At 71.8% G+C, this 111484-nt stretch carries 106 protein-coding genes, 4 tRNA genes, 1 pseudogene and 1 riboswitch (2 of these 112 only partly in view); of the genes and pseudogenes, 56 read left to right on the plus strand and 55 right to left on the minus strand.

What is annotated here, in order from left to right; all coding sequences use genetic code 11:
- Together IF655_RS09130 and IF655_RS09135 are read right to left on the minus strand one after the other, a co-directional pair.
- Positions 1–237, minus strand: the 5' end (the start) of a protein-coding gene (locus IF655_RS09130) for a class I SAM-dependent methyltransferase (RefSeq protein ID WP_161179124.1). Its footprint begins 504 nt before the window's first position; only the first 237 of its 741 coding nucleotides appear in the window; its start codon is at positions 235–237; its stop codon lies off the left edge, out of view.
- Positions 231–1667, minus strand: coding sequence for a glycosyltransferase family 4 protein (locus IF655_RS09135; protein ID WP_199583602.1), 1437 nt, complete (start codon positions 1665–1667; stop codon positions 231–233). The genes IF655_RS09130 and IF655_RS09135 overlap by 7 nt, the downstream gene beginning before the upstream one ends.
- Before the next feature lie 300 nt (positions 1668–1967).
- A riboswitch (cobalamin riboswitch) is annotated at positions 1968–2041 on the plus strand.
- A gap of 133 nt (positions 2042–2174) precedes the next feature.
- Here IF655_RS09135 and IF655_RS09140 point away from each other — a divergent pair.
- The 7 genes from IF655_RS09140 to IF655_RS09170 all read left to right on the plus strand — a co-directional run bounded on the left by IF655_RS09140 (position 2175) and on the right by IF655_RS09170 (position 9394).
- On the plus strand, positions 2175–3389 hold the full coding sequence (locus IF655_RS09140; RefSeq protein WP_199583603.1) for a prenyltransferase/squalene oxidase repeat-containing protein: 1215 nt from the start codon (positions 2175–2177) through the stop codon (positions 3387–3389).
- Complete coding sequence (locus tag IF655_RS09145) at positions 3386–4033, plus strand: SCO2322 family protein (RefSeq protein WP_199583604.1); 648 nt, start codon at positions 3386–3388, stop codon at positions 4031–4033. Before IF655_RS09140 ends, IF655_RS09145 begins: the two co-directional genes overlap by 4 nt.
- Positions 4026–5105, plus strand: coding sequence for an energy-coupling factor transporter transmembrane component T (locus tag IF655_RS09150; protein WP_199583605.1), 1080 nt, complete (start codon positions 4026–4028; stop codon positions 5103–5105). The genes IF655_RS09145 and IF655_RS09150 overlap by 8 nt, the downstream gene beginning before the upstream one ends.
- On the plus strand, positions 5102–6784 hold the full coding sequence (locus IF655_RS09155; RefSeq protein WP_199583606.1) for an ABC transporter ATP-binding protein: 1683 nt from the start codon (positions 5102–5104) through the stop codon (positions 6782–6784). The genes IF655_RS09150 and IF655_RS09155 overlap by 4 nt, the downstream gene beginning before the upstream one ends.
- Positions 6781–7656, plus strand: coding sequence for an ECF transporter S component (locus IF655_RS09160; RefSeq protein WP_199583607.1), 876 nt, complete (start codon positions 6781–6783; stop codon positions 7654–7656). Before IF655_RS09155 ends, IF655_RS09160 begins: the two co-directional genes overlap by 4 nt.
- A gap of 364 nt (positions 7657–8020) precedes the next feature.
- On the plus strand, positions 8021–8434 hold the full coding sequence (locus IF655_RS09165; RefSeq protein ID WP_199583608.1) for a transglycosylase SLT domain-containing protein: 414 nt from the start codon (positions 8021–8023) through the stop codon (positions 8432–8434).
- A gap of 264 nt (positions 8435–8698) precedes the next feature.
- Positions 8699–9394 (plus strand): YoaK family protein, encoded by a 696-nt coding sequence (locus tag IF655_RS09170; RefSeq protein ID WP_199583609.1) that lies wholly within the window; start codon positions 8699–8701, stop codon positions 9392–9394.
- Positions 9395–9479: 85 nt separating this feature from the next.
- Here IF655_RS09170 and IF655_RS09175 read toward each other — a convergent pair whose 3' ends face one another.
- Entirely contained in the window at positions 9480–11543 is a 2064-nt protein-coding gene (locus IF655_RS09175; RefSeq protein WP_199583610.1) for a bifunctional glycosyltransferase 87/phosphatase PAP2 family protein, read from the minus strand.
- A gap of 393 nt (positions 11544–11936) precedes the next feature.
- Here IF655_RS09175 and proP point away from each other — a divergent pair, with 393 nt between their 5' ends.
- The 3 genes from proP to IF655_RS09190 all read left to right on the plus strand — a co-directional run bounded on the left by proP (position 11937) and on the right by IF655_RS09190 (position 14790).
- Positions 11937–13310, plus strand: coding sequence for a glycine betaine/L-proline transporter ProP (gene proP / locus IF655_RS09180; protein WP_199583611.1), 1374 nt, complete (start codon positions 11937–11939; stop codon positions 13308–13310).
- Between the two features lie 211 nt (positions 13311–13521).
- Positions 13522–14193: an O-methyltransferase gene (locus IF655_RS09185; RefSeq protein WP_199583612.1), complete on the plus strand. Its 672-nt coding sequence runs from the start codon at positions 13522–13524 to the stop codon at positions 14191–14193.
- 189 nt (positions 14194–14382) lie between these two features.
- The gene (locus tag IF655_RS09190) at positions 14383–14790 is read left to right on the plus strand and encodes a hypothetical protein (RefSeq protein WP_199583613.1); all 408 of its coding nucleotides are present in this window, start codon (positions 14383–14385) and stop codon (positions 14788–14790) included.
- A gap of 97 nt (positions 14791–14887) precedes the next feature.
- Here the strand turns inward: IF655_RS09190 and IF655_RS09195 are convergent, their stop codons facing one another.
- Positions 14888–15277, minus strand: a complete 390-nt coding sequence (locus tag IF655_RS09195; RefSeq protein ID WP_199583614.1) for a hypothetical protein — start codon at positions 15275–15277, stop codon at positions 14888–14890.
- A gap of 97 nt (positions 15278–15374) precedes the next feature.
- On the opposite strand from IF655_RS09195, the gene IF655_RS09200 reads away from it, so the two are divergent.
- Complete coding sequence (locus IF655_RS09200; protein WP_199583615.1) at positions 15375–15782, plus strand: DUF1992 domain-containing protein; 408 nt, start codon at positions 15375–15377, stop codon at positions 15780–15782.
- Between the two features lie 41 nt (positions 15783–15823).
- Complete coding sequence (locus IF655_RS09205) at positions 15824–16345, plus strand: GNAT family N-acetyltransferase (protein ID WP_199583616.1); 522 nt, start codon at positions 15824–15826, stop codon at positions 16343–16345.
- Here the strand turns inward: IF655_RS09205 and IF655_RS09210 are convergent.
- On the minus strand, positions 16329–18368 hold the full coding sequence (locus IF655_RS09210; protein ID WP_199583617.1) for an MDR family MFS transporter: 2040 nt from the start codon (positions 18366–18368) through the stop codon (positions 16329–16331). The genes IF655_RS09205 and IF655_RS09210 overlap by 17 nt on opposite strands.
- Before the next feature lie 159 nt (positions 18369–18527).
- Between IF655_RS09210 and IF655_RS09215 the strand changes: the two genes are divergently transcribed.
- Complete coding sequence (locus tag IF655_RS09215; protein ID WP_199583618.1) at positions 18528–18977, plus strand: helix-turn-helix domain-containing protein; 450 nt, start codon at positions 18528–18530, stop codon at positions 18975–18977.
- A gap of 39 nt (positions 18978–19016) precedes the next feature.
- Positions 19017–19589, plus strand: coding sequence for a PIN domain-containing protein (locus IF655_RS09220; RefSeq protein ID WP_199583619.1), 573 nt, complete (start codon positions 19017–19019; stop codon positions 19587–19589).
- Positions 19590–19803: 214 nt separating this feature from the next.
- Here IF655_RS09220 and IF655_RS09225 read toward each other — a convergent pair whose 3' ends face one another.
- Together IF655_RS09225 and IF655_RS09230 are read right to left on the minus strand one after the other, a co-directional pair.
- Positions 19804–20472 (minus strand): HAD-IA family hydrolase, encoded by a 669-nt coding sequence (locus IF655_RS09225; protein ID WP_199583620.1) that lies wholly within the window; start codon positions 20470–20472, stop codon positions 19804–19806.
- 256 nt (positions 20473–20728) lie between these two features.
- A complete protein-coding gene (locus IF655_RS09230) occupies positions 20729–21310 on the minus strand; it encodes a TMEM165/GDT1 family protein (protein WP_199583621.1) in 582 nt (193 codons plus the stop codon).
- A gap of 520 nt (positions 21311–21830) precedes the next feature.
- On the opposite strand from IF655_RS09230, the gene IF655_RS09235 reads away from it, so the two are divergent.
- Both IF655_RS09235 and IF655_RS09240 read left to right on the plus strand, forming a co-directional pair.
- Entirely contained in the window at positions 21831–22475 is a 645-nt protein-coding gene (locus IF655_RS09235) for an HNH endonuclease family protein (protein ID WP_199583793.1), read from the plus strand.
- Positions 22476–22812: 337 nt separating this feature from the next.
- A complete protein-coding gene (locus IF655_RS09240; RefSeq protein WP_199583622.1) occupies positions 22813–23277 on the plus strand; it encodes a DoxX family protein in 465 nt (154 codons plus the stop codon).
- A gap of 104 nt (positions 23278–23381) precedes the next feature.
- Here IF655_RS09240 and IF655_RS09245 read toward each other — a convergent pair whose 3' ends face one another.
- On the minus strand, positions 23382–23918 hold the full coding sequence (locus IF655_RS09245) for a superoxide dismutase family protein (protein ID WP_206775608.1): 537 nt from the start codon (positions 23916–23918) through the stop codon (positions 23382–23384).
- A 185-nt stretch (positions 23919–24103) separates the two neighbouring features.
- Between IF655_RS09245 and IF655_RS31075 the strand changes: the two are divergent.
- Both IF655_RS31075 and IF655_RS09255 read left to right on the plus strand, forming a co-directional pair.
- Positions 24104–24325 (plus strand): annotated as a pseudogene (locus IF655_RS31075) (YrhB domain-containing protein); the annotation flags it as partial.
- Positions 24326–24781: 456 nt separating this feature from the next.
- Complete coding sequence (locus IF655_RS09255) at positions 24782–25408, plus strand: DedA family protein (RefSeq protein WP_199583623.1); 627 nt, start codon at positions 24782–24784, stop codon at positions 25406–25408.
- Positions 25409–25444: 36 nt separating this feature from the next.
- Here the strand turns inward: IF655_RS09255 and IF655_RS09260 are convergent, their stop codons facing one another.
- Positions 25445–25678: a DUF2277 domain-containing protein gene (locus IF655_RS09260; protein ID WP_199583624.1), complete on the minus strand. Its 234-nt coding sequence runs from the start codon at positions 25676–25678 to the stop codon at positions 25445–25447.
- 130 nt (positions 25679–25808) lie between these two features.
- Between IF655_RS09260 and IF655_RS09265 the strand changes: the two genes are divergently transcribed.
- The 3 genes from IF655_RS09265 (at position 25809) to IF655_RS09275 (ending at position 27956) form a co-directional block, all read left to right on the plus strand.
- Positions 25809–26714: a ketopantoate reductase family protein gene (locus tag IF655_RS09265; protein WP_199583625.1), complete on the plus strand. Its 906-nt coding sequence runs from the start codon at positions 25809–25811 to the stop codon at positions 26712–26714.
- Positions 26715–26834: 120 nt separating this feature from the next.
- Complete coding sequence (locus IF655_RS09270) at positions 26835–27170, plus strand: hypothetical protein (protein ID WP_199583626.1); 336 nt, start codon at positions 26835–26837, stop codon at positions 27168–27170.
- 114 nt (positions 27171–27284) lie between these two features.
- Positions 27285–27956, plus strand: a complete 672-nt coding sequence (locus tag IF655_RS09275; protein WP_199583627.1) for an HAD family hydrolase — start codon at positions 27285–27287, stop codon at positions 27954–27956.
- Here the strand turns inward: IF655_RS09275 and IF655_RS09280 are convergent.
- A complete protein-coding gene (locus tag IF655_RS09280; protein WP_199583628.1) occupies positions 27928–29145 on the minus strand; it encodes a helix-turn-helix transcriptional regulator in 1218 nt (405 codons plus the stop codon). The two genes, IF655_RS09275 and IF655_RS09280, sit on opposite strands and share 29 nt — an antisense overlap.
- Before the next feature lie 370 nt (positions 29146–29515).
- On the opposite strand from IF655_RS09280, the gene IF655_RS31080 reads away from it, so the two are divergent.
- From IF655_RS31080 to IF655_RS09300, 4 genes are read left to right on the plus strand one after another with little or no spacing between them, the layout of a single operon-like run.
- Positions 29516–29734 (plus strand): hypothetical protein, encoded by a 219-nt coding sequence (locus IF655_RS31080; RefSeq protein WP_242488630.1) that lies wholly within the window; start codon positions 29516–29518, stop codon positions 29732–29734.
- The gene (locus tag IF655_RS09290) at positions 29731–30219 is read left to right on the plus strand and encodes a hypothetical protein (RefSeq protein WP_242488631.1); all 489 of its coding nucleotides are present in this window, start codon (positions 29731–29733) and stop codon (positions 30217–30219) included. Before IF655_RS31080 ends, IF655_RS09290 begins: the two co-directional genes overlap by 4 nt.
- Positions 30216–30530, plus strand: a complete 315-nt coding sequence (locus tag IF655_RS09295; RefSeq protein WP_199583630.1) for a hypothetical protein — start codon at positions 30216–30218, stop codon at positions 30528–30530. Before IF655_RS09290 ends, IF655_RS09295 begins: the two co-directional genes overlap by 4 nt.
- On the plus strand, positions 30527–31291 hold the full coding sequence (locus IF655_RS09300) for a hypothetical protein (protein WP_199583631.1): 765 nt from the start codon (positions 30527–30529) through the stop codon (positions 31289–31291). Before IF655_RS09295 ends, IF655_RS09300 begins: the two co-directional genes overlap by 4 nt.
- A 603-nt stretch (positions 31292–31894) precedes the next feature.
- Here IF655_RS09300 and IF655_RS09305 read toward each other — a convergent pair.
- Positions 31895–31966: transfer RNA gene (locus IF655_RS09305), tRNA-Val, on the minus strand.
- Between the two features lie 180 nt (positions 31967–32146).
- Between IF655_RS09305 and IF655_RS09310 the strand changes: the two genes are divergently transcribed.
- The 3 genes from IF655_RS09310 to IF655_RS09320 all read left to right on the plus strand — a co-directional run bounded on the left by IF655_RS09310 (position 32147) and on the right by IF655_RS09320 (position 34593).
- Positions 32147–33616 (plus strand): hypothetical protein, encoded by a 1470-nt coding sequence (locus tag IF655_RS09310; protein WP_199583632.1) that lies wholly within the window; start codon positions 32147–32149, stop codon positions 33614–33616.
- A 102-nt stretch (positions 33617–33718) separates the two neighbouring features.
- Complete coding sequence (locus IF655_RS09315) at positions 33719–34339, plus strand: DUF4383 domain-containing protein (protein WP_199583633.1); 621 nt, start codon at positions 33719–33721, stop codon at positions 34337–34339.
- 38 nt (positions 34340–34377) lie between these two features.
- Positions 34378–34593: a zinc ribbon domain-containing protein gene (locus IF655_RS09320; RefSeq protein ID WP_199583634.1), complete on the plus strand. Its 216-nt coding sequence runs from the start codon at positions 34378–34380 to the stop codon at positions 34591–34593.
- A 101-nt stretch (positions 34594–34694) separates the two neighbouring features.
- Here the strand turns inward: IF655_RS09320 and IF655_RS09325 are convergent, their stop codons facing one another.
- Genes IF655_RS09325 through IF655_RS09335 form a run of 3 tightly spaced genes read right to left on the minus strand, consistent with a single transcriptional unit; the run spans position 34695 to position 39333 of the window.
- Positions 34695–35597, minus strand: coding sequence for an HAD family hydrolase (locus tag IF655_RS09325; protein WP_199583635.1), 903 nt, complete (start codon positions 35595–35597; stop codon positions 34695–34697).
- Positions 35597–38113, minus strand: coding sequence for a phosphoribosyltransferase (locus IF655_RS09330; protein WP_199583636.1), 2517 nt, complete (start codon positions 38111–38113; stop codon positions 35597–35599). Before IF655_RS09330 ends, IF655_RS09325 begins: the two co-directional genes overlap by 1 nt.
- A 53-nt stretch (positions 38114–38166) precedes the next feature.
- On the minus strand, positions 38167–39333 hold the full coding sequence (locus tag IF655_RS09335) for an HpcH/HpaI aldolase/citrate lyase family protein (RefSeq protein ID WP_199583637.1): 1167 nt from the start codon (positions 39331–39333) through the stop codon (positions 38167–38169).
- A gap of 176 nt (positions 39334–39509) precedes the next feature.
- Between IF655_RS09335 and IF655_RS09340 the strand changes: the two genes are divergently transcribed.
- Positions 39510–40394, plus strand: a complete 885-nt coding sequence (locus IF655_RS09340) for a TerD family protein (RefSeq protein WP_199583638.1) — start codon at positions 39510–39512, stop codon at positions 40392–40394.
- Between the two features lie 18 nt (positions 40395–40412).
- Here the strand turns inward: IF655_RS09340 and IF655_RS09345 are convergent, their stop codons facing one another.
- The 7 genes from IF655_RS09345 to IF655_RS09370 all read right to left on the minus strand — a co-directional run bounded on the left by IF655_RS09345 (position 40413) and on the right by IF655_RS09370 (position 45433).
- On the minus strand, positions 40413–41150 hold the full coding sequence (locus tag IF655_RS09345) for a Tellurium resistance (protein ID WP_199583639.1): 738 nt from the start codon (positions 41148–41150) through the stop codon (positions 40413–40415).
- A gap of 163 nt (positions 41151–41313) precedes the next feature.
- Entirely contained in the window at positions 41314–42459 is a 1146-nt protein-coding gene (locus tag IF655_RS09350; RefSeq protein ID WP_199583640.1) for a DUF475 domain-containing protein, read from the minus strand.
- 172 nt (positions 42460–42631) lie between these two features.
- Positions 42632–42757, minus strand: coding sequence for a hypothetical protein (locus IF655_RS31455; protein ID WP_277952665.1), 126 nt, complete (start codon positions 42755–42757; stop codon positions 42632–42634).
- A gap of 194 nt (positions 42758–42951) precedes the next feature.
- Positions 42952–43530, minus strand: coding sequence for a TerD family protein (locus tag IF655_RS09355; RefSeq protein WP_199583641.1), 579 nt, complete (start codon positions 43528–43530; stop codon positions 42952–42954).
- 113 nt (positions 43531–43643) lie between these two features.
- Positions 43644–44219, minus strand: a complete 576-nt coding sequence (locus IF655_RS09360) for a TerD family protein (RefSeq protein WP_199583642.1) — start codon at positions 44217–44219, stop codon at positions 43644–43646.
- Positions 44220–44373: 154 nt separating this feature from the next.
- Positions 44374–44832 (minus strand): peroxiredoxin, encoded by a 459-nt coding sequence (locus IF655_RS09365; protein ID WP_199583643.1) that lies wholly within the window; start codon positions 44830–44832, stop codon positions 44374–44376.
- A 160-nt stretch (positions 44833–44992) separates the two neighbouring features.
- On the minus strand, positions 44993–45433 hold the full coding sequence (locus IF655_RS09370) for a DUF3052 domain-containing protein (protein WP_018545328.1): 441 nt from the start codon (positions 45431–45433) through the stop codon (positions 44993–44995).
- A 443-nt stretch (positions 45434–45876) separates the two neighbouring features.
- Here IF655_RS09370 and aceE point away from each other — a divergent pair, with 443 nt between their 5' ends.
- Entirely contained in the window at positions 45877–48624 is a 2748-nt protein-coding gene (aceE, locus tag IF655_RS09375) for a pyruvate dehydrogenase (acetyl-transferring), homodimeric type (RefSeq protein WP_199583644.1), read from the plus strand.
- Between the two features lie 127 nt (positions 48625–48751).
- Here aceE and IF655_RS09380 read toward each other — a convergent pair whose 3' ends face one another.
- Complete coding sequence (locus IF655_RS09380) at positions 48752–50368, minus strand: MFS transporter (RefSeq protein ID WP_199583645.1); 1617 nt, start codon at positions 50366–50368, stop codon at positions 48752–48754.
- Between the two features lie 114 nt (positions 50369–50482).
- Here IF655_RS09380 and IF655_RS09385 point away from each other — a divergent pair, with 114 nt between their 5' ends.
- From IF655_RS09385 to IF655_RS09395, 3 genes are all read left to right on the plus strand, one after another.
- Positions 50483–51109 (plus strand): TetR family transcriptional regulator, encoded by a 627-nt coding sequence (locus IF655_RS09385; RefSeq protein ID WP_199583646.1) that lies wholly within the window; start codon positions 50483–50485, stop codon positions 51107–51109.
- 146 nt (positions 51110–51255) lie between these two features.
- Positions 51256–52476, plus strand: a complete 1221-nt coding sequence (locus IF655_RS09390) for an alpha/beta hydrolase (protein WP_199583647.1) — start codon at positions 51256–51258, stop codon at positions 52474–52476.
- A gap of 66 nt (positions 52477–52542) precedes the next feature.
- The gene (locus IF655_RS09395) at positions 52543–53415 is read left to right on the plus strand and encodes a DUF4429 domain-containing protein (RefSeq protein ID WP_199583648.1); all 873 of its coding nucleotides are present in this window, start codon (positions 52543–52545) and stop codon (positions 53413–53415) included.
- Between the two features lie 29 nt (positions 53416–53444).
- Here the strand turns inward: IF655_RS09395 and IF655_RS09400 are convergent, their stop codons facing one another.
- Both IF655_RS09400 and IF655_RS09405 read right to left on the minus strand, forming a co-directional pair.
- Positions 53445–54461 (minus strand): aldo/keto reductase, encoded by a 1017-nt coding sequence (locus IF655_RS09400; protein ID WP_199583649.1) that lies wholly within the window; start codon positions 54459–54461, stop codon positions 53445–53447.
- Positions 54458–54925, minus strand: a complete 468-nt coding sequence (locus IF655_RS09405) for a MerR family transcriptional regulator (RefSeq protein ID WP_199583650.1) — start codon at positions 54923–54925, stop codon at positions 54458–54460. The genes IF655_RS09400 and IF655_RS09405 overlap by 4 nt, the downstream gene beginning before the upstream one ends.
- Before the next feature lie 96 nt (positions 54926–55021).
- Here IF655_RS09405 and IF655_RS09410 point away from each other — a divergent pair, with 96 nt between their 5' ends.
- Both IF655_RS09410 and IF655_RS09415 read left to right on the plus strand, forming a co-directional pair.
- Positions 55022–55504 carry a GNAT family N-acetyltransferase gene (locus IF655_RS09410; RefSeq protein WP_199583651.1) on the plus strand — a complete coding sequence of 161 codons (483 nt, stop codon included), beginning with the start codon at positions 55022–55024 and terminating at the stop codon, positions 55502–55504.
- A 10-nt stretch (positions 55505–55514) separates the two neighbouring features.
- The gene (locus tag IF655_RS09415; RefSeq protein WP_199583652.1) at positions 55515–56336 is read left to right on the plus strand and encodes a serine hydrolase; all 822 of its coding nucleotides are present in this window, start codon (positions 55515–55517) and stop codon (positions 56334–56336) included.
- A 15-nt stretch (positions 56337–56351) separates the two neighbouring features.
- Here IF655_RS09415 and IF655_RS09420 read toward each other — a convergent pair whose 3' ends face one another.
- Positions 56352–57029, minus strand: a complete 678-nt coding sequence (locus tag IF655_RS09420) for a pirin family protein (RefSeq protein ID WP_199583653.1) — start codon at positions 57027–57029, stop codon at positions 56352–56354.
- A 105-nt stretch (positions 57030–57134) separates the two neighbouring features.
- Here IF655_RS09420 and IF655_RS09425 point away from each other — a divergent pair, with 105 nt between their 5' ends.
- The 5 genes from IF655_RS09425 to fabF all read left to right on the plus strand — a co-directional run bounded on the left by IF655_RS09425 (position 57135) and on the right by fabF (position 62113).
- On the plus strand, positions 57135–58340 hold the full coding sequence (locus IF655_RS09425; protein WP_199583654.1) for a CdaR family transcriptional regulator: 1206 nt from the start codon (positions 57135–57137) through the stop codon (positions 58338–58340).
- A gap of 89 nt (positions 58341–58429) precedes the next feature.
- On the plus strand, positions 58430–59377 hold the full coding sequence (locus IF655_RS09430) for an ACP S-malonyltransferase (protein ID WP_199583655.1): 948 nt from the start codon (positions 58430–58432) through the stop codon (positions 59375–59377).
- Positions 59378–59393: 16 nt separating this feature from the next.
- On the plus strand, positions 59394–60425 hold the full coding sequence (locus IF655_RS09435; RefSeq protein WP_199583656.1) for a ketoacyl-ACP synthase III: 1032 nt from the start codon (positions 59394–59396) through the stop codon (positions 60423–60425).
- 79 nt (positions 60426–60504) lie between these two features.
- Positions 60505–60753, plus strand: a complete 249-nt coding sequence (locus IF655_RS09440; RefSeq protein ID WP_018545314.1) for an acyl carrier protein — start codon at positions 60505–60507, stop codon at positions 60751–60753.
- Positions 60754–60850: 97 nt separating this feature from the next.
- Entirely contained in the window at positions 60851–62113 is a 1263-nt protein-coding gene (fabF, locus tag IF655_RS09445) for a beta-ketoacyl-ACP synthase II (protein ID WP_199583657.1), read from the plus strand.
- Between the two features lie 80 nt (positions 62114–62193).
- On the opposite strand, the gene IF655_RS09450 is transcribed toward fabF, so the two are convergent.
- The 4 genes from IF655_RS09450 to IF655_RS09465 form a co-directional block, all read right to left on the minus strand.
- Positions 62194–62784 (minus strand): hypothetical protein, encoded by a 591-nt coding sequence (locus tag IF655_RS09450; RefSeq protein ID WP_199583658.1) that lies wholly within the window; start codon positions 62782–62784, stop codon positions 62194–62196.
- 4 nt (positions 62785–62788) lie between these two features.
- Positions 62789–64105: a hypothetical protein gene (locus IF655_RS09455; protein WP_199583659.1), complete on the minus strand. Its 1317-nt coding sequence runs from the start codon at positions 64103–64105 to the stop codon at positions 62789–62791.
- Positions 64096–64845 carry an ABC transporter ATP-binding protein gene (locus IF655_RS09460; protein WP_199583660.1) on the minus strand — a complete coding sequence of 250 codons (750 nt, stop codon included), beginning with the start codon at positions 64843–64845 and terminating at the stop codon, positions 64096–64098. The genes IF655_RS09455 and IF655_RS09460 overlap by 10 nt, the downstream gene beginning before the upstream one ends.
- A 203-nt stretch (positions 64846–65048) precedes the next feature.
- Positions 65049–65543 carry a DUF3145 domain-containing protein gene (locus IF655_RS09465; protein WP_199583661.1) on the minus strand — a complete coding sequence of 165 codons (495 nt, stop codon included), beginning with the start codon at positions 65541–65543 and terminating at the stop codon, positions 65049–65051.
- A 268-nt stretch (positions 65544–65811) separates the two neighbouring features.
- On the opposite strand from IF655_RS09465, the gene IF655_RS09470 reads away from it, so the two are divergent.
- From IF655_RS09470 to IF655_RS09480, 3 genes are all read left to right on the plus strand, one after another.
- A complete protein-coding gene (locus tag IF655_RS09470) occupies positions 65812–66693 on the plus strand; it encodes an SGNH/GDSL hydrolase family protein (protein WP_199583662.1) in 882 nt (293 codons plus the stop codon).
- A 15-nt stretch (positions 66694–66708) separates the two neighbouring features.
- The gene (locus IF655_RS09475) at positions 66709–67686 is read left to right on the plus strand and encodes an aldose epimerase family protein (protein ID WP_199583663.1); all 978 of its coding nucleotides are present in this window, start codon (positions 66709–66711) and stop codon (positions 67684–67686) included.
- A gap of 109 nt (positions 67687–67795) precedes the next feature.
- Positions 67796–68230, plus strand: a complete 435-nt coding sequence (locus IF655_RS09480) for a cyclic nucleotide-binding/CBS domain-containing protein (RefSeq protein ID WP_199583664.1) — start codon at positions 67796–67798, stop codon at positions 68228–68230.
- A 210-nt stretch (positions 68231–68440) separates the two neighbouring features.
- On the opposite strand, the gene IF655_RS09485 is transcribed toward IF655_RS09480, so the two are convergent.
- Positions 68441–69244, minus strand: coding sequence for an EI24 domain-containing protein (locus tag IF655_RS09485; protein ID WP_199583665.1), 804 nt, complete (start codon positions 69242–69244; stop codon positions 68441–68443).
- A gap of 43 nt (positions 69245–69287) precedes the next feature.
- Positions 69288–69743 carry a MarR family winged helix-turn-helix transcriptional regulator gene (locus IF655_RS09490; protein ID WP_018545306.1) on the minus strand — a complete coding sequence of 152 codons (456 nt, stop codon included), beginning with the start codon at positions 69741–69743 and terminating at the stop codon, positions 69288–69290.
- 94 nt (positions 69744–69837) lie between these two features.
- Between IF655_RS09490 and IF655_RS09495 the strand changes: the two genes are divergently transcribed.
- Positions 69838–70860 (plus strand): NADP-dependent oxidoreductase, encoded by a 1023-nt coding sequence (locus tag IF655_RS09495; protein ID WP_199583666.1) that lies wholly within the window; start codon positions 69838–69840, stop codon positions 70858–70860.
- 69 nt (positions 70861–70929) lie between these two features.
- Here IF655_RS09495 and IF655_RS09500 read toward each other — a convergent pair whose 3' ends face one another.
- Positions 70930–72087 (minus strand): serine hydrolase domain-containing protein, encoded by a 1158-nt coding sequence (locus IF655_RS09500; RefSeq protein WP_199583667.1) that lies wholly within the window; start codon positions 72085–72087, stop codon positions 70930–70932.
- 329 nt (positions 72088–72416) lie between these two features.
- Here IF655_RS09500 and IF655_RS09505 point away from each other — a divergent pair, with 329 nt between their 5' ends.
- Positions 72417–74066, plus strand: coding sequence for an MFS transporter (locus tag IF655_RS09505; protein WP_199583668.1), 1650 nt, complete (start codon positions 72417–72419; stop codon positions 74064–74066).
- A gap of 166 nt (positions 74067–74232) precedes the next feature.
- Here IF655_RS09505 and IF655_RS09510 read toward each other — a convergent pair whose 3' ends face one another.
- The 3 genes from IF655_RS09510 to IF655_RS09520 form a co-directional block, all read right to left on the minus strand.
- Positions 74233–74457: a DUF1427 family protein gene (locus tag IF655_RS09510; RefSeq protein WP_199583669.1), complete on the minus strand. Its 225-nt coding sequence runs from the start codon at positions 74455–74457 to the stop codon at positions 74233–74235.
- Positions 74454–74603 carry a DUF1427 family protein gene (locus IF655_RS09515; RefSeq protein ID WP_199583670.1) on the minus strand — a complete coding sequence of 50 codons (150 nt, stop codon included), beginning with the start codon at positions 74601–74603 and terminating at the stop codon, positions 74454–74456. Before IF655_RS09515 ends, IF655_RS09510 begins: the two co-directional genes overlap by 4 nt.
- 89 nt (positions 74604–74692) lie before the next feature.
- Complete coding sequence (locus IF655_RS09520; RefSeq protein ID WP_199583809.1) at positions 74693–75760, minus strand: hypothetical protein; 1068 nt, start codon at positions 75758–75760, stop codon at positions 74693–74695.
- Between the two features lie 234 nt (positions 75761–75994).
- On the opposite strand from IF655_RS09520, the gene IF655_RS09525 reads away from it, so the two are divergent.
- Entirely contained in the window at positions 75995–77845 is a 1851-nt protein-coding gene (locus IF655_RS09525; RefSeq protein WP_199583671.1) for a histidinol-phosphate transaminase, read from the plus strand.
- A gap of 38 nt (positions 77846–77883) precedes the next feature.
- On the opposite strand, the gene IF655_RS09530 is transcribed toward IF655_RS09525, so the two are convergent.
- Both IF655_RS09530 and IF655_RS09535 read right to left on the minus strand, forming a co-directional pair.
- Positions 77884–78534, minus strand: a complete 651-nt coding sequence (locus IF655_RS09530) for a DUF4360 domain-containing protein (protein WP_199583672.1) — start codon at positions 78532–78534, stop codon at positions 77884–77886.
- 188 nt (positions 78535–78722) lie between these two features.
- The gene (locus IF655_RS09535; protein WP_199583673.1) at positions 78723–79181 is read right to left on the minus strand and encodes an Rrf2 family transcriptional regulator; all 459 of its coding nucleotides are present in this window, start codon (positions 79179–79181) and stop codon (positions 78723–78725) included.
- Between the two features lie 75 nt (positions 79182–79256).
- On the opposite strand from IF655_RS09535, the gene IF655_RS09540 reads away from it, so the two are divergent.
- From IF655_RS09540 to IF655_RS09555, 4 genes are all read left to right on the plus strand, one after another.
- Entirely contained in the window at positions 79257–82226 is a 2970-nt protein-coding gene (locus IF655_RS09540) for a beta-galactosidase (protein ID WP_199583674.1), read from the plus strand.
- A 141-nt stretch (positions 82227–82367) separates the two neighbouring features.
- Positions 82368–82964 (plus strand): toxin-antitoxin system, toxin component family protein, encoded by a 597-nt coding sequence (locus tag IF655_RS09545; RefSeq protein WP_199583675.1) that lies wholly within the window; start codon positions 82368–82370, stop codon positions 82962–82964.
- Entirely contained in the window at positions 82961–84193 is a 1233-nt protein-coding gene (locus IF655_RS09550) for an MAB_1171c family putative transporter (RefSeq protein ID WP_199583676.1), read from the plus strand. The genes IF655_RS09545 and IF655_RS09550 overlap by 4 nt, the downstream gene beginning before the upstream one ends.
- The gene (locus tag IF655_RS09555) at positions 84186–85613 is read left to right on the plus strand and encodes an NAD(P)/FAD-dependent oxidoreductase (RefSeq protein WP_199583677.1); all 1428 of its coding nucleotides are present in this window, start codon (positions 84186–84188) and stop codon (positions 85611–85613) included. The genes IF655_RS09550 and IF655_RS09555 overlap by 8 nt, the downstream gene beginning before the upstream one ends.
- Before the next feature lie 197 nt (positions 85614–85810).
- On the opposite strand, the gene IF655_RS09560 is transcribed toward IF655_RS09555, so the two are convergent.
- The 4 genes from IF655_RS09560 to IF655_RS09575 all read right to left on the minus strand — a co-directional run bounded on the left by IF655_RS09560 (position 85811) and on the right by IF655_RS09575 (position 91393).
- The gene (locus tag IF655_RS09560) at positions 85811–86848 is read right to left on the minus strand and encodes a rod shape-determining protein (protein WP_199583678.1); all 1038 of its coding nucleotides are present in this window, start codon (positions 86846–86848) and stop codon (positions 85811–85813) included.
- 225 nt (positions 86849–87073) lie between these two features.
- Positions 87074–88525, minus strand: coding sequence for an acyl-CoA synthetase (locus IF655_RS09565; protein WP_199583679.1), 1452 nt, complete (start codon positions 88523–88525; stop codon positions 87074–87076).
- 106 nt (positions 88526–88631) lie between these two features.
- Entirely contained in the window at positions 88632–90368 is a 1737-nt protein-coding gene (locus tag IF655_RS09570; RefSeq protein ID WP_199583680.1) for an insulinase family protein, read from the minus strand.
- Between the two features lie 56 nt (positions 90369–90424).
- Positions 90425–91393, minus strand: coding sequence for a hypothetical protein (locus IF655_RS09575; protein ID WP_199583681.1), 969 nt, complete (start codon positions 91391–91393; stop codon positions 90425–90427).
- A gap of 175 nt (positions 91394–91568) precedes the next feature.
- On the opposite strand from IF655_RS09575, the gene IF655_RS09580 reads away from it, so the two are divergent.
- Positions 91569–92441, plus strand: coding sequence for a RimK family alpha-L-glutamate ligase (locus tag IF655_RS09580; RefSeq protein WP_199583682.1), 873 nt, complete (start codon positions 91569–91571; stop codon positions 92439–92441).
- 6 nt (positions 92442–92447) lie between these two features.
- Here IF655_RS09580 and IF655_RS09585 read toward each other — a convergent pair whose 3' ends face one another.
- The 7 genes from IF655_RS09585 to IF655_RS09615 all read right to left on the minus strand — a co-directional run bounded on the left by IF655_RS09585 (position 92448) and on the right by IF655_RS09615 (position 98272).
- Positions 92448–93005 (minus strand): hypothetical protein, encoded by a 558-nt coding sequence (locus IF655_RS09585; RefSeq protein ID WP_199583683.1) that lies wholly within the window; start codon positions 93003–93005, stop codon positions 92448–92450.
- 17 nt (positions 93006–93022) lie between these two features.
- On the minus strand, positions 93023–93424 hold the full coding sequence (locus IF655_RS09590; protein ID WP_199583684.1) for an NUDIX domain-containing protein: 402 nt from the start codon (positions 93422–93424) through the stop codon (positions 93023–93025).
- A gap of 98 nt (positions 93425–93522) precedes the next feature.
- Positions 93523–94395 carry a class I SAM-dependent methyltransferase gene (locus IF655_RS09595; RefSeq protein ID WP_199583685.1) on the minus strand — a complete coding sequence of 291 codons (873 nt, stop codon included), beginning with the start codon at positions 94393–94395 and terminating at the stop codon, positions 93523–93525.
- Positions 94396–94472: 77 nt separating this feature from the next.
- Positions 94473–94724 (minus strand): chorismate mutase, encoded by a 252-nt coding sequence (locus IF655_RS09600; protein WP_199583686.1) that lies wholly within the window; start codon positions 94722–94724, stop codon positions 94473–94475.
- Between the two features lie 26 nt (positions 94725–94750).
- A complete protein-coding gene (locus IF655_RS09605) occupies positions 94751–95659 on the minus strand; it encodes a DMT family transporter (RefSeq protein WP_199583798.1) in 909 nt (302 codons plus the stop codon).
- 61 nt (positions 95660–95720) lie between these two features.
- Positions 95721–97259 carry a class I adenylate-forming enzyme family protein gene (locus IF655_RS09610; RefSeq protein WP_199583687.1) on the minus strand — a complete coding sequence of 513 codons (1539 nt, stop codon included), beginning with the start codon at positions 97257–97259 and terminating at the stop codon, positions 95721–95723.
- On the minus strand, positions 97256–98272 hold the full coding sequence (locus tag IF655_RS09615) for an FkbO/Hyg5 family chorismatase (protein WP_199583688.1): 1017 nt from the start codon (positions 98270–98272) through the stop codon (positions 97256–97258). Before IF655_RS09615 ends, IF655_RS09610 begins: the two co-directional genes overlap by 4 nt.
- Before the next feature lie 115 nt (positions 98273–98387).
- Between IF655_RS09615 and IF655_RS09620 the strand changes: the two genes are divergently transcribed.
- Complete coding sequence (locus tag IF655_RS09620; RefSeq protein ID WP_307814892.1) at positions 98388–99410, plus strand: LuxR family transcriptional regulator; 1023 nt, start codon at positions 98388–98390, stop codon at positions 99408–99410.
- 157 nt (positions 99411–99567) lie between these two features.
- Here the strand turns inward: IF655_RS09620 and IF655_RS09625 are convergent.
- From IF655_RS09625 to IF655_RS09635, 3 genes are all read right to left on the minus strand, one after another.
- Positions 99568–99644: transfer RNA gene (locus IF655_RS09625), tRNA-Ile, on the minus strand.
- 176 nt (positions 99645–99820) lie between these two features.
- Positions 99821–99893 (minus strand) — tRNA-Asn (locus tag IF655_RS09630).
- A gap of 6 nt (positions 99894–99899) precedes the next feature.
- Positions 99900–99972: transfer RNA gene (locus IF655_RS09635), tRNA-Asn, on the minus strand.
- Between the two features lie 171 nt (positions 99973–100143).
- Here IF655_RS09635 and IF655_RS09640 point away from each other — a divergent pair.
- The 4 genes from IF655_RS09640 to IF655_RS09655 all read left to right on the plus strand — a co-directional run bounded on the left by IF655_RS09640 (position 100144) and on the right by IF655_RS09655 (position 106552).
- Positions 100144–100449, plus strand: a complete 306-nt coding sequence (locus IF655_RS09640) for a YtxH domain-containing protein (protein WP_161182250.1) — start codon at positions 100144–100146, stop codon at positions 100447–100449.
- An 805-nt stretch (positions 100450–101254) separates the two neighbouring features.
- A complete protein-coding gene (locus tag IF655_RS09645) occupies positions 101255–102706 on the plus strand; it encodes an FGGY-family carbohydrate kinase (RefSeq protein ID WP_199583689.1) in 1452 nt (483 codons plus the stop codon).
- Positions 102707–102890: 184 nt separating this feature from the next.
- Positions 102891–104624 (plus strand): ABC transporter ATP-binding protein, encoded by a 1734-nt coding sequence (locus tag IF655_RS09650; RefSeq protein ID WP_199583690.1) that lies wholly within the window; start codon positions 102891–102893, stop codon positions 104622–104624.
- On the plus strand, positions 104624–106552 hold the full coding sequence (locus IF655_RS09655; RefSeq protein ID WP_199583691.1) for an ABC transporter ATP-binding protein: 1929 nt from the start codon (positions 104624–104626) through the stop codon (positions 106550–106552). The genes IF655_RS09650 and IF655_RS09655 overlap by 1 nt, the downstream gene beginning before the upstream one ends.
- A 181-nt stretch (positions 106553–106733) precedes the next feature.
- Here the strand turns inward: IF655_RS09655 and IF655_RS09660 are convergent, their stop codons facing one another.
- The 4 genes from IF655_RS09660 to IF655_RS09675 all read right to left on the minus strand — a co-directional run.
- A complete protein-coding gene (locus IF655_RS09660) occupies positions 106734–107960 on the minus strand; it encodes an RNA polymerase sigma factor (RefSeq protein WP_242488632.1) in 1227 nt (408 codons plus the stop codon).
- A 75-nt stretch (positions 107961–108035) separates the two neighbouring features.
- The gene (dnaG, locus tag IF655_RS09665; RefSeq protein WP_199583693.1) at positions 108036–109943 is read right to left on the minus strand and encodes a DNA primase; all 1908 of its coding nucleotides are present in this window, start codon (positions 109941–109943) and stop codon (positions 108036–108038) included.
- Between the two features lie 47 nt (positions 109944–109990).
- Positions 109991–111256, minus strand: coding sequence for an NAD(P)/FAD-dependent oxidoreductase (locus tag IF655_RS09670; protein ID WP_199583694.1), 1266 nt, complete (start codon positions 111254–111256; stop codon positions 109991–109993).
- A 195-nt stretch (positions 111257–111451) separates the two neighbouring features.
- Positions 111452–111484 carry the end of a deoxyguanosinetriphosphate triphosphohydrolase gene (locus IF655_RS09675; RefSeq protein ID WP_199583695.1) on the minus strand. The gene runs 1269 nt beyond the window's last position, so 33 of the gene's 1302 nt are visible here — the last part of the coding sequence; its start codon lies off the right edge, out of view; its stop codon occupies positions 111452–111454.

Here is a 111484-nt window from a genome sequence, read left to right on the forward strand (position 1 = left end):
CGCGAGCGCGTCGCCCTCCATCGCGGTGGCGGTGGCACCGGCGGGCGCCTCCCCCGCCTCCTTCATCGCGGCGAACCACTTGGCGACCTCGCGGATCTCCTCGCCGTTCTGGTCGAGGGCCACGACCTGCGCGCCGCGCCGGTAGCACTCGAAGGCGTGCCGTCCGGCCCCGCAGCCGAGGTCCAGGACTCGGTCGCCCGGGGCGAGCGGGAACCGGGAGAAGTCGACGGTCAGCACGTGGCCCTGCTTTCGGAGGATGCGGAGGATATGCCCGCGACGGGGGCGGGGGCGGCGACCGGGATCGCGGGTTGGGCGGGGGTCCGCGGGTCCGTGCGGTCCGCCGTACGCGGGCCGGTGCGGGCGCTGTCGATCGCCTCGCGGTAGCGGGCCACCGTGCCCTCGGCGGCACGGGCCCAGGTAAAGCGCGCGAGCACCCGCTCGCGTCCGGCGGCGCCGAGCCGGGCGCGCAGGTCTTCGTCGCCGAGCAGCCGGGTGAGGGCGGCGGCGAGGGCGCCCGCGTCGCCGGGGGGCACGGCGAGGCAGGTCTCGCCGTCGCGCCCCGCGACCTCGGGGATCGCGCCGCCGGTGGTGGCGACCAGCGGGGTGCCGGTGGCCATGGCCTCGGCGGCGGGCAGCGAGAACCCCTCGTACAGCGAGGGGACGCAGGCGACTTCGGCCGAGCGGATCAGGTCGACCAGCTCGGCGTCGGAGATGCCCTTCACGAACTCGACGGCGCCTTCGAGGCCGTAGCGCTCGATCGCCTGGGCGACCGGGCCCTCCTCGGGGCGCTTGCCGACGACGATCAGGTGGGCGTCGGGGTGTTCGGTGCGGACCTTGGCGAGCGCCTCGACGAGGAACATCAGTCCCTTGAGCGGGACGTCGGCGCTGGAGGTGGTGACGATGCGCCCCGGCACCTCGGGGACCGCCCGGTCGGGGGCGAACAGGCTGGTGTCGGCGCCGATGTGGACGACGTGGACGCGGTCGTCGCGGACGCCGAGGTGGTCCACGATCTCCTGGCGGGAGCTGCCGGAGACGGTGAGCACGGAGGGCAGGCGGCGGGCGACGCGCTTCTGCATCCGTGTGAAGGCGTACCAGCGGCGCACGGACAGGCGGCGCTGGCGGCTCTCGGCGGCGTCCAGCTCCAACTGCCGGTCGACGGTGATGGGGTGGTGGATCGTGGTGACCAGCGGCGCGCCGATGTCGCCCAACAGCCCGTAGCCCAGGGTCTGGTTGTCGTGCACGATGTCGAACTCGCCGCGTCTGGCGCGCAGATGGCGGCGGGCGCGCAGCGAGAAGGTCAGCGGCTCGGGGAAGCCGCCGGTCCACATGGTGGCGACCTCCAGGGCGTCCACCCAGTCCCGGTACTCGTCCCGCTTCGGGGTGCGGAAGGGGTCGGGCTGGCGGTAGAGGTCGAGGCTGGGCAGCTCGGTGAGGCTCAACCGACCGTCGTAGTCCTCGTGTTCGTCGAGCACGGGGTACGGCTGGGAGCCGATGACCTCCACGCGGTGCCCGAGCCGGGCCAGTTCGCGGGAGAGATGGCGCACGTAGACGCCCTGTCCGCCGCAGAAAGGATTGCCCTTGTAGGTCAGGAGCGCGATGTCGAGCGGTGCCCCGCCGTCGGCAGCCGGCCCCGGTCGGGAACCCGCCTGACTGGCCTCAGCGGTCACTCCGGGCCCCCTTCTCCTGCGCGGTCCCGCGAGACTACGACGGGACGTCAATGTGGAACAAGTTTCAGCGATCATCCAGGAGGCTCCGAATCTACCGGCTGGTAGGACGGCTGTGACCGGCCGACCAGGTGATTCGCGCCACGACCGGGCGGGACCGGTCACCCGCGTCCGGAGCGCTTCTCACCGAGGGTCACAGGGCGCCGCCGGTATGGCGCCGGTATGGCACAGGTGTGGCGGCGGCCACTGCCGGGGTTTTGTCGGGTGCCGGTAAAGTGGCCAGGTCGTCATACACCCGTACGGGGGGAAGCCGGTGCGATTCCGGCGCTGAGCCCGCAACCGTGAGCCGCCCGCAGGGGCGGTGAGCCGGAGCGCCCCGGCGGGATGTGACCGGCTCGCGTGTGCGGCGCCCCTGCCGCGCACGGCACCGTCGAGGTCTACGGAGCCGAGCCGCCCGGGGGGTTCCCCGTGCGCTGCCCGGCTTCCTTGCAGGAGAGGCAGTCGCCGACCATGAACGTCCGCCGCAGTGCAGCGGCTCTCGCCGCGATAGGCGTGCTGGCCGCGGCCGCGCCCGCCACGGCCGCCGAGGCGTCCCCGTCCCCGAAGGCGACGGTCCCGGCCGGGCTGTTCGGCAAGGGCGACCCCACCTACGACGGCGTCTGGCGCCAGTCGCTGGCCCTGCTCGCCCAGCACACCGTCGGTGAGCGCCCCGCCGCCTCCGCCGTGAAGTGGCTCACCGGCCAGCAGTGCGCCGACGGCGGTTTCGCCGCCTTCCGCGCCGACACCGCCAAGGCGTGCGGCGGCAAGGGCGCCCAGCCCGACACCAACAGCACCGCAGCCGCCGTCCAGGCGCTCGCCGCGCTCGGCGGTCACCGTGCCGAGACCGGTAAGGCCGTGCGCTGGCTGAAGGCGCAGCAGAACAAGGACGGCGGCTGGGGCTACTCCCCCGGCTCCCCGAGCGACACCAACTCCACCTCCGTGGTCGTCGGCGCGCTGACCGCCGTCGGTCTGGACCCGGCGAAGCAGCACGCCAAGGGCAAGACCCCGGCGGAGGCGCTGGCCGCCATGGCGATCCCGTGCGCGAAGGACGGCGGCGGCGCCTTCGCCTACCAGCCGGACAAGAAGGGCAAGCTCGCCGCCAACGCCGACGCCACCGCTGCCGCCGTGCTCGGCGCGCTCGGCAAGAACTTCGTGGTCGAGCCCGCCAACGCCCGCGCCAAGGCTCCCGCCTGCACGGACTCCGGCAAGGCCACCCCCCGGCGCCTGGCCGACAACGCCGCCGCCTACCTGGCCGGTGCCGTCGCCAAGGGCGGTCACCTGATGTCGGCGATGCCCGGCGCCAAGAAGCAGCCGGACTTCGGCAACACCGCCGACACGGTCGTCGCGCTCGCCGCCGACGGCTGGAGCGCGCAGGCGAAGACTCCGTACGCGTGGCTGGAGAAGAACGCCGGTCCGTGGGCGCAGCAGAGCGGTCCCGCCGCCTACGCCCAGCTCATCCTCGCCGCCCACGCGCTCGGTGAGAACCCGAAGGAATTCGGCGGCACCAACCTGGTCCAGGCGCTGGACAAGCAGGGTCCGGCGCCGGAGCAGGCGAAGAAGTCCGCCGCTCACAAGGCGGAGGAGAAGAAGTCGAATCACGAGGTCTGGTGGTTCGTGGGGTCCTGTCTCGTCGCGGGCATCGGCGCCGGTTTCCTGATCAGCGGCCGGAAGAAGAACCGGGCGTGAGTGTCGTCCGCCGTGCCGCGACGCTCCTCGTCGCGGTCCTGCTCCCGCTCGCCGGGGCCACCGAGGCACACGCCACCGGCTACCGGTACTGGTCCTTCTGGGACCGCTCCGGCGACCGGTGGACGTACGCGACCCAGGGTCCCTCGACGACCCGTCCCGAGGACGGCGACGTGCAGGGCTTCCGGTTCGCGGTCAGCGAGGACTCCGCGGACGCGACCCGTCCGCGCGGCACGGCGGACTTCGCCACCCTCTGCGCCCGCACGCCCGCCAAGCAGGGCACCAAGCGGGTCGCGCTCGTCATCGACTTCGGCACTCCTGCCGACGCACCCTCCGGCGAGAAGCCGCCGCCGGTCCGTACGGCGTGCGCGCGCGTCGCCCCCGACGCGACCAGCGCCGAGGCGCTCGCCGCGACCGCCAAGCCGCTGCGCTACGACACCAACGCGCTGCTGTGCGCCATCTCCGGTTATCCGCACCGGGGTTGCGGGGAGCAGGTCACGGCGGACGGCAAGGCGCCCGCCAAGCACGACAAGCCCGCCGCGAAGGACTCCGGCGGTCCCTCCCTCGGGCTGCCCGTCGGCGCGGGTGTGATCGCCGTCCTCGCCGGGGCGGCGGTGTGGCAGGCCCGGCGGCGCCGGAATGCCTGAGCGGTCCCCTCAACTCCATCCCGGCGCCTGGTGGTTGTGGGCGCTCGGGCTCGGCACCGCAGCCACCCGCACCACCAACCCGCTCCTGCTCGCCCTGCTCGTCGCCGCGTCCGGCTATGTGGTGGCCACCCACCGCTCGTCCGCGCCCTGGGCCCGCTCCTACCTGGCGTTCGCCAAGCTCGCCGTCGCGGTGCTGTGCGTACGCCTCGCCTTCACCGTCCTCCTCGGCTCGCCCGTGCCCGGTACGCATGTGCTGTTCACGCTGCCCGAAGTCCCGTTGCCCGACTGGGCGCAGGGCATCCGGCTCGGCGGTCCGGTCACGGCCGAGGCGCTGCTCTTCTCCGGCTACAACGGCCTGAAACTGGCCGCCCTGCTGATCTGCGTCGGCGCCGCCAACGCCCTCTCCAGCCCAGCCCGGCTGCTGAAGTCCCTGCCCGGCGCCCTGTACGAGGCGGGTGTCGCCGTGGTCGTCGCGCTCACCTTCGCCCCCCATCTCATCGCGGACGTACGCCGGTTGCGCTCGGCGCGGCGGCTGCGCGGGCGCCCCGACCGGGGTGTGCGCGGGCTGCTCCAGGTCGGACTGCCGGTCCTGGAGGGCGCGTTGGAGCGCTCGGTCGCGCTGGCCGCCGCGATGGACGCGCGCGGCTTCGGCCGCACGGCCGAGGTGCCCGCGCGGGTACGGCGTACGACCGCCGCGCTCACCCTCGGCGGGCTGCTGGGCGTGTGCGCGGGGACGTACGGCCTGCTCACCGCCGAGGGCGGCACCTACGGGCTGCCCGTGCTGCTCGCCGGAGCCGCCGCCGCGCTCGCGGGGCTGCGCCTCGGTGGCCGTCGTTCGCCGCGCACCCGGTACCGTCCGGCGCCGTGGGGTCCGCGGGCGTGGCTGGTCGCGGGCTCGGGGGCGGCGGTCGCCGCGCTGCTCACCCTCGCCGCCGCGCGCGAGCCGGACGCCCTGAACCCGGGTGTCGTGCCGCTCGCCGTGCCCGCGCTGCCGCTGTGGCCCGCCGTGTCGGTGCTGCTCGCGCTGCTGCCCGCCTTCGTCGTCCCCCAGGAACCCAGGGAGCGCGCGTGATCCGCTTCGAGAAGGTCGCCGTCACCTATGAGGGCGCCGCCGAACCGACCGTACGGGACGTGGACTTCGAGGTGCCCGAGGGCGAACTCGTGCTGCTCGTCGGTCCGTCGGGGGTGGGCAAGTCGACGGTGCTGAACGCGGTGTGCGGTCTGGTGCCGCACTTCACCGGGGGCACGCTGAGCGGGCGGGTCACGGTCGCGGGCCGGGACACCCGCACCCACCGGCCGCGCGAACTGGCGGACGTGGTGGGCACGGTGGGACAGGACCCGCTCGCGCACTTCGTGACGGACACGGTCGAGGACGAACTCGCCTACGGCATGGAGTCGTTGGGTCTCGCCCCCGAGGTCATGCGGCGCCGGGTGGAGGAGACGCTGGACCTGCTGGGTCTGGCCGATCTGCGCGAGCGCCCCATCGCCACGCTCTCCGGCGGTCAGCGTCAGCGGGTCGCCATCGGCTCGGTGCTGACCCCGCACCCGCGCGTCCTGGTCCTGGACGAGCCGACCTCGGCGCTCGACCCGGCTGCCGCCGAGGAGGTCCTGGCCGTCCTCCAGCGCCTGGTCCACGACCTCGGCACGACGGTCCTGCTCGCGGAACACCGCCTGGAGCGCGTGATCCAGTACGCCGACCGCGTCGTCCTCCTCCCCGCCCCCGGCGAAGCCCCGCTGACGGGGACCCCGGCCGAGATCATGGCCGTCTCCCCCGTGTATCCCCCTGTGGTGGAGCTGGGGCGCCTGGCGGACTGGTCCCCGCTGCCCCTGACGGTGCGCGACGCCCGCCGCAGGGCTCCGGAGCTGCGGGAGCGGCTGGCGGGGCGGGAGCCGTGCGCCCGCACCGCCGAGGCGGGCACACCCCCACCCGCCCCGCGCAGCCCCGCGCTCCCCTTCTACCGCCGTCCCTTCCGGCGTACCGACGGCTCTCCCACCGCCCCCCAGGTCGCCGAGGTCCACGATCTCGTCGTCCGGCGCGGGCGGATCCGTGCCCTGTCCGGGGTGGACCTCACCGTCCGCCCCGGCGAGACCGTCGCGCTCATGGGGCGCAACGGTGCCGGGAAGTCGACGCTGCTCGGCTCCCTGGTCGGACTGGTGGAGCCTACGGCGGGCGCGGTGCGGGTCGGCGGTGCCGTACCGCACCGGATCACGCCACGGGAACTCGTCCAGAAGGTCGGTCTGGTCCCGCAGGAACCCCGCGATCTGCTGTACGCCGACACGGTCGCCGCCGAGTGCGCCGCCGCCGACCGGGACGCGGGGGCGGAGCCGGGGACCTGCCGGGCGCTGGTGTCCGGGCTGCTGCCGGGCATCACGGACGACACCCACCCGCGCGACCTCTCCGAGGGTCAGCGCCTGGCGCTCGCGCTGGCCGTCGTCCTGACCGCGCGCCCGCCGCTGCTCCTGCTGGACGAGCCGACGCGCGGGCTCGACTACGCGGCGAAGGCGCGCCTGGTCACCGTGCTGCGGGGGCTCGCGGCCGAGGGGCACGCGATCGTGCTGGCCACGCACGACGTCGAGCTGGCCGCCGAGATCGCGCACCGGGTGGTGCTGCTGGCCGACGGCGAGGTCATCGCGGACGGACCCACGGCGGACATCGTGGTCTCCTCCCCCTCCTTCGCCCCCCAGGTGACCAAGATCCTCGCCCCCCAGCCCTGGCTGACGGTCACCGAGGTCCGGAAGGTCCTGTCATGACGCCGACCCCCGCACCACCGACCACCGCCGCGGACGGGTCCTCGGCACCCGCGCCTCCCCGCCCCACCCACGCCGTCCGCTTCCACCCCCGCTCCCTCGCCGCCCTCGTCCTCGTCAGCGCGGTGGGCGTCGTCGCCTTCGGGTGGCCCTTCCTCGCGCCGCCCGCCTCGCAACTGAGCGCGCACGCGGAGGACGCGCCCTGGCTGTTCGCGGGACTGCTGGTGCTCCTTGTCGCGGTGGTGGCGGCGACGATCTCCGAGTCGGGTCTCGGTCCGAAGGCGGTCGCGATGCTGGGCGTGCTCGCGGCGACGGGCGCGGCGCTGCGTCCCATCGGCGCGGGGACGGCGGGCATCGAGCCGATGTTCTTCCTGCTGGTGCTCAGCGGCCGGGTGCTCGGTCCCGGCTTCGGCTTCGTGCTCGGCTCGGTGACGATGTTCGCCTCCGCGCTGCTGACCGGCGGGGTCGGACCGTGGATGCCGTTCCAGATGCTGGCGATGGGCTGGTTCGCGATGGGCGCGGGTCTGCTGCCGGGGCGCTCCCGGCTGCGCGGGCGGGCCGAGCTGCTGCTCCTGGGCGGCTACGGCTTCGTCGCCGCGTTCGCCTACGGCACGGTGATGAACCTGGCCGGGTGGCCGTTCATGGGCACCATGGCGTCGGGCATCGCCTTCGACCCGCACGCCTCCGTGCCCGCCAACCTGGCCCGGTTCCTCGCCTACTGTCTGGCCACGTCCATGGGCTGGGACCTCGGCAGGGCGGTCTGCACGGTCGTCCTCACCGTCGCCCTCGGACCCGCCGTGCTGCGCGCGCTGCGCCGGGCGACCCGGCGGGCCGCCTTCGAGACGGCGGTCACATTCGACGCACCCGGAGCGTGAGAGGGCGCCTCCGGAGGGTCGGCGCCGGGGTGGTTGCCCGGTGAAGCACCCCACATGACGCAGCTCACCTACGACGCCGCTTCGTAGACTTAAATGTCCGATACATATGCATTTGCACCCCACTTGACCTGCGGTTTGAGACGCCGGTCACACGGACGACCTTCGCCGCCGATCCGGCCACCACTAGTAAAAAGGGTCATTGCGGACATCCCGGAATCCTGTTTCTCTGGATGACGTCGCCAGGCGCCACGAGCCCCCACGGGCCGCGGCGCCGACGTATGCGGCCGGTGAGCGAAGCGCACGAAACGCGCCGCTCGGTCCGGACCTACGAGGCGCCGCCCTGTACCCAAGCAAAAGGATTTACATGTCTTTCTCGTTCATTCGCCGCGTCGCCACCCCGAAGAAGGCCGTCACCGTCGCCGCCCTGGCCGCCGCCACCGCCGGCATCGCGCTCGGCACCGCGCCCGCGCAGGCCGCGCCGACCTCGTCCTCCTCGGCTCAGTCGATCGCCCACAAGATGATCCCGAACTCGGCGCAGTACGCCGCCTTCAACAAGATCGTGTCGCACGAGAGCGGCTGGAACCCCTCGGCCACCAACAGCTCCTCCGGTGCCTACGGTCTGGTCCAGGCCCTGCCCGCCTCCAAGATGTCTTCCGCCGGTTCCGACTGGAAGACCAACCCGGCCACCCAGATCAAGTGGGGCCTCGACTACATGAACTCGCGCTACGGCAGCCCCGTTCAGGCGTGGAACTTCTGGCAGTCCCACGGCTGGTACTGAGCCGTAACCGACTGACCCCGCCCCTGGACCCAGGGGCCGACGATCCCCGGCCGGACCGGCCGGGACGCACCACCCGATATCCGCACCCTTGCCCGCGAGGCGAGGGTGCTGACGCATGTCCGGGGTCAACTGGTCCTACGGATCTTCGACTTGAGCGGTACCGGCACTCCCCCCTGATCTCCCGCGTCGCGCCGCACCCCTCATCCGCCACGCCCCCGTGATCCACTGGTCCCGCCCCGCCCGCGCGGACGACCGGAGGTAGAGATGGCGACGCCCACGACCGGTTCGGCGCCCCTGCCGCGCCCGCGCGGGATGCGGCTCACGGTCGTGCTTCTGCTGCTGACCGTGGTGAGCGGGCTGATCGACGCGGTCGGCTATCTGGGTCTCGGCCGGGTCTTCACCGCCAACATGACCGGGAACGTGGTCGTGCTCGGCTTCGCCGCCGTCGGCGCGCCCGGCTTCTCGGTGCCCCACATCACCACGTCCCTGGGCTGCTTCCTGATCGGCGCGGCGGCGGGAGGGCGGCTGACGAACCGCCTCGGCGAGGAAGCCCGGCGCGACCGGACCCGGCTGACCCTGGTGGTGGAGGCGCTGCTGGTCGGCGCCTCGGCGGCGGTGGCCTACGCCTGGCCGCACGCCCCCGGCACCCGGTACGCGCTGATCGCCCTCACCGCCCTCGCGATGGGACTGCGCAACGCCACCGTCCGCAAACTCGGCATCCCCGACCTCACCACCACGGTCCTCACCATGACCCTGACCGGCCTCGCCTCCGACTCCCGCCTAGGCGACGCCACCGCCCCCGCCCGCCGCTCCCCCCGCCGCGCCGCCGCCGTCCTCGCCATGTTCGCCGGCGCCTGCCTCGGCGCCTGGCTGATCCTCAACCACGGCCTCGCCCTCCCCCTCCTCCTCGCCGCGGTGGCCTCCGGCGGCCTGGCGATCGCGGCGTCGGACCGAGACTGAGCGGCGCCGGAACACGCCCGCACCTAAGGAGCCGACGCGCACGTCACCGCGCCCACCCCGCCAAGCTCAGCAGCCGCGTCCCCCCTCAGCTCGTCGTCAGTGACCGTTCCTCGTCCGGTGCCGTCCTCGGTCCTGGGGGGCGACCCAGGTTTTCGGAGGCAGGCGGAGTCAGCACCCCGCGCGGGCCGATCAGGAGGTAGCCGAGGGCGAAGCCGCCGCTCACCACTGCCGCGCCGCCGACCGCGTCGAGGATCCAGTGGTTGGCGGTGGCGACGATCGCGGTGACCGTGAGAAGCGGGTGGAGCAGGCCGAGCGCCTTCATCCACCAGCGGGGAGCCATGATCGCGATGACCAGACCGCACCAGAGGGACCAGCCGAAGTGGAGGGAGGGCATCGCGGCGTACTGGTTGGTGATCGCGGTCATCGCGCCGTAGTCCGGGTGGGCGAGGTCCTGGACGCCGTGGACGGTGTCGACGAAGCCGAGTCCCGGCATCAGGCGGGGCGGGGCGAGCGGGAAGAGCCAGAAGCCGATGAGGGCGAGCAGGGTGGCGAAGCCGAGGGCGGTGCGGGCCCAGCGGTAGTCGACCGGGCGGCGCCAGTAGAGGACGGCGAGGACGGTCAGGGGCACGACGAAGTGGAAGGACTCGTAGTAGAAGTCGAGGAAGCCCCGCAGCCAGCCGACCTGGACCACCGCGTGGTTGACGGCGTGCTCGATGTCGATGTGCAGGAAGCGCTCGGTGTCGTAGACCATCCGCCCGTGGTGCTCGGCGGTCTCGCGCGCCAGCTCGTTGCTGCCGCCGGTCGCCGCGAGCCGTACCTGCTGGTAGGCGGCGTAGGTGACGCGGATGAGGAGCAGCTCCAGGAGCAGGTTGGGGCGGGTGAGCGAGCGGCGCAGGAAGGGCAGCAGCGGTACGCGCCGCCAGCGCGCCGGGACCTGCCGGGCGTACTCGGTGGGCACGGGAGCCGCGTAATAAGGGGAGGAGCGCGGCAGGAAGGGCACCGCCACCGCGGCGGCGAGGGCCGCGAGCAGGACGAGGTTGTCGCGCAGCGGGAAGAGCACCGGCGTGTTCGGCAGCATCATCTTCGCCGGGAGGGTGGTGACCAGGACCACCGCGACCGGCCAGACGGTACGGTCCGCGGCGCGCGTCCCCACCCGCCCGACCACCGCGAGCAGCAGCCACAGCAACTGGTGCTGCCAGCTCGTCGGCGAGACCGCGACCGCCGCGCAGCCGGTGACCGCGACGGCGAGCAGGAACTGCCCGTCACGGGCGTAGCCGATGGCGCGGCGCAGCGCGAGGACGGCGACGGCGGCGCCGAGCAGCAGGAAGAGCGCGATCTCCAGCGGTCCGGTGAGACCGAGGCGGAGCAGGGCGCCGTGCAGGGACTGGTTGGCGAGCCCGTCCGCCTCGCCCCCGAGCCCGGCCCCTGCCATGTGGTGGACCCAGTAGGTGTACGAGTCGTGCGGCATCGCCGCCCACGCGAGCGCGGTGCCCCCGGCGAAGGTGATCCCGGTGCTCACCGCGGCCCGGCGGCGCCCGGTGAACCACAGCAGCGGTACGAAGAGCAGCACGGTCGGCTGGAGGGCGGCGGCGAGACCGACGAGGACCCCGCTCACGCGTTCGTCGCGCACGGCGAGGCAGCCGAGCAGGACGAGGAGCACCGGGATGACGCTGGTCTGGCCGAGCCAGAGCGTGTTGCGCACCGGCAGGGAGAGCATCAGCAGGCTGATGGCGACCGGGGCGGCGAGCAGCGCCGTACGGCGGCTGACCGGCTGGGGCAGCGCGCGGGCGGCGACCAGACCGAGCGCGACGACGAGGAGCAGGGTGCCGAAGGTCCACCCCCAGCCGAGCGCGGACTCCGCCGCACGGGTGAGGGGTTTGAGGACGAGACCCGCGAAGGGGGTGCCGGTGAAGCGGGTCGAGTCGTAGAGCGACCCGTTCACGTGGAGGACGCCCTGCGGGCCGACCCAGGTCTCCAGGTCGGTGAGGCGTTTGCCGCTCGGGCTGCTGAGGACGACCGCCATCTGCCGTACCGCGAGGCTCGCCGCCACCGCCCACAGCGCGAGCCGGGCCGCGCGCAGCCGGGCTCCTGGCCCGTCCGCCGGGCCGAGGGCGTCCACCGGTCGTCCGCTGTGCTCCACGTTCACCACGCCCCGTCGGCCTCCCGCCCCGTCACCCCGGGCGCCTGTGCCCGAGAGTTCCCCCGCGAACACTATGCGCTCACGGCCCCCTCGGGGCAGGACGCGGGCAACCCCCGCTTCACCTGACGTCCGGACCCCGTTTTATCCGCAGGACGATAGCCCGAGAAGGGTGTGGTTGCACCCGGATCGAGCGATAAGGATCACAGTCACGCCCGGGATCACCTGCGACTTTGCGGGCAGACGTCCCTGCGTACACAAGGTTTACGTGCTCTATGCAATGACTTGTGCACGCGACGTAAGGGGGCGAACTCCTCCTATCGTCGCTTTTCTGCCCGGTGCACAGCATCGCCGCCGTTCGGCCGGGCCTGCCCTGTTCCCGTCGAAAGGTAGGCGAGCTCCGTTTTGGCGACCGCCACTGCTGTCAGTCCCCGTCCGCAGACCCGCCGCGCCGCCCAGGCCCGGAACGTCACGGTCACCGACCCCGCGCTCGTCAAGCGCGCCGTGAAGGCGGCGGCGCTCGGCAACGCGATGGAATGGTTCGACTTCGGTGTCTACAGCTACATCGCGGTGACCCTGGGCAAGGTCTTCTTCCCCTCGGGCAACCCGACCGCGCAGTTGCTCTCCACCTTCGGCGCCTTCGCCGCGGCCTTCCTGGTCCGTCCGCTCGGCGGCATGGTCTTCGGCCCGCTGGGCGACCGGGTGGGGCGCCAGAAGGTCCTCGCCGTCACGATGATCATGATGGCGGCGGGCACGTTCGCCATCGGTCTGATCCCGTCGTACGCCACGATCGGCTTCGGCGCGCCGCTGCTCCTGCTCGCCGCCCGCCTGGTCCAGGGCTTCTCCACCGGCGGTGAGTACGCGGGCGCCTCGACCTTCATCGCCGAGTACGCGCCCGACAAGAAGCGCGGCTTCTTCGGAAGCTGGCTGGAGTTCGGCACGCTGGCCGGTTACATCGGCGGCGCGGGTCTGGTCACGCTGATGACCGCCCTGCTGTCCTCGGCCGACCTGCTCTCCTGGGGCTGGCGCATCCCGTTCCTGATCGCGGGTCCGATGGGCATCATCGGGCTCTACCTGCGGATGCGTCTTGAGGAGACTCCCGCCTTCGCCGCCGAGGTCGAGAAGGCCGAGGCGTCCCGTCCGAAGGTCCCGCTGCGCGAGATGGTCACGGGCCAGTGGAAGTCGCTGCTGCTGTGCATGGGTCTGGTGCTGGTCTTCAACGTCACCGACTACATGCTGCTGTCGTACATGCCGAGCTTCCTCACCAGCGAGCTGAAGTACGACGAGACGCACGGTCTGCTGGTCGTGCTCGGTGTCATGGCGCTGATGATGATCGTCCAGCCGTTCGCCGGTGCGCTGACCGACCGGGTCGGCCGTCGTCCGGTCATCGCCGCGGGCTGCGCGGGCTTCCTGTTCCTGTCGATCCCGGCGATCCTGCTGATCCGCCAGGGCAGCCTGCTCGCCGTCGGTCTCGGCATGGGCGCGCTCGGTCTGCTGCTCGTCTGCTTCACCGCGGCCATGCCCGCCGCGCTCCCGGCGCTCTTCCCGACCAAGGTGCGCTACGGCTCGCTGTCCATCGGCTTCAACGTCTCCGTGTCGCTCTTCGGCGGTACGACCCCGCTGGTGGTCACGGCGCTGATCGGTGCGACCGGCAACCTGATGATGCCCGCGTACTACATGATGGCGGCCGCCGTCATCGGCGGGTTCGCGGTGTGGCGGATGAGCGAGTCCGCGGGCCGTCCGCTGCCGGGCTCCGCGCCGTCGGTGGAGCAGGTCTGATTTTTCTGGTCGCACGTGTGACACGCATACGCGTGCCTGGGTGAATGACCGGCGGTCCGGTGCGAGCCGTGGGCGCCCGGGGTGGGTGCGGGAAACCGAAGAGGTTCCCCGCGCCCACTTCGCCGTTTTCGCCCCCGTCCCGGGGAGACTTGGCCTGGAGGGCTTGGGGACACCCGGGCTCGAGCGGACACTCGGGAAGGGCGGCAGGCGCATGGGCGACTCGCAGGTGTGGGACGACGTGGAGCGCTACTTCACCAGTCGGCTGGCGGCGGACGACGACGTCCTGCGCGCGGCGCTGCGCGACAGCGACGCGGCCGGGCTGCCCCCCATCGCCGTCACCCCCACCCAGGGCAAGCTCCTCCAGCTCCTCGCCCAGATCCAGGGCGCCCGCACGGTCCTGGAGATCGGCACCCTCGGCGGCTACAGCACCATCTGGCTGGCCCGCGCCCTGCCCTCCGACGGCCGTCTGATCACCCTGGAGTACAACCCCAAGCACGCCGAGATCGCCACCCGCAACATCGCCCGCGCCGACCTGGACGGCATCGTCGAGGTCCGCACCGGTCCGGCGCTTGACTCCCTCCCCCACCTCGCCGACGAGAACCCGCCCCCCTTCGACCTGGTCTTCATCGACGCCGACAAGGCAAACACCCCCCACTACGTCGAATGGGCCCTCCGCCTCTCCCGGGCCGGCAGCCTCATCGTCATCGACAACGTGGTCCGCCAGGGCGACGTCTCCAACCCCACCACCACCGACCCCGCCACCCTCGGCACCCGAGCCACCATCGACCTCATCGCCACCCACCCCCGCCTGACAGGCACAGCCCTGCAGACGGTGGGCCCGAAGGGCTACGACGGGTTCGCGCTGGCGCGGGTGCTGGGGTAGGGAGCCCGGGGGGTACGGGTTCGCCCGGCGGGCAGGGCGGGGGGCGTTTCCCGCCACCCGTCGGCCTCACCTCACGAACCGCCTCCACCACAGAATTGCAAAATTGGCATGCTCATGGAAGGGTACGTCCCCCGACAGCCGGCGGCTTGACCCGGCTCGCGGATAAAGCAGCAGATGAATGGGGGGGCAATGCCCAAAACCAAGTTCACCCGCAGTGCGGCAGGGGCCATCGGCGCTGCCGCGATGATTGTCGCGACGGCGACCCCGGCTTTCGCCGCGGACAAGACCGTGGACATTGGCTACGGCCACATGACGTTCATCGACGACGGAGACGTCTTCAAGATCTGCGACGACAAGGCGGACGGCAAAGGCGTCTACGGTGCCGTTTTCTACGACTCGTACCTCACCACTTCCGGCTACGAGAGGGTGATGACGATTTCCGACGGCGGCGACAGCGGTTGCGACAGCAAGGGCTACAACATCGGAAACTCCGGTGATTACACCTTTGTCATCTGCTGGGGAAGGTACCCCACCGGCCCGTTCGAGAACCCCCTCACCGGCGTGGACTGCAACTACGCCGGTGAATTTAACGAGTAACCGTCGCCTGGCCCCTTGGACAATTGGCTGGCCTGTCCAGTTCACCTGTCTGGTAGGGCTGGTATACCGGCACTTCGGCGCCGCCGCCCGCGGAGCGTCACTCGTGATAAAAACCCACGTTCACGCTTCGCGGAGCCGTCCGGTCCTGGACGACCAGTTCGCCGCCCGTGCCGTGGGGGAGGCGGACGGTGCCGCCGTAGGGGAGGGTCTGGGCGTAGTCGCCGATGGTGAGGCGGACCTCGGAGGAGGGGTCGGGCTGGGAGCCGCGGAGCCAGGTGACCTGCCAGACGCCGTCGGGACCGCAGAGGAACTCGAGGTGGACGCGGGAGACGAACAGCCAGTCCTCCGGGGTGACCAGTCGGCACACCGCCGCGTCCCGCCCCACCCGCAGCACCGCACCCGGCTCGCTCGGCGCCTCCGCCATGACCATGCCGGCCGTGGCGCCCACTTCCTCCCTGGTGACGGAAGCCATGGTGAGTTCGAGCACGCGTTTCCCCCTGCACGTCCGGTGCGTGCGCCGGTCGCCGCACACCGCCGCCGCATGATAGAACGCCCGGCCCGGCCGCGTCCGGCACAATGGCCTCATGACCGAGCGAAAGCCACCGGGTGTGCCGTTCGAGTCCTGGGTGGACCACCAGATCGCCGCCGCACAGCGACGCGGCGAGTTCGACCGCCTCCCGGGCGCCGGGGAACCCCTCCCCGCCGGTCTCGACTCCGGCTACGACGACCTGTGGTGGATCAAGCGGAAGATGGCGCGCGAGGGTCTGACCGCCCTGCCCCCTTCCCTCGCGCTGCGCAAGGAAGCCGAGGACGCGCTGGAGGCGGCGTACGCCGCCCCCTCCGAGGCCACCGCCCGCCGGATCATCACGGACGTCAACGTCAAGATCCGCGCCATGATGTTCCGCCCGCCGCCCGGACCGCCGCTCGGCAAGAAGCCGTACGACGTGGAAGAGGTCGTACGCGAGTGGCACCGCCGCCGCGCACCCCGATAACCGCTTGCGGGACCGTCCGCCCTCCGCTGGCATGGCTCGCCATGACCACCTGGACTCTCGCCCCGGAGCCGTACGACTCCCCCGCCGCCACCGCGCTCTGGCGCGCGTACTACACCGAGGTCAGCGACCGCTGGTACCTCCTCCACCAGGGCCACCGCACCGACCCGGCCGAACTGGATCGCGGGATCGCCGCCCGCTCCGGCGCCGAACTCACCCCGCCGAACGGCCAGTTGCTGATCGCCCGCCGCGACGCCGAACCCGCGGGCTCGGCGGGCGTACGACTCCTCGACCCCCGAACAGCCGAACTCACCCGGGTGTTCGTGCACCCCCGCCTGCGCGGTCGGGGCGGAGCCCAACTCCTCGTCACCGCAGCCGAGTCGGCCGCCCGCGACCTCGGCGCGAGCCGCCTGATCCTCGACACGCGAAGTGACTTGACCGAGGCACGCGCCCTGTACGCCCGCCTCGGCTACACCGAGACCGCCCCGCACAACACCGACGTGTACGCGGAACACTGGTTCAGCAAAGACCTGTTGACGCCCGACGGAATCAACTCACCCTCTTGACCGACCCGTTGTGCGGGCGCTCGCTCGCCGCCCCGCACATCTCGGTCGTCAACTCCTTGACCAACTGGGTGAGATCGGTGGACCGCCCCGGCGCCCACCAGTCCCCGAGCAGTTCGGAGAGCGAGTCCTCCCGCGCGGCGGCGAGCCGTTCCGCCGCCACCCGTCCGGTGTCGGTGAGCGTGAGGTCGAGACCCTGCCGCTCGACCAGCCGCCGCTCCTCCACCTGCCGCTCGGCGGCGAGGACCGTCTGGAGCGGCACCGGACTGCGCTCGGCGAGCACGTACGGCTCCACCGACCCGTACCGCCGGATGCGCAGCAGCAGCCAGCTCGCCGCGGGCAGCAGGTCGTAACCCGCCCGCGCGGTGATGTCCTCGTACACCTCCCGCCGCCCCTCCCGCGTGCCGAGCAGGGACAGCGCCCGGCACACCTCGTCGTAGGAGGAGCGTTGGACCGGGTTCGGCGGGATGGTCTCGGAGGCGTCCGGCGCGGTGACCGAGCCGCGCAGCGGGTCCTCCTTGAGGAACCACGCCAGGACGAAGCCGACCAGCGCGACCGGCGCGGCGTAGAGGAACACGTCGGTGATCGCGGAGGAGAACGCGTGCAGCGCGGGCGGTCGCAGCCCGGCGGGCAGCGCGCCGATCCCGCGCGGGTCCGCCTCCAGACCACCGAGCGAGACTCCGGGCGGCAGCCGTACGCCCCGGAAGGCGTCGGCCAGCTTGTCGCCGAGGCGGCTGGAGAAGACAGTGCCGAAGATGGCGACGCCGAAGGAGGCGCCGATGGAGCGGAAGAAGGTGGCGCCGGAGGTGGCGACGCCGAGGTCCTCGTAGGAGACCGCGTTCTGCACGATGAGGATGAGGACCTGGAGGACAAGCCCGAGACCGAGCCCGAAGACGAAGAAGTACAGGCTCATCTCGGCGGTCGAGCTGTGTTCGTCCAGCTTGTGCAGCAGGAGCAGCCCGATCGCGGTGACGGCGGTGCCCGCCACGGGGAACATCTTCCAGCGACCGGTCCGGCTGACGATCTGCCCGGACATGGTCGAGGTCAGCAGCAGCCCGATCACCATCGGCAGCATGTGCACGCCGGACATGGTGGGCGAGATCCCGTGCACGACCTGGAGGAACGTCGGCAGATAGGTCATCGCGCCGAACATCGCGAACCCGATGATGAAGCTGATCACCGCCGACAGGCTGAAGGTCCGGATGCGGAACAGCTTCAGCGGCAGCACGGGCTCGGCTGCCCGCCGCTCCACCCCGACGAACGCGACGGCGAGTACGACGCCGAGCACCGCGAGCCCGATGATCTGCCCGGATGCCCACGGCCAGGTCGTACCGCCCAGCGAGGCGACCAGCACCAGGCAGGTGGCGACGGCGGCGATGAGGAACGTACCGAGGTAGTCGATCCGGTGCCTGGACGTACGGCGCGGGATGTGCAGCGCGGCGGCGATCACGGCGAGCGCGATGATCCCGAGCGGCAGATTGACGTAGAACACCCACCGCCAGGTGAGCTGCTCGGTGAACAGCCCCCCGAGCAGTGGCCCCAGCACACTGGTAGCCCCGAACACGGCACCGAAAAGCCCCTGATACTTCCCCCGCTCCCGCGGCGGCACGATGTCCCCCACGATCGCCATGGACAGCACCATCAGCCCGCCGCCCCCGAGCCCCTGCAACGCCCGGAACCCGATCAGCTCCGCCATGTTCTGCGCCATGCCGCACAGCGCGGACCCGACGAGAAAGATGACGATGGCGACCTGATACAGCCGCTTGCGCCCGTACTGGTCCCCGAGCTTCCCCCACAGGGGTGTAGCCGCGGTGGACGCCAGCAGGTACGCGGTCACGACCCACGACAGATGCTCCAGCCCACCCAGATCACTGACGATCGTCGGCAACGCCGTCGCCACGATCGTCTGATCCAACGCCGCCAGCAGCAGCCCCAGCAGCAGCGCCCCGATGGACACGAGCACGTCAGCCCCCACATGCTCCCCACCCCGCACGCCCCGCGCCGCCCCGTGCGTATCCAGGGCCATACGACCTCCCGGACTCCCGGACTCCGATACCCACCTTCCATGGTCGAGGGTGGGGGCGATTACGGCCTGTTGAGGGGCGGTGTGGTTGTCCGCACAAGCCCCCTCGGTTACAGTTATTACAGATAGGCTTCTGTCCGGGTCGGTGATTGGAGGGTGGCCATGGCTCGTACGAGCGTCCTTGCCCGCGCCGAGAAGGTCGAACCGAATCCCTCGCATCAGGACGCACTCGCCGCGGCTGCCCGAATGGTGCCGGAGCAGGTTCAGGTTTTGGTGCGCACCTCTGATGGCGGTGAGCTGACGCTGCCGCGGGAACTGGTCCGCATCCTCCTCGCCTCCGCCGGCGAACTGTCCCGGGGGCATGCGGTCACCGTCCTGGCCTCCGAGGTTCAACTGTCGCCTGCTGAGACCGCTGAGCTTCTGGGCCTGTCCCGACCGTTTGTCACCCGCTTGCTTGACGCCGGCGACATCCCGTCGACGAACCTGCCCGGAAGCAGTCACCGTGTGGTGCGTCTTGCCGATGTGCTGGCGTTCCAGCAGCGGCGTGAGCGCCGCAGGGAGGGGCGGCGGCAGATCGCCGACGTGCTGGACGACACCGAATCGGCCGGTTGATTCCGGCTTCACCGCCGACGGCGAAGCAGAGGGGGAAGCGTGGCACCGCGGGTCTTCGTGGACACCAACGTCCTGTTTCCGTTCTCGGTGATGGACGTGATGCTGGCCCTCACGGAGGACTCCGTCCACGAGATCGTGTGGTCCGAACGACTCCTCGCGGAGTGGGAGCGGGTCATCGTCCGGGAGGGCAGACGCTCAGCGGAGTCGGCTGCCGCGGTCGGCCGTGCGGTGCGACGCTTCTTCGCCGACGGTGAGATCACGGCGGCGTCCTACGAGCATCTTGTGGACGAGATGCCGGGCAATGACCCCGACGACCGGCACCACGCGGCGGCAGCGGTGGCTTCCGGCGCCTCCGCGCTGGTCACCTGGAACCTTGCCGACTTCCCTGCGGGTGACCTGGCTGAGCGCGGAGTGCGAGTGATCGACCCGGACTCATACGTGTGCGGGCTGTACGGCGACCTGCCGGACGAGGTGGCGGACACGGTGATCAGACTTGCCGCGGAGAAGCGCAACCCACCCGTCACGACCGCTGATGCCATCGCCCGACTCGCGAAGGCCGGCCTGCCCGGCTTCGCCGACCTCCTGACGCGGCATCTGCATCTCGGGCGCTGAACCCAGATGCCGCGATGGCGGTTCACGAGCGGATGACGGGAATCGAACGCTCACACAAACGACCTCCGGCGAGGAGTCCGAGGCCACACCCGCTTTAGGAGAGCGGTGCTCCATCCTCATGGCTCGTCCGATGCGTCCGATCTCCGACCGCTCGCTGGGAGCAGCGGTCACCGGCTGCGTCACCGAGCGCCGGACTCCACGAGGAGCGCCGCCGTCAGCCCACCGTCAGACGAATTCCGCCGTCCGCCGACGCGGCGACCTTCACCCCCGTGAGATCAGGCACCGCCACATCCGGCCCATACTGCCCAGCCCGCTCGCCGATGCCCACCACCCGCATCCCAGCGGAGCGCCCCGCCGCGATCCCCGCGCCCGAGTCCTCGAAGACGATGCAGTCGGACGGGTCGATGCCCAGGGCGGCGGCGGCCTTGAGGAAGCCCTCGGGGTCCGGCTTGCTGGCGCCGACGGATTCCGCGGTGATGCGGAGGTCGGGGAGGGGGAGGTCGGCGGCGGCCATGCGGGCCGTCGAGAGGGGGACGTCGGCGGAGGTGACCAGGGCGTGCGGGAGGTCGCGCAGGGCGGCGAGGAACGCGGCGGCGCCGGGGACCTCGATGACGCCGTTCATGTCGGCGGTCTCCTCGGCGAGCATGCGGGCGTTGTCCGCGAGGTTCTCCTCGTGGGGGCGGTCGGGCAGGAGGAGTGCCATGGAGGCGTGGCCCTGACGGCCGTGGACGACCTTCATCGTCGCGTCGCCGTCCAGCCCGTGCTCCGCGGCCCAGCGGCGCCAGATGCGCTCGACGACGGCGTCGGAGTTGACGAGGGTGCCGTCCATGTCGAGCAGGAGGGCGCGGGCGTTGAGGACGACGGGCGTGGCGGTGACCGGCATCGGCAGCTCCAGAAGACGCGAGACCCCCGGTCGCAAGGGGGTCTGAGAGGGACAAGGCGGCCCCGCCCACCGGTCAGGGGAAGCGGGCGGGAGCCACTTTGTTTCTCCACGGTACAAAACGGCACCCGCATCCCGCCAGCGCCCCACGGAAGCGTTCACCGCGCGTTCGCCCAGGAGAGCCGGATACGGCGGCAACCCCGCCGCCCTTGACCGCGCGGCACCCCCGTGGAGCCTCCCCCAGCCCCGGAGGGCACGGTCACCCGGCAATCGCCTCGTACAGGCTCCAAACCCCCAGCCCCACCATCAACAGCGCGGCGATCTGCGTGATCAACCGCAGCGGCACCCGCTTCATCAGCGCCTTGCCGCCGACGATGCCGAGCCCCGCAACCGCCCACAGCCCCAGCACCGCACCGAGCCCCACCGAGAACGGATCGTCGTACCGCGCGGCGAGGTTCGCCGTCATGATCTGCGTGAGGTCGCCGAACTCGGCGACGAGGATGAGCGTGAAGCCGGTACCCGCGACCTTCCAGAAGGACTGGTCCGCGGGCTTCTTGATCTCTTCCTCGCCCTCGTCCTTCTTGAGCAGCAGTACGGCCGCTCCGCCGAGGAAGAGGACGCCGGTGAGGGCGTGGACGATCTGCTGCGGGAGCAGGGTCAGTACGCTGCCCGCCGCGACGGCCAGGACGACGTGCAGGGTGAAAGCGGCGGCGACGCCGACGAAGACGTACGAGGCGCGGTAGCGGGCACCGAGGACGAGACCGGCGAGCGCGGTCTTGTCGGGCAGTTCGGCGAGGAAGATGACGCCGAAGACGAGCGCCGTCACGGTGATGCTGATCAAGGTTCCTCAATCGGTCGGGGCTGCCCCGCCGAGATGGCTGCACCTCACAAGGGAGACCTCGGCACGGCAGCGCACTGAGACACCCGTGCCACTGGGCACAGGCGTGCACTGCTTGCCGAAGGTCTCGCTGGGCGGTCCCACAGGGACCCGCCTCCGGGCGCCGGCTCAGGCTGGCTGAGCAGTATGTCGACGGTCCGGCGAAGAGCTACTCCCCTTCTGCGCTCCCCATCGTACGTGACGTCACCCGATCGGTCGTGAGCGGCTGGCACCGGTGCGTTCGAACGCCCCCGCCGAGGCACGGGTCGCGCTCACCTCGGAGAGCCCACCCACTCCCCGGAACACGTGAAAGTTCCGCACGCAATCTTGTCCTGTCATGCACGCGTCACTAGCTTCTAACCGAGCGCTCACCCCACAGCAACACCGCACCGCGAGCATTCCCTCGCGCACGTCCGCCACACCCCTGTCCGGACCCCCAAAACCCTCACCCCACAAGGGAGTTCAGATGTTCCGTATGCCCCGTATGCCTCGGTTCTACGCGCGTCGACGGCTGGCCACGCTCGCGGCTGCCACCGGTCTCATCGCCTCCGCGGCGCTGTTCAACTCCCCCACCGCCTCCGCCGCCCTGCCGACGCCGGTCAGCGGCGCCACCGCCCGCAGCTACCTCTCCCAGCTCACCGTGGCCACCGAGAACCGCACCGGCTACAAGCGGGACCTGTTCCCGACCTGGATCACCATCAGCGGCACCTGCAACACCCGCGAGTACATCCTCAAGCGGGACGGTACGAACGTGACCACCGACTCCGCCTGCGTCGCCACCAGCGGTAGCTGGTACTCGCCGTACGACGGCGCGACCTGGAGCGCCGCCTCGGACGTGGACATCGACCACCTGGTGCCGCTCGCCGAGGCGTGGGACTCGGGCGCGAGCCAGTGGACGACCGCGCAGCGCCAGGCGTTCGCCAACGACGTGACCCGTCCACAGCTCCTCGCGGTCACCGACAACGTCAACCAGTCCAAGGGCGACCAGGACCCGGCGACCTGGATGCCGTCCCTGACGTCGTACCGCTGCACGTACGTCCGCGCCTGGGTGCAGGTGAAGTACTACTACAACCTCTCGGTCGACTCCGCCGAGAAGAGCGCGCTGACGAGCTACCTCTCGGGCTGCTGACCCGAGCGAGCAACCGGACGGACCCCCGGACGGACTCCCGGACGGACCGCCGAGCGAACAACGGAATCAGGACACACCGACGGCCTGCCCGCGAGGGCGGGCCGTCGCCATTCCCGCCCAGAAGCACCCACACCCACCCCGCGCCCACCCCCTCTTGTGTCAGGCACATGACGAAACGCGACCATGGCCGGATGTTGAACTTGCAAGCATAAATTAGGTTCACCTAACCTTTCCCCTCGTTCGGTACCCGCCGCCCCCACGTCACCGGCCCGGCGGCCCCCGTCCGGCAGCGTCGCCGGGCGCGCGGGCGCGCCGTAACCGAAGAGGAGAACCCCCCATGTCCGCTCGGCTCAACGCCGCCCAGCCCTACGCCCTCGGGCTCTTCCGCGTCGTCGTCGGCCTGCTGTTCGCCGTGCACGGTGCGGCGTCGCTGTTCGGCGTCCTCGGCGGCGCCGTCGGCACCCACGGCGGAACGGTCCCGGCCGGCACCTGGCCCGGCTGGTACGCCGCTGTCATCCAGCTCGTCGCGGGCGCGCTCGTCCTGCTCGGGCTCGGCACCCGGGGCGCCGCGCTGATCGCCTCCGGGTCGATGGCGTTCGCCTACTTCGACGTCCACCAGCAGAACGCCCTCTGGCCCATCCAGAACGGCGGCGAACTCTCCGTCCTGTTCTGCTGGTCCTTCCTCCTCCTGGTCTTCACCGGCTCGGGCGCCTTCGCCGCCGAGGACCTGCTGCCCAGCCGTACGGCGACGACGGCCACGGCGGCGGAACCGGCGGCGGAGGAGACGCCGGTCGCGGCGTGACGACGCGCCTGTGAACGCACGTGCCCCGGCGGGGACTTGATCCCGCCGGGGCGCGCGTACGCGCAGTGCCGGGCACTCCCACCGCGCAGTAGCGACCGCCGCCGTCACGACATCCCGGTGACCCAGCCGAACGGCACGGTGAAGCAGGCGACGCGCCGGGCGCCCACCGTGCCGGGGCGGTCCTGGATCACGACGGAGGCGGCCTCGTCGCGCCGGAAGCCCCAGGTGTGCCGGACGCTCGCCGCGCCCGCGCCCCGGGAGTCGGTGTTGAAGCCGAGCCAGACCTCGTTGGCGGCGGTGGACCCCGCCTCGGCGTCGTCGCGGTACCGGTCGCCCGCGTCAGCGCCGGTGGAACCGCAGGCGCGCCGGTGGACGTACGCCCCGTAGGTGTGGCCGGGTCGCAGTCCGCCGACCTTCAGCTCCACGGTCGTGGCCGCGCCGGGTCCGGTGAGCTGGCGTACCCGGATCGTGCCGGCCGCCGGGACGAGCGTCTGGTCGTACGTCACCGCCGCCGACGGCACGAAGGCGGTCGGCGGCGCGAACCGGCCCGCCGCGTCGACGGTGTACCCGTCGGCGGCGGCAGGCGTCGCCGCCAGCACCACCACGGCCACGGCTCCCGCCCACAGCCCAGCACCCACCATCACGCCCACCTCGCCTTTTCCCGGCCCTGCCACCACGGCACCTCCACCGCGCGGGCCTCTCCCCGTTGGTACGACACGACGGCGGGAGCGGCGCGCTGGACGCGCCGGGCGGGTGACGGGGTGGTCATCGGCGGGCTCCGGAAAATCAGGAGCCGAACCCGGAGCCCCTGCGGGAAGCTGCACGCATGATCGAACGGGACGCCGCGATCCGGGTCGTGGAAGAGCAGTTGGAGCGCGAGGACCGGCATGCAGGGGCCCTCGGCATCGACTCGACACGCACGGTCGTGACCCGGGTCGAGGAACACGAGCTGGTGTGGATCGTCTTCTGGCAGTCCGAGGAGTTCGTCCGCACCCGGAACCCGGAACACATGCTGGTCGGGACAGGACCGTATCTGGTCGACCGCCTGGACGGAGGGCTGCACCGGATCGGTGTCGTCTCCGCCAGGACGGGAGAGTGGGAGGCCGACTACCGCGCCCGGATACGCGAGTTGCCAATGCGCACCGCGGTGGACGACCTGCACGACGAGATCCGGGCATCCGCCGCCTCGCACGGACGTCTGCATGCCGTACGGGCCCTGCGGCAGCGTCTGCCGGTGCTGGCGCCCGGGGACGCTCGCGTACGTGAGGGGTCTGCTGGACGGCGATGCCCCGGCGCGTCTCGTGGCCGTGGCCGTCCGGCGCCTTGTGGAGCCCGTCGTGCTCGGTGTGGAAAACCATTCGACCGGGCCCCCTCACCGAGTGACCCCCGCCTCCGTGACCCCGTCGTGAACATGCCGTGTCTGTCACTTGATCCTCTTGTGAACCATCCGTCACCCCGTCAGGCGTACGCTGTATGGCTGTCGTCGGGGGAGCGAGGAGTCGTGGTGCTGGAGAGTGTGGGGTCCCTGGCGGCCGGTCCCTGGATCTACGCCATGGTGGCCGTGTCGGTTCTGCTCGACGTGTTCGTCCCCGTGCTGCCCAGCGGAGTGCTCGTCATCACGGCGGCCACGGCGGCGGCCGCCGGTACGGGCGCGGCGGCGGGCAGCGTGCCGCATGACGTGCCCGACACCGTCGTACTGATCATCTGCGCCGCCGTCGCCTCGGTCGCGGGCGACCTGGTCGCGTACCGCCTGGCCTGGCGCGGCGGCGCGCGCCTGGACCGCGCCATCGCCCGCTCCCGGCGCCTGACCAGCGCGCAGGAACGTCTCGGTGAGGCGCTCGCGCGGGGCGGCGGCGCGCTGGTGGTGCTGGCGCGGTTCGCCCCGGCGGGCCGCTCGGTCGTCTCCTTCTGCGCGGGCGCCGCCCATCGCCGCGCCCGCGACTTCCTCCCCTGGTCCGCCCTCGCGGGACTGTCCTGGGCGGGCTACAGCGTCGCCCTCGGCTACTACGGCGCCCGCTGGCTCGGCGCGACCTGGCTGGCGACGGGGGTGTCGGTGGCGGCGCTGTGCGCGGCGGGGTCGGGGGCGGCGTATCTGATGCGGCGGCGACCGGTGGAGCCGGTGGAGGGGTAGGACCGGGAGCACACGGTTCCGGGCCGCTCCTCGCCCTCAGCCCGGCGCCGCCGTCTTCTTCTGCCCCCGTACCTCCAGGCTGTCCAGCAGTTCGGCGGTGGCCTCGGCGACCGCCGCGACCGCCCGGTCGAACGCCTCGCGGTTGTGCGCGGCGGGGGCGCGGAAGCCCGAGATCTTGCGTACGTACTGCAGCGCGGCGGCATGGATGTCGTCCTCGGTGGCGTCACCGGGGAGTACGGGCGGGCGCAGCGTCTTGATACTCCGGCACATGGGTCAAGTGTGGCGCGGGGAGCCGGGGTTCGCCGTACGAACGGGCACTCCCCCTCTCCCCCGACCGCATGTCATGATCCTGCGCGGCGGCCACCGATTCCCGGGGCCGACCCATGACAGGAGTCACCTCATGACGATCAAGCCCACCATCGCCGTACTCGGTCCCGGCGGAGTCGGCGGACTGCTCGCCGCGCTGCTCTCCCGTTCCGGACACCGGGTGATCTGCCTGGCGCGCGAGAACACGGCGGAGTCGCTGCGCAAGGACGGAATCCAGGTGCGCAGCCACCAGTTCGGGGAGTTCACGGCGCCGGTGGAGGCGGACACCGAGCTGCGCGAGCCGGTGGCGGCGTGTCTGGTCGCCGTCAAGCGGACGGCCCTGGACGCGGCACTGTCCCGGGTCCCGGCGGAGACGCTGGACAACGCCCTGCTCGTACCGTTCCTGAACGGCGTCGAGCACCCGGCGACCTTGCGCGCCCGCTACGACTCCGCCCAGGTGGCTCCGGCCGCGATCCGGGTGGAATCGACGCGGGTCTCGGCGGACCCGGTGGTGATCGAGCAGGGCAGCCCGTTCGTGGAGGTGGACCTCGCGAGCGCGACGGCACCCCGGGACCGCCTCGACGCGCTCGCCGCCGCGCTCACCGCCTCGGGCGTGACGACCCGGGTGACCGGGGACGAGACGGCGACGCTCTGGACCAAGCTTGCCTTCCTCGCCCCGTTCGCCCTGCTCACCACGCGGTACGCCGCCCCGCTGGACGTGGTGCTCGAACGGCACCGTACGGAACTGGAGGCGCTGGTGGCGGAGACGGCTGCCGTCGGTCGGGCGTGCGGCGCCCCGACGGACGCGGAGCGGCTGCTCGCCCGCTACGACGCCTTCCTGCCCGGCACGAAGTCCTCGATGCAGCGGGACGCGGAGGAGGGACGACCGCTGGAGCTGGACGCGATCGGCGGGGCGCTGCTGCGGGCGGCGGAGGCGCGGGGAGTGGCGGTGCCGGTGGCGACGCGGGTGGTGGAGGAGTTGCGGGCGGCGGGGTACTGAGGGCGGGGCGCGGGGTTTTCGAGACTCGGGGCGTCAACTCGGCCACCTCCGGAACACTCGTTCGACTGAACTGGCCGTGCGAACGCGCGGTACGGATTCGAACAGGCGTACCATTGCCGCGTGGCTACGACCCCCGAATTCCCCAGTGACCTCCTCGCCGGGCAGGCGGAGCTGCACCAGGTCCGGGCCGAGCTGTCGGCCCTGCTCAAGCGGCTCCCCTGGTCGGTGGAGCCGTTGGACGGCTTCAGCGACGACCTCGGCTGGCGCAAGATCGAACGCCCCGCCTCCCCCGGCTGGACCCCCGACGAACAGGCGGAAGTGGAAAAGCTCCGCCGCCGCGAGCACGAACTCGCGGTGTTCGTCAGCGGCCACCGCTTCTGGTCCGAGATAACCGCGGCGGACCGGGTGGACGCCCGCTCGAAGCTGAAGCACGCGGAGGAGCAGCCGCCTGCCTGACGGGCGGGCGGACGGTTCGCGGGGTGCGGGGTGCGGGGTGCGGGGTGCGGGCCCACGCTGCCCCACCCCGCGAACCCGCTCCACCGGACGACGACCGCTGGATACGCTGCCCCCATGATTCGCGCTGTGATCTTCGACGTGGGCGAGTGCCTGGTGGACGAGACCACCGAGTACGGCACCTGGGCCGACTGGCTAGGCGTTCCCCGCCACACCTTTGCCGCGATGTTCGGTGCTGTCATCGCCCAAGGCCGGGACTACCGCGAGGTGTTCCAGGAGTTCCGACCTGGCTTCGACCTCTACGAGGAGCGCGAGCGCCGCGCGGCTGCAGGCAAGCCGGAGCACTTCGACGAGGATGACCTCTACCCGGACGTCCGCGACGCGCTTGCTGCCCTCCGCGCTGACGGCCTGTGGCTCGGCATCGCCGGGAACCAGACGACTCGGGCCGGGAAGATCCTGCGCGAGCTGTTCACGCCGAACGTCGACCTGATCGGCACGAGCGACGACTGGGGCGCCTCGAAGCCCGACCGCGCCTTCTTCGACCGCGTCGCCGAGGTCGTCCCCGCCGAGCCCGACGAGATGCTCTACGTCGGCGACCGCGTCGACAACGACATCGCGCCCGCCCGCGCGGCCAGGATACACACCGCGCTCGTACGGCGCGGCCCGTGGGCGACGATCCAGTGGGACACCGAGGACGCGAAGGGGCTGCCGACCTTCCGGGTGGAGAGCCTCCTCGAACTGTCGCCGTTGATCAGGGATTTCAACGAGCGAGAGCACTCACCGTCGTAGCCCAGCCGTACAGCCGGTCGTCCAGTTCGCGGACGCACCGCTCGTGCTGGTGCGGGGCGAGCGCCCGCCGCACGTCCCGCACCCGCTCCATGCCCGTCGCGTACCAGGTCCGCTCCAGCACCTCGAGTGCGCGGACCGCGTACCCGCACGCGGCCTCGGGCTCCCCGGCCGCAGCCTCAACGGCGGCCAGGTCGCCGAGGATGACCGTGGTCTGCTTCTCCTCGCTCGGGTCAAGCTCCTCGAGGACCTGGAGGAGCGTGGTCCGGGCCTGCGGCAGGTGTCCGGCCTTGAGCTGGACGTTGCCCTTGAACGCGGCGAGGCGGATTGGGTTGAACCAGTCGAGCCACTCCGGGGGCTCGTACTCACCGCCGCGCGCGAAGACGTCCTCCGCGTGCCCGATCAGGTGCAGCGCCGTCCGGGTGTGCCCGCAACGGGTCTCACACTCGGCCTCGACGGCGTCCAGCCACGCCAACAGCTCGGGCGAGGCCGGACCCCGGCGGGCATAAGTCCGGGCCGCCGTCATCCGCTCGACGGCCGCGTCTCGTTCGCCCGTCCAGGCCGGGATGAACGCGGTGTGCGCCAGGATCGCGCTGCCCAACAGGGCGTCGTCGGCTTCGCCGGCGGCCTGGAGTGCGCGGAGCAAGGTGTGCGCGGCGCGGTCAGGCTCGCGCATGTCGAAGAACTCGATCCTCCCGGCCAACAGGAGCGTCTCCGCGAGCGCGGCCGCGACCCGCGCCCGCGTCTGCCCGTGCGTCTCCGGTAGCAGTGCGCAGCCCAGCGTGGCGTGCGCGACGGCGGCCGGGTGCAGGGCGGCGGGGGCGACCGACCAGTACAGCCGCCGGTGGGAGCGGGTGACGGCCTCGTAGTCGGCGGCGGCCGTCGCGGGCTGTACGGCTACCGCCTGCGAGGGCACGGCGGCCAGACCCGCCGCCGTGGCTGTGGCGGCCAGCACCGTGCGGCGGGCCGGGACCGCGCCCGACGGCGTGAATCCGAGCGCTTCGAGATCCTGACCCAGGAGACGAACGAGCGCCTGCCCCTGTTCTGCCTGAGGCCATGGCGGGGTGGCGGACTCCCACCGGCGTACCTGCCGGACTCCGACACCGAGCGCGTCGGCGAGGTTTTGCTGCGCGGGATATCCGGCGGCGATCCGCGCTGCCTTCAGTCGTGGGTTGCCTGGGGGCGTGGACACTCGGATGACCTCCCTGGAGCTGAGCACTGCGGTAAGTGTCCCGCCGGGTCCTCTTGATGGCTAGTCACTACCTGTTCGGGGGACCGAAAGTCCGCTTCAAGGCGCATAAAAGACCTCTGTAAGCCCTCGGTTCGGCGTTGGGTAAGGGCCACGCTTGTACGCACCGAAGCCCGTGACTCCAGGAGCCGCGATGCCCAGTACAACGCGCTTACCGTCCGCCTCTGGAACGCAGCTCCTCGAGGCCGGCCACGATTGGGACGCGATCCGAGTGCCCCGCGATGTCGGGCTAGCGGCCCTGGCCATCCTGGGCAGCCGCTGCGGCGCCGTCCTCGAAGACCCCCTGTCTACCGCAGGCGTCCTGTACTTCTTCATGCCCGTCGGGTCCGCCGAGACCTGGAACGTGGAGAACACCCGCGCGCTCAGCACCAACTCCTCCGTGGCCATTCCCCCCATACGCCGAACAGCGGGACCTGGTCCACGCTGGCGGATCTGTCCGGACGAGGACAACTGGCTCACCGACCCCGCCGCCTTGGAGGCCGCGATCGGCGACGCATTCGAGAACCTCTTCAGTGAGGAGCGGGCCGGATGACCTCGGGAGCAGCAAACCGCAGCACCGCCAGCCCCTCGCCCAGCGCTCACTACGTCGGGCTGGGACTTCGTCACACGGATGCGCTCCTGGCCTTCGCCCTCGCCGCCTGGCGCCGAGGCGATCTCGCCGAGATTCCCGTCGGCAGCGCGTGGGACGTCGTACGCCTGCCGCGCGCGCTCGGCTGGAAGGCCGTGGGCATCCTCCAGCAGCAGGGCATCACCGTCGGCCCCGCGCAGCACACCCCCGACGGCGTCGAGGTCCTCGTACCCCTCGGCTCGGCCGCCGCCTGGGAGTTGCCCGACGCCGAGGTCCTCGCCCCCGGGTCAACGGTGTGCGTGCCGCACCCGTCCACCGTGGCCCCCCACACGCAGCGCGCGCACTCCTGGATCGTCCCGCCGCACGGCGACGTCCTCACCGACGCCGACATGCTGCACGAGGCGTACGCCGCGGCGCTCGCTGCTTCGCACATGGACGCCGTCCGGTGACGGCCGCACCCGCTGCCACCACGCAGCCCGACCCGGTCGCGGCGGCCCTCAAGGAGTCCTACGGCAGCGTCCGGTTCCTGAGCCGCGAATGCATTGCCGAACACGACGCTGTACTGCGGGCCGAGATAAGGCGGCTGTCACCGATCGCCCGGAGCATGGCCGAGGACAAGCCCCACCGGTCGCGAGACTGGTACGCCCTCGTCAACGCGGCTGATCTGGCCGACGATGCCCTGCAGTTCGGCGTCTGCGAGTCACACCTCGCGGTACTGGCCGACGCCGTCCTCGAGCTGCGAGAGGTGATCGCGGCATGAACTGCGTTATCTGCGAATGGCCGATCAAGGACGGCGAGCCCCGAAAGATGGCCAGCCGCCGCGCCCTGAACGGCAACCCGCTGGAGTCGGCCTACTCGCACAAGCGGTGTCGGCGCGGCCCCGACAAGGTCCCCTACATCACGGCCTGGTCCAGCGAACCCCTCGAAGACACCCTCATCACCGCCGGGGGGATCACCGGGGTCAGCTTCGTCGACGAGACCGCCTCGGACCGGGACGAGCGCGGCGTGCTCTGGGCGCGCAGTCCCGACACGCCCGGCGTCGGCCGGCCGCTGTACAAGAAGATCCACCCCGGCCGACAGCGGCAGTGCATGACCGATCTGCGGTGCCAGGTGTGCGGCGGCCCCGCCGACGAGGACGAGCGCGGCGTGCTCTGGCTGATCGAGGACGGCCGCGAGGACTGGCCGGGCTGGCCCCGCGACCCCATGACCACGCACCCGCCGATCTGCCTGACGTGCGTACGGGTGGCCCGCGAGCAGTGCCCGCACCTGTGGATCGGCACGGTGCTGGTGCGCGTCGCGCAGTCCGAGCTGTGCGCTGTGCAGGGGAAGCGGTACACCCTCACCCTGAACGGCCCGATCGCCGTTCACAGCAGCGTGTTCACTTTCGAGTCCGGACATCTGCGGTGGGTGGTCGCGGCGCAGCTCGTGCGGGTGCTGTACGGGTGCACGCTCGTGCAGCTCGACGACGAGATCGCGGCGCGCGACAAGCGGGTGCTAGTCCGGGGCAGGGAGGCGCACTAGTTCCTCGAGCTCGACGCCTATCGCGTCGGCGATGCGGATCAAGCGTTCGTTCGGCAGCGACCGGGTACCTGACCTGCACATTCATTCAATATCGCACGTAAGTTCGAATATAATGTGGCGTGCACACGTATCCGCTCGACGGCGAGGGCTGCGACATGCAGGCGTACCGGATGGTGCACCCCAAGACGGGCGCGGTAGGCACTCCACGCGCGAGACCCGTTCCATCCAAAGCACGGAATCGCGCCCTGCTCGCCCTGCCCGGTTCGCCGGGCGGGCCTGGTGGCGCGCGGCATATCAGTGTCCGCCGCCTTCAACGCGCCACCTCTGCATCGGCTTCGGGCGATGTGCGCCGCCCCACCCCCGGCCCGGGGTGGGGCGGTCTACGTTGTTACGTACGACCCCCGCCGGCGCGTTCGGCGGGGGTCGCCGCCCGCGGGCCAAGTCTCCCCACTCGGACACCGCAGGTGACGACGAGCCAGTGTCAGGCGCGCGAGGGGAGTCGCGCCGTCCTCGTCCCACCTCGCACTCTAAACGGCAGAAACGGCCCCCCGAATGATCTTCGGGGGGCCGTTCTCTAGCCTCTGACCTGTACTTCCAGGTCAGTGGGCGCGGACGGTTTCGAACCGCCGACATTCTGCTTGTAAGGCAGACGCTCTACCCCTGAGCTACGCACCCGTGAGGACCGGCACGTGGCCGGGTCGAGCGACAGCTTACCTTGACCGCGCCGCGTGACGGCAAACCCGTTCTGCGAGGCAGGAGCCGCGTGCAGGCAACTGACCGGGCCGTGTGTTCGTCTACGTCGGGTGGGAGAATGGCTCCACCCAGGGCGCCGCAGGACAGCACGGGAGAGGGATTGTGACGGGGACACCGGGCACGCCGTCAGGTTCGCAGCCGTACCCGCCGTCGACCGCAGGGGTCCGACACCGGCCCGGCGCCCCGCGCGACCACATCGTCCGGCGAGACACCGCCGACAGCACCCCGCGTGCCACCACCCCGCGCGCCAAGACACCCTCTCCCCTCCGCGACACCGCCCTCCTCCTCGCCCTTCCCCTCCTCGTGCTGCCCCTCGCCTTCGCCGGGGGTGGGACCCGGCGCTGGTTCGGGGGCAGGGCCGAGAGTCAGCGGGTGGAGGCGCAGGCGGCGAAGGACGCGGCGGCCGAGGCGTTCTACGAGCTGGACACCGCGCAGCGGGATCTGCTGATCGCCATCGAGACGATCGGGGCGGTCGACGACTCCGCCGAGGCACGGCGCGCCGTGGACGGGTTCGCCGCGCTCGGGCGACGGATCGACGAGGCGAGTCACCGGTACATCGAGGCGGTCGACGCGCAGGATCTGGACCGGGACGACCTGGAGGCGTCCGTCGCCGTGCGGGCGCGGACCGAGCTGACCGCCGCCAAGGACGAGCTGGTGCGGGTCAAGCAGGAGCTGGACCGGTTCGGGAGTTCGCTCGGACCGCTGCTCGGGAAGGCGGAGACGCAGCTCGCGCGGCTCGCCCCGGCGGTGGAGCGGGCGCGGCAGGAGCTGCTGGGGGCGAGCAACGCGCTGGACGCCGTACGGGAGAAGCGGCTGCGGGCCGACGACCTCGCGGCGCGGCTCGCCACGCTCTCCCCCGAGCTGACCAAGCTCAACCAGGGCGCCGGACAGCACGGCGTGGCCGCCACCCTGGAGCGCGCCGAGCGGGTACGGCGGGAGGCGGCGGCGATCCGGGCCGAGGCCGAGCGGCTGCCGGAGAAGGCCACCGAGATCGACCGGCGGCTGGTCAGCCTCGGCACCCGCGCGCAGGCGCTCACCACCCGCGCCGGACAGGTCGAGCCGATCCTGAGCGAGCTGCGCCGGCGCTTCACCGCCGCCTGCTGGCAGGACCTCCAGCACGTGCCCGAGCAGGCCGGGGAGAACGTACGGCAGGCCGAGCGCAAGCTCGCCGAGGCGCGCTCCGCGCGGGAGGCGCAGCGGTGGGCGGACGCCACCTCGCTGCTCTCCACCGTCCGCGCCCTGCTCAGCACCACCGACGAAGCCGTCTCCGCCGCCGGTGACCGGCTGAACCGGCTCAACGCCGTCCAGAAGGACCCCCGCGCCGAGATCGAACGGGCCAGGTTCGCGCTCCGCGACGCCCAGCGGCTCGCCATGACCGGCCGTACGGCGCCCGAGCCCCGGCACGCCCGGCCGCTGGACGACGCGGTGGCCCGCCTCGACCGGGCGATCGCGACGCTGGACAGCGGACGCCACCCCGACTACTGGCACTTCCTGACCGAGACGGAGGCCGTACGGGAGACGGCGTCCCGGGTGGTCTCGCAGATCCGCGAGGAGCGCGGCTCCGCACACTGAGTGCCTGTCGCCTCGTGTTGCCCTGTGTTGCCGCCACCGCCCCACCGGGCGGATATTGGGATGAACCGTATGGCCTGCCCCAATGCCCTGAGGGAGGCGGACATGGCCACACACGCAGAGCGCACCCGACACCGGCGCAGCCGCATCCCGTTCGACGAGCACCTGCCCGTGGACCACAAGCTGAACAAGGTCTACCGGATCGGCGCCGGACTGATCGGTCTCTTCCTGCTGATCTTCGGCATCCTCGGCGTGATCGACCACATCGGGCCCTTCAACACCGGCGGCGACATGGTGGCGGGGCTCAACACCAACGGCGCGCTGAGCGTGCTCTCGATCGTCGTCGGGCTGATCCTGCTCGCGGGGATGGTGATCGGCGGCAACTTCGCCTCGACGCTGAACATGGTCTTCGGCGTGCTGTTCATCCTGAACGGCTTCATCAACCTGGGTCTGCTGGGCACGGACAGCAACATCCTGGCGTTCAAGATCCAGAACGTGTACTTCACCTTCGTGGTCGGCCTGTTGCTGATGACCTTCGGGATGTACGGGCGGGTCGGCTCGGTCCTTCCGCACGACAACCCGTACTGGCGCGCCCGGCACCCCGACCACCCGGACGCGCAGCCCGCGCTGACCGGCGCGGACCGGCCCGCCCTCACGGGTCAGGAGGCGCCCGCGAAGGGGACGGACGCGAAGGGGAGCGCGCGCCCGGACACGACCTCCGAGTGACTCGCCCCGCCGCGCGGTCCGGCGGCTAACCTGTCCCCATGCCTCGCTACGAGTACCGCTGCCGGACCTGCGGCGACACCTTCGAACTGAGCCGCCCCATGGCCGAGTCCGCCGCCCCCGCCGCCTGCCCCGCGGGCCACGACGACACGGTGAAGCTGCTCTCCGCGGTCGCGGTCGGCGGCACCTCCGCCGCCCCCGCGCCGAGCCCCTCGGGCGGAGGCGGCGGCTGCTGCGGCGGAGGCTGCTGCGGCTGATCCGAGCCGCACACCGCCGCCGCTGCCGCTGCCGCTGCCGCTGCCCGACACCTGTCGGCAACACACACCGCACGCCGCCACCCGACGCACCCCACCGGCCCCTACGGACGCACCTCAGCCGAAGCAGGGGCCGACGCGCGTGCGGTAGCCGGAGCCGGAACCGCCGCCCCACTCCCCGGCGCCCCACTCCCCGGCGCCCCACTTCCCGCCGCGCCCAGGAACTCCCGGAGGATCCGCTCCCCCGCCAGCACCCCCCGCTCCGCCAGCGCCTGGACCGCCGGTGCCGTCCAGCCCGCCTCGGCCAGCTCCCCGTGCCCCGGGCGCCACGCGCGGTCGGCGGCGAGCAGCAGGTCGGCGTCGAGGAGCGAGTCCCCGGCCGCCAGCGTCAGATCCGCGCCCGTACGCCGGGCGACCTCGTGCACCGCCGCGCTCTTGGTGAGGGGTCCGGGGACGGCGTAGAGCTTGCGCCCCTGGAGCGAGACGGTCCAGCCGCGCTCCGCCGCCCAGCCGGTCAGCTCCGCCACCCAGCTCTCGGGCGTCAGCTCGCGCTCGACGACCAGGTAGGCGAACAGGTCCTCGGCGACGCGCTGCTTGCGCACCCACAGCGGATCGCCGATCGCGGCGAGGTGGTCCTGGATCTCCGCCAGCGGCGCGCACGCGGCGGCGAGCCGTCGCTGCACGTCGGCGTGCCAGTCGCGGTCGGTGACCCCGTCGACCAGCAGATGTCCGCCGTTGGCGCAGATCGCGTACGCCGGTGCCGGACCGGGCAGGTTGATCCGCTGGTACTGCTTGCGGCTGCGGGTCGTCGTCGGTACGAACACCGTCGCGTCCCCGAGCGCGGTCAGCAGTCCGGCCGCCGTCTCGGTCATGAAGGACAGCGGTCTGCTCTCGTGGACCTCCACGCACAGCAGCCGGGGTGCCCGGGCGTCGGGCATGGTCAGCCCGAGGGCCGCCGCGGAGTAGATCAGCGTGCGGTCGAGGTCGCTCGCCACCATGACCGTCATCAGACGCTCACCGCCCGGCCGTCGGCGCCCGTCGCACCGCGCGTGTAGCGCGGGTGGATCAGACCGACGCAGGTGTACGGCAGCTCGTCGACCTCCTCGACCGGAACCCCGCGCTGCTCGGCGAGCAGCCGGACGTGGTCGAGATCGGCGCCCGCGCCCGCCTTGGCGAGGATCTTCCAGGGCACCCGGCGCAGCAGCACCCGGGTGGTCTCGCCGACACCCGGCTTGACCAGGTTCACGTCGTGGATGCCGTACTCCTCGCTGATCCGCTCCACGGCACGCCAGCCCTCCCAGGTCGGGGCGCGATCCCCCGCCTGCAGCTCCTTGACCGCCACGTCGACGCTCTCCTCGACCTCGGGGAAGCGGGCGGCGACGGCGTCCAGGAACGCCACCGAGACGTCGGCGCCCGCGAGTTCGCGGTAGAACTTCGCGCCGTGGAAGTCGTGCGGACCGACCAGGTCGGCGCGCAGCACGGTGCGCGAAATGAGGCCGGAAACCGTCGAGTTGAGGCACGCGGAAGGTATGAGGAAGTCCTCGCGGGTGCCGTAGGTGCGCACGCAGGAGCCCGGGTCGGCCAGGACGGCGATCTCCGGATCGAAGCCGGTGATGCCCTCCTCGCGCTCGAACTCCTCGATGGCGGCGGCGAGTTCGCGAGTGATGGCGCCCTTGCCTGTCCAGCCGTCGACGAAGACGACGTCGCGCGGGTCGTGGTGGGCGGCCAGCCAGCGCAGCGCGTTGGCGTCGATGCCCCGGCCGCGCACGATCGAGACGGCGTAGTGCGGGAGCTGGAGTCCGTGGCGGTGCTGTGCCCAGCGGCGCATCAGCACGCCGACCGGGGTGCCCGCGCGGGCGAGGGAGACCAGCACCGGGCGGGGGGTCTCACCCGAGGCGCCGGGGCGCGGGCGGGCGGCGACCTCGGTGAGGACCGTCTCGGTGACCACGCCGACCGCCTGGGCGATCCGGGCGGCCGAGGCGTCCAGGGCGGCGTGGAACAGCTCCTGGTAGCGCTCGCTGGGCTGGTACTCCACCGGCAGCGACTCCGCGTAGTGCGCGCCGCCGCTCTGCACGGCCTCCTCGCGCTCCTCCGTCGGCGCCTCCAGGGTGATGTCCGAGAGGTCCTGGAGCAGCCAGCCGACCTCGTCGGGGGCGTACGAGGAGAAGGCGGGGCCGCGGAGGGGCTCGGGCAGCATGGGCGGCCTTTCGGGAGAGGCGAGGGGCTCGGGGACGTAGGACGGCACGACGGCGAGCAGGACGTTCGGGACGTGGGCGGCGAGGCGGTCCAGGAGACCGCCGGGGGCGTGCAGCCGGTGGGTGTCGGCGGCGGAGTCCACGACGGCGAGGACGGTGTCGAAGCCGCCGCCCGCGACGTTGTACGCGTACCGCTCGCCGGGACCGTCGGCCGGGTCGTCGTGGTCGGGGAAGACCAGGCTGCTGCGTATCGCGTAGCCCGGGTCGTCCACGGCGAGCACGGGCGAGCGGGTGGTGGTCGAGAAGCGGACCTCGGCGGGGACGAGCTGCTCCAGCTCGCGGGCTATGCGCAGCGGGGCGTACATCAGCTCCTCGAAGCCGAGCACCAGCACCCGCCGGGCGCCCTCGGGCAGCGCCTCGGCGGCGCGGGCGGCCATCGCGGGCAGCGCGGCCTCCAGCCGGGCGCGGTGGGCGGGCGTGAACCCGTGCCGCCCGCCGTCGGGCAGCCCGCGCGGCCAGTGCAGGTCGACGCGCGGGGTGCGGCCGTACGCCGTCCCGTCCGCGCCGTCCGCCGTCCCGTCCGCCCGTACGGCAGCGCCGGGTGCGGCGCTCGCGTGGCGGGCGACCAGCTCCTGTCCCTTCTCCAGCACGCCGTCGGGCAGCCGTACGGTCCCCGACGCGCCCGCCACCAGGTCCACGCGGGCGCCGATCCCGGCGGCGAACCGCTCCAGGCGTCCGGCGTCCTCGGGCGAGCGCATGTCGACCAGGGCGACCACCACGTACCGCTGCCGGGGGTGTCGTTCGTGCAGGTCGCGGATGGTGTTGAGGATCGTGTTGCCGGTGGAGAACTCGTCGTCCACCAGCACCAGCGGACCCGCGCCCGCGAGCAGCGCCGGGTCGGCGGGGAGCAGCAGGTGGGAGGTGGCGTGCGAGTGGGACTCCTCGAAGCCGCCCGCGCGGTCCACCCCGGCCACCGGGCGGCGGGTGGAGTGCAGATACGGGGCGAGACCGAGACCGTCCGCGACGGCGTGACCGAGTCCGGTGGCGGTCTCCGCGTACCCGAGGACGACGGCCTCGGCGGACTCGGTGTCGCCGAGCAGCGCGCGCACCCGGCGGCCGAGCCGGAAGCCGTGGCCGTAGACGACGGTGGGCGACTGGGGCACGTGCTTGCCGAGGACGTGCGAGACCAGCAGATGCGCCCGCTTGGGGTTGCGGCGCAGCGCGAGCCCGAGGAGGGCGGGCAGTTCGTCGTCGCCCTCCAGCTCGACACCGAGCCGCTCCGCGACCCATCTGCCGGACCAGATGCCGTCGTTCACTGCGTTGTTCATGCGTTCCTTGGAGGTGGGGGGAGGTCGGCCGGGTCGCCCCGGCGGCGGGAGGGTCAGCCGGTGATGCCGGCGGCGAGCAGTTCCACGAAGCCGACGTCCTCGCCGGCCACGCCGAAGACCTCGGCACGCAGCAGGGTGCGCTCGGCCCAGGCGCGGTGGGGCTTCACTTCGTTCATCTTGTTCGTGTAGGCGGACCGCAGCACACCCCCACCGCCGCGTTCCGGCCGCAGGATGTCCTGGGCGTCGCTGAACTCTTCGTGACTGACCACGGACAGCGCGTGGACGGGCATGACATGGGAGGGGTGGATGCAGGTCTTGCCGAGCAGACCGTTGGCCTGGTCGAGGGAGATCTCCCGCAGGAGGCCGTCCATGGCGTGTTCGATCAGCTTCTCGCGCAGCTCGACCGCCCGCACCTCAAGGAAGGGGCTCTGCCTGAGCTGGGGCTTGAAGACCCGCTCGGGGACGCGGAAGTACTCCCAGACCGGTCCGGTCACGGTGAACCCGGTGCCGTCGGCGCGGCCCAGCACGTTGACCACGTCGGCGATGACGGAGGCGACGATCTGGACGTCGTAGGCGGTCATGTCGGGGGCGCGGCGCAGTCCGTAGGAGGAGCAGAAGTCGGTGACGCCGAGGCGCAGGGCGAGGACCCGCTCGCGGTACTTGCCGACCGCGCGCATGATGCCGTCCAGCGTCTCCCCGCGGGACTCGCGGTAGATCAGCTCGGTCGACTCCAGGACGGGCATCGCGAAGAGCCGCCGTCCGCTCTCCTTCTCGGCCTCGGTCAGCGCCTCCAGGAAGGGCATCCCGCGCTCCCCGGTGAACTTGGGCAGCACGAAGCCGGAGAGCAGCCGGGCGGTGGGACCCAGGCGCCGGACCAGGTCGGGGATCTGGTCGGGGGTGCGCACGCGGATGAAGAGCAGCGGCGGCTCCTCCCCGGCGCGCGCGTCCAGCTCGGCGAACTGCCGGACGAGGTTGTCCTCACCGGCCGGTACGTCCGCGTCGTCGATGGAGTCCTCCAGGCACAGCACCATGGAGACCACGCCGACGCGCCCCTGTTTGAGGACGTCGTCGGCGAGGCGGGGGCGGGTGGCCGGACTGTAGAGCGTGGCGCCGAGGGCGGCCGAAAGCAGCCGGGCCGGGGAGTCGGCGGTGAACTCGCACGGCTCCTGGTGGAACAGACGCTCCCGCACCTCGGGGGCGATGTGCCCGAAATGACGCATAGGACTCCCTCAAGGCATACGCGGGCCGGTGATTTCGGCAAAGGGTGGCCGGTAATAGTACGTAGAGATCCATGTCAGGGGTTCCCGGGAGGGCATGAATTTCCGGTAACCGAGGAGTGTCGACGGCGGGCACCCCCGCATTGTCGTGCCCAGGACCGAGAAGGCAGGATGACCGCATGACGCACGCGATGCTGAAGGGGTCGAACATCCCGCTGGAGGCCACCACGGTGCGCGCCGTGCTGCGCTGGACGCCCGGGCAGGGCGTGCCGGACGTGGACGCCTCGGCGCTGCTGCTGGGTTCCGACGGCCGTGTGCGCTCCGACGAGGACTTCGTCTTCTACAACCAGCCCCGGCACCCCTCGGGCGCCGTGTGGCGCCTGGGCAAGAAGCGGGTCGGCGAGGGACTGACCGACACCGTCCAGGCGGACCTGACCGGTCTGGAGCCCGGTGTGAGCCGGGTCCTGCTGGTCGCCTCGGCGGACGGCGAGACCTTCGACCGGGTGCCCGCGCTGTGCGTGCTGGTCTACGACGCGGCGACGGCGGACGCCGAGCCGCTGGCCCGGTTCGAGGTCACGCCGGAGACGGGTGCGGAGACGGCGCTGATCTGCGGGGAGCTGTACCGGCGCGGGGACGCCTGGAAGTTCCGCGCGCTGGGCGAGGGCTACTCGAACGGGCTGAAGGGGCTCGCCACCGACTTCGGCATCTCGGTGGACGAGTCGGAGGCGGTGGAGGAGCCGCCGCGCTCGGAGTCCCTGTCGCTGCCGCTGCCGCCCGAGCAGCCGCCGCCGGTCCCCGCGCAGCCGCCCGCCTACGGCTATCCGCAGGCGACCTCGGCGCTGCGCTCCGCCTACGGCTACCCCCAGCCCGCCACCACCGCGGCCGCCCAGCCCGGCTACGGCTACCCGCAGCCCGCCGGACCGCAGCAGGCGACCGTCCAGCAGCCCCCGGCGACCCAGCAGCAGTCGGCGTACGGCTATCCGCAGCCGCAGCCGCTGCCCGCGGCGGCTCTGGACCCGGACTTCCGGCTGCCGCCGCAGGGACCGCAGTTCCTGGGGCGCTGACGCCGCGCCCGGGGCTCGCTAGCGGTCCGCCTTGGACTTGTAGCCCCGGCCCCAGCTCAGCCCCCAGCCGTACAGCCGGTCCAGCTCGCCCTGGAAGCCGTAGACGAACTTGACCTCGCGGCGGACGAGCAGCTCCCCCTTGACGTTCTCTATGAGCACCACGGCGCAGGAGCGGGCCTGGGGGTGGCGTTCGTCCAGGTCGATCTCGATGCGGGGACCGTTGCTCGGATAGAGGGTGACCTTGGCCTGGGTACGGTCGAACGCCGGGGTCTGGTCGTAGATGTAGACGAACACCAGCAGCCGTTTGATGGCGTCGCGGTGGTCGAGGTTGACGTACATGGTCTCGCCGGACGCCGAGCCGAAGCGGTCGTCGCCGCTGAGCTTGACGTACGGCGGGGCGTTGACGTCGCCGAGGTAGCCGCCGAGGGGCTGGACGACCCCCTTGGTGCCGTCCGCCAGCTCGTAGAGGCAGCCGAGGTCCAGGTCGACGTTGACCATGCTCTGGCCGTGGCCCATGACTTCCGGTGGCTTGAGCGCCTTGAAGGGGTGCCGGAAGAGGCTCTCGCGCTGGATACCGGCGATGTCGGAGGTCCGCATCTGCCAGGTCAGGTTGACCCGGAGGTGGCCGGTGGCCGCGTCCTGCTTGGTGAGGGACACCTGCTGGTGCCGTTTGGTCAGCTCGATCGCGTTGGTTCCGGCGTTGCCCGAGTCGAAGTCGGCGCCGCGTCCGCCCAGCAGTCCGTCGAGGAATCCCATGCCCGCCCCCAGGTGCTCGTGCTCGTGGTGCTCGTGGTGGAAAAGCCGCCGGGGCGGCCGACCACGTCGGCCGCCCCGTTCGAAGCGTTCCCTTGTGGCGCGGGGCGCCACACCCCGCCCCGCCCCCGATCTTGCCCCTAGGGGGCGCACCGGAGCACAGGGGTCACACCCCTGAGGAGATCTCCGTCTTCTCCGCCGAGCCCGCGTCGCCGCCCTGTGCCGCGAGGGCGCGGTTGCGGCGGACCGAGGACCAGAAGGACCAGGCGATCAGGACGACGCCGACGAGACCGGTGACGACCTCGTTGATCTCGTACCGGATGGTGACCATGAGGATCACGGCCAGGGCGCCGATCGCGTAGTGGGCGCCGTGCTCCAGGTAGACGTAGTCGTCGAGGGTGCCCTGGCGGACCAGGTAGACCGTCAGCGAACGGACGTACATCGCGCCGATGCCGAGACCGAGCGCCATCAGGACGATGTCGTTGGTGATGGCGAAGGCGCCGATCACGCCGTCGAAGGAGAAGGACGCGTCCAGGACCTCCAGGTAGAGGAACATGAAGAACGCTGCCTGGCCGGCGAGGAGCACCGCCGAGCGTGGCTTCCCGGCGCGGGCGGCTTCTTCCTCGGCTTCGTGCTCACGCTCCTCCTCGGCCTCCAGCTTGTCCTCGAAGTAGCCGGAGAGTCCGCCGACGATCATGTAGGTGATCAGACCCGCGATGCCCGCGATCAGCACCGTCTGCGCCTTGTCGGCGTGGGCGCCGCCGTGCTGGTGGGCGTGGGTGGCGAAGGTGAAGGAGGTGATCAGCAGGACGATCAGGGAGATGCAGACCGACAGCATGTCGACCTTGCCGAGCTTGGCCAGCGGTCGCTCGATCCAGCGCAGCCACTGGATGTCCCGGTCCTCGAAGATGAAGTCGAGGAAGATCATCAGCAGGAACATCCCGCCGAAGGCGGCGATCGCCGGGTGGGCGTCGGTGACGAGTTCCTGGTAGCGGTCCTTGTTGTTCAGCGCGAGGTTGACAGCCTCGATCGGGCCCATCTTGGCGCTGATCGCGACGATCACGACGGGGAAGACCAGGCGCATCCCGAACACCGCGATGAGCACGCCGACCGTGAGGAAGATCTTCTGCCAGAAGGCGTTCATCTTCTTCAGGATTCCGGCGTTGACCACCGCGTTGTCGAACGACAGCGAGATCTCCAGGATGGAGAGGATCGCCACGATGCCGAAGGCCTTCCACCCCCCGTAGAAGACCGCCGCGACCAGGCCGATCGCGGTCACCGCGAACGACCAGCCGAAGGTTTTCAGAAGCACTGGCTAACCCCATCGTGTGTGGAGGACGCCTTCGGGCGATTGCCCGAAGGAGGGTCTCCCCCTGCCGTACCCGGCTTTGCGAAACGTTGACCACGAAGTGTAGAACGTCTCCCTCCGGCCGGACCAGAAGGGGCGTCCCCCGGGAAAACACGCTGTTCCTGGACGTATGACCTCAGCGCCTGCCCGTCAATCGCTCGAAGACGACGAGAAAGGGCGCGATATAGCCGGACGCCTCGACCGGGGTGGCCCTGCCGACCGCGATCAGCAGGACTCCGGAGGCCAGTGCGGCGCAGTACATACAGGCACTGGCAGCCGGGCCGAGCCGTCGGCCGAGGGGGGACACTTCGCTGGGCTGGTGCGGCTTGGGCATAATGACCGGACTCCCGTCCATCCGTGGTCGGCGAGATTCCGGAGAGCCACCTGCCTCGTTTCCAGGCGCAGCGGGTGGCTCTCCCTCGTTCGCGACGAGGCGCGTCCACCCGCACCCCGGCTTTACGAAACGTTGACCCCGAAGTCTAGGGCGATACCGCGAAGTCCCGACGCGTACCCCTGACCCACCGCGCGGAACTTCCACTCGCCCTGGTACCGGTACAGCTCGCCGAAGATCATGGCGGTCTCGGTGGAGGCGTCCTCGCTCAGGTCGTAGCGGGCGAGTTCCTGGTCGTCGGCGCGGTTGACCACGCGGATGAAGGCGTTGGAGACCTGGCCGAAGGACTGGCCACGGTCGTCCGCCATGTGGATCGAGACGGGGAAGATGATCTTTTCGCACTGGTCCGGGACCCGGGAGAGGTCGACCAGAATCGATTCGTCGTCGCCCTCGCCCTCACCGGTGAGGTTGTCGCCGGTGTGCTCGACCGAGCCGTCCGGGCTGGTGAGCTGGTTGTAGAAGACGAACCAGTCGTCGCCCAGGACCCGGTTCCCGGCGCCGCACAGCAGGGCGCTGGCGTCGAGGTCGAAGGGGGCGCCGGTGGTGGACCGTGCGTCCCAGCCGAGCCCGATCATGACGTTGGTGAGATTCGGCGCGGCCTTCGAGAGGGAGACATTGCCTCCCTTGGCGAGCGTGACACCCATGCTGCTGGTCCTCCCCTGTGGCGCTTCCCTGTATCTGCTGCACTCCCCCGGAGGGGATACCCCCAGGCGCCGCCCGCGAACGGAACGGCGCCTGGAGGGTGGAACCCGTGGCGTCAGACGTTGACGCCGAAGTCCTGGGCGATGCCGCGCAGTCCCGAGGCGTAGCCCTGCCCGATGGCGCGGAACTTCCACTCCGTGCCGCTGCGGTACAGCTCGCCGAAGACCATGGCGGTCTCGGTGGACGCGTCCTCGCTCAGGTCGTAGCGCGCCAGCTCCTGGCCGCCCGCCTGGTTCACCACGCGGATGAAGGCGTTGCGGACCTGGCCGAAGGACTGCTGGCGGTTGTCGGCGTCGTAGATCGACACCGGGAACACGATCTTGTCGACGTCGGCGGGCACCTCCGCGAGGTTGACCTTGATCTGCTCGTCGTCGCCCTCGCCCTCACCGGTGAGGTTGTCGCCGGTGTGCTCGACCGAGCCGTCCGGGCTCTTGAGGTTGTTGAAGAAGACGAAGTTCTGGTCGCTGCCGACCTTGCCTGCGTTGTTCAGCAGCAGCGCGCTGGCGTCGAGGTCGAAGTCGGTGCCGGTCGTGGTGCGCACATCCCACCCCAGACCGACGATGACGGCGGTCAGGCCCGGGGCCTCCTTCGTCAGCGATACGTTGCCGCCCTTGCTGAGGCTGACTCCCACGGGTCCTCCATGTGGTGTCGGGGGCGGGAAGCCCCGTCGTGCTTCGGATAGGGGATCAACGAACCGATCCTAGTGACGGGTTCCCGCCCCTCGCAGACCCTGGACCCGGGGGATCACCGGTGTCGGGGCCCTGGGGTGCTCGCCCCGGACCGGCTCACAGCGCGTCGAGCGCCTTGACGTAGTCGTTGAGGTCGCGGGCGTCCGGCAGTGCGTTGACCACGGTCCAGCGCACGACGCCCTCCTTGTCGATGACGAACGTGCCCCGGACGGCGCAGCCCTTGTCCTCGTCGAAGACGCCGTAGGCGCGCGAGACGTTGCCGTGCGGCCAGAAGTCGCTCAGCAGCGGGTACTCCAGACCCTCCTGCTCGGCGAAGACGCGCAGGGTGTGGATGGAGTCGTTGGAGACGGCGAGCAACTGGGTGTCGCGGTCCTCGAACTGCGGCAGATGGTCACGCAGCTCGCACAGCTCGCCGGTGCACACGCCGGTGAAGGCGAAGGGGTAGAAGAGCAGGACCACGTTCTTCTCGCCCCGGAAGCCGGAGAGCTTCACGGTGCGGCCGTGGTTGTCCTTGAGCTCGAAATCGGGCGCCTTGTCGCCGGCCTGGATCGCCATCGTCCTTGCATCCCTTCGGTGGGCTGACGGGGGTGGGCGGGAGTCCCGCTCCCGCCCACCCTACGCAGCGCACAGCACGGGCTCGGGGGCGGGACGGGGGTGTGCCCGGCCCGCCCCGAAGCCCGAGGGCCCGGCGGTGTGTTCCGCTCGGCGGCGCTGTCTAGCGCTTGCCGGACTTGGCGGCCTTCGGCGTCGCCAGACGCGAGCCGCTCCAGTCCTTGCCGACACTGACGCTCTTGGACGCGGTCAGTCCGGCGGTCGTCGCGGCCTCCGAGATGTCGCTCGGCTCCACGTACCCCGTACGGCCGGTCTTCGGCGTCAGGAGCAGGATGGCACCGCCCTCTTCGATGTACGTGGTGGCGTCCACCAGCACATCGGTGAGGTCGCCGTCGTCATCACGGAACCACAGCACGACGGCGTCGGCCACGTCGTCGTATTCCTCGTCCATCAGGTCGCCTTCGACGGCTTCCTCGATGGCCTCGCGGAGTTCCTGATCGACGTCCTCGTCGTAGCCGATCTCCTGGACCACCTGTCCGGGCTGGAAACCCAGCCTGGCGGCAGGGTTGGTCCGCTCCTCCGCGTGGTCCGCGGTCGCGCTCACGGGTTGCCTCCTGATCATGTCTGGTGAAGTAACTCAGCCACGCGCGTACGCGAAGCATTGGCCGTAGTCCACACGGGCGGGACGGATCGCGCAAGTACCCGGCCGTCCAGACCGCCGAAACGGTGACTGCGGCGACCTCGCCGCAGCGGCTTATGGCACCGTATCCCGTTTGCCGGGGAACCACATCACACCGATGTGCCCGTTATGCCCCCTTCAGAATCATCCTTGGTTACGACAGTCGAACAAATTTGCCGAGCACGTCACACGGCGGGCGTATCGTCGCGTTTTGCGCCGGGCGAACGCCGCGACCGGGGTGACGCGGGCCATGGCGAGGTACACGATGGGGAACGTCCAGAAGAAGAGTTCCCCGAGAAGACGACTCCGGAGTCCTCGAAGACGTCGGAGTAGAAATGCCCCAGGCCCTCCGAAAGGTGAGGAACAGCGTGGCTTCCGGTTCCGATCGCAATCCGATCATCATTGGCGGCCTTCCGAGTCAGGTTCCTGACTTCGATCCCGAGGAAACACAGGAGTGGCTCGACTCCCTCGACGCCGCCGTCGACGAGCGCGGCCGGGAGCGGGCCCGGTATCTCATGCTCCGGCTGATCGAGCGGGCCCGCGAGAAGCGCGTGGCCGTGCCCGAGATGCGCAGCACGGACTACGTCAACACGATCCCCACCAAGAGCGAGCCGTTCTTCCCGGGCAACGAGGAGATCGAGCGCCGCATCCTCAACGCCACCCGCTGGAACGCGGCCGTGATGGTCTCGCGCGCGCAGCGGCCCGGCATCGGCGTCGGCGGCCACATCGCCACCTTCGCCTCCTCCGCGTCCCTGTACGACGTGGGCTTCAACCACTTCTTCCGCGGCAAGGACGGCGGTGACGGCGGCGACCAGGTCTTCTTCCAGGGCCACGCCTCCCCCGGCATCTACGCCCGCGCCTATCTGCTCGACCGGCTCACCGAGAACCAGCTCGACGGCTTCCGCCAGGAGAAGTCGAAGTACCCCGACGGTCTGTCCAGCTACCCGCACCCGCGCTCCATGCCGGACTTCTGGGAGTTCCCGACCGTCTCCATGGGTCTCGGTCCGCTCGGCGCGATCTACCAGGCGCGGATGAACCGCTACATGGAGGCGCGCGGGATCGCGGACACCTCCGGCTCGCACGTGTGGGCGTTCCTCGGCGACGGCGAGATGGACGAGCCGGAGTCGCTCGGCCAGTTGTCCATCGCCGCCCGCGAGGGTCTGGACAACCTGACCTTCGTGGTCAACTGCAACCTCCAGCGGCTCGACGGTCCGGTGCGCGGCAACGGCAAGATCATCCAGGAGCTGGAGTCGCAGTTCCGGGGCGCCGGCTGGAACGTGATCAAGCTGGTGTGGGACCGGACCTGGGACCCGCTGCTCGCGCAGGACCGGGACGGCATCCTGGTCAACAAGCTGAACACCACGCCCGACGGCCAGTTCCAGACGTACGCCACCGAGTCCGGGCAGTACATCCGCGAGCACTTCTTCGGCGAGGACCAGCGGCTGCGCGCGATGGTCGAGAACCTCACCGACGACCAGATCCTGCACCTGGGGCGCGGCGGTCACGACCACCGGAAGATCTTCGCGGCGATGTCGGCGGCCAAGGCGCACAAGGGCCAGCCGACGGTGATCCTGGCGCAGACGGTCAAGGGCTGGACGCTCGGTCCGAACTTCGAGGGCCGCAACGCCACGCACCAGATGAAGAAGCTGACGGTCGACGACCTCAAGCACTTCCGCGACCGGCTGCACCTGCCGATCTCCGACCGTGAGCTGGAGTCCGGCGCGCCGCCGTACTACCACCCGGGCCGGGACTCGGAGGAGATCCAGTACATGCACGACCGGCGCAAGTCGCTCGGCGGGTACGTCCCGACGCGCGTCGTGCGCTCGAAGCCGCTGGAGCTGCCGGACGACACGGCGTACGCGAGTGTGAAGAAGGGGTCGGGTCAGCAGTCCATCGCCACCACCATGGCGTTCGTACGACTGCTGAAGGACCTCATGCGGGACAAGGAGATCGGCAGGCGGTTCGTGCTGATCGCGCCGGACGAGTACCGCACCTTCGGCATGGACTCGTTCTTCCCGAGCGCGAAGATCTACAACCCGCTCGGTCAGCAGTACGAGTCGGTGGACCGCGAGCTGCTGCTCGCCTACAAGGAGTCCCCGACCGGCCAGATGCTGCACGACGGCATCTCCGAGGCGGGCTGCACGGCGTCCCTGATCGCGGCGGGCTCGGCGTACGCCACCCACGGCGAGCCGCTGATCCCGGTCTACGTCTTCTACTCGATGTTCGGTTTCCAGCGCACCGGCGACCAGTTCTGGCAGATGGCCGACCAGTTGGCGCGCGGTTTCGTCCTGGGCGCGACCGCGGGCCGTACGACCCTGACCGGCGAGGGACTCCAGCACGCCGACGGCCACTCCCAGCTCCTCGCCTCGACCAACCCGGCGTGCGTGGCGTACGACCCGGCGTACGGCTACGAGATCGCGCACATCGTCAAGGACGGGCTGCGCCGGATGTACGGCGGCGACGCCGAGCACCCGCACGGCGAGGACGTCTTCTACTACCTCACCGTCTACAACGAGCCGATCAAGCACCCGGCCGAGCCGGAGAACGTGGACGTCGAGGGCATCCTCAAGGGCGTCTACAAGCTCAAGGACGCCGACTCCGGCGCGATCCCGGCACAGATCATGGCGTCGGGCGTGGCGGTGCCGTGGGCGCTTGAGGCGCAGCGGATCCTGGCCGAGGACTGGAACGTGCGCGCCGACGTGTGGTCGGCGACCTCCTGGAACGAGCTGCGGCGCGAGGCGGTGGCGTGCGAGCAGCACAACCTGCTGCATCCCGAGGAGGAGCAGCGGGTGCCGTTCTTGACGCGCAAGCTGGGCTCCTCCGAGGGGCCGTTCGTGGCGGTGTCCGACTGGATGCGGTCGGTGCCGGATCAGATCGCGCGGTGGGTTCCTGGTCCTTACCAGTCGCTTGGCGCGGACGGGTTCGGCTTCGCCGATACGCGGGGGGCTGCTCGGCGGTTCTTCCATATCGACGCGGAGTCGATCGTGGTCGCTGTGCTGACGGAGCTGGCGAAGGAGGGGAAGATTGATCGCTCGGCGCTGAAGCAGGCCATCGATCGGTATCAGTTGCTGGACGTCAAGGCTGCGGCGCCGGGTGCCTCCGGCGGTGACGCGTAGGGCTGTGCGGCTTGGCTGTGGCCGCGCGATCGCCGTTATTGGTTCGGTGATCGCGCGGCCGTCCGAGCGTCGTGGCTGGTCGCGCAGTTCCCCGCGCCCCTTTAAAAGCACGACCAGCCCTCGGTACTTAAATGTGGCCCACCCCCGCGCCCGCCTCCGCGTTCTCTCCTCGGCGGGTCAGGAGGGCGACCAGGATTGCCACCGCTGCCACGCCTGCCGCCACCAGGGAGGCGAGGCTCATGCCTGAGATGAAGGTGTCGTGGGCTACGTCGGTGATCTTGGCGATGAGGGTGGGGGGCATCTCCTTGGTGACCGGGGGGACGCCGACCTGGACGGCTTCCGAAGCCTGGCCCAGTTGGGCGGGGGTGAGCTTGGGGAGACCGGCGGCTGCCCAATTGCCCGGGAGGTCGTTGTCGACCTTGGATGCCATCACGGCGCCGAGCACGGCGGTGCCGAGGCTGCCGCCGATCTGCATGGCCGCCTGCTGGAGACCGCCCGCTACGCCGGACAGCTCCATGGGCGCGTTGCCGACGATGACCTCGGTGGCGCCGACCATGACGGGGGCGAGACCGAGACCGAGCAGGGCGAACCAGATCGACATGGTGGCGCTGCCGGTGTCCGCCTTGAGGGTGGACATGCCGTACATGGCGACGGCGGTGAGCGTCATGCCGCCCGCGAGCGGGATGCGCGGACCCAGCTTGGTGATGGCGAAGCCCGCCAGCGGGGAGCCGACGATCATCATGCCGGTGAGCGGGAGCAGATGCAGACCGGCGTCGACCGGGCTGAGACCGTGCACGTTCTGGAGGTAGAAGGTCACGAAGAACAGACCGCCCATGAACGCGATGGCCATGAGGACCATCAGCACCACGCCCGCCGACAGCGGGACCGAGCGGAACAGCGTCAGCGGGATCAGCGGTTCGGCGACCTTCGTCTCCCACCAGGCGAACGCCACGAAGAGCAGCGCCGAGGCGCCGATGAAGCCCCAGGTGCGCCCGTCGCCCCAGCCCCACGCCGGAGCCTTGATGAGCGCCCAGACCAGGCAAAACATCGCGCCGGAGAGCAGCGCGATGCCGGGCAGGTCGAAGGAGCGTGGCGCGTTCTCGGCGCGGTGGTCGAGCAGGATCAGCGTGCCGAGCAGCAGGGCGAGCAGACCGACGGGCACGTTGATGAAGAAGACGGACTGCCAGTTGACGTGCTGGACGAGGACGCCGCCGAGGATCGGACCGCCCGCGGTGGAGGCGCCGATGACCATGCCCCAGATGCCGATCGCCATGTTGAGCTTCTCGGCCGGGAAGGTGGCCCGCAGCAGACCGAGCGCGGCCGGCATCAGCAGCGCGCCGAACAGGCCCTGGAAGACCCGGAAGGTGACGACCGCCGGGATGCTGTCGGACAGTCCGATGGCGCCGGAGGCGAGCGCGAAGCCGGTCACGCCGATGAGGAAGGTCTGCCGGTGGCCGAAACGGTCACCGAGCTTGCCCGCGGTGATCAGGGAGACGGCGAGGGCGAGGAAGTAGGCGTTGGTGATCCACTGCACGTCGGAGAAGCTCGCGTGCAGGTCCTTGGCGATGGCCGGGTTGGCGATGGCCACGATGGTGCCGTCGAGGGCCACCATCATCACGCCCACGGCGACGGTGATCAGGGTGAACCAGGGATGGCCGCGAAGTCCCGCCGGGGTCGGTGCAGACGCGTCGGCGGATGCCCCGTCACCCGGACCCGCCTTGTCGATGGTGGTCTGACTAGTCATGAGATCGAGGCTAGTGACAGTCACTGACAGTTGACAAACCGATTCGCCCGCCGGTCATCGGCGTGTCTCACAGCGCCTAGGCTGAGCTGGAAGGACGTTCACAGGAGAAGGCCCATGGAGACGCTGCGCGAGCGCAAGAAGCGGCGTACGCGCGAGGCGCTGGTGCGTGCCGCCCTCGAGTTGTTCACCACGCGGGGGTACGAACAGACCACCGTCGACGAGATCGCCGAGGCGGTCGACGTCTCGCAGCGGACCTTCTTCCGCTACTTCGCGGGCAAGGAGGACGCGGCCTTCGCGGTGCAGGACATGACGGAGGCGCACTTCGTGGCGGCCGTGCGCGACCGCCCGCCGCACGAGCCGCCGATGGTCGCGCTGCGCCAGGCGGTCCTGGAGAACTGGGACGCCATCCGGGAGACCGTCGAGGCGTCCGTGCCGGTCGAGCTGTATCTGCGGATGTACCGCATGATCGGCTCGACGCCCGCGCTGCTCGCCGCCCATCTGCGCCGCTCGGCGTCCACGGAGCAGACCCTCGCCCGGGTGCTCGCCGAGCGCGAGGGCGTGGACGTGGACACCGATCCGCGACCCCGGCTGGCGGTCGCCGTGTTCTGCGGGGTGATACGGGTCACCGAGCAGCAGTGGAGCACCGGCGAGGACGTCAGCCCGGAGTGCATGCGGGAGCTGACCGCGTCGTACCTCGATCAGGTGGGCCCGGCACTCGTCGGGAACTGGGAGACCGTCTGAATTCGTTTCCGGATCACCGAGATCGTTCCGGGATTTCGATCCCGATCCGTCCTACGATCCGCGAAACCCGTCCCTCTCCTCGCGAAACGTGATCCCTGCCACTCGGTTACCCCGAGACCGTCCCGTTCTCCTAGTGTGTCCTCCCAGTGACTTCCTTCGGCACCTCCCCCCAGCTCAATGTCTGGCGCGCACTGCTGGCGCTGGCCGTCGTGTTCGTGATGCTCGCGACCACCGGCTGGACCGCACTGCACACCCACCGCGACTCGACCGCGCTGCGGTCCTCGCTCGCCCGGTGGGAGCGCGACAGCATCGGCGGCCACAAGCTGCCCGACCCGACCGCCTCGACCCCGGCGCGGCTCGCGGCGTTCTTCGGCTCGCTCACCGCGGCGGACCGCCTGACGCTCGCCGACCGCTATCCCCTCGCGGTCGGCAACATGAACGGCGCCCCGGTGACCCTGCGCTATCACGCGAACCGTGTCGCGCTGGACCAGGCGAGCCAGAGCGCGCGGCGCCGGATGCACGACAGCAGACTCAGTACCTACGGCCAGCAGGACGCCGCCCGCCGTATGCAGCGCTACGAGGCGCTGGCGCGGCCGGGGCGGCACATCCTGGCCTTCGATCCCGACGGCTCCGGCCGGGTGGCCGAGGTCTTCGGCAATCTGGACCGGGCGCAGCGGATCTCCGTGGTGGTGCCCGGTGTGGACACCGATCTGTTCACCTTCCAGCGGACCAACCGCAGGTACACCGCGCCGGTCGGCATGGCGCAGGCGCTGCACGCGGCCGAGCGGAAGGCGAGCCCGGGGACCCGGACCGCGGTGATCGCGTGGGCCGACTACACCGCGCCCGACGGGCTCGGCGTGGACGCGGCGACCGCGATGCGCGCCGAGGACGGCGCCGTCCGGCTGAACGCCCTGCTGGACGCGCTGCCCGGCCGGGCGCCGGTGTCGATGTTCTGCCACAGCTACGGCTCGGTGCTGTGCGGTGTCGCCGCGCGCGGTATGCCGGAGCGGGTGAGCGACGTGGCGGTGGCCGCGAGCCCCGGCATGCGGGTCACCAGCGCCGCGCAACTGGGCACCCGTGCCCGGGTGTGGGCGATGCGGGACGCGACCGACTGGGTGCGGGACGTGCCGTATCTGGAGGTCGGCGGTCTCGGGCACGGAGCCGATCCGGTCTCCCGCGCCTTCGGCGCCCGCATCCTCTCCGCGAGCGACGCGCAGGGTCACGCCGGCTATTTCCAGCCGGGCACGGACAGCCTGCGCAACCTGGCGAGGGTCGGCGTGGGGGCGTACGACGCGGTCACCTGTGCGCACGGGGACGCCGGGTGCCGTACCGGTCTGCCGGAGTCGTCCCCGGCGGGACGCGCGTAGAAACAGCAGGAAGTGCGGTCCGCGAGGGTGGCGACGGAGGAGCACGTGCCGCATACGATGAGCCGCATGGGTGACGTACTGGCGGGTTTTCATGCCGTCTGGGAGTTCGAGTCCGACTCCGTGCTCATCCGTTACGAACGGGGGATACGGACACCGAAACTGTTCCAGGCCCTGGGCGAGCGGCGGGTCCCGCTGGCCGCCCTGGAGGGTGTGACGCTGACGCGGGGCAGACGGGGCACGGTCGCGCTGCAGCTCCAGCCGCGCGCGGGCGCCGATCCGCTGATGGAGGCGGCCGCGGGTCAGTTGCCCGAGGGCGCCGATCCGTACCGGCTGGTGCTGCCCGCCGAGCGGGAGACGCTGGCCGAGTACTACGCGGACGAGCTGAAGGTGCTGCTGACCGAATCCGGTCCCACCGACGGGTACCTGGTGGCCGCGCCCGAGCCGCCGCTCCAGTTCAAGGCGTACGACGGCAAGGCGTCCTTCGACGGCACGCACGTGCGGTTCCGCTGGTCGTGGACCGGCGCGTCCTCGGCCAAGTGGAAGGCGGGGGACCAGAAGTTCGCGGTGTCCGAGCTGACCGGCGTCGAGTGGCGCTCGCCGGAGGTCTTCGAGGGGCATCTGCGGCTGCTGCGACCGGAGAGCGCGGGTGCGGCGCCCGCGCAGGCCGACCAGGACCCGGCGGCGGTCGTCTTCGGGCTGGGGTACGGCCCGGTGCACGAGTCGCTGCCCTTCGCGGCGGCCGTGCTCGCGGCGGTCCGGGAGTGCGGCACCGCGCCGGTGCCCGCCGTGACCGCCGCCACCCGCGCGGCGGACCCGGCCCGGCGCGACCCCGCCGACATCGCCGAACGCATCCGGCATCTCGGGGAGCTGCACCAGGCAGGGCTGGTCACGGACGAGGAGTTCGCGGCCAAGAAGGCCGAGCTGCTGGCGGAGCTGTAACGCTCCGCCGGGCGCACCCCTTACGCGTCCTACTCGCGGCCCGCCGAGCTGAACGACATGTCCGCGTACCGGGTGCCCGCCACCTGACCGGCGATCGGCTCAAGCAGGGCCAGCTCCTCGTCGCTCAGCACGAGGTGCGCGGCGGCCACGTTCTCGGTGACCCGGCTCGGCTTGCGGGTGCCCGGGATCGGGACGACCGGCAGGTTCCGGACGGCCGCCTGCTGCTGGACCCAGGCGAGGGCGACCTGGCCGAGGGAGACCCCGTGCGCCTCGGCGACCTTGCGTACCGGCTCCAGCAGAGCCGCGTTGGCGGTGGCGTTGTCGCCGGTGAAGCGGGGGTGGGTGCTGCGGAAGTCGTCGGCGGTCAGGTCCTTGGCGGCGTCGGTGAAGGCACCGGTCAGGAAGCCCCGGCCGAGCGGGGAGTACGCCACCAGACCCACGCCCAGCTCACGGACGGCGGGCACCACGTGCGCCTCGATGTCCCGGCTGAACAGCGACCACTCCGACTGCACGGCGGCGATGGGGTGGATGGCGTGCGCGGCGCGCAGCTCGTCGGCCGTCACCTCGCTCAGTCCCAGGTGCTTGACCTTGCCCTCGCGCACCAGCTCCGCCATGGTGCCGACGCTCTCCTCAAGGGGCACGTTCACATCGCGGCGGTGCATGTAATAGAGGTCGATCTCGTCGACGCCGAGCCGCTTCAGGCTCGCCTCGACGGCCTGGCGGATGTAGGGGGCGTCGTTGCGGATGACCCGCTTGGACGGGTCGTCCGCCGGGATCGAGAGGGCGAACTTGGTGGCGATGACCACCTCGTCGCGGTGCGCCTGGAAGAAGGGGGCGAGGAAGCGCTCGTTGTCCCCGGCGCCATAGGCGTCCGCCGTGTCGAACAGCGTGACGCCCAGCTCCAGGGCACGGTCGAGCGTGGCTCGCGAGGCGTCGGTGTCCACCGGTCCGTAGGCGAAGCTCATGCCCATGCAGCCCAGCCCCTGGACGCCGACCTCCGGTCCGTCCGTGCCGAGGCGTACGGACGCGATCCTGGCGTCGCTCATCGGTTGGTTCCCTCCGTCGTGTACACACTGATCTTGAAGTCGAGCACGGCGAGCGTGTCGCGCAGTTCGGCGATCCGGGTCAGCACGTCCCTGCGGGTGTCCTCAAGGAGTGCCTTGCGCTGCGGATAGGTGCCCTCCCCCTCGCGGACCAGTTCCGCGTAGCGCACCATGTCCGCCACCGGCATCCCGGTCAGGCGCAGCTTGGTGACGAGGTCCAGCCAGTCCAGGTCGGGGTTGCGGTAGCGGCGCTGGCCGGTGTGCGACCGGTCGACGTGCGGCATCAGACCGATCCGCTCGTACCAGCGCAGGGTGTGCGCGGTCAGCCCCGTGAAGGCGACGACCTCGCTGATCGTGTAGCGGTCCTGGCCGTCGGGCCGGGGATGGCGCCCTCGCGGGGTGGGGGCGCAGATGTCGGGGGTGGTGACTTCCTCGGTGGCCGCTTGCATGGTCTGCATCACCGTCATGCCCCCACGCTATGACCTTCGAGCGCACTCCAAGCAAGCGCGTCCGGCGACAAATACCGGGACGGGCGCCGTAGTCGGCCATTAGCGTGCCATGCCATGAGTCTCGTACGACGGGCCGTGCCCGAGGACGCGCGGGAAGTGCTGCGCCTGCGCCAGGTGATGCTCGACGCCGTCTCCCCGCATCCGGCCGCCGGGTCCTGGCACGAGGAGTCGCTGCCCACCCTGCGCGAGCGGCTGGCCGATCCGGCGGGGTCCTTCGCCGCCTTCGTGGTGGACCATCCGGAGCGGGTGGGGGCGCTGGCCGCGCTCGCGGCGGGGACGGTGGAGTACCGGATCGGCAACGCCCTCAACCCCACCGGCGTGGTCGGCTTCGTCTTCAGCGTGGCCACCGATCCCGGTGCCCGCCGCCGGGGGTACGCCCGCGCCTGTGTGACGGACGGGCTGCTTGAGTGGTTCCGCGAGCGGGGCGCGGGCAAGATCCAGCTCACCGCCTCCGCCGAGGCGCTGCCGCTGTACGAGTCGCTGGGCTTCCGTCCGAAGCCGGACCCCTTCATGGAGCTGATCCTGCGGCCCGCATAGGCTCCATGGCATGTCGTCGCAGAGCTTGGCACTGATCGAGAACTGGCCCGTTCCCACCGCCGCCGCGGGCGTCGTACGCGCCGACGGGACGGTCCTCGGCGCCCACGGTCCCGCCGGGCACCGCTTCCCGCTGGCGTCGGTGACCAAGCCGCTGGCCGCCTACGCGGCGCTCGTCGCGTACGAGGAGGGCGCGATCGAGCTGGACGAGCCCGCCGGTCCGTCCGGATCGACGGTCCGCCATCTCCTCGCGCACACCTCGGGACTCGCCTTCGACGAGCACCGCAGCCTGGCGGCGCCCGGGGAGCGGCGGCTGTACTCCAACGCCGGTTTCGAGCAGCTCGGGGACCACATCGCGAAGGCGGCGGAGATGCCCTTCGCGGAGTATCTGCGCCAGGCGGTGCTGGAGCCGCTGGGCATGACCGCGACCTCGCTGGAGGGCTCCCCCGCGAAGGACGGCGTCTCCACGGTCGAGGATCTGCTGCGGTTCGCCGCCGAGGTGCAGGCGCCCCGGCTGCTCGACCCGCGCACGGTCGCCGAGGCGATGACCGTGCAGTACCCGGGCACCAAGGGCGTCCTGCCGGGCTACGGCCACCAGAACCCGAACGACTGGGGTCTCGGTTTCGAGATCCGGGACGGCAAGTCCCCGCACTGGACCGGGAGTTCGTCCTCGCCCCGCACCTTCGGGCACTTCGGGCAGTCCGGCACCTTCCTGTGGGTCGACCCGGACGCGGGACTGTCCGCCGTCGCCCTGACCGACCGTGCCTTCGGACCGTGGGCGATCGAGGCGTGGCCGGTGTTCACGGACGCGGTGCTGGCGGAGTTCAGGGGCTGAGCGGGGAGACGCCCCCTAGGACTCCATCGCCCACAGCAGGACCTCGGCATCCGTCACCCCGGCCAGCTCCACGCCCCGCGCCCCGGTGATCCGCGCCGAGTCGCCGGGGCGCAGGGTGCCACCGGCGCCGGGAGTACCGGGGGTGCCGTCCGCGAGCCGTACCTCGCCGCGTACGACATGGACGTAGCGGAAGGGAGCGCCGGGAAGCGCGGTCCGCTCCCCCGGCGCCGGGCGCAGCACCCGCAGGGTGGCGCCCGCGCCAGGCACCGCGTACGGCTCGGTCGGATCACGGGCGACGGCGTACGACGGTTCGCCGCCGGGCGCCGACGGGGTCAGCCACATCTGCACGAAGACCAGCGGACGCGTGCCCTCGTTGCGCTCGGAGTGCCGTACGCCCGCCGCCGCGCTCAGATGCTGGACGTCGCCGGGACGGATCACGCTCGCGCGACCCGTGGAGTCGCGGTGGGTCAGCTCCCCCTCGGCCACCCACGTGACGATCTCCGTGTGGCTGTGCGGGTGTTCGGCGAAACCGGCGCCGGGCGCGAGGCGCTCCTCGTTGCAGGCGATGAGCGCGCCGAAGCGCAGGTTGTCCGGGTCGTAATGGGGACCGAAGGAGAAGGCGTGCCGGGAGTCGATCCCCGCCTCCGGGTCGCCCCCGCGATGCCGTTCGTCCGCGCGCCGTACCTCGATCACGAGCCCCACGGTAGTCCCCCGGAAAAGCGCCGCCCGCCCCGGTGCCGGGCGCTCGGCGGGACCCGGCGACGCACGGTCCCCGCCGGATAAGGCACTCTTGTCCCCGTGCCCGAACCCGAATCCCACAGCAGCGATCCCGCACGTCATGCCGCCCACCCGCACTCCGCGACCCTGAAGCGGCTGGAGAAGTCCTCCGGGAATCTCGCCGCGCAGGCCATCGCGCGCATGGACGACACCCTGCCGTGGTACCGGGCGATGCCACCGGAGAACCGCTCCTGGATCGGGCTCGTGGCCCAGGCGGGCATCGCCGCCTTCACCGAGTGGTTCCGGCACCCGGACGCGCCCCAGGCCATCTCGACCGACGTGTTCGGCACCGCGCCGCGCGAGCTGACCCGGGCGATCACGCTGCGCCAGACCGTGGAGATGGTGCGCACCACCATCGAGGTCATGGAGAGCGCCATCGACGAGGTGGCAGCCCCCGGCGACGAGCGCGTGCTGCGCGAGGCGCTCCTTGTGTACGCCCGGGAGATCGCCTTCGCCACCGCCCAGGTCTACGCCCAGGCTGCCGAGGCACGCGGTGCCTGGGACGCCCGCCTGGAGTCCCTGGTGGTGAACGCGGTGCTCAGCGGCGAGGCGGACGAGGGCGCCGTCAGCCGCGCCGCCGCGCTCGGCTGGAACTCCCCTGAGCATGTGTGCGTGGTGCTCGGCACCGCGCCCGAGGGCGACAGCGAGCTGACCGTGGAGGCGATCCGGCGAGCCGCCCGGCACGCCAAGCTCCAGGTGCTCACCGGGGTGCTCGGGGACCGGCTCGTGGTGATCGCGGGCGGCAGCGCCTATCCGCTCGCCGTGGCCAAGTCGCTGATCGGCCCGTACGCGGCGGGTCCGGTGGTCGCGGGACCCGTGGTGTCCGACCTCCAGGCCGCGACCCGCTCCGCGCAGGCGGCAGCGGCGGGGCTCAAGGCGTGTTCCGCCTGGCAGGACGCTCCCCGCCCGGTGCTGGCCGACGATCTGCTGCCCGAGCGCGCCATCGCGGGCGACCCGGGCGCGCGGGAGCAACTGGTGGAGGAGATCTACAGACCGCTGGAGGAGGCGGGCTCGGCGCTCCTGGAGACCCTGAGTGTCTACCTGGAGCAGGCGAGCAGCCTGGAGGGCGCGGCACGGATGCTCTTCGTTCACCCGAACACCGTCCGCTACCGGCTCCGACGTGTGACTGACGTCACCGGTTGGTCACCTTCCGATGTACGATCCGCGTTCACGCTGCGGATCGCCCTGATCCTGGGGCGGCTGACCGATGGAGACGCCCAGCTCTAGCTTTTTGTCCGGGCTCCACAAAAGCCCTTCGTGTTCTTCGTCCCTGTCCTCACGGGCGGCCCAGGCCGTCCCCAAGAGAGAGTGTGAAGGTGCTCGTACTCGTCGCTCCCGGCCAGGGCGCCCAGACGCCCGGCTTCCTGACCCCCTGGCTCGAACTGCCCGGTGCCGCCGACCGCGTCGCCGCGTGGTCGGACGCCATCGGCCTGGACCTCGTCCACTACGGCACCGAGGCGGACGCGGACGCGATCCGCGACACCTCGGTGGCGCAGCCGCTCCTGGTCGCCGCCGGAATCCTGTCCGCCGCGGCACTGGGTGACATCGCGTCGATCGCGCCCGGCGCGGTCGCGGGCCACAGTGTGGGCGAGATCACCGCCGCCGCGATCACCGGCGTCCTGGACGACACCGAGGCGCTGCGCCTGGTCCGGCAGCGGGGTCTGGCCATGGCCGAAGCCGCCGCGATCACCGAGACCGGCATGTCGGCGCTGCTCGGCGGCGACCCGGAGGTCTCCGTCGCGCACCTGGAGAAGCTGGGTCTGACCCCGGCCAACATCAACGGCGCGGGCCAGATCGTCGCCGCGGGCACGCTGGAGCAGTTGGCCGCGCTGAACGACGACAAGCCCGAGGGCGTCCGCAAGGTCGTCCCGCTGAAGGTGGCCGGCGCGTTCCACACCCGGCACATGGCGCCCGCGGTGGAGAAGCTGGCCGAGGCGGCCGCCTCCCTGGCGCCCGCCGACCCGGCGTTCCCCTACGTCTCCAACAAGGACGGGCAGACCGTCGCGACGGGCACCGAGGTGCTTGAGCGGCTGGTCGGCCAGGTCGCCAACCCGGTCCGCTGGGACCTGTGCATGGAGACCTTCAAGACGCTCGGCGTCACCGCGCTGATCGAGGTGTGCCCGGGCGGCACCCTGACCGGCCTGGCCAAGCGTGCCCTGCCGGGCGTGCGGACGCTGGCGCTGAAGACCCCCGAAGACCTCGACGCGGCGCGCGCGCTCATCGCCGAGACCGTGACTCCTGCCGCCGACGCGGCGGGCGTCTGAGAAGGAGCCCATGGCAATGGCGAAGATCAGGCCCAGCAAGGGCGCCCCGTACGCGCGCATCCTCGGGGTCGGCGGTTACCGGCCGACCCGGGTGGTGCCCAACGAGGTGATCCTGGAGAAGATCGACTCCTCCGACGAGTGGATCCGCTCCCGCTCCGGCATCGAGACCCGGCACTGGGCGGGTCCCGAGGAGACGGTCGCCGCGATGTCGATCGAGGCGGCGGGCAAGGCCATCGCCGACTCGGGCATCGACGCCGACCGGATCGGCGCCGTGGTGGTCTCCACGGTCTCCCACTTCAGCCAGACCCCGGCGGTGGCCACCGAGATCGCGCACAAGCTGGGCACCGACAAGGCCGCCGCGTTCGACATCTCGGCGGGCTGCGCGGGCTTCGGCTACGGCCTGACCCTCGCCAAGGGCATGGTGGTGGAAGGTTCCGCCGAGTACGTGCTCGTCATCGGCGTGGAGCGGCTCAGCGACCTGACCGACCTGGAGGACCGCGCGACGGCCTTCCTGTTCGGCGACGGCGCGGGCGCGGTCGTGGTCGGTCCGTCCCAGGAGCCCGCCATCGGTCCCACGGTGTGGGGCTCGGAGGGCGACAAGGCCGGCACCATCAAGCAGACCGTCACGTGGGACCGCTTCCACGTGGGGGACGTCTCCGAACTCCCCCTGGACAGCGAGGGGAACATCAAGTTCCCCGCCATTACGCAGGAAGGTCAGGCGGTCTTCCGCTGGGCCGTGTTCGAGATGGCGAAGGTCGCCCAGCAGGCGCTGGACGCGGCCGGGATCACCTCGGACGACCTGGACGTCTTCATCCCGCACCAGGCCAATGTGCGGATCATCGACTCGATGGTGAAGACTCTCAAGCTGCCGGAGCACGTCACGGTCGCCCGTGACATCCGCACCACCGGCAACACCTCGGCCGCGTCGATCCCGCTCGCGATGGAGCGGCTTCTGGCGACCGGCGAGGCCAAGAGCGGCGACACGGCGCTCGTCATCGGATTCGGGGCGGGTCTGGTCTACGCCGCCACGGTCGTTACCCTCCCCTAGGCACTCCGTGCCGGACCAGCGGTCCGATGCGGGGAAAATGCCACTTAACTGTCTGAACATCGAAGAAGGAGCGCCTGACATGGCCGCCACCCAGGAAGAGATCGTCGCGGGCCTTGCCGAGATCGTGAACGAGATCGCCGGCATCCCCACCGAGGACGTCCAGCTCGACAAGTCCTTCACGGACGACCTCGACGTCGACTCCCTGTCCATGGTCGAGGTCGTCGTCGCCGCCGAGGAGCGCTTCGACGTGAAGATCCCGGACGAGGACGTCAAGAACCTCAAGACCGTCGGTGACGCCACCGACTACATCCTCAAGCACCAGGCCTGAGGCTCGTAGGTCTCGCGGCCGCACGGCCCGGGACCGCAAGGCCCCGCCACCCGGCGGTGGCGCCGTAGATTCCCGCATCGTTGGAGAAAGAATTCCCGTGAGCCCGACCAATCGCACCGTGGTCGTCACCGGTATCGGCGCAACCACACCGCTGGGTGGCGACGTGCCCTCCACCTGGGAGGCCCTGCTCGCCGGCCGGTCCGGCGTCGGCCGCCTGACGGAGGACTGGGCGGAGGAGCTGCCGGTCAGGATCGCCGCGCGTATCGCGGTCGAGCCCGGTGAGATCATCCCCCGCCCGCAGGCCCGCAAGCTGGACCGCTCGGCGCAGTTCGCGCTGATCGCCGCCAAGGAAGCCTGGCAGGACGCCGGTTTCACCGCCAAGGCGGGCGAGGACCAGACCGTCAACCCCGACCGGCTCGGCGCGGTCATCGCCTCCGGCATCGGCGGCGTGACGACCCTGCTCGACCAGTACGACGTGCTCAAGGAGAAGGGCGTACGCCGCGTCTCCCCGCACACCGTGCCGATGCTGATGCCCAACTCCCCGGCGGCCAACGTCGGTATCGAGCTGGGTGCCCGCGCCGGTGTGCACACCCCCGTGTCGGCCTGCGCCTCGGGCGCGGAGGCCATCGGGTACGCGATCGAGATGATCCGCACCGGGCGTGCGGACGTGGTCGTGGCCGGTGGTACCGAGGCCGCCATCCACCCGCTTCCCATCGTGGCCTTCGGCAACATGATGGCGATGTCCAAGAACAACGACGACCCCGAGGGCGCCTCGCGCCCCTACGACGCGGGCCGCGACGGCTTCGTGCTCGGCGAGGGCGCCGGTGTCATCGTGCTGGAGTCCGAGGAGCACGCCAAGGCGCGCGGTGCCCGGATCTACGTCGAGGCGGTCGGTCAGGGCATCTCCGCCGACGCGCACCACATCACGCAGCCGGAGCCCTCGGGCAACGGCATCGCGCACGCGCTGCAGAACCTGCTGGACTCGACCGACCTGAAGCCGTCGGAGATCGTGCACGTCAACGCGCACGCCACCTCGACGCCGCAGGGCGACGTGGCCGAGGTCAAGGCGCTGCGCAAGGTGTTCGGGGACGACGTCGACCACATGGCGATCTCCGCCACCAAGTCGATGACCGGTCACCTCCTGGGCGGCGCGGGCGGCATCGAGTCCGTCGCCTCGATCCTGGCGCTGGTCAACCGCACCGCCCCGCCGACCATCAACGTCACCGAGCTGGACCCCGAGGTCAACGCGGACGTCGTCGTCGGCGAGCCGCGCGCCCTTCCCGAGGGTCGTATCGCCGTGCTGAACGACTCGTTCGGCTTCGGCGGTCACAACGTGGTCCTGGCGTTCAGGACGATCTGAGTCGCCGTGCCGCTTCTACGGCCCGGTCTCCGCTCGGCGGAGACCGGGCCGTCGTCGTGCGTCCGGATTCTGATCGGGGATCAGCCCGCGTCGTGCGGCAGCGGTGCGGCCGGTGCGGCGAGGACGCCGAGGGCCAGGGTCGCGGTGGCGGCGAGGGCGGCGGGCAGGTGGTCCGGGGGCAGGAGGACGACCGTCCAGGGATACGGCTGCCCGTTGGCACCGGCGTTGCCGATGAGCATCACCGTGATGACCCAGGCGACGGGCGCGACGGGCGCGACCTGAGGACCCGCCAGTCGGCGCACACAGAGCATCAGTCCGGTCAGGAATGCGGTGTTGCGCCCGACCGTGTGCGCGGTCGGGGCGTCGAGGAGCACCGCGACGGCGTACGCCACGACGACCGTGAGCAGGACGGTGCCCAGGATCAGCGCCTGGTCGTAGCGGGCGACGGGACGGCTGCCCGACGCCTCCGCGCCCGGCAGCCCGCTGCCGAGGCAGTACGCCAGCCCCGTACACACGAGGAGCGGGGCGAAGAGGACCAGCGGCCGGGCGGCGGAACTGCCGAGCGAGGGCAGCGCGACCGCCGTGTCCCCGGCCGCGGCGGTCAGCGCGGCGCAGGCGACGAGGGCGAGCGCGAGGAACGGGAACTGTCGTGTCGTCAGCCACAGACGCACCGGATCACGCCCCCTTCCCGGCACTGGCGGGCAGGGTCTCCGGTGCGGGCGCGCACCGCTGAAGCAGTGTGACGTTGCGGGTGAACCACGCGAGTTGCTCGGCGGAAGACAGCTTGGTCTCCTTCTTCACCACGGGCATCACCTGCGGGTCGGCTGCCAGCTTCTGGCCGTGCTGGCTCTGGATCTCGTCGGCTTCCATGCCCGCGGTGACCATGAGCCAGGCGGTGAGCGTGCCCGCGTGGCCGGTCCGTACGTCGGAGGTGGTGGGGCACGGCGGGAGCGGGGGCAGCGCGGACGCCGCGACGCTCGCCCGCAGGTCCGCGTCGCTCATGTCCGGGTAGAGGAACAGCCGCCAGGTCCGCGGGGCGACGGGTGCCGCCTCGGAGACGAAGGCGAGTTCCTCCGGGCGTTCCAGTCCCGCCGCGACGAGGCGCGGCACGACGTCCTGGGCGGCGGCGGACAGCGGCTCCAGGCGGTCGGCGGCTTCCACGGGGACGCAGATCCTGGGTGCCTCGCCCGTGCACACGGGCGCGTCGGTACGGGCTCGCGGCGGCGGGTCGCCCTTCCAGTCGCGTACGGGCAGCGCGGCGGCGACCGTGAAGGCGCTCAGACAGACCAGGGAGGCGGCGGTCGCCGCGCCCGCCCGTACGACCCGGGGACGCCGCCACCGGGCGATCCCGGCGCTGACCAGGACGGCGGTCAGGACGCCCGTGGCGAGCACCGCCGGTACGGCGAGCGCCACGGGGTTCACGGTGGTGGTGAGGTCGCCGGAGGGGGCGTCGAGCCAGCCGGTGAGTTCCCGCAGCCACATCGGGTGGACGACCGTGACGGGCATGACGAGGCACAGATAGTCGACGACGAGGATCAGCGGGGTGGCCAGGACGCGCGGCAGCACCGTGCCGAGCCCGTAGCCCAGGACGGTGTGGACGAGGACGAGGTAGCCCGCCATGGCCAGCACGCCCGGGTGCGGCCAGTCGTGGGCGGCACCGGTCGCCAGGCGCACGGTCAGCAGGCACACCGCGATCGCCGCCGCGCCGAGGAGGGCGACGGGCCACAGCACCCCCGCTGCGACGGCACAGCGCCCGCGCACCGGTGCGAGCCGCTGGACCCCCGCCCGGCGCAGCCGCCCCGCCTCCCACGCCGCGAAAGCCGCGCAGGCGGGGGCGTAGAAGGGGAGGGTGTGTCCGACGAGGGCGGTGTTGCCCGCCCAGTAGGCGGGTTCGTTCGCGGCCTCGTGGCTGCTGACCAACCACACCCAGGCGAGGACCAGGGGCGCGACCCGGACGACGCCGGTGGTGCGCAGCGCTGTCGTCAGGCGCATGGCACCTCTTCCTCCCGGACGGTGGCGTAGTAGGCGGCTTCCGCGAGGCGGGCGGGCGGGGTGCCGGGCGGCGCCAGGGTGTGGAACTCGCGTACCGGACCGGCGAAGCGGACGGTGCCGCCGTCGAGGACGACGACGTGGTCGTAGGTGTCCTCCAGGTCGGCGACGTCGTGGGTGGAGAGCAGGACGTGCTGGTCGAGCCCGCCGAGGATCTCGTGGAAGACGCGGCGCTGCCGGGGGTCCATCCCGGCGGTCGGCTCGTCGAGCAGCAGGACCTCGGCCGCGTGCACCAGTGACTGCGCGATGCCGACCCGGCGTTGCTGCCCGCCGGAGAGCTGGTGGACCTTGCGGCCCGCGAAGTCGCCCAGCTCGACCCGCTGGAGAGCGCCGAGGGAGGCGTCCCAGGCGTCGCGGCGGTTCATGCCCTTCAACCAGCCGACGTAGGCGACCTGTTCGCGGGCGGTGAGGCGGGGGACCGACTCGATCCGCTGGGGCAGCCAGGCGATACGGCGGCGGTAGGCGGCGAGGTCACCGCGCCGGTCGGTGCGCAGCCCGTCGTGGGTGACGGTGCCGGAGCGCGGGAGCAGGACCGAGGCGGCCAGGGAGAGGACCGTCGACTTGCCCGCGCCGTTGGGACCGAGGAACACCGTCCGGCCCGGCGGGAAGGCGAAGGTGAAGTCCTGGAGGACCGGGCTGCGGCGGCGATAGCCGAACACGGCGGCGTCGAAGCCGATGGGCATGGGTGGGTGCTCTCTGACCGGGGGAAATTCCCGTACCGGTTCGGTGCGGGCGTGCCCTGAGGCGAGCCCAGCTTCGCCCGCTGTGAAGATCGCGTGGAAGCGACCCCCGGTCAACGTGATCCACTTGTGATCAAGTCCCGGTAAAAATCGTGTTGTTGTTTGGACATGTCGAGCGGCACCGAGGGTGCGACGCGCGACAGGTTTCAGACCACCTGGTGCAGCCAGCGGACCGGGGCGCCCTCGCCCGCGTAGCGGAAGGGTTCGAGTTCGTCGTCCCAGGGCTTGCCGAGGAGCTTGGCGAGTTCGGACTCGAGGTCGGTCTCGCCGTGCTTGCTGCGGAGCAGGGCGGCGCGCAGGCGGTCCTCGGGGATGAGGATGTCGCCGTGGATGCCGGTGACGGCGTGGAAGATGCCGAGGTCGGGCGTACAACTGTAGCGCTCGCCCTCGGCGGTGGCGCTGGGCTCGGCGGTGACCTCGAAGCGGAGCATCTGCCAGCCGCGCAGCGCCGAGGCGAGCTTGGAGGCGGTGCCTGCCTCGGCCTTCCAGGAGAACTCGGAGCGCCAGGTGCCGGGGGCGGCGGGCTGCCGGATCCAGTCGAGGTTGACGCGCGTGCCGAGCACCCCGGCGACGGCCCACTCGACGTGCGGGCACAGCGCGCGCGGCGCGGAGTGCACGTACAGAACTCCACGTGTCGTCACCGGAACCTCCGGGCTGAGCGGGACATCTTGCGGACTGGCTGGCGGCAGTGGGGCGACGGCCGCGTTGATGGCGAGGCTACCGTGCGGCGGTCCAAGGAGTGTGACGTACCGTCGGTCCCGGTGCCAGGAAACCGTCGCCATTCACCCAGGGGGACGCTTGTACGGGGGTGTGCCGTTCCCCGGGAGACCGGGCGGGAACTCCGGCACGTTGTCCTGAGGGGGGTAGCACCTGCCGGAGCTGCACCGACGAGCGAGGGGATCAGCCAGGATGCGCAAGCGAGGCCACCGGGTACGGGCCGTCGTCGCGGTGCTGACGGCGGCCGTGCTGGCGGCGGGATGTGACTCCATCCGGGGTGATCACGCGGGTACGGGCGTGTCCCGGGCGCCCGCGAGACCCGCGCCGGTGTGGGACCGCAGCCCGGACTCGATCGCCGCCGTCGGGGACTCCATCACCCGGGGTTTCGACGCGTGCGCGGTGTTCTCCGACTGCCCCGAGGTGTCCTGGGCGACGGGCAGCGACGCCTCGGTGGACAGCCTCGCGGTGCGCCTGCTCGGACCCGCGAAGGCGGCTTCGCGGAGCTGGAACTACGCGGTGACCGGCGCCCGGATGGCCGACCTGCCCGGGCAGATGGCCCGGGCGGCCGCGCGCGGGCCCGAGCTGGTGACCGTGATGGCGGGGGCGAACGACGCCTGCCGTGCCTCGGTGTCGGCGATGACCCCGGTGAAGGAGTTCCGCGCGGACTTCGCCAAGTCCCTGCGCACCCTGCGGACGACGCTGCCGAGGACGCAGGTGTACGTCGCGAGCGTGCCCAATCTCCAGCGGCTGTGGTCGAAGGGGCGCACCGACCCGCTCGGCAAGCAGGTGTGGAAGCTCGGAATCTGCCCCTCGATGCTGGGCGCCGCCGACGATCTGACGGCGGCGGCGACGCGGCGACGCGAGAAGGTCCAGCAGCGGGTGGAGGACTACAACACGGTGCTGAAGGACGTGTGCGCGACCGACCCGCGCTGCCGGTTCGACGGCAACGCGGTCTTCGACTACCGCTTCGGCACCGGACAGCTCAGCCGCTGGGACTGGTTCCACCCGAGCCGCAGCGGTCAGGCCAGGCTCGCGGAGATCGCGTACCGCACGGTCACGGCGGAGCGACCTTGACCTAAGGTTTCCCACATGGGCGAACTTTTCGGCACACTTTCCGACGGAGCCCCGGTGCACCGCTGGACGCTGGAGCGCGGCGGGACGCGGGTGCGCGTGCTGTCGTACGGCGGGATCGTGCAGTCCGTCGAGGTCCCGGACCGGGAGGGGCGCCCGGCGGACGTGGTCCTCGGATTCCCCTCGCCGGCGGACTATCTGACGCACCGGGGTCCGTATCTGGGCGCCCTGGTGGGGCGGTACGCCAACCGGATCGCGGGTGGCCGCTTCCCGCTGGACGGCCGGACGTACGCGCTGGCGCGCAACAACGGTCCGAACTCGCTGCACGGCGGCGACGAGGGTTTCGACCGGCGGGTGTGGGACGTGGAGCCGGTCGAGCACGGCGTGCGCCTGAGCCGGGTCAGCCCGCACGGCGAGGAGGGCTTCCCGGGGCGCCTCGAGGTGACGGCCACCTACACGCTGGACGCGTCGGGCGCGCTGCGGATCGCCTACGAGGCGGTGACCGACGCGCCGACCGTCGTGAACCTCACCAATCACTCGTACTGGAACCTGGGCGGTCCGGGCGCGGGTCACGCGGGCGGACACGAGCTGCGGCTCGCCGCCTCCCGGTACACCCCGGTGGACGCGGACCTGATCCCCGAGGGCGCCCCGCTGGACGTGACGGGCACCCGCTTCGACTTCCGTGCCGCCCGCAAGACGGGCTCCGGCTACGACCACAACTTCGTCCTGGACAAGGGCGTCACGGCCGCCGCCGAGGAGGTGGCCGAGCTGCACGACCCCGCCTCGGGTCGCACGCTCACGGTGTCCACCACCGAACCCGGTCTCCAGCTCTACACCGCCGACCACCTGGGCGCCCCCTTCGCCCCCGGCGAGGGCGTCGCCCTGGAGACCCAGCACTTCCCCGACTCCCCCAACCGCCCGGACTTCCCCAGCACCCGGCTGGACCCGGGCGAGGTGTACCGCTCGGAGACGGTGTACGGCTTCTCGGCGCGTTAGACCGTGCCGGTGGTCCGCCATCCGGCGCGGTACCAGGGGGATCGTCGGCGCCCGACGGGGTACCCGGGATGGCGGACAACGTCGTACGCGTCTGTGAGAGGGGCCGGAGATGGACAACACTGTGCGCGAGGTCATGACGGGGACCCCCACGACGGCCGACAGCGGTGATTCGGTGACCTCGGTGGCCCGGACGATGCGGGACGGCGGGATCGACGTCGTGCTCGTCGTCTCGGACGGGAACCCGGTCGGGCTGGTCAGCGACCACGACCTGCTCAGCGGGGTGCTCGCGGACGGCGCCGACGCCGAGCGGCTGACGATGGGCGAGGCGGTCAAGGACGACCTCGTGGTCGTGGACGTCGAGGACGGTCTGGAGGTCGTCACCCAGCGGATGCGCGAGCACTCGGTGCGCCAGGCCGTCGTCATGGAGAACGGGGTGCCGGTGGGCGTGGTGGACGCGGGCGACCCCGCCGTCCAGGGGCGTCCGGGGCGGATCGACGCGCCGACGCCCGAGCACGCCCGCAAGTCCGACGAGGAGATCCTCTGAGGAAGCGATCCGCTGAGGGACGCACGCCGCCGTGCTGCGACGAGCCCCGGTCCAGCCGTCAGGTTCCGGACCGGGGCTGGCTCGTCGAGGGAACGTGTTCCCGCCTCCGACGGTAACGGGCGGGGGCGGTCCGGGGGTCGCCCGGAGGGGGTGCGGGGACGGTTCCGTACGAACCTTTCACACACCCGCACGACTTCACCGTGGACCCGCTCAGGCGGTGACCGGGCGGTCCGCCTCGGGCTGCTCGGGTTCGGGGCGGTCCTCGGCGGTCTCCTCGCCGAGGAGGTCACGGGCGAGCAGGGTGGCGCCCGCGACCGCGCCGGGCATCAGGAAGACGGCGACGACCGGGACCAGGAAGGCGAGTCCGAGCGGGACGCCGAAGCCCCACACCAGGCTCTTGCGGGAACGCAGCAGGGCGAGCCGGGCACGCAGGTCGAGCCCCCGGCGCTGGAGGGCGACGGCGGCGAGTTCCTCGGTGAGGAAGAACCCGGTCACGAAGAAACCGACCACCGGGACCACGGTCTGTCCGACCACGGGCAGGAAGCCGAGCGCGAAGAGCAGCACGCCCCACACGCACGCCCGCGCCAGGACCCGCAGGCTGTCGCGGGCCGAGATCCACAGCTCGCGCCACAGCGGCAGCCCGGAGCGGGGCGCGGTGCCGTCGGGCGAGACATCCTCGTCGCACCGCTCGGAGAGGCTCTCGTAGAAGGGCTGGCCGACGAGCAGGGTGACCGCGGTGAAGGTGAGGACCGCGAGGAGCAGGGCGAGGGCGAAGAGGACGACGGCGAGGACGTCCCGGAACAGCTCCTGCCAGGGGCTGGACCAGTCGTCGGCGAACGGGGTCGCCCAGGTGACGCCGTCGTACCCCCACAGGGCGAGCGCGACGAGCGCGGCCGTGTAGAGGACGAGAGTGATCAGACCGGGCAGCAGCCCGAAGCCGTACCGTCCGCCGTTCCGGGTCACCCAGCGCTGGCCGCGCAGCAGATGACGGAACCCCACCCCGAGATCGCGCATGGCGAGGACTTTACCCAACCTCGACGGCGGGGCCACGCCCGGTTCAGGCCGAGAGCATCCGGCGCAGCAGGTCCCGCAGGGAGCCCCGCTCCTCGTCCGAGAGCCCGGCGAGCGGTTCGCGGGCGAAGCGCAGACCCTCGCGCAGGTCGCGGGCGACGCTGAGCCCCTCCTCGGTGGCGGCGGCGAGCTTGACCCGGCGGTCGCCGCTGTCCGGGCGGCGCTCGACCAGACCGCGCGACTCCAGGCGGTCCACGATCCCGGTGACGTTCGACGGCTCGCACTTGAGCCGCTGGGCGAGGCGGCGCATCGGCAGCGGCTCCAGCGCGAGCAGGCTGAGCAGGCGGGCCTGCGGGCCGGTGAGGGCGTGGGCGGCCGCCGCTTCGTCGTAGTCCGCGTGGAAGCGGGCCACGACGTCACCGATCAGTTCGACGACCTCCAGGGTGAGGGGGTCGGCGGCACGGCGCCGCTCCTGGGCGGATGACGCGGACGAGGGGGACATGCGCCCCAGGATACCGCGTTACTTGACATCATGAAATATTCAGGCGCATGGTTATTTCAGGTACTGAAGCATTCTGGAAGAAGGTCAGCCCCTGATGTCCGACTCCCCCGCCCTGCCCGCCGTGAGCCGCGAGTGGCATCTGCTCAGCCGTCCGGTCGGCTGGCCCAAGCCCGAGGACTTCGCGCTCGTCGAGGTCCCCATGCCCGTGCCCGGCGAGGGCCAGGTCCTGGTACGCAACGAGTACCTCTCGGTGGACCCCTATATGCGGGGCCGGATGAGTGCCGCCAAGTCCTACGCCGAGCCCTTCGCCCTCGGTGAGCCCATGCAGGGCGGCGCCGTCGGCGTGGTCGTCGCCTCCAACGCCGAGGGCGTCGAGGTCGGGGACCATCTGCTGCACTTCCTCGGCTGGCGCGAGTACGCGGTCGTGGACGCGGGGAGCGCCGCCAAGGTCGACCCGGACGCCGTACCGCTCTCCGCCTACCTCGGCGTCCTCGGCATGACCGGTCTGACCGCGTACGCCGGTCTGCTGCGCGTCGCCGACTTCGACGAGGGCGACATCGTCTTCGTCTCGGGCGCCGCCGGTGCCGTGGGCAGCGAGGTCGGGCAGATCGCCAAGCTGAAGGGCGCCTCGCGGGTCATCGGCTCGGCCGGGTCCGACGAGAAGGTGCGGCTCCTGGTGGACGAGTACGGCTTCGACGCCGCGTTCAACTACAAGGACGGTCCGGTGGGCGAGCAGCTCCGCGCCGCCGCGCCCGACGGCATCGACGTGTACTTCGACAACGTCGGCGGCGACCACCTCCAGGCGGCGCTCGGCTCGCTGCGGCTGCACGGGCGGATCGCCATCTGCGGCATGATCTCGGTCTACAACAACACCGAGCCCGCCCCCGGTCCGAACAACCTCGCCCGGCTGATCCAGACCCGGGGCCGCATGGAGGGCTTCCTGGTGGGCGACCACTACGACCTCCAGCCCGAGTTCGTCCGCGAGGTCGGTCCCTGGGTCGCCTCGGGCGAGCTGAAGTACAGCGAGACGGTCGTGGACGGCATCGACAACGCGGTCTCCGCGTTCCTCGGTCTGCTGCGCGGCGACAACATCGGCAAGATGGTCGTCAAGCTCTGAGCCCTCACGCACCGGAGGCCGCACCCCGCGTTCACGGGTGCGGCCTCCGCCCTGCGGTCCTCGCGGCTCTCAGCGTCCCAGCGCCGCCCGGTGCACCGCCGCCACCAGGCGGTCGTTCTCCGGGGCGGCGCCGCCGGGGTAGGCGAAGCGGCGGCGGGTGTAGCCGTAGGCGAGACCACTGCGCGGGTCCGCGAACGCCTGGGAGCCGGCGGCTCCGCTGTGGCCGACGGTGCCCGCGCCGAGGAAGGGGTAGTGGGTGTCGGCGGTGATCTGGAAGCCGAGTCCGAACGTCTTGTGGACGCGCCCGACCAGGTCGTAGCCCACCGAGTGCGGCTGCCCGAACTCCGCGACCGTGTCGGACTTCAGCAGCGGCGCCTTTTCGTCCACCTCGCTGATCATCGCCGCGTACATCCCGGCGAGACCGCGCGCCGAGGCGACACCGCCGATGGAGGCGGGTCCCCGGGCGCGCAGGGTGCGGTCGTTGGGCACCGATTCGACGTCGGTGGGCTCGGCGGCGTGCTGGTTGTAGGCGATGGCTTCCAGGGTGTGCGGTCCCGAGGGCTGGGCGTCGTACTCCGCCTGCTGCACCGGGGTGAGCACCATCGGCTGGGTGCTGCGGAAGCGGGGTTCGCGGGAGGCGGGCAGACCGAGGTAGAAGTCGAGCCCGTAGGGGACGCGGACCCGCTCCTCGTACAGCTCCTGGAGGGTGCGCCCCGTCGCGCGCCGGGCGACCTCGCCGGTGAGGGCGCCGATCACCACCGCGTGGTAGCCGAAGGCGGTGCCGGGGCGCCAGAACGGGCGCTGGTCGGCCAGGCGTTCCGCCAGCGCCCGGTCGTCGGCCAGCTCCGCCGGGCTGAACCCGGTGTCCGTGCCGATCAGTCCGGCGCGGTGGGCCAGCAGCTCGCGCAGGGTGAGCGCGCCCTTGCCCTCGACGCCGAACTCCGGCCAGTAGTACGTGACCTTGCGGTCCAGCTCCAGCGTGCCGTCCTGCACCAGCAGCGCCACGACGAGATGGGCGGCGCCCTTGGTGGACGAGTAGACGCCGTACAGCGTGTTGCCGTCGACGCCGTCGCCCGCCCACAGGTCGACGACCTGCCTGCCGTGCACATACGCGCACAACTGACCTTCGTAGTCCGCGCGTTCACCGGAGACGAAGGCGGCGAACTCCTCGCGTACCGCCTCGAAGCCCTCGGCGACCGTGCCCTGGACGGTGATCTCCTGACTCATCCGTTCTCCTCCACTGAGCCGCTGCCGACGCCCTCTCCCCGTGCGGGGCGCTCCACTGGTTCGTGTACGGCGAGATGTACCTCTTCGACTCAACCGCCCCGGACCCCGGTTGGTGTCTCCGATACCCCGGATGGCCGATGGCACGGGGGTGGTACGGGGTGGCGAAGGCGTGCGGAAGCGGGGGGCGCGTGCCGTGGCCGGTCCGTGCGCCTCGGGGTGCGCGGCGGGTGGCGCTGGGGCAGCGTATGGGCGACGGCGGTCCTCGGCTCCGCCGGTCCGGCGCACCGACGGAAGCAGAACCGACGGAAGCAGAACCGAAGGAAGCAGACATGTCCTCAGCATCCGCCGCCGGTGGGACGGCGGCACGCGGGCCCTCCGCGTGGGCGCCGCTGTCCGCCCGCGTCTTCCGCTCGCTGTGGCTGGCGCAGCTCGGCTCCAACGTGGGCACCTGGATGCAGACCGTCGGCGCCCAGTGGATGCTGGTCCACCAGCCGAACGCGGCGGTGCTGACCTCGGCGGTGCAGGCGGCGTCGCTGCTGCCGGTGCTCTTCCTGTCGCTCCCGGCGGGCGTGCTCTCCGACGTGCTGGACAAGCGGGCGCTGCTGATCACGCTCTCGGCGGTGATGGCGGGGCTCAGCGGGGTGCTCACCGCGCTCACGGCCGCCGGGCTGACGACCCCGACCGTGCTGATCACCCTGACCTTCGCGATGGGGTGCGGCAGCGCGCTCATGGGTCCGGGGTGGCAGGCGATCCAGCCCGAGCTGGTGCCGCGCGAACAGATCCCGGCCGCCGCCGCGCTGGGCAGCCTCAACGTCAACATCGCGCGGGCCGTCGGTCCGGCGGCGGCGGGCGTGATCGTCGCGCTGACCGGACCCGCCGTGGTGTTCGGCATCAACTCCGTCTCGTTCCTCGGCGTGGTGGCGGCGCTGACGCTGTGGCGGCGGACGCGGACCGTCGCCGGGACGCCGGAGCGGCTGCGCCCGGCTCTGGAGTCCGGTCTGCGGTACGTGCGGCACGCGCCCGGGGTGCGCCGGGTGATGCTGCGCTCGGCGCTCTTCGTCCTGCCCGCCTCCGCGCTGTGGGGGCTGCTGCCCGTGGTCTCCTCGTCCCGGCTCGGGCTGAGCGCGGGCGGGTACGGGCTGCTGCTGGCCGCGCTGGGGGTGGGCGCGATCGTCGGCGCCGTGACGATCAAACGGGTGCGCACCGCCGTCGGGACCAACGTCCTGCTGGCGCTGAGCACCGGTGCCTTCGCGGTCGGCACCGCGGCGGCGGCCGTGCTGCGCGCGCCCTGGGCGGTGGCCGTGCTGCTGGTGCTGACCGGGGTGGGCTGGCTGTACGCCCTGTCCACGCTCAACACCACGCTCCAGCTCGCGCTGCCGTCCTGGGTGCGAGCCCGCGCCCTCGCCGTCTATCTGATGGTGTTCATGGGCGGCCAGGGCATCGGCGCGCTGCTGTGGGGGGTGATCGCGAACGAGGTCGGCGTCCCGCTGACGCTGCTCGTCGCCGCCGCCCTGCTGCTGCTCGGCTGCGCGTCGCTGCTGTGGTGGCCGATCCATCAGGTCACCGGCACGCTGGACCGCACCGTCGTCGCCCCCTGGCCGGAGCCCGCGCTCGCCCTGACCCCGGCCGAGGCGGAGGAGGGACCGGTCCTCGTGGAGGTGTCGTACCGCGTCCCCGCCGACCGCGTGCCCGCCTTCCGTACGGCGATGTCCGCCCTCTCCGTCTCCCGCCGCCGCACCGGCGCCTCCCGCTGGGGGCTGTTCCGCTCCCTGGAGGACCCGGGCACCTGGATCGAGGTCTTCGAGGTCCCCTCCTGGGGCGAGCATCTGCGCCAGCACCAGGGGCGGATCACCGGGTACGACGCGGAACTGGTCGAGCGGGCGCGGGAGTCGGCGGAGGGCACGCCGGTGGTACGGCATCTGCTGCCGCCGGGGGTGCGGGAGGGGGAGCGCCTGTCCGGCGGGTCGGAGTGCAGGTGACCCAGGGCCTGTCCGGCGGATCTTCGTGGAGCAGCCCGCGGCGTCTGGTGCGTGCTCTCGGCGTGCGCCCGGATCTCCCTCGTACTGGACGTACTCGGGTGATTCGGGCGTGCGGCGAGAGTGCGTGCCAGGCGTCGCGGGCCCACGAAGATCCGCCGGACAGCCCCTAGGGCGAGGGTTTGCGTGCCGTGCCGTCGTCACGGCGGGGGCGGGCGCGGAGGCGGTCCAGCAGGCGGTGGGTGACGGCCTGACCGGCGAGGATGCCGAGCAGTCCGGTCAGGGCGATCCAGGGCGGGGCGGGCGAGCGGACCCCCATGACCCAGTACAGGAAGCCCGCGAGGACACCCACGGCGAGGGACTGGGCGAGCGTGCGCAGCCAGACCCGGTTCACGCGAGCCACCCGGGCAGCCCGTAGCCGATCAGCATGCCCGCGAGACCCACCAGGCAGAGGAACGGGGGTGCGGGCGAGGTGACCCGGAGGAGGGCGTACAGGGCGCCGATGACCAGACCGGCTCCGAAGGACGCGGCGTAGTCCACGCTGACTCCCCTTCCGGCGCACGGGCGTGACCGATTTGCCCCAACTTAACAGCCGGGTGCGCCGGAAAGAGGGGACCGGCTCGGCGGCGTCAGGTGCACCACCACAGGAAGCGGTCGCAGGACTTGGACGGCTGCGGGGTCGTCGGGGTGGGGTCGGGTGCCGGGTCGCCGTGGGTCTGGGTGGCCGTCGGGCGCGCCGGGGTGGTGTCGGCGGGTGCCGGAGCCTCGGCGGCCGGGGCGGTGGGGGCGGCGTGCGTGACCTCGGCCGGGGCTTCGGCGGACTGGGACGTCTTGTGCTTGGGCTTCTTGGACGCGGACGTGGAGGGCGAGGCGTCCGGGGAGGCGGAGGCGGACGCGCGACCGGACCCGGCGCCCGCGGCGCCCTGCGGGGTCGCGGCCGTCGGGTCCGGCTTGGCCGAGCCCGCGCCGCCGTCCGGGGTGGCGTCACCGGAGGCGGCGGGGCGGTCTATGGAGAACGGCGCGTCGGTGCCCAGCTCGGCGAGGCTCAGCGCGCCCGCCGCCAGCACGAACCCCGTGACGATCAGGAGGGTGCGGCGACGGCGACGACGGTGCGCGGCGGCCTTGCGGTCACGGCGGCTGAGGTCGGAGTCGGGATCGTCGTCGTCGAAGTCGTCGTCGAAGTCCGTGTCGGGGTCTTCGTCGGGGACGCGGTCGGCGCCGGACTCGGGGTGGGTGCCGTCCGGGGCGGGGGCGTACGGCTCGGAGTTCGCGGGGGTCGCGCCGTCGAGTCCGGTCCCGCCCTGCGGGGCGTACGGCTCCTGGGCGGCGTGGGCTGCGTGGGCGGGATGGGCTGCGGGCTCGGCGCGGCGGTCTGCCTGACGGGGGACCCTCGCCCGGGCGGCGGGCTCGGCGTGGGGCTCCGGATGGAGGGGCGCGGGCGGAGCGGCGTAGCCCTGGGCGGTCTGCGGTGCCGGGGCGGGTTCACCGGCGTAACCCTGGGGCGCCGCACCGGCGTAGCCCTGAGGCACACCGGCGTACCCCTGAGGTGCCGTCCCGTACGGGTCGGGCGCCGCCCCCACCGGAGCCGGGGCGACGGTCACGTCCACGGGCGCGACGGCGGAGGGCGCGGGGGCGCCGCAGCCGGGGCAGGCCAGGGCGCCGTTGAGGTGCCGTCGGCACGGGTGGCAGTAGTCCATGTCGCGGGAAGACTAGATTCCAGCGGGGTCACGTTCCTAGGCGCGGCTGTGAAGGTTTCGTGCGGGACCGGCAGAGTTCCCGCGCGCCATGTTCGATCCGGGAGAATTCGGGGGAGGCGCCGCGGCGGCGGAGTGAAGTGGCTCACGTGACGCCCGAGTTGAACGCCACCTCCGTCGTTTCCGTATGCATGAGTGGCCCCTGCCCCCACGGGTCGCCCTTCGACGGAGGTTTCCTTGCCTGACAACGTCACCTCGTTGTTCCGCGGCACCGCCGCGCACAGCCCCTCGATGGCGGCGCTCAGGCGGGGCAACGACGGGGCGGGCCCGGTGGACTTCTGCATCCCGTGCAACCCGTACTTCCCGACGCCCGAGATGTTCGAGGACATGGCGGCCCGGCTGCGGGACATCATCACGTACTACCCGAGCAGCGCGGACACGATCACCGCCGAGCTGTGCCAGTTGCTCCAACTCCCCCCGCAGTGCGTGGCGATGGGCAACGGCTCGACCGAGCTGATCACCTGGATCGACCATCTGCTGGTCCGCGAGTCGCTGGCGGTGCCGGTGCCGACGTTCGGCCGCTGGACCGACCAGCCGATGGAGACCGGCAAGCGGGTCGACATGTTCCCGCTCCAGGAGGCCAACGGCTTCGCGCTCGACCTGGCCCGCTACGGCGAGTTCATCCGCAAGCGGGGCACCAAGGTCGCGGTGATCTGCAACCCGAACAACCCCGACGGCGGCTTTCTGTCCAGACAGTCGGTGGTGCAGTTCATGGACGCGATGGCGGACCTGGACCTGGTGGTGATCGACGAGTCGTTCCTGGAGTTCGCGGACGCGGAGGCCGAGCCCAGCGTCGTCCAGGAGGCCATGCTCCGCCCGAACGTCATCGTGCTGCGCAGCCTCGGCAAGAACTTCGGTCTGCACGGCATCCGCTTCGGCTATCTGGTCGCCAATCCCGCGCTCGCGGGCAAGGTCCGCTCGATGCTGCCCAAGTGGAACCTCAACTCCTTCGCGGAACATGTGGTGTTCATGCTGAAGGAGCACGGCACCGAGTACGCGCGGAGCCTGCTCCAGGTGCGCCGGGACCGGCTGGAGATGGCGAGCCAACTGGCCGGGCTGCCCGGTCTGACCGTCTACCCCTCGCAGGGCAACTTCCTCTTCGTACGCCTTCCGCTGGGCGCCGAGGGCACCGTGGTCCGCGACCGGCTGCTCACCGAGCATCGGGTGCTGGTCCGCGAGTGCGGCAACAAGATCGGCTCGTCCAGCCGTTTCGTACGGCTCGTGGTGCGCCCCGAGCCCGACGTGCGCCGACTGGTGACCGGTCTGGAGCACGTGCTCTACGAGACCAGGAAGAAGACTGCCGTCCCCGAGCTGAGCGCCGGAAACGCCTACAGCTCGGGCACCGCGGCCGTGGACCGGCTGATCAACGAGACCAACGGGGCCGGGATGCGACTGCCCGCGCAGGCGATCGCCGCGGCTCCTTCCCCGGGGCTCCCCACAGCCCCGGCCGCCGGCACCGGTATGCCGCTCCCCGCCGCCGCAGCGCCGGCCGGCGGCGGGATGCCGGTGCCGGCGGCGGCTCAGGCGGGACCGATGGCGCCGCCCCCGCAGCCCGCCGCCTCCGTTCCCCGGCAGCAGCAGCAACTGCCCCCGGCACCGCAGCCGCCGCTCCCGCCCGCGCCCCAGCAGATCCCGGCGGCGGCACAGATCCCGGCGCAGCCGCTGGCGCCGCAGCCCGTCGTGCCCCAACAGGTCCCGGTGCAGCCGCAGATGCCGCCCGCGCCGCAGCCGATGGCACCGGCGGCGATGACTCCCGCCGCTCCCATGGCACCGGCGGCTCCCATGGCACCGGCAGCCGCGATGGCTCCGGCGGCGATGGCTCCAGCCGCGATGGCTCCGGCGGCGATGGGCCCCACCCCGCCCGGCGTCCCCGCCCGGGGCGGGCTCACCGCCGCCCAGGTGCGCGGCATGACCGCCCCCGGCACCCCGGCTCCGGCGCCGCCCGCCGGGCTGACCCCGGCTCCGGCGACCGGCTGGCCGAGCGCGCAGAGCTGGCCGAACGCGGCGGGGATGGGCCAGCCGGTCTGACGGTCCGACGAGACGTGACCCGGGGAACGCTCAGGCGCTCAGCTCCCGGGGCACTGCTGCCACGCCAGGTGGTAGACGGTGCTGATGTCCCCGTCCGTCGAGTCCATCGTCATGAAGCTCACCTTGCCGGGCGAGGTGGTGCCCGCGTTCACCCGCAGCTCGGTGTTGATGTTGAAGTTGCGCCGGACCCCGCAGGGCGCCCAGACCAGTTGGGCCCAGTCGGTGGTGTCGGTGGCCTGCCAGTCGTCGTTGTACGCGCCGCTGAAGGGGTGGGTGCGGGCGACGGTGCTGGAGGAGCCCTGGAAGTAGTACGACGCCTTCTGGGTGGCGCTCGCGCCGGGCTGGAGCGAGAGGAAGCCGCGGTAGTCGGCGCTGGCGATGGCGTAGGTGAAACCCTGCGGCACGTGCACGACCAGGTTGAGCTGGCAGTTCTTGCGGTAGGCCGTGGGGTCGGAGGTGCCGCCCGCCTGGGCGAGGTAGTCGCTGTAGGTGACGGTGAAGGCGGTGTTGTCCGGGGAGACGGCCACCGCGGCGGTCCCCTGCGGACAGCCGGACCCGTTCACCGTGGCCACGTCGATGACGATCTTGTCCGGGGGCGGGTTGTCGAGGACGGAGGAGGGAGCGTGCGCGGGCAGCGCGGTGGTCAGCAGAGCGGCGACGGCGCCGCTCAGGAGGAGTCCGCCGGTCATGTCTCTCCCAGGGTCGCGAAGGCGTGGAGCCCCGCCCGCCGGTTGAGCTTTGAAGAACCTGTGTGACACCTGTGAAGGCGGGGAGGCACGGGAAGCGTAGAAAGCGCCGTCCGCCTGCGGCAGGGCGCGCTCCGGCCATTCACACCGGCCTGTTCACGCACCCGCGCCATGCGTGCCGCGTACACGGTTCACGGGTTCTCCCACGCCGCCTGCTGTGCCGTCAGCGCCCGGACCGGTTCCGGCAGGGCGTCCGCCGCGAGGTCCGCGAGGGTGACGCCCTCCAGTACCTGCCGTACTCCGGCGCGCAGGGCGATCCACAGCGGGAGCAGCGGTCGTGCCGTGCCGGTGTAGGCGAGTTCGGTCGGGCGTTCGCCGCGTACGGAGACGATCGGGCCGTCCACCGCGCGGATGACGTCCGCGACCGTGACGGCGGCGGGTTCCCGCGCGAGCCGGTAACCGCCGCCTCCGCCGCGTCTGCTGTCGACGATCCCGGCGCGCCGCAGATCGCCGAGGATGCCCTCCAGGAACTTGTGCGGGATGTCCTGGACACCCGCGATTTCCTCCGCCTTCACCGGGCCGTCGCCCTGCCGTACGGCCAGTTCGAGCACCGCCCGTACCGCGTAGTCCGCCCGCGCCGAGATCCTCATGCGTCCATTGTGGGTCGCCGGGGCGTGGAGAATGGCCGGACCCACGCCCCGTAGGATCGCCCGGGAGGATCGACCTTGGCGCTCAGCAGACGTACCTTCAGTGCCCTGACCGGCTCGGCCGCGCTCGGCCTCGCCCTGGGCGGCAGCGGCGGCACCGGGGCACCCTCGGCCTACGCGGCGCGCTCCGCGAGCACCGGTCCGGCGCCCGAACCGCCGCGCGCCGACGGTCACCGGCACACGATCGGGTACGACCGGCACTCGCTGCTCGTGGACGGCAGGCGGCTGGTGGTGTGGTCCGGCGAGATGCACCCGTTCCGGCTGCCGAGCCCGTCGCTGTGGCGGGACGTGCTGCAGAAGATGCGGGCACACGGCTTCAACACCGTGAGCGTCTACGTCGCGTGGAACTACCACTCCCCCGCGCCCGGAAAGTACGACTTCACCGGCGTCCGCGACCTGGACCTGTTCCTGCGCACCGCCGCCGAGACCGGTCTGTACGTCATCCTGCGCCCCGGTCCCTACATCAACGCCGAGGTCGACGGCGGCGGTTTCCCCGGCTGGCTCACGGTGACCGAGGGCAGCGCGCGCACCGCCGACCCGGTGTATCTGGGGCACGTGGACGAGTGGCTGACCGAGGTCAACCGGATCGTCCGCAAGCACCTGTTCACCCGGGGCAGGGGCACGGTGCTGCTCTACCAGATCGAGAACGAGTACGACGCGCACGTCACCGAGGCGACGGGCCGGGAGTACATGTCCCACCTGTACAAGAAGGTGCGCGCCGACGGGATCGACGTCTCCCTCTTCCACAACGACAAGGGACGCAACGGTCATTGGGTGCCGGGCTCCTTCGACACCGGTGGGGAGAAAGGGCGTTGGCTGTACGGCTTCGACGGCTACCCCTCGCCCTCCCAGACCCCGCCGGACTGGGGGACGTTCGGACCCGGCGGCGCGACCGGCGGGGCTTCCGCCTCGCCGCACACGCCCGGTTTCGTGCCCGAGTTCGGGGGCGGCTGGTTCGATCCGTGGGGCGGTGCCTGGTTCGACGGCAAGGGGTACGCGGAGGCGCGGCGCACCCGTGACTCGGCGTACGAGCGCCGGTTCTATCTGACGAACCTCGCCAACGGGCTGACGCTGCACAACATTTACATGGCGTTCGGCGGCACCTCGTGGGGCTGGCTGCCCGCGCCGGTGGTCTACACGTCGTACGACTACGGCGCCGCGATCGACGAGGCCCGCAACGTCACCGAGAAGATCGCCCCGCTGCACCAGCTCGGTCATCTCCTCCAGCGCGTACCGGACTTCGCCCGGCTTGAGCGGGCGGAGGCGGTCAAGGCGGAGGGGCTGAAGGTCTACCACCTGACCAACCCGGACACCGGTGCGCACGTGTACGTCACGCGCAACGACGGAACCAAGCCGGTCACCACCGAACTGCCCACCACGGCAGGCAGGTTGCGGATCACCGTGCCGCCGCGCGACGCCAAGATGCTCGCCACCGAGCTGTCGCTCGGCAAGCGCAGGCTCAAGTACACGACCAGCCAGCCCGTGCTGCGGATGACAACGGGACGGCAGGACGTCGCCCTGTTCGCGGGTCGCGCGGGAGACATGGCCGAACTGGTCCTGCACTGCCCGGTGGAGCCCACCACCACCCGGCTCGACCCCGAGGCGGGCTGGGCTTTCGAGGGCGACGAGCTGCACGTCAACGCGCCGCTGGGTCCCGCGTCCGGGCTGAGCCGGGTCCTGGTCGCGGGCGGCGAGACCGAGACCCCGCTGCTGCTGCTCTTCGCGGACGACGCGACCAGCACCAAGCTGTTCCCGTACGACACCCCGTCCGGCAGCCTGCTGGTCTACGGACCCGAGCTGCTGCGCCACGCCGAGGTGCACGGCTCGGAGGTGCGGCTCACCGGTGACCTCACCTCCAACTCCATGCTGGAGGTGTGGGGTCCGCGCGGGGTCTCCTCGCTGGTGTGGAACGGGCGCAGGGTGCCGACCCGGGTCACCCTCTCCGGCAGCCTGATCAGCACGGTCACACTGCCCGGCGTGCCCGAGGTGAAGCTGCCGGAGCTGGGCGGCTGGCGGATGCGGACCGAGAACCCGGAGGCGGGTCCCAACTTCGACGACGGGGACTGGAAGCGGGCCGACCGCACCACCTCGCACAGCACCACACCGGTGCCCAAGGGCGGTCCGGTGCTCTTCGCGGACGACTACGGCTTCCACTACGGAGACGTCTGGTACCGGGGCGAGTTCGACGACTCCACCGGGATCGAGGAGGTCGCGCTCGCCTACAGCAGCGGTACGCAGGGGCTGTTGATGGCGTGGCTGGACGGGGAGCCGCTGGGCACCCACCGGTTGCCGGTGCCGGACAAGAACACCACGATCCGCAAGGGGACATGGGAGGCGACGGCCACCTTCCCGGTGCGGGAACAGCTCCGCTCGCCCGGGCGGCATGTGCTGTCGGTGCTGGTGCGGCGGATGCAGCACGACCAGGACGGCGCGGCGCTCGACACCCACAAGGCGGCGCGGGGTCTGGTGTCCGCCGCCTTCAAGGGCGCCTCACCCGAGGTGAGTTGGCGCATCCAGGGCGGGACGCCCGACCCGGTGCGCGGACCGCAGAACAACGGCGGTCTCTTCGGCGAGCGCGAGGGCTGGCATCTGCCGGGCTTCCGCGACCGCGACTGGGAGAGCGTGGACTTCCCGCGCGCCGAGCGGCGGCAGGGCGTCACCTGGTACCGGACCGAGTTCCGGCTCTCGGTACCGGCGGACATCGACGCCTCGGTGGGGCTGACCCTGGAGGACGATCCCTACCGCGCCTACCGGGCGCAGATCTTCCTCAACGGCTGGAACCTGGGTCAGTACATCAACAACGTGGGTCCGCAGCACACCTTCGTGCTGCCCAACGGCATCCTGCGCACCCGGGGCTCCAACACCCTCGCGCTGGCGGTGCTGTCGGAGTTCACCACGCTGTCGGGACCGGGGAAGGTGGGTCTGACGCTGCTGGGGCGGTCCCTTGGCGGGGTGCCGGTGCGGGAGGTGGCGTCGCCGGGGCGGTGATCGCCAAGGCGGCTGTGAGCGACCCGAGTTGAGCCCGTCGAAATTTTCGGGGCGCGCGACCCGGGATCGGCATGACGGGGCAGCACGGGTCCGCGTAGGCTCTCCGACGGTCCGGTCACCGGCGGGTGCGAAGGGGAACAGATGGGCGTCGCGGGCGCGCGGGAGCGGCTGGCACGCGTGGCCGCCCGGCTCGGTCCGCCCCGGCGGCGCCGGTCGATGCGCGCCCTGGCCGCCGCCCTGGCCACCTCCGTGCAGGAGCTGCCTCAACCCATCGTCGGGACAGGGGACTTGTGCCGGGCGCTGTGCAAGGCGATGAGCGCGCGCCGCGACGGGCGACCGGTCGAGCTGCGTTTCGAGCGCTTCCCGGACGAGATCGAAGTCACCGGTCTGTGCGTGGAGTTCGAGGACTTCGACCTGGTCATCGTGGAGGAGCGGGCGGAAGCCGTGCAGCAACTGGTGATCCTCGGGCATGAGTTGTGGCATCTGCACGCCGGGCACCGGCATCATCCACCGGCCGGTGCGGCGGCCCGCGCGCTCGCCGGTGAGCCCGGTTGGCGCAGCCTCGCGCTCACGGTCGCCGCGCGGGACGGTTCGCGCGAGGACGAGGAGGCAGCCGCCGACGACTTCGGGCACCGGCTGGCCACCCTCTTCCGGGGTCATCTCACCGCGCCCGGGGCACCCCTGGACCCGGTGCAGCGTTCGCTCGGCTACCGGGGTCGTGGCGGAGCCGCCCGGTGAGCGGCACGGTCCTGGCGGACCCGGCGTCGCTGCGGGACTTCTCGATCTCCTTCTGGATACCGACGGCGGTGCTCGCCGCCGCCCTGGTCATCAAGCTGCCCACGATCGTCCGGCTGTGGCGCGACCCGCTGCTGCGCGCGGTGGGCGGACTGCTGCTGCTGGCGTGCGGGGTCTTCGTCTTCTGCTCGCCGTCCACCATCGCGCGGGTGAACCGGCTGACCGGCGTGCCGAACATCTCGGCGCCCTGGTGCTACTCGCTGCTGACCGCGTTCTGCGGTTCCTGTCTGCTGCTGATCATCACCTGGCGCAACGGTCCCGCCGACCGCTCGGCGGTCACCCGGCGGGCGCGGCGCCGGGTGGTGTCGGTGTACTGCGGGGTCATCGTCCTGCTGTGGGTGCTCTTCCTGCTGGCCGACGTGCCGGTGGAGCGACGCCGGGACCTGGACACCTACTACGCCAACACACCCTTCATGCGCGAGGAGATCCTGCTCTACCTCGGCGCGCACGCGGTGGCGTGCCTGATCACCTCGCGGCTGCTGTGGAACTGGGTGCGCGGGGAGGGACTGGACGCCTGGCTGCGGTGGGGGCTGAAGCTGCTTGGCGCGGGCTATGTGCTGAACCTGATCTTCGACGCGACCAAGCTGGTGGCGGTCGCCGCGCGCTGGCTGGACCGGGACCTGGACTGGCTGAGCACCGATCTGGCGCCGCCGGTCGCCGCGATGTCCGCGATCCTGATCGCCGTCGGCTTCATCCTGCCGCACGCCGGTCAGTACGCCCGCGACCGCTGGCGGGTACGGCTCGCGCACCGCGAACTGCGGCCGTTGTACCTCCTGTTGCGCTCCGCGACCGGCGAGGGCGTGCCCTTCGTGCTGCGCGCCACGCCCGAGCTGCGGCTGACCCGGCGCGAGACGTTCATCCGGGACGTGCTGCTGTCGCTGGCCCGGCACATCGACCCCGCCCTCGGCGCGCGGTCGTACGCCGCCGGGCTCGCCCTCGGTCATCCGCCCGAGCGGGCGCGGGCGCTGGCGGCGGCGGTCGGCATCCTCGACGCCGTCGAGACGAGGAACCGTACGCCGGAACCGGCCACCGCGTCCTGTGGCCCGGACACCACGAGTCTGCTCCAGGAGATCGGGGCGGTCTCCCGGGCTCTGCGCAGTCCCGACGAGATCGAGGCGGTGCGCGCCCGTGCTGCCGCCGAACCAGCAGAGAGCGTTGCCGTCCATGAGTGAACGCAAGTCCGCCGTCGTGCTCGGCGGCTCCCTCGCCGGTCTGCTCGCGGCCCGCGCGCTCGCCTCGACGGGCGCGCGGGTGACCGTGGTCGAGCGCGACGTGCTGCCGTCCGGGCCCGAGCCGCGCAAGGGGCTTCCGCAGGCTCGCCACGTCCACCAGTTGTGGTCGGGCGGCGCGCGGGCGCTGGAGGAGCTGCTCCCCGGCGCGGAGGCGCGGCTGCGGGCTGCCGGGGTGAACCGGGTGCCGATGACGACGGGCATGGTCGCGCTGTCCCCGTACGGCTGGTACCGCCGCTGGGCGGAGTCCGCGTACATGCTGCCCGCCGGGCGCGATCTGCTGGACTGGGTGATCCGCGAACTGGTCCTGTCCGACAAGGACATCGAGCTGCTGGACGGCGCCGAGGCGGTGGGTCTGACCGGCACCGCCGACGCGGTGACCGGGGCGCGCGTCCTGGTCGGCGGCGAGGAACGCCTCCTCCCGGCGGACCTCGTGGTGGACGCCACGGGACGCGCCTCCCGCGCGACGACCTGGCTCACCGCCCTCGGTCTGCCCGCCCCCGAGTGCCGCGAGGTGGACTCGGGACTGGTGTACGCCAGCCGCCTCTTCCAGGCGCCGCCGGACGCCCGGGCGGACTTCCCGGTGGTCAACATCGAGCCGGACGTGCGGGGTTCGGGCATCGGTCGGGGCGGTGTGCTGATGCCGGTGGAGGAAGGGCGCTGGATGGTCACGCTGTTCGGCACGGCGCAGGACGAACTCCCCCGCACACCGGAGGACTTCGTCCCCTACGCCCTGACGCGTCTCCGCCACCCCCTGATCGGCGAACTCCTGGCGAACGCGACCCCGTTGACCGAGGTCACCCTCACCCGCACCACGGCCAACCGCCGCTGCCACTACGAACGCCTGCCCCAGTGGCCGGACAACTTCACCGTCCTCGGTGACGCCCTGTGCGCCCTCAACCCGGTCTACGGCCATGGCATGTCGGTGGCGGCGCGGTCGGCGCTCGCCCTGCGCGAGACGGTGAACCGCCGCGGCGGTCTGGGCGCCCCCGCCCTCGCCCGTCACCTCCAGAAGGCGGTGGCGCGCACGACCACCGCCGCCTGGGACCTCGCCACCGGCGCCGACGTCTTCTACCCCCACGCCACCCCCACCGGCCCCACCCTCCGCGACCGCCTGCTCTCCCCCTACCTCACCCGCCTCCTGCGCACCGCCACCGGCAACGGCCGAGTCGCCCGCCGCGTCACCGACGTGACCTCCCTCCAACGCGGCGCGGAAACCCTCCTGACCCCGGCCATGCTCCTGGCAGCGGCGATCGGCCCCCTGAAACCCCCACTGACGGAACCCCCACTGACCCCGGAGGAGCGGAAGGCGGCGGGGCTGAACCAGGACCACGGTCCGGACGTCCCCGCCCCGAAACCGTGATCCGTTACGAAGTCGCCCGCTTCAACCTGCCCCGTTCTGGGCACCGTCCCCCTACCGGCGCTCGGCGTCGGCAACGGGAGGAGGGCGTCATGGAACGTCGTATCCGGGTACGGGTGAGCCGTCGCCCCGCGGCGCCGCGGGGGCAGGAGATCGACCGCAGGACGCCGTCGGGGCGCATCCTGCCGTACTGAACCGCCTCAGGCGGCGAGGGGGTTGAGGACCAGGGGGGCGATCTGGCCCTCCAGCATGGCGCCGAGGCCCTGTACCGCGCAGATGTCCGGGCGTTCCGCGATGTGGACCGGGACTCCGGTGGCGTCGCGGAGCATCTGGTCGAGCCCGGGGAGCAGGGCGGTGCCGCCGACCATCATGATGCCGCGCTCCGCGAGGTCCGCCACGAGGTCGGGCGGGCATTCGCGCAGCACCTTGCCGATGCCGTCGAGGACCGCGAGCAGCGGGGTGTGGATCGCGTCGCGCATCGCGGCGGTGTCCACGCGGACGCTGCGGGCGAGCCCGGTCGCCACGTCGCGACCGTGGATCTCGGTGGACACCGGACCCTGCGGGGTCAGCCCGTTGTCGGACAGGGCGATCTGCAGCGGTCGTACGGACTGGCTGGGCAGCAGCAGTTCGTGTTCGTGCCGCAGGTGCTGCACGATCGCCCGGTCCACCGCCTCGCCGCCCACCGGGATGCGCTCGGCGGTGACGATGGAGCCGAGGGAGAGCACCGCCACCTGTGTGGCCGCCGCCCCGCACACCATGATCATGCTCGCCTCGGGGCGCTCCACCGGCAGCCCGCACCCCACGGCGGCCGCGATGAGCGTGTCGACCAGTTCCACGCGCCGCGCGCCGAGCCCGACCAGCGTCTCGATGGTCGCCCGCTGGGCCAGCGGGTCCGCCTCGTGCGGGGTGCAGGCAGCCGCGCGCAGCCGGGGCTTGCGGCGCAGCGCGCGCCGCATCTTGTCCCCGATCAGATGCCGCAGCATCCGCTGGGCCATGTCGATGTCGACGACCGTGCCGCCGGACACGGGGCGTACGACCCGGATGTACGAGGGGGTGCGCCCCGTCATCTGTTCCGCGAACTCACCGACCGCGATGAGCGCGCCGGTACGGGTGTTCACGGCCGCCACCGACGGCTGGTCCACGACGAGCCCCGCGCCCTTCACATACACGCGGGTACGCGCCGCCCCCAGGTCGACGGCGAAGTGGCAGCGGCGCAACTGCTCCAGGCTGACGGTCACGGCGGTTCCTCCCGAGTGCGGTGCGCGGGCCATGGAGGTCCGCCCTTTTCGGCGGGCCCCACTGGAAATCCTGCGCGGACCCGGCACCGGGTGCCTTCTGGAGGGGGCCGGGCGGGGGGCCGCTGAACGGGGGGTTTCGCGCGACGCGCCGGGCGGGGTGCAGGACAACGGCGCCGCGGACCGCCCTGAACAGGCGTTCAGGAACCGTCCCCCATGAACGGGCGTTCAGGAACCCGCCCCCAGCGACCGCTTCATCACCTTGCCCATGTCGTTGCGGGGCAGCGCGGACAGCAGCCGCAGCACCCGGGGACGCTTGTGCGGCGCCAGTCGCCGGGCCACGTGCGACGCCAACTCCTCAAGGTTGGGCGGTGCTTCGGGGTCCGCCGGTACGACCCAGGCGACCACGCGCTCGCCCAGATCCGGGTCCGGCTCCCCCGTCACCGCCGCCTCCCGCACGGAGTCCAGCTCCAGGAGCGCGTTCTCGATCTCGCCCGCCCCGATCTTGTAACCGCCGCTCTTGATCAGGTCGGTGGCGTTGCGCCCGACGATGCGGACGTACCCGTCGGACTCCCGCACCGCCACGTCGCCCGTGCGGAACCAGCCGTCGGACGTGAACGCGGCGGCGGTCGCGTCGGGCCGGTTCAGATAGCCGGTGAACAGGTTCGGACCGCGCACCTGGATCTCGCCCACGCTCTCCCCGTCGCGCGCGGTGACCTCCGTGCCGTCGTCCTCCACCAGGCGCAGCTCCACCCCGGGCAGCGGTACGCCCACGGTGCCGGGGCGCGCCTCGCCGTCCGCGCGGACGCTGGTGTTCATCAGGGTCTCGGTCATGCCGTACCGCTCAAGGACCCGGCGCCCGGTCGCCGCCGCGATCCGCTCGTGGTCGTGCACGGGCAGCGCCGCCGAGCCGGAGACCAGCAACCGGGCACCGGCGAGCGCCTTGGCCAGCTCGGGGTCCCCGGGCAGCGCCTCGGCCAGGCGGTGGTACATCGTCGGCACCCCGAACAGCATGGTCGCCCCGGACCGCAGCTCGCGCGCCACGCCCTCGGGGTCGAACCTGCCCAGGTGCCGGACCTCGCCGCCGCGCCGCAGCGGACCGAGGACGCCGAGGACGAGTCCGTGCACATGGAAGAGGGGCAGCGCGTGGGTCAGGACGTCGTCCCCGGTCCACTGCCAGGCGTCGGCCAGCGCGTCCAGGGTGGTGGTGAGGGCGCGGCGCGGGAGGACGGCGCCCTTGGGGGGTCCGGTGGTGCCGGAGGTGTAGACGACGAGGGCGGGGTCCTCGTCGTCGTGGGAGTAGTCCTCGGGGACATCGCCGGTGGCGTACGCGTCCACTTCCAGGAGGGGCAAGTCACGTACGCCTGACGGCAGTTCGGCACCCGGCGCCGCCAGCAGCAGGCTCGGCGCGCTGTCCGCCAGGATGTGCGCCAGCTCCCGCTCGCCCGACCTCGGGTTGAGCGGTACGGCTGCCACCCCGGCGAGCAGCGCGCCGGTCACCGCGACGGCGGTCTCCAGCTCGGGCGTGGCCCACACGGCGACGCGTCCCGCACCCCGCAGCCGGGCGGCGAGGGCACCGGAGGCGGCGCCCAGCTCGGCGTAGGTCAGCGACCGCGCGCCGAAGCGGAGGGCGGGCCGTTCGGGCGCCGGGGACGACAGGGCCGGGAACAGGGAGGACACGCCACGCACTCCTTCAGGGACGCACTACGAGGGACGCACCACGGGGACGCACCACGGGGGACGCACCACGGGGGACGACCCCACCTACCTACCCCGGTCCGCGCCCTCAGACCCGCCGGGTCCGCCGCAGCACCCGTACCGCCGGCCAGGACACCAGCGCCGTGAAGCCCCACATCACGACGACCGTGATCAGCCAGTCGGTGAACCCGTACTCCTTGTCGTAGCCGAAGGCAGTGAACAGCAGGGAGACCAGCGCCGAGAGTCCGCCGAACAGACCGAAGAGGATCAGCACGACCGTCTGGAGGGCGGTGCGCCGGGTCGGCGCGGGGCGTCCCGCGCGACCGCCGGAGCCGGAGGACGAGGACGCCGCCTCGGGGCTCTGCGACGTCGGGACCTGCTGCCTCGGCGGCAGCGGGACGACGGCGGCGCGCGGCACGGCCACGTCGATGCCCGCCATGGTCGCCGCGTCGACGCCGTAGAGGGAGGGCTCGACCTCGACGACCATGCCGTCGGTGCCGATGAGCCGCCGTCCGCCGTCGGGCCAGGCGAGCATCGCGGCGCACTCGGCGTACCGCACCGTCGCCGCACACTCGGGACCGCTGCCGTGCGGTCCCGTCACGGTGACGCCGTCGGCGCCGACGACCAGCGTCGCCTTGCCGCCGCCCTGTTCGGAGAACTTCCGGCCGGTCACGGTGTACGGCGAGGTGGTGGGCGCCGCCGTGTACCCGGCCCAGTCCGCCGAGAGTCCGCCGGGGACCTGCATGAGGGCGGTCGCGGCGGCTTCCAGGGCGACCGCGTGCACCTGCTCGGTGGTCACGGCCGCCAGCTCGGCGCTCAGTTCCGCCGGGGTCAGCACCGGGCGGCCCGCGAGCAGGTCCTCCGCGAGCGCGGGCAGTCGCAGCGCCATCGCGTCGGGCGCGGCGAGCCCCGAGGCGTACCGGCCGCGCACCGCGTCCAGCGCGCTCTGCCCGATCCGGCCCGCCTGGAAGGCGGCGAGGACGTCGACGAACCCGCCGAGCACCGCGCCCTGCTTGGCGGGCAGCGCGTCGGCGAAGGCGGTCAGGGTCGCGTGGCCGTCGCGCCGGGGGGTGTAGTCGGTGGCCGCCGTGTAGGAGTAGCCGCCCTCCTGGCGCAGGGCGCGGGTGAGTTCGCGCTCCAGGATGCCCGCGTACAGCCGGGCGGCTGCCGTGTCGGTGACGACGGCGTCGAGCAGCACGCCGCCCTTGCCGTCGGAGAAGTAGGCGGGGGTCTCGGGCAGCGCGGAGGTGACGGCGGGCATCGGGCGCCGGTCGCCCTCGGGCAGCCCGAGCGACAGGTCGCCCGGCATCCGCTCGCCCGCGATCCACAGCACGGCGTTGCCCCGGGTGAACCAGGTCCGCGCCCACTCGCGCACGGCGTCCGGGCCGAGGTCGCGCACGCCCCACTCGGGGTAGCTGGCCAGACCGTACCCTTGCGCGCCGTAGCGCCAGAGCGGGAGCTGGGGCGAGGAGCGGCGGGACTCCTCGGTGCGCAGGATCTCCTTCTCGGTCTCCAGGCGCTCCATGGGCAGCTCGCGCAGGGAGGCGGCGACGGTGCTCAGATACGTCGTGACCTCGTGCTCGGCGCCCTCGATGTAGAAGTGCGTGAACGCCGACTTGGTCTCGCCGTTGAAGTGGTAATCGCTCACGCCGAGCCGGTGCAGGGCGAGGTGCTCGACCAGGTGGGTCACCCCGGTGCGGGCCAGCGTCTCGTCGGCGACTCCGACGCGGAAGACCAGCCCGGCGCGCAGCGGTCCGGTGGTCTCGGCGAAGAGCGTGGGTATGCCGTCGACCTGGGTGTGGAGGAGGGGGGTCTGGAGGTTCATGTCCGGATCTCTTGGGGCTGGTCGGTCTTCGGGGTGCCGCGGTCCTCGGGTACCGCTCAGCCCTTGGCCAGGGCGGCGTTGCGGTGCTTGATGTAGGAGTCCGCGGCGTTCACGCCGTCCAGCTCGGTCCACGGGTACTCGGAGGCGAGGTTGTTCAGCGAGCGGAAGCAGGCGGCGGCGCGGGGGTGGTCGCCGACCAGGGAGAACATGGCGGCGAAGTAGCCCTGCACGGTGACCCATTGGTAGTCGGGGCGGAAGTGCGGGCTCAGCGTGGAGCGTTCGGCTGCCTCGATCAGCTCGGCGTGCACCTCGGGACGGCGCAGGTACTCCTGCCGCTCGCGCGCGTTCAGCGAGACCCAGTGCTCGAAGTGGACCTCGGCCACCATGCCGCCGCTCAGCGAACCCTCGGGGGCGCCCGTGAGGCACTCGCGCGCGAAGGCGTGCGCCGCCTCCCAACTGCCGCTCCACTTGGGGCACAACTGCTGGAGCAGCCGCGCCTGACCGGTGATGTGGTGCGGGTGGACGGCGGACAGCCGGTCGTACCGGCGGCGCGCCTCGGCCTGCCCCAGTTGCAGCCCCATCGCGGTGGTCAGGCGTTCCGCCCAGGCGGCGTCGAACGTCGGGTCGAGCGCGGTCGCCCGGATCAACGCCTGCTCCGCCAGCCGCAGATGGGCGTGCAGCCCCTCGAACTGCTTGCGGCTGACGTGCTTCGCGGAGGCGGCGGTGCGTATCTCCCAGCCGATCTTCACCTCACGGGCGCCGAGCACGGTGAGCGCGAGCACGTCGTCCGGCGCGGTGGCGAGGATCTGCCGCATCCACTCCTCGCTGCCGCGCACCTCCGCCAGGATGCTCACCACGAAGCTGCGGTTGGTCCCCCGCGGCAGCCCGTCGACGTACCCGCGCACGGTCGCCCAGTCCCGCGCGGCAGCGACCTGCCGCAGCCAGGCGGCTTCGGGGTAGGCCGACGCGATGTCGAAGTCGGGGCGCGCCATACGGGACGCGAAAGAGGCGGGTGTGTGCTGCATGTGCGGATCGTAAGCGGAAGGTCGGACAGGGCGGTCGGGCGGGGCGGGTGCGAGGGCGCCTCGGCGGCGCGTGCCCTCGCGGGTACGGCGGTCCGGGGTCGGCGGGGCTGTCCCGGTTCCCGGGCGGTTGCTAGCCTCGCCGGTGATCGCATCGCCGTAGGACAGGACGCCCCCCGTGCCCCGAACAGCCCTCGCGACCTACGACCCCGGGACCGGTCCCACCCGGGACACCGATCTGCCCGAGCTGGTACGGGAGTTGCGGGAGGCGGGCGCCGACGCGGAGAGCCGCTTCTGGGACGACCCGGACGTGGACTGGTCCGCGTACGACCTCGTCGTCGTCCGCTCGACCTGGGACTACGCCTGGCGCACCGCCGAGTTCGCCGCCTGGGTGGACCGGGTGGACGCGGCGACGCGGCTGCTCAACCCGGCCGAGGTGATCCACTGGAACCGCGACAAGCGGTACGTGGGCGATCTCGCGGCGGCGGGGGTCCGCACGGTGCCGACGCGGTACATCGCGCCGGGTTCCCCGGCGGAGCTGCCCTCGGGCTACGAGTACGTGATCAAGCCCGCCTCGGGCGCGGGAGCGCGGTACGCGGCGCGCTACTCCCCCGCCGAACAGGCTGTCGCCGTACGGCACTTGGCCAGGCTGCACGCCGAGGGGCTCACCGCGATGGTGCAGCCGTACATGAGCGCCGTGGACACCGGTGGCGAGCGCGCGCTCCAGTACGTCGGCGGCAGGTTGCTCCACGCCAGCCGCAAGGGGGCGGTGCTGACCCCGGGCACGGCGTACGACGCGCCGCGCACCCCGCATCCCGGTCTGGAGCAGTGGCAGCCGACCAAGGACGAACTCGCGCTGGCGGAGGCGGCGTTGGCGGCGGTGCCGGGCGGCTCCGAGCGGCTCCTCTACGCCCGCGTGGACGTGGTGGACGGCGCGGACGGTCTGCCCCGACTGATGGAACTGGAGCTGGTGGAGCCGAACTTGTTCCTGTTCCTGCACCCGGAGTCGCTGCCGAAGGTTGCGCGGGAGATCGTCGCGGCGGCGTCCTGAGGACGGTCAGTCCCGCAGTGCCGTGCGCTGCAGCAGCCCCCAGGTGAACTCGGCGGCGACCTCGTGCGGTGTGCCGTCCCGGTCCGGCGCGGTGAAGACCAGCGCCTGCCGGGTCGGCGCGGTGCTCTGCACGGGCCGTACGGGCGCGAAGGCACGGGCGACCTCGTCCAGCGTGTACGACCACCCGGTGAGGTCCTCCAGCGTCCGCGGCAGCGGTACGGCAGCCTCGGGGCGCCGGACCAGCCACTCGGTGAGCACGGTCCCGCCCTCCCCCACCAGCACCTCGAACCGCAGGTCCGGCCAGAGCGACAGCCCCCACTGCCACGCCTCGCACGCCATCCCGCCCACCTGCCGCGCCTCGACCACCTCGGGCGTCCCCAGCACGACCCGGTACCGCTCCGCCGCCGACCGCCACTTCTTCGACCGCGCCATCGCCTGCCAGCGCCGATTGGTCTCCCGCATCTCGGTCAGCGACGCCCCCAGCCGCAGCCGCGCGTCCTCCGCCAGTTCGGGATGATGATCGGCCAGCCGCCGCAGCAGCACGAGCTGAAAGTCGAGATCCATGCGCCCCATGCTGCCGCTCAGAGCCCCAGTTGCCGCAGATAGTGCGGAACATGCGGCGGCATCCGCGCAGGCAACTCACCCAGAGGAACGAGCCGCAACGCCTGCCCCTCCCCCAGCACGAGTCGGCGCTCGTCCCCGTCCCAGGACCCGAGGAACACATGCGGCGGCGTCTTCCCCGCCTCCAGCGGCTCGACCCCGACCTCCTCGATCCGGTCCGGCACGATCCCGGCCTCCTCCCGGATCTCCCGGAGCACCCCGTCCCGGGGCGATTCCCCCGGCTCCAGACCGCCTCCGAGCAGCGACCAGTAACCGGGCCGGCAGATAGCGGGCTTGTCGTCCCGGAGCTGCAGCAGGATCTCCCGACGAGGCGTGACGATGGCGGCCAGACACCCCCGCCTCCCCACCCGACGCACGGCCACGCGGCCCTCCCCCGGCCGGAAACAACGCCGCCTCCACCGTACGGCGCCGCCCGCGCCCCGCCTCCCCGCGCACGGAAGCGCAACGGCAGCGCACGCGCTCAGCCGCCCTCCGCCACCGCCACCCGCCCCGACTTCAGCGAGGTGCGTCCCCGGGTGGGGCTGCCCAGGGTCTCCGCGAGGGTGAGGAGGGAGGTGTCCGAGGTCACCCGGAGGCCGTGTTCGGCGAGGAGGGTGGCCATCTGGGCGGGGGTCCACAGGGAGCGCCAGGGTTCGCCCGCGGTGATGGCGTTGCCGAGGAGGCGGGTGAGGAGGCGGCCCGCGGCGGCTCTGGCGGACGGGGACTGGTAGTTGACGACGAGGGTGCTGCCGGGGGCGGTCCGGGCGGTGAGGGCGGAGAGGGTGGCGTGGATCTGGTCGCGGGTCAGATAGGGGACGACGCCCTCCCACAGCCAGGTGGTCGGCAGGGCGGGGTCGTGACTGGCGGCGTCCAGCGCGGCGCCGAGGTCGTCGGTGGCGAAGTCGACGGGGACGAAGCGTACGGAGCGGGCGGTAGCCTCCGGTGCGGCTTCGGCCAGGCGGGCGCGTTTGTCCTGCTGGGAGGCGGGGTGGTCGACCTCCCAGACATCCGTCGCCGCGAGGGCGGACAGGCGCCACGCGCGGGTGTCGAGTCCGGCGCCGAGGATCACGAGCTGGCCGGAGACACCGGCGCGCAGGGCGTCGTCGATCGCGACGGTGCGCGGGACGACCACCTCGGCGCACGCCCGTACGCTCTCGTACGCCGTGCGCGCCTGCCACCCCTGCGGCGGCGTACCCGCGCGCACCTCGTCCACGGCCGTACGCTCCGCCGCGCGCAGCAGCCGTACCGCCACCGGATCGCCGAAGCGGTCCGCGGCGAATCTGCCGTCCGCCGCCGCCCGGCCCTGACAGACCAGCACCGCGGTCCGGCTGGCGGTGCGCTCGCTCTCGCTCATGGGGCTGTATTCAACATCAACCCCGCGAACGGCGAGGAGACCCCTCCGTGCGGGAGGGGTCTCCTGGGTGGGGCGGGTCAGGCGGGGTCGCGCAGGAGGAGCAGGGCCAGCCGGGTTCCCGAGTTTCCGAGTTCCTCGCTGTAGCGGCGAACGACCTCGTTCTCCAGGGCGAGTTGGACGCGGGGGGCGCGACCGGCGCGGCGCAGGGCAGCGAGTTCGGACGCCGCGCTGCGGCGCTGGTGGAGCAGCTCGATGATGGCGGAGTCGATCGACGCGATGCGGGCGTGCGGTTCGGCACTCTCCGACTGCGTCTGCCGGCTCGGGGACATGAGGGTCTCCTGGAGAGAGGTGGGGGTCAACGGGGGCTCCCCGTGCCACCGGCGGCACCCGCCGCGGGTTCGGGCGCGGGAGTCTGCTCGGGCGTGACGGCAGGAGCCGGTGCCGGGGCGGCACGCCGACGGGAGATGCCGACGCCCAGCAGGCACAGCACACCACCGGCGATCGCGAGCAGGGAGGGCAGTTCGCCGAGCACGGGCCACGCGAGGACGACGGTGAGCGCGGGCACCACGTACGTGGTCGCGCCCAGTCGTCCCGCGGACATCCGGGACAGCGCGTAGGCCCAGGTCAGGAAGGCGAGGGCGGTGGGCAGCAGACCGAGGTAGACGACGGCGCCGACGGCGGTGGCCGGGGCGTCCGCGAGGTCGTCGACGAGCTGTCCGGCGAAGGGCAGACAGGCGACGGCGCCGACGGCGCAGCCGAACGCGGTGACCTGGAGCGGGGAGGCGTGGCCGAGGGCGGGCTTCTGGCAGATCACGCCGACCGCGTGCCCGGCGGCGGCGGCGAGGCAGAGGAGCACGCCCCACAGGGCGGAGGAGCCGCCGCTGCCGGAGAACCCGGCGAGCGCGGTCCCGGCGAAGGCGACCGCCAGTCCGACGAGCAGCGGGCGGGGAAAGCCCTCCTTGAGGACGGTACCGGCGAGGAGCGCCACCAGCAGCGGTCCGGTGCCGACGACGAGGGCGGCGGTGCCCGCGTCGGTGTGCTGCTCGCCCCAGTTCAGCGCGACCATGTAGAGACCGAACCAGAAGACCCCGGCTCCGGCGATGCCCGGCCACGACGCGCGCGGCGGCAGTCCCTCGCGGCGGACCGCGAGCAGGATCAGCAGGGCGACGGAGCCGACGAACAGGCGGCCGAGGGCGAGGGCGCCGGGGCGGATGTCCTCGCCCGCGTAACGGATGCCGACGAAGGCCGAGGCCCACAGCACCATGGTGAGCAGGGCGGCGGCGGTCGTCTTCGCGTCGACGGTCGTCTTCGCGCCGGTGGTCGGATCAGCGGACAAGGGGTTCCTCCTGTAGGGGGCCGCTCGCGCGCAGTGCGCGGCGCAGCAGCTTCCCGGTGGCGTTGCGGGGCAGGGCGGTGACGAAGACGACGTCCTCGGGGACCTTGTACCAGGTCAACTCCCGGGCGGCGGTGGCGAGAAGAGAGGCGCTCAGCTCCTCCTGATCGGCGCCGTCCTCGGCGACGACATGGGCCCGGAGGCTGGTGACGCCCGAGGCGCGACGGACCGAGCAGACGACGATCTCCCGTATCCGGGGGTCCCGGCCGAGCAGGTCCTCCACCTCGGTGGGGTGGACGTTGGCACCGGCGACGATCTCGATGTCGTCGAGGCGACCGAGCAGGGTCACGTATCCGTCGTCGATCAGGGCGGCGTCCCCGGTGGTGTACCACTCCTCGGGACCGAGGCGGACCGGCGCGGCGCTGCCCCGGCGGACGCCGTCGCCGATGGTGGGACCGGCGATCTGGAGCCGCCCCTCCCTGCCCGCGGGCAGGGGGCGCCCGGTGTCGTCGACGACGCGGACCCGGTAGGGGGCCAGCACCCGGCCGACGGTGCGCGGGCGGGGTGCCTCGGGACCGTTGGCGAGCACCGCGTGCCCGATCTCGGTGGTCCCGCAGATGTTGAGGAGCCGGTCGCCGAGGAGCGCGCGCAGGGCGTCCTCGACGGGGTACGGCAGGAATTCCCCGGCCACGGCGGCGACCCGCAGGGCGCTCAGGCGGTCCCGGTCGGGGTGGGCGAGGAGCCGGGCGTAGAAGCTGGGCTGGCCGTAGAAGACGGTGACGCGGTGGGCGGCGAGCACGGCCAGCGCGGTGTGCTCGTCGGCACGTTCGGCGGTGAGGACGGTGCGGGCGCCGCGCTGGAGCGGGAGGAGGACGGAGTTCCCGAGACCGTAGGCGAAGTACATCCGCGACACCGAGTAGCAGACGTCGTCGCGGGTGATCCGCAGGGCGGAGCCGATGGCCCGGTCGAAGACGGCGGCGTCGCCGTGGGCGTGGAAGCAGAGCTTGGGCGCGCCCGTGGTGCCGGAGGTGAAAGCCGCGAAGGCGATGGCGCCGGGCTCGACCGGATGGGGGTCCTGGCGCGGTCCGCCGCTGCGGGTCCGCAGGTCGAGGGGGTCGACCGTCGTTCCGCCGAACGCCGGGCGGGCGTCGCTCAGGCAGACGACCAGGACGGGTTCGGCGATCTCCTCGCTCCGGCGGAGTTCGGACGCGTGGAAAAGGGTGTTGACGGGGACGGCGACGGCGCCGAGCCGGAGGATGCCGAGGAAGACGGTGACGAAGTCGATGCCGTCGGGCAGGGCGAGCAGGACGCGGTCGCCGGGGCGGACCCCCAGCCCGGCGAGTCCGGTCGCGGTGTCGGCTGCGGCGTCGAACAGACCCCGGTAGGTGAGGTGCCCGCTGCCCTCGACGTAGGCGGTGTCGTCGAGCCAGCCACCGGTACGGGCGAGCCCCTCCAGGCGGGCGACGAGGTTGCCGTCGAGGGCGGGCCGTAACGCGGCGGGGGTGACCTCGGTCGTGACGGGGGCGCTCATCGGCAGACCCCCTCGATCTCGACCAGCAGGTCGGGGCGGCAGACGTCGACGTTGAACCAGGCGATCTGGGTGTGGGCGGGGAGGGCGGCGCGCACCCGCTCCCGGACCAGGGGCAGGTGCTCGGCGTCACGGACGTACACCCGGACCTGGTCGAGGTCCTTCAGCTCGAAGTCCCGCTCCACGCCGTACCGGGCGAGGTTCTCCCGGCCGACCAGCACCTCGATGTTGCGCAGGGTCTCGTCGACCTGGCCGGTGATGTCGTCCACGTGGACGGTCTCGGCGCCGACGATGCTGGCGGTACCGGAGACGAACAGCGTGCCGGGCTCGTCGTCGAGTCCGCGCAGCCAGGTCGCGCGGGCGAAGCTGGGCGACTTGGGACCGTAGCGGACCGGGTACTCGTAGGCGGGGGTCTGCCGGGGGTTCTCGATGTGGGTGGTGCGGCCGGGGCGGACGGCGATGAAGCAGAGGTCGACGCCCTGGCTGAGGGTGCCTATGCCGGTGGCGGCGGGCAGCCGCCCGACGCGGTCGTCCCACGCCGCGAACGCCTCGGCGCGTCCGACACAGAAATCCTGGTATATCTCGACGCCGTCGGCGTTGGGGTCGGTAATTCCGCCGACGAGATTCCACATGCGGGCCATCTCCGTGTATCCGCGTTCGAACGCGAATTCCAGGGCGGTCTCGTACATGCGGCGCACGGCGTCGCGGTAGACCGGCCGGGCGTCGAGCCGGACGGCGTAGAAGAGGTGTTCGCCGTCCTCGGCGAAGACGGCCTCACCGGCCAGTCCGGCGGTGACCGGGAGGGTGCTGACCCATATTTCCTCGGCCGGTTCGGTGTGTTCGCTCACCATGTGCGTGGTCAGGCGCGGGGCGCCGTCGTCCAGCGAGGTCCCGCCGACGCCACCGGCGAAGTTGACCCGCGCGAGGACGCCTCCCGCCGGGGCGTCGATCGTTCTGTCGAATGGGCATCTGTGCAGTTGAACGCTGATGTTTCCGTGGCGCTTCCGTCCGGTCATCACGCTTCACTCCCCCGAAGACGCTCAAGATTCATAGAACGGAAATGTGGTCCAAGTGGGCGCCCCCGTATAGTTTCCGATCTCGGTATGGCGTAAAGCCGAGGGAGGGAAAACCGTGTCTAGACCGGACATAACGGAACTGCCTGAGGTGCCGCAATCCGGCACCGTCGCCAACCAGATCTACGAACTCGCCCTGCGCAACGAGTACGTGGACGCCCCGCACTGTGCCGCGGCTCTCGGAATCACCGAGGAGGAGGCGGGTGCGGCGATCGAGGACCTCGTGGGACTGCGTCTGCTGCACCTGGTGCACGGCTGCAGTTACGCGTACGTCGCCGTGAACCCGATGACCGCCTCACTCCAGTTGCTCGCCGTGCACGACGAGGAACTGCGCTCCCGGCAGCACCAGTTGGAGCAGTTGCGGCAGCGGATGCACAGTCTGATGCCGCTCTACCGCGCCCAGTTGGTCCGGGAGCCCGATCCCGGTCCGGTGCAGCGGATCGAGGACGCGGAGGTCGCGCACGGGGTGGTGGCCGGGCTGCTCGCCGACGCGGGCGACGAGGTGCTGTTCGCCCGCTCGCAGGAGGACGCGCTGGGGGACGCCGCCCTGCTCGGCGTCGACGCCCGACTGCAGGCCGACGCCGACCTGCGGGTACGGCTGCTGCTGCCGCAGTCGGCGCGGTTCGATCCGGCGCTGCGGGAGTACGTCGGACGGCTCGTCGCCCGGGGCGGCGAGGCGCGCACGACGACCGCGGGCGTCGCGTGGCTGATGATCGTCGACGGGAGCACCGGTGTCGTCCCGCTGGAGCACGGGACGGGGGTCGCGGTCCTGCGGGACCCGGCGGTCGTGACCGGCTTCCGCAGGGGCTTCGAGGGGCTGTGGTCCCCCGCCGAGTCCTTCGACGGGCACTACGACCCGGAGGCGGGGAGAGCCGCCTCCGCCGCCATCGACGCCGCGATCGTGCGGATGCTCGTCAACGGGGTCGAGGACAAGGTCATCGCGCGCACCCTGGGGATCTCGGCGCGCACCTGCCAGCGCCGGATCTCCGACCTGATGGAGTCGCTCGACGCCCGAACCCGGTTCCAGGCGGGCTACCTGCTACGCACTCAGGACTCCGACGACGAGTCCGCCGCCGCGTAGCCGCCCGGCGGCTGCCCGTACGGTCCGCCGTCGGTCTCCGCGCGCCGCGTGCGCGCGGAGACCGACGGCCACCGAACCCCGAACACGCGAAAAGCCCCTCACGAGGGAGGGGCCACGCCGTGCCGCAGGCGAGAACGTTCCTGCAGCACGGCCTTGTTGGTGGGGCGGGTGGGACTCGAACCCACGGCCGACGGATTATGAGTCCGCTGCTCTAACCGGCTGAGCTACCGCCCCTCGCGGCGTGTCGCGTACATGTGTGCGCGCCGTCTGCCGCAGCATAGCCGCTCATACGATCTCCTGCTTCGGATGGTCGGCTTCCGCGCTGCTTCCTGACCTTGAGGACTTCGCCCAGGCCAGAGCGGTTCCCACGGACATGAAAAAGGACCCCGAAGGGGTCCTCGTTCAGCGCGCTCCCCCGACTGGACTCGAACCAGTAACCTGCCGGTTAACAGCCGGCTGCTCTGCCAATTGAGCTACAGGGGATCGAAGCTCCCCCGACTGGACTCGAACCAGTAACCTGCCGGTTAACAGCCGGCTGCTCTGCCAATTGAGCTACAGGGGATCGCTTCGTCTGCATCGAACGCATCCACCTGGGTATTCGCCAGGGGGCGGGCGCTCGCTGCGACACATACATTAGCGCAAGCAGGGGGGTGCTCCGCCAATCGGTACCCCCCGGGGCCCCACACAGCACGATGAATCTGGGCAGGGACTACGGAAGGGAAGGGTGGCCGCCATGCGCTATCGGCTCACGTTCGTCGCCGGACTGGCCGTCGGCTACGTGCTCGGCACACGGTCCGGACACGAGCGGTACGAGCAGATGAAGAAGGCCGCTCGCGGGATCGCGCAGAACCCGGCCGTGCGCAACACCGCCGAGACCGCCGCCCACCAGGGCCGCGTCTACGCCGGCAAGGCGCTGCACACCGTCGGCGAGAAGGTCGGCGAACACGTCCCGGAACCGGTCGCCCAACGCGTCCGCTCCCTCCGCGAACGCAACGGCCACACCCGGACGGAAGACGACTGGGGCACGAGCAACACGTAGCCCTTGGCAGGGGGCCCGACCGGTCACCTCGGCACCGACGCCGGTCCCCCCGCCGGACTTGGAGCCCCGGGCCACCCAGCGGATGGGAGCCCGGGCTTCCTCATGCGGTGCCCGTCCGGGGCAGAGAGCCTCCGGGGTGGAAGCACCTTCGGCCCGGGGCGCCCGCCCTTCCGCCCGGCACCGACCTCCAGCCCACTTGCCTCTCCGCCCGGCGCCCACTCCAGCCCACCTGCCTCTCCGCCCGGCGCCAGCCTCCGGCTCACCTATCCCTCCGTCCGGCGCCCACTCCGGCTCACCCGCCCCTCCGCCCGGCGCCCACTCCGGCTCACCCCCGTCTCTCGGCCGACGCCTGGTTGAAGCGCGGCAGGCCCCTGGCCTGAGCCGCACCCCCGAAGGGCTCCGCCCCCGGCCCGAGCCTCACCCCCCGAACGGCTCCGCCCCCTGACCCCCTGCCTCGTCCCCGGCACCCGACCGGAGCCAGCGCCCCGGTCGGGTGCCCGTACCAGCGCGCCGCCAGGTTGCCCGGACCCTCGGATGGCCCTGTGCCGCCGCCTCACCTTCGGCGGCCCGCCCGAGGACTTGGTTCCGGGCCAGGGACATCCACGCGCCCACCCGCTGCCACGCCCCAGCCCGCCGCCCCGGCCAAACTCCTGCCCAACCCGCCCCGGACACCCCCCACCCCACATCCCGCCCCACGTCAACACCCCCCACCCCCGCCCCAGCCCACCCCTCACCCCACCCCCATCCGCCCCGTACTCCCCCGCCCTGGCCCAAGCAAGCGCGGCGCTACGGCAGAATTCGGGGCATGGGGATAGTCGCCGGGCTGGACAGCTCACCCGCTTTCACTCGCATCGTCGTCTGTGACGCGGACACGGGCGCCGTGCTGCGTCAGGGATACGCGCCGCATCCGATCGAGGTGCCCGAGGGCGGGCGGCGGCCGAGTGACGTGGATCCGCAGGCGTGGCTGCTGTCGCTCGGCGAGGCCGCGGGGGGCGGTCTGCTGGAGGGGGTGCAGGCCATCGGGGTCTCCGCGCAGCAGAACGCGGTGATCCCGCTGGACGCGCAGGGCAACACCGTGCGCCCCGCGATGACCGGCGCCGACAAGCGCGCCCAGGTGGCCGCCGCCGATCTGATGGACGCGCTCGGTGGCCGGGAGGCGTGGGCGCAGGCCGTCGGGTGTGTGCCGCAGGCAGCCCAGCCGGTGACCAAGCTGCGCTGGATGGCCAAGAGCGAGCCGGAGAACGCCCGCCGTACCGCTCTGCTGCTCCAGGCGCACGACTGGCTGGTCTGGCAGCTCCTGGGGCGCCCGGTGCGCCGTACGACCGACCGAGGCGGCGCCTCGGGCACCGGGTACTGGTCCGCCGCGACCGGCGGCTACCGTCCCGACCTGGTCGAACTGGCCCTCGGCCACCAGGTGGCGCTGCCCGAGGTGCTCGGTCCGGCCGAGGCGGCCGGGACGACCCCGGAGGGGCTGCTGATCTCCGCCGGGACCGGCGAGACCATGGCCGCCGCCTTCGGGCTCGGCATCGGTCTCGGGGACGCGGTCGTCTCGCTCGGCGCGTCCGGTTCCGTGATGGCCGTGCACCCGGGGGCGCTGGCCGACCAGTCCGGGATGATCACCTCCCTGGCGGACGCCACCGGCATGCACCTTCCGGTCGTCACCACCCTGAACGCCGTACGCGCCCTGCGCGGCACCGCCGAACTCCTCGGTCTGCCCGACCTGGAGAGCCTGTCCGAGCTGGCGATGAAGTCCACCCCGGGCTCGCACGGGCTGGTGCTGCTCCCGTACCTGGAGGGCGAGCGCACCCCGAACCTCCCCCACACCGCGGGCACGCTTGCCGGACTCCGGCGCGAGTCCATGAAGCCGGAGCATCTCGCGCGGGCTTCCTTCGAGGGGATGCTGTGCGGTCTCGCGGACGCGCTGGACGTGCTGCGCGGCCGGGGCGTGGAGGTGCGGCGGATCTTCCTGCTGGGGCAGGCGGCCGAGCTGCCCGCCGTCCAGGCGGTGGCGCCCGCGCTGTTCGGCGCCCAGGTGGTCGTACCGCAGCCCGCCGACTACGCCGCGATCGGCGCCGCCCGCCAGGCGGCGTGGGCGCTCGGCGCCGCCCAGGGCACCCTCGACCCGCGCACCCCGCCCGCCTGGCAGGGCGCCGCCGCGCAGGTGCTGGAGCCGGGCGACGACCTGGCGGTGGGCCAGGCGGTGCGCCAGCAGTACACGTCGGTGCGGGAGCAGACCCACCCGGGGGCGTTCCGGTAGACCCAACACACGCGTGGGCACGCGGACGCCGAGTAGTGAACCTCACCCGCCCGGAGGCGTTTCAGCCCACAGCTCAAACGGGCAGCCTGACGGGTTAATTCGGTTGAGGTAACGCCGGTGGAGTGTCCGACGATAGGGCGAGGGGCAGACACGCCCGCCCCACCGCCGACTCCGAGAGACCAGCGTGCTCATACGACTTCTGCGGACCTATCTCAGGCCCTACAAGAAACCCATCGTCTTCCTGGTGGCGCTGCAGTTCCTGCAGACCTGCGCCACGCTCTACCTGCCCACTCTCAACGCGCACATCATCGACAACGGTGTCGTGAAGGGCGACACGGGCTACATCCTGTCCTTCGGCGCCCTGATGATCGGCATCTCGCTGGTCCAGGTCGTGTGCAACATCGGCGCCGTGTACTTCGGCGCCCGTACCGCCTCGGCGCTCGGCCGGGACGTGCGCGGCGCGGTCTTCGACCGGGTGCAGTCCTTCTCCTCGCGTGAGCTGGGTCACTTCGGGGCGCCCTCGCTCATCACCCGTACGACGAACGACGTGCAGCAGGTCCAGATGCTGGTCCTGATGACGTTCACCCTGATGGTCTCGGCGCCCATCATGTGCGTCGGCGGGATCGTCCTCGCGCTCGGCCTGGACGTGCCGTTGTCGGCGGTGCTCGTGGCCGTCGTCCCGGTGCTGGCCATCAGCGTGGCGCTGATCGTGCGGCGGCTGCGCCCGCTGTTCCGCTCGATGCAGACCCGTCTGGACACGGTGAACCGGGTGCTGCGCGAGCAGATCAGCGGCAACCGCGTGATCCGCGCCTTCGTCCGCGACGACTACGAGCGCGAGCGGTTCGGCAGGGCGAACTCCGAGCTGACCGAGATGCAGCTCGCCACCGGCCGGATGCTGGCGCTGATGTTCCCGATCGTGATGACGGTGGTGAACGTGTCGTCCATCGCGGTGGTCTGGTTCGGCGCCCACCGCATCGACAGCGGTGAGATGCAGATCGGCGATCTGACGGCGTTCCTCGCCTATCTGATGCAGATCGTCATGTCCGTGATGATGGCCACCTTCATGTTCATGATGGTGCCGCGCGCCGAGGTCTGCGCCGAGCGCATCGAGGAGGTGCTGGGCACCGAGTCCAGCGTCGTCCCGCCGCTCGCGCCGGTGACCGAGCTGCGCGGGCACGGGCATCTGGAGATCCGGGGCGCGGGCTTCCGCTACCCGGGTGCCGAGGAGCCGGTGCTGCGCTCCATCGACCTGGTGGCCCGCCCGGGCGAGACGACGGCCGTGATCGGCTCGACCGGCAGCGGCAAGTCCACCCTCCTCGGTCTGGTCCCGCGCCTTTTCGACGCCACCGAGGGCCAGGTGCTGGTGGACGGCGTGGACGTGCGCGAGGCGGAGCCCACGCTGCTCGCGCGCACGGTCGGTCTGGTGCCGCAGAAGCCGTACCTGTTCGCGGGCACGGTCGCCACCAACCTGCGCTACGGCAACCCGGACGCGACCGACGACGAGCTGTGGCACGCCCTTGAGGTGGCGCAGGCCAAGGACTTCGTCTCCAAGCTGGAGGGCGGGCTCAACGCCCCGATCGCGCAGGGCGGCACCAACGTCTCGGGCGGTCAGCGCCAGCGCCTGGCCATCGCGCGCACCCTGGTGCAGCGCCCGGAGATCTATCTCTTCGACGACTCCTTCTCCGCGCTCGACTACGCGACGGACGCGGCGCTGCGTGCCGCGCTCTCGGCGGAGACCTCGGAGGCGACCGTGGTGATCGTCGCCCAGCGCGTGGCGACCATCCGGGACGCGGACCGGATCATCGTCCTGGACGAGGGCCGGGTGGTCGGCTCGGGCCGCCACCACGAACTCATGGCGGGCAACGAGACCTACCGGGAGATCGTGCTCTCCCAGCTCACGGAAGCGGAGGCTGCCTGATGGCCGGGCCCATGGGACGCATGATGGCCGCGGGCGGCCCGGACCAGCGCTCGATGGACTTCAAGAACTCGGGCAAGCGGCTGCTGGCGCGGTTCCGCCCCGAGCGGGGCACCATCTACACCCTGCTGGCCTGCGTGGTCGGCAGCGTGGCGCTGAGCGTGGTCGGTCCGAAGATCCTCGGCAAGGCGACCGACCTGGTCTTCGCCGGGATCATCGGCCGGCAGATGCCGGCCGGAGCGACCAAGGACCAGGTGCTGAGCAACCTGCACGCGCACGGCAAGGGCGCCATCGCGGACATGCTGCGCAGCACCGACTTCACCCCGGGCAAGGGGATCGACTTCGGCGCGGTGGGCGACGTCCTGCTGCTCGCCCTGGTCACCTTCCTGGTCGCCGGTCTGCTGATGGCGGTGGCGACGCGGCTGGTCAACCGGACCGTGAACCGCACGATGCTGCGGATGCGCGCCGACGTGCAGGACAAGCTGTCGCGGCTGCCGCTGTCGTACTTCGACCAGCGCCAGCGCGGCGAGGTGCTCTCCCGCGCCACGAACGACATCGACAACATCGGGCAGACGCTCCAGCAGTCGCTGGGCCAGCTCATCAACGCGGTGCTGACCATCGTGGGCGTGCTCGCGATGATGTTCTACGTCTCCTGGATCCTGGCGCTCGTCGCCCTGGTCACCGTGCCGCTGTCCTTCGTGGTGGCCACCCGGGTCGGCAAGCGCTCGCAGCCGCACTTCGTGCAGCAGTGGCGCACCACCGGCGCGCTGAACGCGCACATCGAGGAGATGTACACCGGGCACACCCTGGTGAAGGTGTTCGGCCGTCAGGACGAGTCGGCGAAGCAGTTCGCCGAGCAGAACGAGCAGCTCTACGAGGCCGCGTTCAAGGCGCAGTTCAACAGCGGGGTCATGCAGCCGCTGATGATGTTCGTCTCGAACCTCAACTACGTCCTGGTGGCCGTGGTCGGCGGTCTGCGGGTCGCCTCGGGCTCGCTGTCCATCGGTGACGTGCAGGCGTTCATCCAGTACTCGCGGCAGTTCTCGATGCCGCTGACCCAGGTCGCGTCGATGGCGAACCTGGTGCAGTCCGGTGTCGCCTCCGCCGAGCGGGTCTTCGAGCTGCTGGACGCCGAGGAGCAGGGCGCCGACCCGAAGCCGGGCGTGCGCCCCGACGAGCTGCGCGGCCGGGTCCGCCTGGAGAACGTCTCCTTCCGCTACGACCCGGACAAGCCGCTGATCGAGGACCTCTCGCTCAAGGTGGAGCCCGGTCAGACGGTCGCCATCGTCGGCCCGACCGGCGCGGGCAAGACCACGCTGGTCAACCTGCTCATGCGGTTCTACGAGGTCTCCGGCGGGCGCATCACCCTCGACGGGGTCGACGTCCGCGACATGACCCGCGACGAGCTGCGCTCCAACATCGGCATGGTCCTCCAGGACACCTGGCTGTTCGGCGGCACGATCGCGGAGAACATCGCGTACGGGTCCTCTCGCGAGGTCACCCGGGGCGAGATCGAGGAGGCGGCGCGGGCTGCCCACGCGGACCGGTTCATCCGCACCCTCCCCGACGGCTACGACACCGTCATCGACGACGAGGGCACGGGCGTCAGCGCGGGCGAGAAGCAGCTCATCACCATCGCGCGGGCGTTCCTCTCCGAGCCGGTGATCCTTGTCCTCGACGAGGCGACCAGCTCGGTCGACACCCGCACCGAGGTGCTCATCCAGAAGGCGATGGCCAAACTCGCCGACGGCCGCACGTCGTTCGTCATCGCCCACCGTCTCTCCACGATCCGCGACGCGGACACGATCCTGGTGATGGAGAACGGTTCCATCGTCGAACAGGGCGCACACGCGGAGCTGTTGGCAGCGGACGGCGCGTACGCGCGTTTGTACAAGGCCCAGTTCGCGCAGGCGGTCGCCGAGGTGGACTGACCGTAGGGGCTGAGGTACGGGTGGGTGCACTTGCCCGCGTTGGCGGGGCGCCGCTGCGCCCACCCGTGCCGCCCCTAGCGGCACGACTGCCCGCAGCGGGGGGCGGGGGTCGTCTTTTGGCTTTTGTCTTTTAGGGGCGCGGGGAACTGCGCGACAAGCCACGACGGACCCGCACCCGGCATCAGTCCAGGTAACCCCGAAGCTGATCCGCATACGTGTGATCGCGGAGCTTACCGAGCGTCTTCGACTCGATCTGCCGAATCCGCTCACGAGTGACCCCGAACAACCGCCCGATCTCCTCCAACGTACGCGGACGCCCATCAGCCAACCCGTACCGAAGCTGAACCACCTTCCGCTCCCGCTCCCCAAGAGTGGAAAGCACCGCGTCCAAATGCTGCCGTAGAAGCAGAAACGCCGCCGACTCCACAGGACTCGCCGCGTCCCCGTCCTCGATGAGATCCCCGAGGGCGACCTCGTCCTCCTCGCCCACCGGCGCGTGCAAGGACACCGGCTCCTGGGCAAGCCGCAGCACCTCACGGACCCGCTCGGGCGGGAGTTCAAGATGCGCGCCGACTTCCTCGGGCGTCGGCTCGTACCCCCGCTCCTGCAGCATCCGCCGCTGCACCCGGACGACCCGGTTGATCAGCTCGACCACGTGTACAGGGACCCGGATCGTCCGCGCCTGATCGGCCAGCGCACGCGACATCGCCTGGCGGATCCACCACGTGGCGTACGTAGAGAACTTGTAGCCCCGCGCGTAGTCGAACTTCTCCACCGCGCGGATGAGCCCGAGGTTGCCCTCCTGGACGAGGTCCAGCATGGTCAGCCCGCGCCCGACGTACCGCTTGGCGACGGAGACGACGAGCCGCAGGTTGGCCTCGATGAGGCGGCGCTTGGCGATGCGGCCCATGACGACGAGCCGGTCGAGTTCGCTCGCGAGACGGCTGTCGAGGTCGGGCGTGCCGCTCAGTTTCTCCTCGGCGAAGAGCCCCGCCTCGACGCGGCGGGCGAGTTCGACCTCCTCGGCGGCGGTGAGCAGCGGGATGCGCCCGATCTCGCGGAGGTACTGGCGGAACAGGTCGGCGGAGGGCCCGCCGGTCTCGGTCCGGACGGCGGCGCGCGTCGCGGCGGGTTCGCGTTCGGGTTCGGGTTCGTCGCCGGTCAGGGCTTCCGCCGGGGGTTCGGCGGGCTCGTGGGTCTCCTCCGGGTCCGCGTCCCGGCCGGGGCCGCTCCGCGGGGGTACGGCCATGAGTACGTCCGTCTCCGCGTCGGGCTCGTCACCGGGGGGTGTGACGGCTCCTGCGGTCTTGGTGAGGGTGTGGGTCCGCACGGGGGCGACCTCCAGGATGAGTCGCGGCCTGCGCTCCGGGGGGCTGGGGCACCGCACCCAGTGTGGGGTACGACACATCCCCGCCACGAGGGGCGTGCGGTGACTTTTTGCGTCCGGTCCGTGACCGCGTGGTGATCCTGGGGCGCCGGGAGACTAGAGCGCGTCCGCTCCGTGAGCGCGCAATGCCTGGTCGTACTGCTGGAGGACCCACAATTCGTTCTGCACGGACGCCAGTTGGGCGGGGTCGCCACCCGTGGCGAGACGGGTCAACTGGGACTGGACGTCCTGGATGCGGCGTTCGACCGCGCGGCGGCGGATGACGACGAGCACGGTGCCCGCGTAGATCTCGTCCACGGTGCGGCGCAGGATCGGCTCGACCGCCAGCTCGGTGACCATGGCGCGCACGGTGTCGTCGGGCGCGGCTTCGCGGACCCGGACCAGGTACTCCTGCGGGTCGGGCACGCCGTACTCGGCGCCGCCCGCCTCCGCGATGGTCTGGCGTACGGCGGCGTACGGCGGGGCGGTGAACTCGTCGATGCCGTAGGCGTCGAAGGCAGGGGAGACCAACTCGGGTCGCTGGAGGGCGAGTTTGAGCAGTTCGCGTTCGGCGGCGAAGACCGGGTTGCGCAGGGTGAGCGCGGGTCCTGAGCTGACCGGGCGGGCGGTGGTCTCCCACTGCTGCTGCGCGGCGCGGCTGGTCTGCGGAGGGGCGCCCTTGCCGCCGCGTTCCCTTGCCCAGCGGGCGAGTTGGGCGACGCGCTTGACGACGAACTGGGTGTCGAGGATGCCGAGCATGCCCGCGAGGTCGACCGCGACCTCGTGCTGGGCGCCGCTGTTCTTGATGCGGGCGACGACCGGCGCTGCCTCGTCCAGCGCGGCGGCGCGCCCCGCCGGGGTGTCGAGGTCGTAGCGCGCGACGATCTGGCGGAGCGCGAACTCGAAGAGCGGGGTGCGGGGTTCGGTCAGGTCGGCGACCGCCTCGTCGCCCTTGGCGAGACGGAGTTCGCAGGGGTCCATGCCGTCGGGGGCGATGGCGATGTAGGTCTCGGCGGCGAACTTCTGGTCGTCCTCGAAGGCGCGCAGCGCGGCTTTCTGCCCGGCCGCGTCGCCGTCGAAGGTGAAGATCACGCGGGCTGAGCCGTTGTCCATGAGCAGGCGGCGCAGGATCTTGATGTGGTCGCTGCCGAAGGCGGTGCCGCAGGTCGCGATGGCGGTGGTGACCCCGGCGAGGTGGCAGGCCATGACGTCGGTGTAGCCCTCGACGACGACGGCGCGGCTGGACTTGGCGATCTGCTGCTTGGCCAGGTCGATGCCGTAGAGGACCTGGGACTTCTTGTAGATCGCGGTGTCGGGGGTGTTGAGGTACTTGGGTCCGTTGTCGGACTCGTAGAGCTTGCGGGCGCCGAAGCCGACGACCTCGCCGCCGATGTCCCGGATGGGCCACATCAGGCGCCCCCGGAAGCGGTCGATGGGACCGCGGCGGCCGTCCTGGGCGAGACCGGAGAGGATCAGTTCCTTGTCGCTGAAGCCCTTGCCGCGCAGATAGCGGGTGAGGTGGTCCCAGCCCTGGGGGCTGTAGCCGACGCCGAAGTGGACGGCGGCGGCCTGGTCGAAGCCGCGCTCGGCGAGGAAGATCCGGCCGGTGTCGGCCTCGGGGCTGGTGGCGAGCTGTTCCGCGTACCACTGGGCGGCGATCTTGTGCGCCTCGACCAGGCGGATGCGCTCGCCGCGCTGGTGGGCGGGGTTGTAGCCGCCCTCCTCGTAGCGCAGCGTGATGCCCGCCTGGCCCGCGAGGCGCTCGACCGCCTCGGAGAAGGAGAGGTGGTCCACCTTCATCACGAAGGTGATGGTGTCGCCGCCCTCCTGGCAGCCGAAGCAGTGGAAGAGCCCCTTGCTCGGGCTGACCTGGAAGGACGGCGACTTCTCGTCGTGGAAGGGGCAGAGACCCTTGAGGTTGCCGCCGCCCGCGTTGCGCAACTGGAGGTACTCGGAGACCACGGCGTCGATCGGGACCGCGTCCCGTACCGCCTTCACGTCCTCGTCGTTGATCCGTCCTGCCACGGATGAATTCTACGGGGGTCCGGCGGCACTCCCCGCTCGCGCGTGCCTCAGGGCACCAGCTCGGCGAGCGGGACGTGCGGGTCGGCGAGTGCCTCGGTGTCCACCACGGCCCGGGATCGCACCAGCCGCTGGATCGGCTCTGTGACGTCCCACACGTTCACGTTCATCCCCGCGAGGACGCGTCCCTCGCTCACCCAGAACGCGATGAACTCGCGCTTGCCCGCGTCGCCCCGGATCACCACCTGGTCGTAGGAGCCGGGGGGCGCCCAGCCGCTGTACTCCATGCCGAGGTCGTACTGGTCGGAGAAGAAGTACGGCAGCCGGTCGTAGACGGTGTCCCGGCCGAGCATGGCGCGGGCGGCGGCCGGACCGCCGTTCAGGGCGTTGGCCCAGTGCTCGACGCGCAGCCGGGTGCCGAAGAGCGGGAGCGGGAAGCTGGCCACGTCGCCCGCGGCGTAGATGTCGGGGTCGGAGGTGCGCAGGTGCTCGTCGACCGCGATGCCGCCGCCGAGGGAGCGGTCGGCGATCTCGAGCCCGGCGGCTTCGGCGAGTGCGGTGCGCGGGGCGGCGCCGATGGCGGCGAGCACGTCGTGGGCGGGGTGCTCCTCGCCGTCGTCGGTGCGGGCGGCGAGGACGACGCCGTCCTGGCCGACGATCTCGGTGAGGCGGACCCCGAAGTGGAAGCGGACGCCGTGCTCGCGGTGCAGTTCCTCGAAGAGGTTGCCCAGCTCGGGGCCGAGGACGCCGTGCAGCGGGGTCGGCTCGGGCTCGATCACGGTGACCTCGGCGCCGTACTCGCGGGCGGCAGCCGCGACCTCCAGACCGATCCAGCCCGCGCCCGCGATCACCAGGTGGCCGTTGTCCCGGCCGAGGGCGGCGAGGACGCCCTTGAGGCGCTCGGCGTGGGAGAGGCGGCGCAGATGGTGGACGCCCGCGAGCGAGGTGCCGGGGACCTCCAGACGGCGCGGTTCGGCACCGGTGACGAGCAGCAGCTTGTCGTAGCGGACGAGGGTGCCGTCGTCACCGAAGCGCACGGTCTTGGCGGCGCGGTCGACGGCGTCCACGGTCTGGCCGAGATGCAGCTCGATGTCGTGGCGCGCGTACCAGGCGGGCTCGTGCGCGAAGACGCTCTCGCGCTCCTCCTTGCCGAGCAGGTAGCCCTTGGACAGCGGGGGTCGCTCGTAGGGGTGGTCGCGTTCGTCGCAGATCAGTATCACCCGGCCGGTGAAGCCCTCCGTACGGAGCGTCTCGGCCGCCTTGGCCCCGGCGAGCCCGCCTCCGACGATGACGAACGTCTGATCCGCGTCGACCACTTGATGCCTCCTCGTAGGGTGCCGCCTGCCGCCACAGGGGAGCGTCCCGCACGTGGCGTGCCGCGGGAAGGGGGAGTGACCCGATCAGGCCACTCGCAGGCACGTTCCTTCTACATATGCCCGGCCGGGTGTCCGGTGTTCCCGCCCGGTCCGTCAGTCGTGTCCCGTCGGTCGTGTCTCGTCAGTCGTGTCCCGTCAGTCGCGCCCCAGGAGTCTCGCGTGCAGCGA

Origin of the sequence: Streptomyces sp. DSM 110735 (assembly GCF_016482685.1) — a bacterium.
GTDB lineage: Bacteria > Actinomycetota > Actinomycetes > Streptomycetales > Streptomycetaceae > Streptomyces.

What these genes read in the sequence shown, in the direction of transcription:
- IF655_RS09615 (WP_199583688.1), bottom strand. Translation starts at nt 98,272, where the DNA reads ATGACCGGACGGAAGCGCCACGGAAACATCAGCGTTCAACTGCACAGA.
- IF655_RS09505 (WP_199583668.1), top strand. Translation starts at nt 72,417, where the DNA reads ATGTCCTCAGCATCCGCCGCCGGTGGGACGGCGGCACGCGGGCCCTCC.
- IF655_RS09185 (WP_199583612.1), top strand. Translation starts at nt 13,522, where the DNA reads ATGGGCGACTCGCAGGTGTGGGACGACGTGGAGCGCTACTTCACCAGT.
- IF655_RS09520 (WP_199583809.1), bottom strand. Translation starts at nt 75,760, where the DNA reads ATGGACTACTGCCACCCGTGCCGACGGCACCTCAACGGCGCCCTGGCC.
- IF655_RS09605 (WP_199583798.1), bottom strand. Translation starts at nt 95,659, where the DNA reads ATGGTGCTGTGGGCCTCGGCCTTCGTCGGCATCCGTTACGCGGGCGAG.
- IF655_RS09200 (WP_199583615.1), top strand. Translation starts at nt 15,375, where the DNA reads ATGACCGAGCGAAAGCCACCGGGTGTGCCGTTCGAGTCCTGGGTGGAC.
- IF655_RS09530 (WP_199583672.1), bottom strand. Translation starts at nt 78,534, where the DNA reads ATGACCGGCGGACTCCTCCTGAGCGGCGCCGTCGCCGCTCTGCTGACC.
- IF655_RS09660 (WP_242488632.1), bottom strand. Translation starts at nt 107,960, where the DNA reads ATGTGTCGTACCCCACACTGGGTGCGGTGCCCCAGCCCCCCGGAGCGC.
- IF655_RS09325 (WP_199583635.1), bottom strand. Translation starts at nt 35,597, where the DNA reads ATGACGGTCATGGTGGCGAGCGACCTCGACCGCACGCTGATCTACTCC.
- IF655_RS09215 (WP_199583618.1), top strand. Translation starts at nt 18,528, where the DNA reads ATGGCTCGTACGAGCGTCCTTGCCCGCGCCGAGAAGGTCGAACCGAAT.
- IF655_RS09570 (WP_199583680.1), bottom strand. Translation starts at nt 90,368, where the DNA reads ATGAACCTCCAGACCCCCCTCCTCCACACCCAGGTCGACGGCATACCC.
- IF655_RS09475 (WP_199583663.1), top strand. Translation starts at nt 66,709, where the DNA reads ATGGGCGAACTTTTCGGCACACTTTCCGACGGAGCCCCGGTGCACCGC.
- IF655_RS09140 (WP_199583603.1), top strand. Translation starts at nt 2,175, where the DNA reads ATGAACGTCCGCCGCAGTGCAGCGGCTCTCGCCGCGATAGGCGTGCTG.
- IF655_RS09380 (WP_199583645.1), bottom strand. Translation starts at nt 50,368, where the DNA reads ATGACTAGTCAGACCACCATCGACAAGGCGGGTCCGGGTGACGGGGCA.
- IF655_RS09535 (WP_199583673.1), bottom strand. Translation starts at nt 79,181, where the DNA reads ATGAGGATCTCGGCGCGGGCGGACTACGCGGTACGGGCGGTGCTCGAA.
- IF655_RS09330 (WP_199583636.1), bottom strand. Translation starts at nt 38,113, where the DNA reads ATGAACAACGCAGTGAACGACGGCATCTGGTCCGGCAGATGGGTCGCG.
- IF655_RS09235 (WP_199583793.1), top strand. Translation starts at nt 21,831, where the DNA reads ATGCCTCGGTTCTACGCGCGTCGACGGCTGGCCACGCTCGCGGCTGCC.
- IF655_RS09415 (WP_199583652.1), top strand. Translation starts at nt 55,515, where the DNA reads ATGTCGTCGCAGAGCTTGGCACTGATCGAGAACTGGCCCGTTCCCACC.
- IF655_RS09355 (WP_199583641.1), bottom strand. Translation starts at nt 43,530, where the DNA reads ATGGGTGTCACGCTCGCCAAGGGAGGCAATGTCTCCCTCTCGAAGGCC.
- IF655_RS09395 (WP_199583648.1), top strand. Translation starts at nt 52,543, where the DNA reads ATGGGTGACGTACTGGCGGGTTTTCATGCCGTCTGGGAGTTCGAGTCC.
- IF655_RS09345 (WP_199583639.1), bottom strand. Translation starts at nt 41,150, where the DNA reads ATGGGATTCCTCGACGGACTGCTGGGCGGACGCGGCGCCGACTTCGAC.
- IF655_RS09435 (WP_199583656.1), top strand. Translation starts at nt 59,394, where the DNA reads ATGGCGAAGATCAGGCCCAGCAAGGGCGCCCCGTACGCGCGCATCCTC.
- IF655_RS09315 (WP_199583633.1), top strand. Translation starts at nt 33,719, where the DNA reads ATGGCCACACACGCAGAGCGCACCCGACACCGGCGCAGCCGCATCCCG.
- IF655_RS09410 (WP_199583651.1), top strand. Translation starts at nt 55,022, where the DNA reads ATGAGTCTCGTACGACGGGCCGTGCCCGAGGACGCGCGGGAAGTGCTG.
- IF655_RS09340 (WP_199583638.1), top strand. Translation starts at nt 39,510, where the DNA reads ATGACGCACGCGATGCTGAAGGGGTCGAACATCCCGCTGGAGGCCACC.
- IF655_RS09470 (WP_199583662.1), top strand. Translation starts at nt 65,812, where the DNA reads ATGCGCAAGCGAGGCCACCGGGTACGGGCCGTCGTCGCGGTGCTGACG.
- IF655_RS09480 (WP_199583664.1), top strand. Translation starts at nt 67,796, where the DNA reads ATGGACAACACTGTGCGCGAGGTCATGACGGGGACCCCCACGACGGCC.
- IF655_RS09265 (WP_199583625.1), top strand. Translation starts at nt 25,809, where the DNA reads ATGACGATCAAGCCCACCATCGCCGTACTCGGTCCCGGCGGAGTCGGC.
- IF655_RS09640 (WP_161182250.1), top strand. Translation starts at nt 100,144, where the DNA reads ATGCGCTATCGGCTCACGTTCGTCGCCGGACTGGCCGTCGGCTACGTG.
- IF655_RS09160 (WP_199583607.1), top strand. Translation starts at nt 6,781, where the DNA reads ATGACGCCGACCCCCGCACCACCGACCACCGCCGCGGACGGGTCCTCG.
- IF655_RS09645 (WP_199583689.1), top strand. Translation starts at nt 101,255, where the DNA reads ATGGGGATAGTCGCCGGGCTGGACAGCTCACCCGCTTTCACTCGCATC.
- IF655_RS09485 (WP_199583665.1), bottom strand. Translation starts at nt 69,244, where the DNA reads ATGCGCGATCTCGGGGTGGGGTTCCGTCATCTGCTGCGCGGCCAGCGC.
- IF655_RS09600 (WP_199583686.1), bottom strand. Translation starts at nt 94,724, where the DNA reads ATGTCCCCGAGCCGGCAGACGCAGTCGGAGAGTGCCGAACCGCACGCC.
- IF655_RS09150 (WP_199583605.1), top strand. Translation starts at nt 4,026, where the DNA reads ATGCCTGAGCGGTCCCCTCAACTCCATCCCGGCGCCTGGTGGTTGTGG.
- IF655_RS09170 (WP_199583609.1), top strand. Translation starts at nt 8,699, where the DNA reads ATGGCGACGCCCACGACCGGTTCGGCGCCCCTGCCGCGCCCGCGCGGG.
- IF655_RS09440 (WP_018545314.1), top strand. Translation starts at nt 60,505, where the DNA reads ATGGCCGCCACCCAGGAAGAGATCGTCGCGGGCCTTGCCGAGATCGTG.
- IF655_RS09405 (WP_199583650.1), bottom strand. Translation starts at nt 54,925, where the DNA reads ATGACGGTGATGCAGACCATGCAAGCGGCCACCGAGGAAGTCACCACC.
- IF655_RS09455 (WP_199583659.1), bottom strand. Translation starts at nt 64,105, where the DNA reads ATGCGCCTGACGACAGCGCTGCGCACCACCGGCGTCGTCCGGGTCGCG.
- IF655_RS09290 (WP_242488631.1), top strand. Translation starts at nt 29,731, where the DNA reads ATGACCTCGGGAGCAGCAAACCGCAGCACCGCCAGCCCCTCGCCCAGC.
- IF655_RS09190 (WP_199583613.1), top strand. Translation starts at nt 14,383, where the DNA reads ATGCCCAAAACCAAGTTCACCCGCAGTGCGGCAGGGGCCATCGGCGCT.
- IF655_RS31455 (WP_277952665.1), bottom strand. Translation starts at nt 42,757, where the DNA reads ATGTACTGCGCCGCACTGGCCTCCGGAGTCCTGCTGATCGCGGTCGGC.
- IF655_RS09225 (WP_199583620.1), bottom strand. Translation starts at nt 20,472, where the DNA reads ATGCCGGTCACCGCCACGCCCGTCGTCCTCAACGCCCGCGCCCTCCTG.
- IF655_RS09500 (WP_199583667.1), bottom strand. Translation starts at nt 72,087, where the DNA reads ATGAGTCAGGAGATCACCGTCCAGGGCACGGTCGCCGAGGGCTTCGAG.
- IF655_RS09260 (WP_199583624.1), bottom strand. Translation starts at nt 25,678, where the DNA reads ATGTGCCGGAGTATCAAGACGCTGCGCCCGCCCGTACTCCCCGGTGAC.
- IF655_RS09400 (WP_199583649.1), bottom strand. Translation starts at nt 54,461, where the DNA reads ATGAGCGACGCCAGGATCGCGTCCGTACGCCTCGGCACGGACGGACCG.
- IF655_RS09460 (WP_199583660.1), bottom strand. Translation starts at nt 64,845, where the DNA reads ATGCCCATCGGCTTCGACGCCGCCGTGTTCGGCTATCGCCGCCGCAGC.
- IF655_RS09365 (WP_199583643.1), bottom strand. Translation starts at nt 44,832, where the DNA reads ATGGCGATCCAGGCCGGCGACAAGGCGCCCGATTTCGAGCTCAAGGAC.
- IF655_RS09385 (WP_199583646.1), top strand. Translation starts at nt 50,483, where the DNA reads ATGGAGACGCTGCGCGAGCGCAAGAAGCGGCGTACGCGCGAGGCGCTG.
- IF655_RS09575 (WP_199583681.1), bottom strand. Translation starts at nt 91,393, where the DNA reads ATGCAGCACACACCCGCCTCTTTCGCGTCCCGTATGGCGCGCCCCGAC.
- IF655_RS09335 (WP_199583637.1), bottom strand. Translation starts at nt 39,333, where the DNA reads ATGCGTCATTTCGGGCACATCGCCCCCGAGGTGCGGGAGCGTCTGTTC.
- IF655_RS09245 (WP_206775608.1), bottom strand. Translation starts at nt 23,918, where the DNA reads ATGGTGGGTGCTGGGCTGTGGGCGGGAGCCGTGGCCGTGGTGGTGCTG.
- IF655_RS09300 (WP_199583631.1), top strand. Translation starts at nt 30,527, where the DNA reads ATGAACTGCGTTATCTGCGAATGGCCGATCAAGGACGGCGAGCCCCGA.
- IF655_RS09495 (WP_199583666.1), top strand. Translation starts at nt 69,838, where the DNA reads ATGTCCGACTCCCCCGCCCTGCCCGCCGTGAGCCGCGAGTGGCATCTG.
- IF655_RS09595 (WP_199583685.1), bottom strand. Translation starts at nt 94,395, where the DNA reads ATGAGCGAGAGCGAGCGCACCGCCAGCCGGACCGCGGTGCTGGTCTGT.
- IF655_RS09555 (WP_199583677.1), top strand. Translation starts at nt 84,186, where the DNA reads ATGAGTGAACGCAAGTCCGCCGTCGTGCTCGGCGGCTCCCTCGCCGGT.
- IF655_RS09320 (WP_199583634.1), top strand. Translation starts at nt 34,378, where the DNA reads ATGCCTCGCTACGAGTACCGCTGCCGGACCTGCGGCGACACCTTCGAA.
- IF655_RS09210 (WP_199583617.1), bottom strand. Translation starts at nt 18,368, where the DNA reads ATGGCCCTGGATACGCACGGGGCGGCGCGGGGCGTGCGGGGTGGGGAG.
- IF655_RS09205 (WP_199583616.1), top strand. Translation starts at nt 15,824, where the DNA reads ATGACCACCTGGACTCTCGCCCCGGAGCCGTACGACTCCCCCGCCGCC.
- IF655_RS09585 (WP_199583683.1), bottom strand. Translation starts at nt 93,005, where the DNA reads ATGGATCTCGACTTTCAGCTCGTGCTGCTGCGGCGGCTGGCCGATCAT.
- IF655_RS09240 (WP_199583622.1), top strand. Translation starts at nt 22,813, where the DNA reads ATGTCCGCTCGGCTCAACGCCGCCCAGCCCTACGCCCTCGGGCTCTTC.
- IF655_RS09275 (WP_199583627.1), top strand. Translation starts at nt 27,285, where the DNA reads ATGATTCGCGCTGTGATCTTCGACGTGGGCGAGTGCCTGGTGGACGAG.
- IF655_RS09655 (WP_199583691.1), top strand. Translation starts at nt 104,624, where the DNA reads ATGGCCGGGCCCATGGGACGCATGATGGCCGCGGGCGGCCCGGACCAG.
- IF655_RS31080 (WP_242488630.1), top strand. Translation starts at nt 29,516, where the DNA reads ATGCCCGTCGGGTCCGCCGAGACCTGGAACGTGGAGAACACCCGCGCG.
- IF655_RS09610 (WP_199583687.1), bottom strand. Translation starts at nt 97,259, where the DNA reads ATGAGCGCCCCCGTCACGACCGAGGTCACCCCCGCCGCGTTACGGCCC.
- IF655_RS09545 (WP_199583675.1), top strand. Translation starts at nt 82,368, where the DNA reads ATGGGCGTCGCGGGCGCGCGGGAGCGGCTGGCACGCGTGGCCGCCCGG.
- IF655_RS09490 (WP_018545306.1), bottom strand. Translation starts at nt 69,743, where the DNA reads ATGTCCCCCTCGTCCGCGTCATCCGCCCAGGAGCGGCGCCGTGCCGCC.
- IF655_RS09165 (WP_199583608.1), top strand. Translation starts at nt 8,021, where the DNA reads ATGTCTTTCTCGTTCATTCGCCGCGTCGCCACCCCGAAGAAGGCCGTC.